The 114,246-nt window shown below is 68.9% G+C and carries 95 protein-coding genes, 2 tRNA genes and 10 pseudogenes (1 of these 107 only partly in view); 46 read left to right on the plus strand and 61 right to left on the minus strand.

The features are described from left to right. Positions 1-93: 93 nt before the first annotated feature. The 3 genes and pseudogenes from ACFYOH_RS35385 to ACFYOH_RS35395 form a co-directional block, all read right to left on the minus strand. Positions 94-895: pseudogene (locus ACFYOH_RS35385) on the minus strand (transposase); the annotation flags it as partial. Between the two features lie 261 nt (positions 896-1,156). Next, positions 1,157-1,588, minus strand: a complete 432-nt coding sequence (locus ACFYOH_RS35390; protein WP_388634452.1) for a hypothetical protein — start codon at positions 1,586-1,588, stop codon at positions 1,157-1,159. Positions 1,589-1,612: 24 nt separating this feature from the next. Next, positions 1,613-1,837 carry a hypothetical protein gene (locus tag ACFYOH_RS35395; protein WP_388634455.1) on the minus strand — a complete coding sequence of 75 codons (225 nt, stop codon included), beginning with the start codon at positions 1,835-1,837 and terminating at the stop codon, positions 1,613-1,615. Between the two features lie 338 nt (positions 1,838-2,175). Between ACFYOH_RS35395 and ACFYOH_RS35400 the strand changes: the two genes are divergently transcribed. Continuing rightward, entirely contained in the window at positions 2,176-2,829 is a 654-nt protein-coding gene (locus ACFYOH_RS35400; RefSeq protein ID WP_388634458.1) for a VWA domain-containing protein, read from the plus strand. A 262-nt stretch (positions 2,830-3,091) separates the two neighbouring features. Here the strand turns inward: ACFYOH_RS35400 and ACFYOH_RS35405 are convergent, their stop codons facing one another. After that, complete coding sequence (locus tag ACFYOH_RS35405; RefSeq protein ID WP_388634461.1) at positions 3,092-4,996, minus strand: HEAT repeat domain-containing protein; 1,905 nt, start codon at positions 4,994-4,996, stop codon at positions 3,092-3,094. Positions 4,997-5,242: 246 nt separating this feature from the next. Between ACFYOH_RS35405 and ACFYOH_RS35410 the strand changes: the two genes are divergently transcribed. Together ACFYOH_RS35410 and ACFYOH_RS35415 are read left to right on the plus strand one after the other, a co-directional pair. Next, the gene (locus tag ACFYOH_RS35410; RefSeq protein ID WP_388634464.1) at positions 5,243-5,449 is read left to right on the plus strand and encodes a hypothetical protein; all 207 of its coding nucleotides are present in this window, start codon (positions 5,243-5,245) and stop codon (positions 5,447-5,449) included. A gap of 935 nt (positions 5,450-6,384) precedes the next feature. Next, positions 6,385-7,998, plus strand: coding sequence for a recombinase family protein (locus ACFYOH_RS35415; RefSeq protein ID WP_388634467.1), 1,614 nt, complete (start codon positions 6,385-6,387; stop codon positions 7,996-7,998). Between the two features lie 64 nt (positions 7,999-8,062). Here ACFYOH_RS35415 and ACFYOH_RS35420 read toward each other — a convergent pair whose 3' ends face one another. The 5 genes from ACFYOH_RS35420 to ACFYOH_RS35440 form a co-directional block, all read right to left on the minus strand. After that, on the minus strand, positions 8,063-8,221 hold the full coding sequence (locus ACFYOH_RS35420) for a hypothetical protein (protein WP_388634470.1): 159 nt from the start codon (positions 8,219-8,221) through the stop codon (positions 8,063-8,065). Continuing rightward, complete coding sequence (locus tag ACFYOH_RS35425) at positions 8,218-9,576, minus strand: replication initiator (protein WP_388634754.1); 1,359 nt, start codon at positions 9,574-9,576, stop codon at positions 8,218-8,220. The genes ACFYOH_RS35420 and ACFYOH_RS35425 overlap by 4 nt, the downstream gene beginning before the upstream one ends. 295 nt (positions 9,577-9,871) lie before the next feature. Then, positions 9,872-10,069 carry a hypothetical protein gene (locus ACFYOH_RS35430; RefSeq protein ID WP_388634473.1) on the minus strand — a complete coding sequence of 66 codons (198 nt, stop codon included), beginning with the start codon at positions 10,067-10,069 and terminating at the stop codon, positions 9,872-9,874. Further along, the gene (locus tag ACFYOH_RS35435; RefSeq protein ID WP_388634476.1) at positions 10,066-11,367 is read right to left on the minus strand and encodes an FtsK/SpoIIIE domain-containing protein; all 1,302 of its coding nucleotides are present in this window, start codon (positions 11,365-11,367) and stop codon (positions 10,066-10,068) included. Before ACFYOH_RS35435 ends, ACFYOH_RS35430 begins: the two co-directional genes overlap by 4 nt. Next, entirely contained in the window at positions 11,367-11,711 is a 345-nt protein-coding gene (locus ACFYOH_RS35440) for a hypothetical protein (RefSeq protein ID WP_030992802.1), read from the minus strand. The genes ACFYOH_RS35435 and ACFYOH_RS35440 overlap by 1 nt, the downstream gene beginning before the upstream one ends. 163 nt (positions 11,712-11,874) lie before the next feature. On the opposite strand from ACFYOH_RS35440, the gene ACFYOH_RS35445 reads away from it, so the two are divergent. After that, complete coding sequence (locus tag ACFYOH_RS35445; RefSeq protein WP_388634479.1) at positions 11,875-12,654, plus strand: GntR family transcriptional regulator; 780 nt, start codon at positions 11,875-11,877, stop codon at positions 12,652-12,654. Between the two features lie 368 nt (positions 12,655-13,022). Here the strand turns inward: ACFYOH_RS35445 and ACFYOH_RS35450 are convergent. Together ACFYOH_RS35450 and ACFYOH_RS35455 are read right to left on the minus strand one after the other, a co-directional pair. Further along, a pseudogene (locus tag ACFYOH_RS35450) lies at positions 13,023-13,321 on the minus strand (hypothetical protein). 324 nt (positions 13,322-13,645) lie between these two features. Beyond that, a complete protein-coding gene (locus tag ACFYOH_RS35455; RefSeq protein ID WP_388634482.1) occupies positions 13,646-14,212 on the minus strand; it encodes an ATP-binding protein in 567 nt (188 codons plus the stop codon). A 207-nt stretch (positions 14,213-14,419) separates the two neighbouring features. Here ACFYOH_RS35455 and ACFYOH_RS35460 point away from each other — a divergent pair, with 207 nt between their 5' ends. Then, positions 14,420-15,796 (plus strand): sporulation protein, encoded by a 1,377-nt coding sequence (locus ACFYOH_RS35460; protein WP_388634485.1) that lies wholly within the window; start codon positions 14,420-14,422, stop codon positions 15,794-15,796. A 3-nt stretch (positions 15,797-15,799) separates the two neighbouring features. Here ACFYOH_RS35460 and ACFYOH_RS35465 read toward each other — a convergent pair whose 3' ends face one another. From ACFYOH_RS35465 to ACFYOH_RS35485, 5 genes and pseudogenes are all read right to left on the minus strand, one after another. Continuing rightward, positions 15,800-16,714, minus strand: coding sequence for an aminoglycoside phosphotransferase family protein (locus ACFYOH_RS35465; protein ID WP_388634488.1), 915 nt, complete (start codon positions 16,712-16,714; stop codon positions 15,800-15,802). A 227-nt stretch (positions 16,715-16,941) separates the two neighbouring features. Further along, positions 16,942-18,303, minus strand: coding sequence for a restriction endonuclease subunit S (locus ACFYOH_RS35470; RefSeq protein ID WP_388634491.1), 1,362 nt, complete (start codon positions 18,301-18,303; stop codon positions 16,942-16,944). Further along, positions 18,300-19,760 (minus strand): N-6 DNA methylase, encoded by a 1,461-nt coding sequence (locus ACFYOH_RS35475; RefSeq protein ID WP_388634494.1) that lies wholly within the window; start codon positions 19,758-19,760, stop codon positions 18,300-18,302. The genes ACFYOH_RS35470 and ACFYOH_RS35475 overlap by 4 nt, the downstream gene beginning before the upstream one ends. Continuing rightward, positions 19,757-22,429: a DEAD/DEAH box helicase family protein gene (locus ACFYOH_RS35480; RefSeq protein ID WP_388634497.1), complete on the minus strand. Its 2,673-nt coding sequence runs from the start codon at positions 22,427-22,429 to the stop codon at positions 19,757-19,759. Before ACFYOH_RS35480 ends, ACFYOH_RS35475 begins: the two co-directional genes overlap by 4 nt. Before the next feature lie 305 nt (positions 22,430-22,734). Continuing rightward, positions 22,735-22,851, minus strand: a pseudogene (locus ACFYOH_RS35485) (IS5/IS1182 family transposase); the annotation flags it as partial. Between the two features lie 1,005 nt (positions 22,852-23,856). On the opposite strand from ACFYOH_RS35485, the gene ACFYOH_RS35490 reads away from it, so the two are divergent. The 8 genes from ACFYOH_RS35490 (at position 23,857) to ACFYOH_RS35525 (ending at position 32,016) form a co-directional block, all read left to right on the plus strand. Beyond that, a complete protein-coding gene (locus ACFYOH_RS35490) occupies positions 23,857-24,021 on the plus strand; it encodes a hypothetical protein (RefSeq protein WP_388634499.1) in 165 nt (54 codons plus the stop codon). Between the two features lie 2 nt (positions 24,022-24,023). After that, positions 24,024-25,394, plus strand: coding sequence for a glycosyltransferase (locus ACFYOH_RS35495; RefSeq protein ID WP_388634502.1), 1,371 nt, complete (start codon positions 24,024-24,026; stop codon positions 25,392-25,394). Positions 25,395-26,212: 818 nt separating this feature from the next. Next, positions 26,213-26,767 (plus strand): hypothetical protein, encoded by a 555-nt coding sequence (locus ACFYOH_RS35500; protein WP_388634505.1) that lies wholly within the window; start codon positions 26,213-26,215, stop codon positions 26,765-26,767. A 60-nt stretch (positions 26,768-26,827) separates the two neighbouring features. Then, complete coding sequence (locus tag ACFYOH_RS35505; protein WP_388634508.1) at positions 26,828-28,543, plus strand: hypothetical protein; 1,716 nt, start codon at positions 26,828-26,830, stop codon at positions 28,541-28,543. Then, positions 28,540-29,850 (plus strand): type VII secretion-associated serine protease mycosin, encoded by a 1,311-nt coding sequence (gene mycP / locus ACFYOH_RS35510; RefSeq protein ID WP_388634511.1) that lies wholly within the window; start codon positions 28,540-28,542, stop codon positions 29,848-29,850. Before ACFYOH_RS35505 ends, mycP begins: the two co-directional genes overlap by 4 nt. 1 nt (position 29,851) lies before the next feature. Beyond that, positions 29,852-30,292, plus strand: a complete 441-nt coding sequence (locus ACFYOH_RS35515) for a hypothetical protein (RefSeq protein ID WP_388634513.1) — start codon at positions 29,852-29,854, stop codon at positions 30,290-30,292. A gap of 3 nt (positions 30,293-30,295) precedes the next feature. Further along, positions 30,296-31,528, plus strand: a complete 1,233-nt coding sequence (locus tag ACFYOH_RS35520; protein ID WP_388634516.1) for a hypothetical protein — start codon at positions 30,296-30,298, stop codon at positions 31,526-31,528. A gap of 284 nt (positions 31,529-31,812) precedes the next feature. After that, a complete protein-coding gene (locus ACFYOH_RS35525) occupies positions 31,813-32,016 on the plus strand; it encodes a hypothetical protein (protein ID WP_388634518.1) in 204 nt (67 codons plus the stop codon). Positions 32,017-32,437: 421 nt separating this feature from the next. Here ACFYOH_RS35525 and ACFYOH_RS35530 read toward each other — a convergent pair whose 3' ends face one another. From ACFYOH_RS35530 to ACFYOH_RS35580, 11 genes are all read right to left on the minus strand, one after another. After that, complete coding sequence (locus ACFYOH_RS35530) at positions 32,438-34,399, minus strand: TIGR03960 family B12-binding radical SAM protein (RefSeq protein ID WP_388634520.1); 1,962 nt, start codon at positions 34,397-34,399, stop codon at positions 32,438-32,440. Positions 34,400-34,469: 70 nt separating this feature from the next. Then, positions 34,470-35,969, minus strand: coding sequence for a CHAD domain-containing protein (locus ACFYOH_RS35535; protein WP_388634523.1), 1,500 nt, complete (start codon positions 35,967-35,969; stop codon positions 34,470-34,472). 124 nt (positions 35,970-36,093) lie between these two features. After that, positions 36,094-37,290, minus strand: a complete 1,197-nt coding sequence (gene rodA, locus ACFYOH_RS35540; protein WP_388634525.1) for a rod shape-determining protein RodA — start codon at positions 37,288-37,290, stop codon at positions 36,094-36,096. Then, a complete protein-coding gene (gene mrdA, locus ACFYOH_RS35545) occupies positions 37,287-39,545 on the minus strand; it encodes a penicillin-binding protein 2 (protein WP_388634528.1) in 2,259 nt (752 codons plus the stop codon). The genes rodA and mrdA overlap by 4 nt, the downstream gene beginning before the upstream one ends. Before the next feature lie 167 nt (positions 39,546-39,712). Then, positions 39,713-40,390 carry a rod shape-determining protein MreD gene (mreD, locus tag ACFYOH_RS35550; protein WP_388634531.1) on the minus strand — a complete coding sequence of 226 codons (678 nt, stop codon included), beginning with the start codon at positions 40,388-40,390 and terminating at the stop codon, positions 39,713-39,715. Between the two features lie 15 nt (positions 40,391-40,405). Beyond that, positions 40,406-41,341: a rod shape-determining protein MreC gene (gene mreC / locus ACFYOH_RS35555; protein WP_388634534.1), complete on the minus strand. Its 936-nt coding sequence runs from the start codon at positions 41,339-41,341 to the stop codon at positions 40,406-40,408. A 179-nt stretch (positions 41,342-41,520) separates the two neighbouring features. Beyond that, positions 41,521-42,540, minus strand: a complete 1,020-nt coding sequence (locus tag ACFYOH_RS35560; protein WP_020940056.1) for a rod shape-determining protein — start codon at positions 42,538-42,540, stop codon at positions 41,521-41,523. 314 nt (positions 42,541-42,854) lie between these two features. Beyond that, positions 42,855-43,268: a nucleoside-diphosphate kinase gene (gene ndk, locus ACFYOH_RS35565; protein ID WP_388634538.1), complete on the minus strand. Its 414-nt coding sequence runs from the start codon at positions 43,266-43,268 to the stop codon at positions 42,855-42,857. Between the two features lie 67 nt (positions 43,269-43,335). Then, the gene (locus ACFYOH_RS35570) at positions 43,336-43,698 is read right to left on the minus strand and encodes a DUF4233 domain-containing protein (RefSeq protein WP_388634540.1); all 363 of its coding nucleotides are present in this window, start codon (positions 43,696-43,698) and stop codon (positions 43,336-43,338) included. Positions 43,699-43,707: 9 nt separating this feature from the next. Beyond that, on the minus strand, positions 43,708-45,249 hold the full coding sequence (locus ACFYOH_RS35575) for a bifunctional folylpolyglutamate synthase/dihydrofolate synthase (protein ID WP_388634542.1): 1,542 nt from the start codon (positions 45,247-45,249) through the stop codon (positions 43,708-43,710). 53 nt (positions 45,250-45,302) lie between these two features. Next, positions 45,303-47,927 carry a valine--tRNA ligase gene (locus ACFYOH_RS35580; RefSeq protein WP_388634545.1) on the minus strand — a complete coding sequence of 875 codons (2,625 nt, stop codon included), beginning with the start codon at positions 47,925-47,927 and terminating at the stop codon, positions 45,303-45,305. 137 nt (positions 47,928-48,064) lie between these two features. Here ACFYOH_RS35580 and ACFYOH_RS35585 point away from each other — a divergent pair, with 137 nt between their 5' ends. Next, positions 48,065-49,060, plus strand: coding sequence for a hypothetical protein (locus ACFYOH_RS35585; protein WP_388634548.1), 996 nt, complete (start codon positions 48,065-48,067; stop codon positions 49,058-49,060). A 527-nt stretch (positions 49,061-49,587) separates the two neighbouring features. On the opposite strand, the gene clpX is transcribed toward ACFYOH_RS35585, so the two are convergent. The 5 genes from clpX to ACFYOH_RS35610 all read right to left on the minus strand — a co-directional run bounded on the left by clpX (position 49,588) and on the right by ACFYOH_RS35610 (position 54,345). Further along, on the minus strand, positions 49,588-50,874 hold the full coding sequence (gene clpX, locus ACFYOH_RS35590; RefSeq protein ID WP_069780904.1) for an ATP-dependent Clp protease ATP-binding subunit ClpX: 1,287 nt from the start codon (positions 50,872-50,874) through the stop codon (positions 49,588-49,590). A gap of 170 nt (positions 50,875-51,044) precedes the next feature. Beyond that, the gene (locus ACFYOH_RS35595; protein ID WP_388634552.1) at positions 51,045-51,710 is read right to left on the minus strand and encodes an ATP-dependent Clp protease proteolytic subunit; all 666 of its coding nucleotides are present in this window, start codon (positions 51,708-51,710) and stop codon (positions 51,045-51,047) included. 69 nt (positions 51,711-51,779) lie between these two features. Then, positions 51,780-52,385 (minus strand): ATP-dependent Clp protease proteolytic subunit, encoded by a 606-nt coding sequence (locus ACFYOH_RS35600; protein ID WP_351615198.1) that lies wholly within the window; start codon positions 52,383-52,385, stop codon positions 51,780-51,782. A gap of 319 nt (positions 52,386-52,704) precedes the next feature. After that, the gene (gene tig / locus ACFYOH_RS35605; RefSeq protein ID WP_388634555.1) at positions 52,705-54,078 is read right to left on the minus strand and encodes a trigger factor; all 1,374 of its coding nucleotides are present in this window, start codon (positions 54,076-54,078) and stop codon (positions 52,705-52,707) included. Positions 54,079-54,268: 190 nt separating this feature from the next. Continuing rightward, positions 54,269-54,345 (minus strand) — tRNA-Pro (locus ACFYOH_RS35610). 159 nt (positions 54,346-54,504) lie between these two features. Here ACFYOH_RS35610 and ACFYOH_RS35615 point away from each other — a divergent pair. Further along, positions 54,505-54,578 (plus strand) — tRNA-Gly (locus tag ACFYOH_RS35615). A 330-nt stretch (positions 54,579-54,908) separates the two neighbouring features. Here the strand turns inward: ACFYOH_RS35615 and ACFYOH_RS35620 are convergent. Next, positions 54,909-55,103, minus strand: a complete 195-nt coding sequence (locus tag ACFYOH_RS35620) for a hypothetical protein (RefSeq protein ID WP_388634557.1) — start codon at positions 55,101-55,103, stop codon at positions 54,909-54,911. Between the two features lie 507 nt (positions 55,104-55,610). Here ACFYOH_RS35620 and ACFYOH_RS35625 point away from each other — a divergent pair. Then, positions 55,611-56,759 carry an acyltransferase family protein gene (locus ACFYOH_RS35625; RefSeq protein ID WP_388634756.1) on the plus strand — a complete coding sequence of 383 codons (1,149 nt, stop codon included), beginning with the start codon at positions 55,611-55,613 and terminating at the stop codon, positions 56,757-56,759. Here ACFYOH_RS35625 and ACFYOH_RS35630 read toward each other — a convergent pair. Continuing rightward, positions 56,756-57,211 (minus strand): HD domain-containing protein, encoded by a 456-nt coding sequence (locus tag ACFYOH_RS35630; protein WP_388634560.1) that lies wholly within the window; start codon positions 57,209-57,211, stop codon positions 56,756-56,758. The two genes, ACFYOH_RS35625 and ACFYOH_RS35630, sit on opposite strands and share 4 nt — an antisense overlap. Before the next feature lie 14 nt (positions 57,212-57,225). Further along, positions 57,226-58,398, minus strand: coding sequence for a PP2C family protein-serine/threonine phosphatase (locus ACFYOH_RS35635; RefSeq protein WP_388634563.1), 1,173 nt, complete (start codon positions 58,396-58,398; stop codon positions 57,226-57,228). A 175-nt stretch (positions 58,399-58,573) separates the two neighbouring features. Here ACFYOH_RS35635 and ACFYOH_RS35640 point away from each other — a divergent pair, with 175 nt between their 5' ends. Further along, positions 58,574-59,815, plus strand: coding sequence for a GNAT family N-acetyltransferase (locus tag ACFYOH_RS35640; RefSeq protein ID WP_388634566.1), 1,242 nt, complete (start codon positions 58,574-58,576; stop codon positions 59,813-59,815). A 7-nt stretch (positions 59,816-59,822) separates the two neighbouring features. Here the strand turns inward: ACFYOH_RS35640 and ACFYOH_RS35645 are convergent, their stop codons facing one another. Both ACFYOH_RS35645 and ACFYOH_RS35650 read right to left on the minus strand, forming a co-directional pair. Next, the gene (locus tag ACFYOH_RS35645; RefSeq protein WP_388634568.1) at positions 59,823-60,632 is read right to left on the minus strand and encodes an Fpg/Nei family DNA glycosylase; all 810 of its coding nucleotides are present in this window, start codon (positions 60,630-60,632) and stop codon (positions 59,823-59,825) included. 383 nt (positions 60,633-61,015) lie between these two features. Next, positions 61,016-61,501, minus strand: coding sequence for a ribose-5-phosphate isomerase (locus ACFYOH_RS35650; RefSeq protein WP_388634571.1), 486 nt, complete (start codon positions 61,499-61,501; stop codon positions 61,016-61,018). A 236-nt stretch (positions 61,502-61,737) separates the two neighbouring features. Between ACFYOH_RS35650 and ACFYOH_RS35655 the strand changes: the two genes are divergently transcribed. The 3 genes and pseudogenes from ACFYOH_RS35655 to ACFYOH_RS35665 all read left to right on the plus strand — a co-directional run bounded on the left by ACFYOH_RS35655 (position 61,738) and on the right by ACFYOH_RS35665 (position 63,890). After that, entirely contained in the window at positions 61,738-63,162 is a 1,425-nt protein-coding gene (locus ACFYOH_RS35655; RefSeq protein WP_388634574.1) for an amino acid permease, read from the plus strand. A gap of 71 nt (positions 63,163-63,233) precedes the next feature. Then, a pseudogene (locus ACFYOH_RS35660) lies at positions 63,234-63,797 on the plus strand (FAD-binding oxidoreductase); the annotation flags it as partial. After that, positions 63,795-63,890 (plus strand): BBE domain-containing protein, encoded by a 96-nt coding sequence (locus ACFYOH_RS35665; protein ID WP_388634758.1) that lies wholly within the window; start codon positions 63,795-63,797, stop codon positions 63,888-63,890. The pseudogene ACFYOH_RS35660 and the gene ACFYOH_RS35665, both read left to right, overlap by 3 nt. A 3-nt stretch (positions 63,891-63,893) precedes the next feature. Here the strand turns inward: ACFYOH_RS35665 and ACFYOH_RS35670 are convergent, their stop codons facing one another. Continuing rightward, positions 63,894-64,475 (minus strand): biotin transporter BioY, encoded by a 582-nt coding sequence (locus ACFYOH_RS35670; protein ID WP_388634577.1) that lies wholly within the window; start codon positions 64,473-64,475, stop codon positions 63,894-63,896. Between the two features lie 247 nt (positions 64,476-64,722). On the opposite strand from ACFYOH_RS35670, the pseudogene ACFYOH_RS35675 reads away from it, so the two are divergent. The 3 genes and pseudogenes from ACFYOH_RS35675 to ACFYOH_RS35685 form a co-directional block, all read left to right on the plus strand. Then, positions 64,723-64,848: pseudogene (locus ACFYOH_RS35675) on the plus strand (TauD/TfdA family dioxygenase); the annotation flags it as partial. Between the two features lie 125 nt (positions 64,849-64,973). After that, positions 64,974-66,362, plus strand: coding sequence for an amino acid permease (locus ACFYOH_RS35680; RefSeq protein WP_388634580.1), 1,389 nt, complete (start codon positions 64,974-64,976; stop codon positions 66,360-66,362). A 132-nt stretch (positions 66,363-66,494) separates the two neighbouring features. Then, positions 66,495-66,888, plus strand: a pseudogene (locus ACFYOH_RS35685) (cupin domain-containing protein). A 49-nt stretch (positions 66,889-66,937) separates the two neighbouring features. Here ACFYOH_RS35685 and ACFYOH_RS35690 read toward each other — a convergent pair. Together ACFYOH_RS35690 and ACFYOH_RS35695 are read right to left on the minus strand one after the other, a co-directional pair. Beyond that, a pseudogene (locus tag ACFYOH_RS35690) lies at positions 66,938-67,237 on the minus strand (histidine phosphatase family protein); the annotation flags it as partial. A 248-nt stretch (positions 67,238-67,485) separates the two neighbouring features. Beyond that, positions 67,486-67,797, minus strand: a pseudogene (locus ACFYOH_RS35695) (histidine phosphatase family protein); the annotation flags it as partial. A gap of 106 nt (positions 67,798-67,903) precedes the next feature. Between ACFYOH_RS35695 and ACFYOH_RS35700 the strand changes: the two are divergent. After that, positions 67,904-68,353: a DUF3887 domain-containing protein gene (locus ACFYOH_RS35700; RefSeq protein WP_388634583.1), complete on the plus strand. Its 450-nt coding sequence runs from the start codon at positions 67,904-67,906 to the stop codon at positions 68,351-68,353. Here ACFYOH_RS35700 and ACFYOH_RS35705 read toward each other — a convergent pair whose 3' ends face one another. Then, the gene (locus ACFYOH_RS35705) at positions 68,354-68,494 is read right to left on the minus strand and encodes a hypothetical protein (protein WP_388634586.1); all 141 of its coding nucleotides are present in this window, start codon (positions 68,492-68,494) and stop codon (positions 68,354-68,356) included. A gap of 132 nt (positions 68,495-68,626) precedes the next feature. Further along, positions 68,627-69,277: a DsbA family protein gene (locus ACFYOH_RS35710; protein WP_388634589.1), complete on the minus strand. Its 651-nt coding sequence runs from the start codon at positions 69,275-69,277 to the stop codon at positions 68,627-68,629. A 139-nt stretch (positions 69,278-69,416) separates the two neighbouring features. Between ACFYOH_RS35710 and pepN (ACFYOH_RS35715) the strand changes: the two genes are divergently transcribed. The 4 genes and pseudogenes from pepN (ACFYOH_RS35715) to ACFYOH_RS35730 form a co-directional block, all read left to right on the plus strand. Beyond that, positions 69,417-72,002: an aminopeptidase N gene (gene pepN, locus ACFYOH_RS35715; RefSeq protein ID WP_388634592.1), complete on the plus strand. Its 2,586-nt coding sequence runs from the start codon at positions 69,417-69,419 to the stop codon at positions 72,000-72,002. Positions 72,003-72,209: 207 nt separating this feature from the next. Continuing rightward, complete coding sequence (locus ACFYOH_RS35720) at positions 72,210-73,259, plus strand: hypothetical protein (protein ID WP_388634594.1); 1,050 nt, start codon at positions 72,210-72,212, stop codon at positions 73,257-73,259. A 161-nt stretch (positions 73,260-73,420) separates the two neighbouring features. Then, a complete protein-coding gene (locus ACFYOH_RS35725; RefSeq protein WP_388634596.1) occupies positions 73,421-74,230 on the plus strand; it encodes an SGNH/GDSL hydrolase family protein in 810 nt (269 codons plus the stop codon). A 36-nt stretch (positions 74,231-74,266) separates the two neighbouring features. Further along, positions 74,267-74,635: pseudogene (locus tag ACFYOH_RS35730) on the plus strand (GNAT family N-acetyltransferase); the annotation flags it as partial. On the opposite strand, the gene ACFYOH_RS35735 reads toward ACFYOH_RS35730, so the two are convergent. From ACFYOH_RS35735 to ACFYOH_RS35760, 6 genes are all read right to left on the minus strand, one after another. Further along, on the minus strand, positions 74,585-75,952 hold the full coding sequence (locus tag ACFYOH_RS35735) for a glycosyltransferase (RefSeq protein WP_388634760.1): 1,368 nt from the start codon (positions 75,950-75,952) through the stop codon (positions 74,585-74,587). The pseudogene ACFYOH_RS35730 and the gene ACFYOH_RS35735 sit on opposite strands and share 51 nt — an antisense overlap. 151 nt (positions 75,953-76,103) lie before the next feature. After that, complete coding sequence (locus ACFYOH_RS35740; RefSeq protein WP_388634598.1) at positions 76,104-77,243, minus strand: serine hydrolase domain-containing protein; 1,140 nt, start codon at positions 77,241-77,243, stop codon at positions 76,104-76,106. A 94-nt stretch (positions 77,244-77,337) separates the two neighbouring features. After that, entirely contained in the window at positions 77,338-79,083 is a 1,746-nt protein-coding gene (locus ACFYOH_RS35745) for a TIGR03767 family metallophosphoesterase (RefSeq protein ID WP_388634600.1), read from the minus strand. A gap of 201 nt (positions 79,084-79,284) precedes the next feature. Continuing rightward, positions 79,285-79,773, minus strand: a complete 489-nt coding sequence (locus ACFYOH_RS35750) for an NUDIX hydrolase (RefSeq protein ID WP_388634602.1) — start codon at positions 79,771-79,773, stop codon at positions 79,285-79,287. Between the two features lie 10 nt (positions 79,774-79,783). Next, positions 79,784-80,761, minus strand: coding sequence for a pyridoxamine 5'-phosphate oxidase family protein (locus tag ACFYOH_RS35755; RefSeq protein ID WP_388634604.1), 978 nt, complete (start codon positions 80,759-80,761; stop codon positions 79,784-79,786). 2 nt (positions 80,762-80,763) lie between these two features. Next, complete coding sequence (locus tag ACFYOH_RS35760) at positions 80,764-81,210, minus strand: VOC family protein (RefSeq protein WP_388634606.1); 447 nt, start codon at positions 81,208-81,210, stop codon at positions 80,764-80,766. 109 nt (positions 81,211-81,319) lie between these two features. Between ACFYOH_RS35760 and ACFYOH_RS35765 the strand changes: the two genes are divergently transcribed. Then, positions 81,320-81,862, plus strand: coding sequence for a CGNR zinc finger domain-containing protein (locus ACFYOH_RS35765; protein WP_388634608.1), 543 nt, complete (start codon positions 81,320-81,322; stop codon positions 81,860-81,862). 154 nt (positions 81,863-82,016) lie between these two features. Then, positions 82,017-85,313, plus strand: a complete 3,297-nt coding sequence (locus ACFYOH_RS35770) for a S8 family serine peptidase (RefSeq protein WP_388634610.1) — start codon at positions 82,017-82,019, stop codon at positions 85,311-85,313. A gap of 47 nt (positions 85,314-85,360) precedes the next feature. Here ACFYOH_RS35770 and ACFYOH_RS35775 read toward each other — a convergent pair whose 3' ends face one another. Next, positions 85,361-86,227, minus strand: coding sequence for a hypothetical protein (locus ACFYOH_RS35775; protein ID WP_388634612.1), 867 nt, complete (start codon positions 86,225-86,227; stop codon positions 85,361-85,363). 1 nt (position 86,228) lies between these two features. Next, positions 86,229-86,786, minus strand: a complete 558-nt coding sequence (locus ACFYOH_RS35780; protein ID WP_388634762.1) for a sigma-70 family RNA polymerase sigma factor — start codon at positions 86,784-86,786, stop codon at positions 86,229-86,231. Positions 86,787-87,117: 331 nt separating this feature from the next. Between ACFYOH_RS35780 and ACFYOH_RS35785 the strand changes: the two genes are divergently transcribed. From ACFYOH_RS35785 to ACFYOH_RS35795, 3 genes are all read left to right on the plus strand, one after another. After that, positions 87,118-88,137, plus strand: a complete 1,020-nt coding sequence (locus ACFYOH_RS35785) for an aspartate-semialdehyde dehydrogenase (RefSeq protein WP_388634614.1) — start codon at positions 87,118-87,120, stop codon at positions 88,135-88,137. 113 nt (positions 88,138-88,250) lie between these two features. Continuing rightward, entirely contained in the window at positions 88,251-89,570 is a 1,320-nt protein-coding gene (locus ACFYOH_RS35790; RefSeq protein ID WP_388634616.1) for an RNA polymerase subunit sigma-70, read from the plus strand. 68 nt (positions 89,571-89,638) lie between these two features. Next, positions 89,639-90,397, plus strand: a complete 759-nt coding sequence (locus tag ACFYOH_RS35795) for an SDR family NAD(P)-dependent oxidoreductase (RefSeq protein WP_388634618.1) — start codon at positions 89,639-89,641, stop codon at positions 90,395-90,397. Between the two features lie 55 nt (positions 90,398-90,452). Here the strand turns inward: ACFYOH_RS35795 and ACFYOH_RS35800 are convergent, their stop codons facing one another. Further along, positions 90,453-90,941 carry a DUF1203 domain-containing protein gene (locus ACFYOH_RS35800; protein WP_388634620.1) on the minus strand — a complete coding sequence of 163 codons (489 nt, stop codon included), beginning with the start codon at positions 90,939-90,941 and terminating at the stop codon, positions 90,453-90,455. A 112-nt stretch (positions 90,942-91,053) separates the two neighbouring features. On the opposite strand from ACFYOH_RS35800, the gene pepN (ACFYOH_RS35805) reads away from it, so the two are divergent. Continuing rightward, positions 91,054-93,627, plus strand: a complete 2,574-nt coding sequence (gene pepN, locus ACFYOH_RS35805; RefSeq protein WP_388634622.1) for an aminopeptidase N — start codon at positions 91,054-91,056, stop codon at positions 93,625-93,627. Between the two features lie 61 nt (positions 93,628-93,688). On the opposite strand, the gene ACFYOH_RS35810 is transcribed toward pepN (ACFYOH_RS35805), so the two are convergent. From ACFYOH_RS35810 to ACFYOH_RS35825, 4 genes are read right to left on the minus strand one after another with little or no spacing between them, the layout of a single operon-like run. Further along, positions 93,689-94,585, minus strand: a complete 897-nt coding sequence (locus tag ACFYOH_RS35810) for a LysR family transcriptional regulator (protein WP_388634624.1) — start codon at positions 94,583-94,585, stop codon at positions 93,689-93,691. Positions 94,586-94,602: 17 nt separating this feature from the next. Next, the gene (locus ACFYOH_RS35815; protein WP_388634626.1) at positions 94,603-95,520 is read right to left on the minus strand and encodes a DMT family transporter; all 918 of its coding nucleotides are present in this window, start codon (positions 95,518-95,520) and stop codon (positions 94,603-94,605) included. Positions 95,521-95,554: 34 nt separating this feature from the next. After that, positions 95,555-96,484, minus strand: coding sequence for an EamA family transporter (locus tag ACFYOH_RS35820; protein ID WP_388634628.1), 930 nt, complete (start codon positions 96,482-96,484; stop codon positions 95,555-95,557). Continuing rightward, a complete protein-coding gene (locus ACFYOH_RS35825; protein ID WP_388634630.1) occupies positions 96,481-97,809 on the minus strand; it encodes an MFS transporter in 1,329 nt (442 codons plus the stop codon). Before ACFYOH_RS35825 ends, ACFYOH_RS35820 begins: the two co-directional genes overlap by 4 nt. A gap of 103 nt (positions 97,810-97,912) precedes the next feature. Here ACFYOH_RS35825 and ACFYOH_RS35830 point away from each other — a divergent pair, with 103 nt between their 5' ends. After that, positions 97,913-98,419 (plus strand): MarR family winged helix-turn-helix transcriptional regulator, encoded by a 507-nt coding sequence (locus ACFYOH_RS35830; RefSeq protein ID WP_388634632.1) that lies wholly within the window; start codon positions 97,913-97,915, stop codon positions 98,417-98,419. An 8-nt stretch (positions 98,420-98,427) separates the two neighbouring features. Here ACFYOH_RS35830 and ACFYOH_RS35835 read toward each other — a convergent pair whose 3' ends face one another. After that, positions 98,428-99,873: an FAD-dependent monooxygenase gene (locus tag ACFYOH_RS35835; protein ID WP_388634634.1), complete on the minus strand. Its 1,446-nt coding sequence runs from the start codon at positions 99,871-99,873 to the stop codon at positions 98,428-98,430. Positions 99,874-99,998: 125 nt separating this feature from the next. On the opposite strand from ACFYOH_RS35835, the gene ACFYOH_RS35840 reads away from it, so the two are divergent. The 3 genes from ACFYOH_RS35840 (at position 99,999) to ACFYOH_RS35850 (ending at position 102,532) form a co-directional block, all read left to right on the plus strand. Beyond that, entirely contained in the window at positions 99,999-100,577 is a 579-nt protein-coding gene (locus ACFYOH_RS35840; RefSeq protein WP_388634764.1) for a TetR family transcriptional regulator, read from the plus strand. Positions 100,578-101,934: 1,357 nt separating this feature from the next. Continuing rightward, entirely contained in the window at positions 101,935-102,288 is a 354-nt protein-coding gene (locus tag ACFYOH_RS35845) for a hypothetical protein (protein WP_388634636.1), read from the plus strand. Further along, entirely contained in the window at positions 102,281-102,532 is a 252-nt protein-coding gene (locus tag ACFYOH_RS35850; protein ID WP_388634638.1) for a hypothetical protein, read from the plus strand. Before ACFYOH_RS35845 ends, ACFYOH_RS35850 begins: the two co-directional genes overlap by 8 nt. Before the next feature lie 110 nt (positions 102,533-102,642). Here ACFYOH_RS35850 and ACFYOH_RS35855 read toward each other — a convergent pair whose 3' ends face one another. The 3 genes from ACFYOH_RS35855 to ACFYOH_RS35865 are packed head-to-tail and all read right to left on the minus strand — an operon-like array spanning position 102,643 to position 105,358. Next, positions 102,643-102,918 (minus strand): hypothetical protein, encoded by a 276-nt coding sequence (locus ACFYOH_RS35855; protein WP_388634640.1) that lies wholly within the window; start codon positions 102,916-102,918, stop codon positions 102,643-102,645. A 58-nt stretch (positions 102,919-102,976) separates the two neighbouring features. Further along, entirely contained in the window at positions 102,977-105,067 is a 2,091-nt protein-coding gene (gene malQ / locus ACFYOH_RS35860) for a 4-alpha-glucanotransferase (RefSeq protein ID WP_388634642.1), read from the minus strand. After that, positions 105,068-105,358 carry a hypothetical protein gene (locus ACFYOH_RS35865; RefSeq protein WP_388634644.1) on the minus strand — a complete coding sequence of 97 codons (291 nt, stop codon included), beginning with the start codon at positions 105,356-105,358 and terminating at the stop codon, positions 105,068-105,070. 211 nt (positions 105,359-105,569) lie between these two features. On the opposite strand from ACFYOH_RS35865, the pseudogene ACFYOH_RS35870 reads away from it, so the two are divergent. Beyond that, positions 105,570-105,909, plus strand: a pseudogene (locus ACFYOH_RS35870) (ABC transporter permease); the annotation flags it as partial. Between the two features lie 62 nt (positions 105,910-105,971). Here the strand turns inward: ACFYOH_RS35870 and ACFYOH_RS35875 are convergent. Continuing rightward, entirely contained in the window at positions 105,972-106,508 is a 537-nt protein-coding gene (locus ACFYOH_RS35875) for an HNH endonuclease (protein ID WP_039649619.1), read from the minus strand. 324 nt (positions 106,509-106,832) lie between these two features. Here ACFYOH_RS35875 and ACFYOH_RS35880 point away from each other — a divergent pair, with 324 nt between their 5' ends. Together ACFYOH_RS35880 and ACFYOH_RS35885 are read left to right on the plus strand one after the other, a co-directional pair. Further along, entirely contained in the window at positions 106,833-107,942 is a 1,110-nt protein-coding gene (locus ACFYOH_RS35880; protein WP_388634646.1) for a mechanosensitive ion channel family protein, read from the plus strand. A 142-nt stretch (positions 107,943-108,084) separates the two neighbouring features. Further along, entirely contained in the window at positions 108,085-108,702 is a 618-nt protein-coding gene (locus ACFYOH_RS35885; protein WP_388634648.1) for a Uma2 family endonuclease, read from the plus strand. Here ACFYOH_RS35885 and ACFYOH_RS35890 read toward each other — a convergent pair. Next, positions 108,692-109,159: a hypothetical protein gene (locus ACFYOH_RS35890; protein ID WP_388634650.1), complete on the minus strand. Its 468-nt coding sequence runs from the start codon at positions 109,157-109,159 to the stop codon at positions 108,692-108,694. The two genes, ACFYOH_RS35885 and ACFYOH_RS35890, sit on opposite strands and share 11 nt — an antisense overlap. A 336-nt stretch (positions 109,160-109,495) precedes the next feature. On the opposite strand from ACFYOH_RS35890, the gene ACFYOH_RS35895 reads away from it, so the two are divergent. The 5 genes in view from ACFYOH_RS35895 to ACFYOH_RS35915 are tightly spaced (at most 50 nt apart) and all read left to right on the plus strand, a layout consistent with a single transcriptional unit that may run on beyond the window. Continuing rightward, positions 109,496-110,707, plus strand: a complete 1,212-nt coding sequence (locus tag ACFYOH_RS35895; protein ID WP_388634652.1) for an ROK family protein — start codon at positions 109,496-109,498, stop codon at positions 110,705-110,707. 50 nt (positions 110,708-110,757) lie between these two features. Further along, on the plus strand, positions 110,758-112,104 hold the full coding sequence (locus ACFYOH_RS35900; RefSeq protein ID WP_388634654.1) for an ABC transporter substrate-binding protein: 1,347 nt from the start codon (positions 110,758-110,760) through the stop codon (positions 112,102-112,104). 3 nt (positions 112,105-112,107) lie between these two features. Beyond that, on the plus strand, positions 112,108-113,049 hold the full coding sequence (locus ACFYOH_RS35905; protein WP_388634656.1) for a carbohydrate ABC transporter permease: 942 nt from the start codon (positions 112,108-112,110) through the stop codon (positions 113,047-113,049). 2 nt (positions 113,050-113,051) lie between these two features. Beyond that, positions 113,052-113,945: a carbohydrate ABC transporter permease gene (locus ACFYOH_RS35910; protein WP_388634658.1), complete on the plus strand. Its 894-nt coding sequence runs from the start codon at positions 113,052-113,054 to the stop codon at positions 113,943-113,945. Between the two features lie 7 nt (positions 113,946-113,952). After that, a protein-coding gene (locus ACFYOH_RS35915; protein ID WP_388634660.1) for a 6-phospho-beta-glucosidase crosses the window boundary here: on the plus strand, positions 113,953-114,246 show its beginning. It continues 972 nt past the right edge of the window; 294 of the gene's 1,266 nt are visible here — the first part of the coding sequence; the start codon lies at positions 113,953-113,955; the stop codon falls past the right edge of the window.

The raw sequence follows: 114,246 nt of genomic DNA on the forward strand, positions 1-114,246 counted from the left end.
CCCCCGGCCACGACCCGCTACCGCACCGCCCCCGATCTCCTTGCCGCCTCGCATGAAGAAACCGACACACCGACAGGTTGATTCTTTACGGCTTCTGTGAACCCAGCACCTCTGATGCCGGGCTTCGGGGAACACCTCGGCCAGGGCTTTCCAGAATCCGAGCGCGCCGTCGCCGACCGCCAGGACCGGAGCTCGCATCCCGCGCCGGTGACAGTCGCGCAGCGGATCGCCCCAGGAGTCGGCTGACTCGCGGTAGCCGTCGCTCATGGTGATCAGCTCCTTGGTGCCGTCCGCGCGCACGCCCATCAGCACCAGCACGCACGCCTTCGCCTCCCGCAGACGGATGCGCAGGTGGATGCCGTCGGCCCACACGTAGACGTAGTCGCTGCCGGACAGGTCAGGCTTGCCGAACGCCTGGTGGTCGGCCTGCCATTGCTGGGTGAGCCGGGTGATCGTCGCCGGTGACAGGCCCGCCGTGTTCAGGAAATGTTCCAGGGCCGGCCGGCACGAAGTCGCCGGAGGACAGACCATGCAGATAGAGCAGCGGCAGCACCTCGCTGATCTTCGGGGACTTGCGGCACCACGGCGGCAGGATCGCCGAGGAGAACCGCGTGCGCTGGCCCGTCTCGTCGTCGACCCGCTTGTCATTCACCCGCGGCGCTTTGACCTCGACCGCCCGGGCCGCGGTGGTGACCTGCCGGGGCTTGTGGTAGCCGTTGCGCCCCACCAGACGGCGCCCGTTGTCGTCCCGCTCGTCGGCCAACTCGGCTATGCGAGCGTTTACTTCGGCCTCCAGCGCGGCGGTCGGCATCCGTCTCGCACCCTCGCGGACGATCTCATCGATCAGGGAGGAGCCGATGACGGTGGTGCCGTCGCCGTTCACTGCGCTGAGCACTGGCGTGCCTTCCCGACCCGCGCGGCAACGCGGGCCTACTCGATACCCATCGATCGATCACTCGGGAAGGTACGCCCTGCCGAGCCGATCCACCGACAGGATCTGAGCATTGCTCCTCGAGGCGGGCGCCTGACCAGCGTTCTTGACCGTCAGCGGCACCAACTTCGCGCCGGTCGGGCCTACTTGCACCCAAGTATCCATCTACGGCCATACCGCAACAGTCTCATAACCGATTAAACGCACTGGTCATGCACCTCTGAATCAATCCAGGCCCGGCTCCGTCGACGCACCGTCCCAGGTGAACTGGTAGCGGTTCCTCTCTCGGTCGAAGGTCAGGCCGATGTCGACGCCGTCGATGCCGCAGTTCTCCCGCAGGCACTCGATGACAGCCGCGGCGGCTACTTCCTCCTGGTAGTCCGTGAGCATGGGTACGTCCCAGTCGTCCACGCGTACGAGTAGGGCATCGGCGCCGTCCCTCAAGGTGCCCAGCTGTCCGGCCACCAGTCCGAGACCGAACGCCATCCATCTCTCGTCCGCCGAGGGAATCCCCTGCGGCGGCAGCCACCAGACGTGTGAGTCGTCAATTCTCCGCCCCTCACGCGGCGGCTCGTCGATGGGCTGGACGTCGAGCGTGACGCGGGCGACGAGCCCCCACGAGCCGATACGCCTCTTATAGATGTACGTGAATGCCACGTGCGGTCTCTCTCTTCTCCGTCCTCAGAGGAATCTCAGTCGACCGAAGACACGGGAGTGGAAGTAGTGCTCTGTTCCCATGTTGGTGGGACGGGAGATGTAGTCGTAGTCATGTGGTTCACCACGCCCATACATGATGCTGTGGCGATCGATGAACTCGTCCATCTCAGTGTCGCTCATGGTGCCCACGTGGGCCTGGTTCATGGCGGCCAGGTCCGACTCGCTGACACGGAACGGCATGATCTCCACGTCAGCCCCGCGCCGGTTTCGCAAGAGTTCCGCGTAGCGCTCCGCCTCTTCCCGTGAACCCCATGAATACACTCCGGGACCCAGGTGAGCCCGGTGCTCGTCGCTGGGCCACGGAGTTCCGTCAGCCCGGAGCCGGGCTGCGTTCTCACGGTCCTGGACCGTGTAGAACTCCCTCTCCCCGCACTCGGGCGCAAGACCCAGTGGATCCGCACTTCGGTGTCGTGGTGGACGACGACGGGACTGGGCCGCCGACGCCTGCCTCGACATCACCACAGACTGGAGCGACTCCGGGCCCCGCCATCAGTCTCGACAAGGTTCAGCGGTCGGCGCCTGGGCTCGTGAACCTCTACAAGGCAGCTCATGTGTCTCTCGCCAAACACGAGGTCTTGGGCCAACGCGCAGCGGTTTATCTAGTTCTTGACCATTCCGGCAGCATGGGCTGGTTTTACGACAACGGCACGATGCAACTCTTGGCGGAGCAGGCGCTAGGGCTTTCCGCGAACCTCGATGATGACGGCGTTGTGCCAATCGTATTCTTCTCGCATGAGGTCGATTTGGTGACCGAGATTAGCTTGGGCAACTATCAGGGGCGTATTGAAGATCTCCATCAAGCCTTGGAATGGGGCGGCACAAGCTATGCGCCAGCGATGCAAGCGGTCATCGATCACTACCAGGCTAGTCGGTCCACCGATCCAGCGTTCGTGATCTTTCAGTCGGACGGGGATCCGTTCGACCGTAAAGAGACTAGAGACCTTTTGCGGCAGTCCAGCTCTATGTCGATCTTCTGGCAGTTCGTTGGGTTCGGGCTAAGCAAGGATCTTCGCTTCCTTCGGAGCCTCGATAATCTCACCGGGAGAACTGTCGATAACGCAGGTTACTTCGGCGCTGGACAGAACCCCGCTCAGCGCTCTGAGGCTGATCTTTATGACCTCCTAATGAAGGAATTTCCTTCCTGGCTAGCGGCTGCTCGGACAGCTGGTGTGCTTCGATAGGGGATCATTGGACGTGCGGAAATCTGAGCTACGACATCCACTTTAGGAGTTCGATCGCTCTTCGGCCCTACTGGCGATTGACCCGGCCATGCTGGCCATGCCAGACCGTCCACGAGTCCTGACATTCGGCGCTGTTGATGTCACGCGGGGATGTCAGGCGCGGTGTGACGCGTCGGGGCTTCGCCGTGTTGCTGAAGTTCCACACACGGCAAGGCCAGTTCCACCGGCGCCGGTTGGGCGAAGTGGTGGAGTGCGCCGCCTGTCAGGTAGAGGCATCCGCGTGGGGCCACAGCCCCCGGCCGGACCTCAACCACTCCGAAGCCGTTTTTCGAATCCTTTCGTCGGGGTCAGTGGTGAGGCGAAGAAGTACATCGGGGACGATGGGGTCATATAGCCAATTCTCAAAAAACTCAAATAGAGCCTCGCGTCTCACTGATGGGTGCTCGTCAAACGTTAGATGCACGAGAACCTCACGGGCCTCGGTGTACCCTCGTCCCAGATCCCCCCACAGTGATGCGGCAAGACCCCGGTGAGGGTATCTGTTGGAGCGGGCAAGTCGGTGGAGCACCTCACGGACAGCAGCAGCACGCGGCCACGCAGCACGCAAGCCCGCCCTTGCGGAGTCACGAACGCCGTCGCTGCTGAAGTCGAAGGTCAGCTTTACGAGGGTCTCGGCGATGCCAGCATCATTTGGCCAGCCCGTTGCCAATGCGCAAACAGCAGTCTTCCTGACACGGGCGTGCTCATCACGGGTCAGGACAAGGAGCTCTTTGGCTACCTCAGAGTCGCCCGGCCAACTCTTTGCCAACCCGTCAACGGCACTGCATCGGACGCCATAATACCGGTCATTCTTCGCGAGGCGGATAAGGATGTCGCGCGCGACAGCATCTCCGGGGTATACCCGTGCAAGCCCGCGTGTAGCAGATTTCCTGACGCGGTCATGGTCATCACGGACTATACGAAGGGTGAGTTCGCCGACGTCAGGATGGTCCGGCCAATTCTCCGACAGTGCTTGCACGGCACGTGCCCGGATGCCGGCGTCATCGTCGTTGGTGAGGCGAAATAGGGCATCTCGGGTTTCGGGTTGATTGGGCCAGTCGCGGAGGAGGCCGTCCAGAGCCATACGTCGGTTATTGACGCTGGTCAGGTGTGTGGCGGCCACCAAAATGGCGAGTTCGTCTTCGGACTGGAGAGGATCAGTAGGCATGAGGGTCTGCTGCAAAGCGCAGGCTTCGAGCTCTTCCTGGTCGTTGAGCGATTTGGCCTTGTTCAGGGCGGCGGCTATGTCGTCGAGGACACTGGAGGCGAGGAGGTCCTGTGGGAGAACAGGTTGGGGCGACAGTGCGTGGTCGCAGGGAAGCGGGACTAAATCGAAGGCGCCTGGGTCCAGAGAGAGACGGTGCAATTCTGCACGGGCTCGCTCCCACGATTCTTCAAGTCTGCGCATGCGTGCCGCTACTCGATAGGCTTCCTCGTGGCCAGTGCGTTTGTGGGCAAGGGCCTGCTGGGTTTCACTACGCAGCCGCGCGAGCTCTGCGGGATCACCGCTGGTGTGGTAGACGCGGGCCTCAAGGGCGTGATGGCTGGAGATGATATCCCGTAAGGCGCTGATAATATTCCACAAGGTCGCCATAAGAACCTGGGAGTCCCTCAGGGCGTAGCGCAGGCGAGTTTCGGTGTGGCGCGCCCGTTCGAGATCCACTTCAAGACGCAGGGTGGCGATGGTTTCTTCGGGTGTGTTGTCCCCTGCGGTTGTGTTGTCGCTGCGGGCGGGCGTGCGCGTGATCTGCGGTTGGGGGGCGTCCTGAATGGCGTTGACCAAGACGCGGGCCTGAATGCAGCGCTTCCGGTGCTCCTCCGCGCTGAGGCCTGCTGCTCGGTTGGTGATCCGTAAGAACTGGAGGGTGAAAGGCCAGAGTGGACTGGGCAAGGCCTGCGCCTTCAATAACCGGCCGATGTGCGATTTGGAGCAGGCCATCGTGCTGATCGGGGGTTCCGGTCTGCTTCCGTTGTCGGCCTTCGCCGCCTTTGCGTCCTGCACTTCCCGTGCGCGGGCAAAGCGTTCAGAAATGTCTCGGGCGCCCAGACCAGCCTCTCGGGCCTGACGTTGCAGAAAGTTCGCGTAGTCGAGCCGCGGGCCGCTTCCGGAACTTTCCTGGTTGGTCATGGGCCGCATCCCCATCCTCGTCCTCTGCTGCGGAGCCGCCCGTCCCAGACAGCCCCACCGTGTCCCTGGGACAGCTCCGGCTGCCACGTGCCGCCGCGCTGTGGACCTACGGCTTTGCGTTCGGTGTCCCCGTTGGTCCCCGTCCGTCCCGCAGGCGCTTGGCGATCAGATCCGGACGGCCCATTGTCGCCGCACCTCGCCCGGCTTCGCAGGGAAGTCGGGGATGATGCGAAGGAGGTCGTCTCCGTGACGGCTACGCCCAATGATGTCGCTCTGCTCATTGACCTGCCGGCTCCGACCGGTCTGCGAGAAGTCGCGGTGCACCTCTTGTTGGCTGCGGTACCCGAGTTCCTCGGCGCTGTGGCAGCCGCCTTCGTCGTCACCGTAACCTCCTGGGGCCTGCAGCACGTGCGCCGTATCTTGACCCGCACGGATAAGGACTCGGGTCATTGACCGGCTCTTCCCCACCGTCTCCTTGATGCCGGGGGGGAAGTGCCCAGCGGTCGGTACCGCGTCGAGTGACCGGTCATACCTCGGCAGCCAGCCACGAGAGTGGCCGTGCCTCGTCCGCCCGACAGGCGTGAAACACACCGCTTGCCATGGACCACGTCCGCTCGGCTCTGCCTGGGTCGACGGTGTACGGGATGGGAGCCCCCCAACACCTGCCACGACGGACCCGCGGTCGGCGACGGCGCCCCCTCCATCCCGGTGCCAGGCCGATCCCCCGCCGGAGGCATCGTTCTGACCGTGGCCGCTCCCGGCGGCACTCGCGTTGTGGTCTTCAGCTCGCTGCTATGCGCGCGGCACGGACACCGGCCGGGCTGGAGCGGGACGAAGGCAGGAGCGGCAGGAGCGGCCGGGGGCCGGGCCGCGCGCGGTGAGCGGAGCAAGCCGCCTTGATGACGTACAGCAAGTCGTAACTCAGCCGCGTGAGGCAGTCCACAGCGGCAAAGCCCGTGGACTCAGGCACCACCGAACGCCAACGAGCCCCCTTCCCAATCAGGAAAGGGGGCTCGCGAAGCCACGCAGTCACACACACGCAGTACGGACCTCAGACCCACTCCACCTCGGAAACGATGTACGGGGAACTTCCAGGGTCCAGCAGCGGCGTCCGAGAGGACACCGGCGGCGCCGATGGGCGAAGGACTGAAGCGCCGACCGCACCCAGCGCAGCCGTCACCTCCTCCTCGCTCGCCCCCGCCAACGCCTCAACCACCCAATCGAGTGCCCCGCTCACCTCAATGCGCGTGACCACTCGATGCGGGTGCCTGACCTGCGTTCTTGACCGTCAGAGGCAGCAACTTCTTGCCGGTCGGGCCGATTTGTATGGCCGTGTCCATCTGCGGCCATATGGACACACAGGCAAATCCAGCTCTACGGTCGCAGACATGGGGACACGTACGCGGACACGCACAGCAGCCGACCAGAGGCAGTACTCGGTTGAGACCGAGTGGACTGACGCAGATCTCGCGCTCCTGGAGGAACTCAAGCAGGCTGAGGCCCTGCTCCCCGAGGACGCTCCTCGGGCCCTCTTATCCGTCCGCCTGTCTGTACTGACGGACGAAACCACGTCGCCGGTGCGGCAGGAACTCGACCTTCGCATCCTGGCAAGGGAGCGAGGCTGCCGAGTCGTCGGCGTCGCTTCGGACCTGAACGTGTCGGCGACGAAGGTCCCGCCGTGGAAGAGGAAGGAACTCGGGGACTGGCTGAACAACCGCTCTCCTGAGTTCGATGAGCTCTTGTTCTGGAAGCTCGACCGCTTCGTACGCCGCCTCTCTGATCTCTCGACGATGATCGAGTGGAGCCTGAAACGCGGGAAGAACCTCGTCTCGAAGAACGACAGCCTTGATCTCACAACGACCGCCGGAAAGATCATGGTCACGATCATTGGCGGTATCGCGGAGATCGAAGCTGCCAACACTTCCACCCGAGTCACCAGCCTGTGGGACTACGCAAAGACTCAGGAAGAATGGATCATCGGCAAGCCGACATACGGCTACGTGACGGGTGAGGACCACTCGGGGAAGCCCGTCCTCGTCACAGACCCCGATGCCCACAAGGCACTGCACTGGGCTCGACGCATGGCACTCCGAGGACGCTCCGCCAGCTTCATGGTGCGCTGCCTGAAGCGGTCCGGGCTCATGAGCCAGGGGCTCACCGTGGCGACGCTCCACCGCCGCCTCCGCAACCCTGCGCTTCTTGGCTACCGAGTAGAGGAGGACAAGCAGGGAGGGCAACGGCGCTCGAAAGCGATCCTCGGTAAGGACGGCAGGCCGATCAAGGTTGCTCCCCCGATCTTCACCGAGGAGGAGTTCGAGACCCTCGGCGCCGCTCTCGACAAGCGCAAGAAGAACCAGCCTCCGCGTCGTGTCGGCGGAGCGACTCAGTTCCTCGGTGTGCTGTTGTGCGCCGACTGCAAGACGAACATGACGGTAAAGATCACAAACAACAAGTTCGGGATCTACCACTACCTTCGGTGCCGCAACTGCAAGAGCGGCGGACTCGGCGCACCCGACCCCGACCAGGTCTACGAGCGTCTCGTGGAGGACGTGCTCAAGGTCCTCGGCGACTTCCCGGTGCAGGTTCGCCAGTACGCCGAGGGTGCCGAAGTGCGACGGGAGATCAAGCGCCTTCAAGAGTCCATCGCTCTCTACATGAAGGAACTCGAACCCGGAGGCCGGTACACAAAGACCCGGTTCACGAAGGAACAGGCAGAGGCAACGCTCGACAAGCTCATCGGGGAGTTGGAAGCCATCGACCCCGAGACGGCGAAGGACCGGTGGGTCAACGTCCACGGCGGAAAAACCTTCCGCGAACACTGGCAGGAAGGCGGCATGGAAGCCATGGCCGCAGACCTGCGCCGAGTCGGTATCCGGTGCGAGGTCACCCGCACGAAGGTACCGAAGGTGCGGGCCCCGAAGGTGCACCTCCGCCTACTGGTCCCGAGGGACGTACGTGAGCGGCTCGTGATACGAGAGGACGACTTCGCGGAAGCGTTCTGACAAGGCCGCACTACGCACGAAAAGAGCCGCCTTCTCGAGGTGTACGGGGAGGCGGCTCTTCGTGTCAGTCGAACCACGACGCGGGGTCGAATGGCTCTTCCGTGCCGTCATCGTCAACGATCACGATCTCGCTCTCGATCAGACTCACAGCCGTCTCGTCATCAGCCCGAGGCAGCGACACGGGCCGAGCCTTCCGACGTTCACGTTCGGTCGGAGCGGTCATCGGCACCACTCCCCCTCTTGCCTCCTTTCCAGGCCGAGCCGTCGAGACTCGGCGAGATCTTCGGCAACGCCGGCCGCGATGAGGGCAGCGCCGGGGGTGTGGCCGGAGCCGACGTAGCGCCAGTTCCGTTCGGTGATTGCGTCGGGTATGTCGGTGTGGCACTGGTGGTTGGCGCGTTGGGCGCGAAGTGCTGCGTAAGTGGTGGAGTAGGCGCGGGATTTGGTGAGGATGTGTCCCCGGTAGCCGAGCGTGTGAGTCCAGGCGCGAAGGCGGAGGGGCGTGTACTCGGGTAGGCCGCCGAGGCGCCAGCAGGTCCGCATGAGGGTTCGAGTGTGTTCGCTCACTGGTGCCGACTCGATGTCGGCCCAGGTCGAGAGTGGGTGGTCAGTGCCGGCGCCTGTGTCGCTTGCGCCTTTGGCGACGTACTTGGCGACATACGCGGCGACCGCGTCATCGTCAGGGCCGTCACCGTCGGTCCGTAAGGGCCGGGCGTCGGTCTGGGCGCCCCAGCGTAGGTTCAACTCGCCCACAGCGGGGCTGTAGGGCGTACGGACCAGGACCCGCCGAGCGGAGGCGCGTACGGCGTCGATGAGGAGTTCGACCGTGCCCCAGGTCGGAGGTTCGTCTCCGGGTCCGGTCGGGCCGTCGAGGCGGACGACAGCATGCACATGGACGGCCGCCCGCCTCTGATATTCGGCGACGCGGGCGAAGGACAGCCGGGCGTGCCGGGCGAAGCGGGACTGCACCAGGCCGACCGATGATGCGAGGCGCCGCCGGACGTCGATGACGAAGCGGTCCCAGAGCTTGGAGGCGTGTGCGTGCCACAGGACGTGCGCGGTGTAGTCGTAGCAGTCGAGGCAGAGTGGTTGGCCGACACTCGGTGCCTCAGGCGCGTGGACGAGGCCGCAACCGAGGGGACGGCCGTGTTCGCAGGTGCCGCAGTCGCGGCGAGGACGGCACAGCTCCGATGACCGGTGCACCGGGCCGAACGACGGAGCGGTGAGGGTTACGAACAGTCGCGGGCGATGGCGGACGGCATCGGGGACGTTCTTGCCGCCGAGGAGGCCGGCGCGGACGAGGTGGTAGGTATCTCCGGCGTGGAGGCGGGAGCAGGCCGGGCAGATGGTTGCGCGGCGGTTGCGGCAGCGGACGAGGAGGCGTTCGCCGGGTTCGGTGCGGGTGTCGTAGTGGTGGAGGATCTCGCCGGTGGTGCCGTCCACGGTGGTGGTGGAGCCAGAGAGGTGGACGGGGCGGGAGCAGCCGCCGGTAGCGGTGATCTGCTCCAGCAGGCGAGGGAACTTTGGGTCTTGAGCGAGGCGGATTGCGTCGCGGTCTGCTTCGGGGAGCTGACGCAGACGCGCCGCGCGGTCGAGGGCGGCGCGCCGGTCAGCCGGGGTGAAGTCCGGGGTGATGGTGGTGGCCTTCCGGGGTGGGCCGCCGAGGCGGCAGGGGCATGGACGGCTGGTGGTGCGGGGCGGGTCATGGGGATCACCTCCGTGTCGGGGGCGGGTTGGTGGTCAGCGGATGGTTCCGGTGCCCCGGCAGACGCGGCAGCGGCGGATGCGTCCGGTCCAGGTCTTGCGGGCTCCGTCGCCCTTGCAGTGGGGGCACCTCACGCGAGGCATGGGCATGGCTGTGTGTCCCTTCGGGTCAGTGGTGGGCGAAGCCGCTGATGAGCCAGGTCACGAGACCGTGGACGGTGAAGACCACAGGGGTCTGTCCGAGGTAGAGGCCGAAGAGGCCGACGCAGACCGCTTCCCAGGCGCGCACGTCGCGTGAGCGGACGAGGAGGACGGTGATGATCCCGAAGATCACCGAGAACGTGAACGCCGCACCTTCGCTGATCACTTGTCGTCTCCTTCCGGCACCTCAAGGGCGCCGTTCAGGGCGGGCAGTTCCGGCGCCGTCGCGGCGTACTTCCGCGCCGTGGAGACGGCTTCCTCGGTCGGGGTGAGGTGGGAGCGGGCGCGGCTCCAGCCGCCGTCGGGGCCGGTGCAGACGGCCACGCCGCGTTCCTCTGCCGTGATCGACTGGGCGACCGCTACCGCGTCCTTGTTCAGGTCGCCCAGGGTCATTTCGGCCGTGGCAGGGTCGTTGACGCGGTGGCAGATCCGGCCGCCGAGCTGAGCCCGCAGCGCGGTGACACCGGCGCCGAGGTCGGAGCCGACGCGTTGGCCGGCAACGACCAGGTGCAGGCCGAGCGCTGCCCCAAGCTGCCCGATGCGGAGCAGGAGGGTGGAGCACTGTTCGGCTTCCGCCTTGCTCTCACGGGTGCCGTCCGACAGGTACAGTTCGGCGATCTCGTCCACGATCACGACGACCGGCACCGGCCGGAGCTTGTCCGGCAGTTCCCAGATGGAGCGGACCCCGGCCGACCGGCAGGCGCTCATCCGGTCCTGCATGTCGACCACGAGCGCGGAGAGCACGGTGACCGCTTCGCGTCGGCAGGTGGCCAGCGCGCTGAGCCGGTCGGCGAACAGGCCCAGTTCCATGCCGCCCTTGCAGTCGATGCCGACCAGGGCGACCGGCTGCGGGGCGAGCTGGGTTATCAGCCGGGCCAGCAGCGTGGACTTGCCCGAGCGGGTGGCACCGGCGATGAGCCAGTGGGGCACGAGCCGCAGGTTCATCACCCAGGCGCCGCCGCTCTCCAGGACCCCGATGAGCGCCGACAGCAACTCGGCCGGAGCAGACGCTAAGCCGGGTCGCTGAAGCGGATCCGTGGCCGTTGCCCTCAGCAGAACGAGCCCGCGTTCGGGCGAGGTGACCCGGACCGCGTGGACCTTCCACGCGTGCACGAACGCGTCCGCCGCCTTCAGGAAGGTCGCCGGGGTCTGTCCGGCATGGAGCCGGACCAGCACGGTCAGCCCCATGCGGGTGGCGCGCGGGAAAGAGATCCGCGGGGCCACCGGCCGCAGCGGGTCACCCTTGACGACCAGGTCGCCGAGCAGCCCGCGCGGCGGACGCTTGGCCACGGCCAGGTCGTTGAGCGTCGCGACCTTGCGCCAGGTGAACACGACCCGGCAGGCGGTGGCCGGGTAGCCGACCAGGTACCAGTGCCAGACCGGACGGTGCCGGCGGACCAGGTCACCGACGACGAGCACCCACGCCAGCACGGCCAAGCCGAGGGCGAGCAGGAGCGGTCCCATCAGGCGTCACCGCCCTTGGCATGCGCCGGACCGGTCACGGGAGTGATCGCATCGGCACGGAAGCTGACGCCGTGCCGGTCCCCCATCGACCACATGAACGCGGTCAGCCCAGTGACCTTGACGATCTGCCCTTCCTCGATGCCCTTCGGCTGACCGCTCACGGCGATCTCGATGACGGAGATCCGCCGTCCGTCCTGCCGCACGGTGACCGCCACGGTCCACACCGGATTGCCGTCCCGGTCCCTCTTCACCTCCTGCGTCTCGGGATTGCTGAGCTTTGCTTCCGGAGCGATGGCGCACCGCAGTACGCCCAGCCGCGCCGTGTCCACGGGAATGGACTGCATTTCGTTGGCCTCCTTGGCCAGTCAGGACGTCAGGCAGATCCTGACGTCACTTGTCCTTACGAGTGATGACTATGGAGCTCTGTACGGCGGTAGCGCAACTACTTATGCTGACGAGTGATGTCGCGCGTGCGACGTGCCTACGACCTCACTCGGAGATGACCGAATGTCGGAGATCCAGCGCCCCGGAGCCCTCTACCAGCAGGTAGCCGCCGCGATCCGCGAAGCGATCCTGTCCGGCGAGTTCGCGCCCGACTCCCTGTTGCCGTCCGAGGCCCAGCTCATGGCCCGCTACGGAGTCTCCCGGCCGACCGTCCGCAACGCCATTGCGGCACTGCGGGCCGAAGGCCTCATCGACGTCCGGCACGGCAAGGGCAGCTTTGTCCGCTCCAGCGGTCAGCCCGTCCTCACTCTGGAAAGGGGCGTCAGCCGCACAAGCGACGGCAAGTTCGTGATGCCTAGCGGCGACATCTGGCAGGAGGCCGAGGAGCCGAGCACCTACCGGACCCGCACGACGAAAACCACGGGCCGGCTCCTCCAACTCGAAGCCGAGGAAGCCCTGTTCGGCTGTGACCGACTGCTCACTGACCCCAGCACTGGGACGCGCGCCATGCATCGCACCTTGATCCCGTTCGAGGTTGCCGACGCCGTTCCCCTGCTCGGTCAGGAGCCGTGCAAGCCATCGGCCGCCCTCTACTGGGTGCTCACCCAGTCCGGGCACGGGCTCACCTGGTCCGAGACCGTACGGGCACGCATGCCCCTGCCCGACGAGCGCACCACGCTCCAGCTCCCGGACGCCACACCGATCCTGCACGTCAGCCGCGTCGCGCACGGCACCGACGACCGCCCGCTGATCCTCGAAGAACTGCGCTTCGGCGCCGACCGGGCCGAACTCGCCTACCGGATCACCGCCGACAAGCAGCCCGCACGACGCTCCCGCGCCTGACCGCCGACAACGATCGGTCGAAACTGCCTTCACTTCCTCAAGGGCGCGCCTGCGGCGCGCCGGGGCGTCCTGCCGCCCCGGCCGGGCGTGCGGCGTGGACGCCGGTCCCGTCCGGTCGGCCGGCGCCCCCGCCCGCAGCACGCCAAAGGAGTCGAGGCGTCGACCAACCATCGGTGCCGAGTCTCGGGCGGTACCGGCCGCGACGATCAAGAACACGGAAGCGTGGTTGCTGCCGGTGGGTGGCTGAGCGAGACACACGCGTGCCAGCTCGTTCGCCGCACGGCATCGTCGTGGCTGACTGTCGGTGGCTGCGGCATCAAGCAGGGGAGTAGCCGACCTCAGACAGACTTCACCAGAGGAAGCACCCCTCACGCTGCACCGCCATCGCTGTCCGCGCGTGCCTCCAGGAGCCCAGCGAGCCGGTCCACGGCGGCCGGCCAGCCCGTCAGCCGCACCACCCCGTGCCCGTCCTCGTTCGTGGACGCGACGGCCCGAACGGCGGACAGTTCCAAGCCCGCACCCAGGAGTGCGCGGTTCAGCCGGTCAGCAGCCTCGCGCGCGCCTCACGCCAACCGGAGATGTAGTCCACCCCGGACACCCAGAGACCGGAGTCCGCCCCCGACAGATCGAGACCATCGTTCGGCCAGCCTTCACCCGAGCCAGTCACCTTGCCCACCTCTGCCCTGATCTAGGTAACGGATCATCAACTTCTCTGGACCGGGGCAGAAACGCAGCACGGCGGCCCCGGTACCATCAGGCACCGGGAACCGCCGTGTTCCCAGCCGGGCCACCCTTCGCTTTCCAGGGCTGACGGGGTGGCCCGGCCTATATGGGGATGTGAAGCGCGGACTCTCGCTCGGGAGGGGAGCCCCCGGGCCGTCCGAGAGACCGCGCCCCTTCGGCCGGAGTGGTCAGGCTCCGGCCGGTGACCGGGCCGCCGCCCCGCTCCCGATCGCGAGGGAGCAGAGCAGGGGTAGCGGCCCGGCGTCTGTCAGGCCGACGACTCGAACCAGTCGGCCCAGACGCGATCAAGGTCAAACCGGCACCACACTGACTTGCCGGCACCCTTGAGACCCGGCGACCACCACACCGCATCGGCCAGGCGCTGAACGATCATCAGCCCCCGTCCCCGATCCGGTACGAGCGCTTCGACGAAGTCGCCAGCCAGATCCGGCGAGAGAAATTCACCCGCCGGAAGGTCGGGAGGATTCGAGTCCTCGTCGAAGACACCGATCCCGAGCAGCCCCGGCCAATTGATCAGCCACACGTCGATGCGCCTCTTCGCACCGGCCATCGACAGGCGCTCATCCGGTACGGCGTGGTGGACGACGTTGCCGACCAGTTCCGATACGACGAGCTTCGCGTCATCGACCACGTACCCCAGACTCCAGGTCGTGAGGTAGGAGCCGACCATGTCCCGCGCGGCCTTGACGCAGTCCGGGTCCTCTGCGTAGACCGTCAGCGCCCTGAAGTGGCCGCTGGAGGGGTCGTGCCACGAGCGGTGCGGAGCGCCCACCGTCGGGGCGTTCGCTGTGTGTTTGCTCTGCCGCGCTTCCACCGCGTTCCCTCCCGTGCACCGGCGAGCCCCTTGGCCCGCCGAACAGTGGTGACCAGTGAACGGCGCGGCAGGCTTGGCCGGGAGCGTTCATCGAGGGGTTCACGTGAACACCAGCAAATGCGAAGGGGGTTCACCAATGAACCCCGCAACGCGACACTGCTGTGACACGATGAACACTCGCCGTAATTCTCGGGTTGGCAGGGGAGCATGAGCCGAGAACCGAACGCTCAGTTGATCGCGGTCATGGACGAGGCGAGGGTCTCCAACAAGGGGCTGGCCAAGCGGATGAAGGACGCTGCCGCCCAGCGAGGTATCAGTCTCGGAACGACACACATCGCTGTGCAGCGCTGGCGAGATGGCGTCGGCATCAAGCCGGAGACGGCAGCGATCATGGCCGACGTCCTCAGTGCCAAGCTGGGCCGCCGCATCACACCGGGCGATCTCGGTTTCTTCGACCACACTCGGCCGCCCACCCCCGAGCCGATCGGCTACCCGAGCACGGTTCCCGACGCCCTGTCCATGCTGGACGGCCTTGCGCAGGAGCCGGCCGACACCCCAGCCTCAGACCAACTGATCATTGCGGACGCCGACCTCAGCTCAGCTGTCCTGTCATGGATGATCGCGCGGCCTGACGGCATCCAGGCCGACAAGCCTGCGCACCAACGAGTCGGCATGCGTGACGTACGCGCGATCAGGGATGCAGCCTCGATGTTCATGCAGCTCGACTTCAAGTACGGCGGAGGCCACGGCCACAAGGCATTACGCCACTACTTCCGTCATGAGGTGCTTCCCCTGCTGAACGCCAGCTACAGCGAGAAGGTAGGTACAGCGCTGTTCGGGGCCGCCGCCGAGGTCTCGCAGTTGCTCGCATGGACCGCATACGACGTCGGCAACCACCGGCTTGCCCACCGCTACCTCACCTCCACACTGCGCCTGTCCCAGGTCATCAACGACCGGATGTTCGGTGCACGCATCCTGGGCAACCTCAGCCACCAGGCCAACTACTTGGGCAACCACACCCAAGCCATCCAGCTTGCCCGCGCAGCCGTCGAGGGCGCCAAAGGCCAAGCCACTCCGCGAGCCATGGCGAATTACTGGGCGATGGAGGCCCGCGCGCTCTCCAACGCCGGCGACCGAGCCGGAGCGTCGGAGGCAATGACCCAAGCGGAACGACACTTCGAGCGTGCCGAAGGTGCCGATGACCCGGCATGGCTGAGCTACTTCGATGACGCCGAACTCTTGGGCGAGTTCTGCCACTGTTTCCGGGACCTGAAGATGCGACGGGAAGCCGTCGAGCACGCACAGCGCGCCGTCGACAGTACCGATCCGCAGTACGCCCGCACGTTGGGCTTCTGCCGTATGGTGCTCGCCCAGAGCCAGCTGCTGAACGGCGAGCTGGAAGCCGCCGTCACCACCGCAAGCCTTGCAGTGGATGGCGGCGACTCTCTCCAGTCCTCCCGTTTCCAGCGCTACGTCACCGACTTCCAGGCCGAGGTCAGCGCCCACGCCGCGCACCCCGCCGTCGTCGCCTTCAACGAGCAGGTGAGCGAAGCTCTCGCCCGCTTGGACGACGAGGACGAGTAGCAGCTACCAGGGGCGCCAATCGCGCGGCGCATCGTCGTTACGCAAGCCAGCGATGCGCCGGCAGTACTCGGCCGCCGTCTCCTCGTTCTCCTCCACGTTCTGCATGAGCCACGTCGTCATGCCGAACTCTTGCAGCCGCCGGAGCGTGTCGTAACCGTGCCAGTCGTACAGGTCCCGCCCGTACGCCCGCACAAAGTCCGCGTACTGCTCATCGGTCTGCCACCCAAGGCTATGATGCTCGACCGCCGTGACCATCAGGTCCCACTCCGGGTGATCGAAGCAGAAGGCCTCGAAGTCGATCAGGATCACCTCATCCCGATCGTTCACCATGAGGTTCTGGACGTGAGCATCACCGTGCACCGGCCCCTTCGGAGTCTCGAACCTCAACTCCTCGAACTGCCCGCGCAGCTCCTGCCACCGCTTGCGGAGGAAGACCCGGTCATTGTCTGGGATCGGCGCCTTACTGATCCGCAGCTCTTGCTTGTCGAAGGGATCGAACGCAGGCAGCTCAAGATCCGCGGGCACCGTCATGGAGTGCAGGTCCCTCAGGATGCCGCCCAGTTCGCCGTACGTGGCCTTACGGTCGCCCTCCACAATGAGGCGCCAGAAGGTCACCGGGTGGCCGTCGACGAGGAACGGCTGTTCCAGGCCGTCAACGAGTTGGGACGCCGGGAACCCCTCTGTGGCTAGCCACCTAGCAACAGCAACCTCGACACGAGCCTTCGGCAACCACGGTTCGCCCCGAGCCACTCGGACGATCACAGGCGCCGTGGCCAGTCGGAACAGCGCGTTCTCTCCCAGCCGGATCAGCTCAGCGCCTCTGTCATCGAGCCCTGCAGCCCGGCACGCGGCAGCCACCACCCGCGCAGCCTTGGCCGACGTGAACCCCTCTTCCGTGCGAGCAGCGTCAACCGCCATGCCCGTAACAACTCCCCTAGTCGCGCGCGATCAGCCAGCGCACGCTCACCGGGTGACCAACCCGCCGTGCGCCAGACACGGCTCCGACAGTATCGGGGGGAGGGCTACGAAACGAGGGGGCACGTAGTCCTTACGGCGCTATGTGCTCGGATATACGGCGACTCTCAAAGCTCGATGCTATCTCGAGGAGCGACTTCACGCCTGGTTAAGCGTCGGACTCCGGAGATTTAGGCTGATTCCACCAGCCCCCCACGGAACGTCTTGAGTAGAGCGGCTTGGCCTACATGAGATAGAAGCGATGAGGCCACGCCCAGTCTCGCCGACACCTGCTCCTTGATTTCCAATAGCTTACCAACACGACGAACAATTTCTCGCTGTTCGTCGATAGGCGGAAGAGCCACTGCCACCTGCGAGAGAATGGCCAGATTAATGTTCGCCTGAGCTGTAGCGGGAGCAAAAGAAGCCAAGTCACGTCGAACAACGCGCATAAACAGTTCAACGTATTCGGGCAGTGCGATATCCTCATCCGCAATCAATCCAACTACACTGTCAGGAAAGCATGCAGGATAGGTCAACAGAGCACTATTTGCGATATTGGCGGCGATAGTGATGCACACAGTCCCAGTAGGCCAGAGAAGACTTTGAGTGAGCCCTCGTTCGTTGTAGGTTTGGGAGTGCTCCATGATCCGGCCGCCCGAGCGAGCGACGTCACCGGTCTGAATAAATGGGTACGGGCCACCAAAAAGGGCTGGGTCATTCCGCGGTCGATGCTTCGATTTACCGCGCCCCAACTCTCCCAGCTCCGGCAATGCCGCCCAGCACCACTCGTCTGGGATTGGCGGCAGGGCGTCTCGAGAAGGAAGGTTGGGCTGCTTGTACTTGCGCCCCAACCGCTGCCGATTTGCCTCACGCTTCTCTTGCAGCGCCGTCAGAGACGGTTCGGGACGGTTCTCGTTCCGCCACTCGGATGTGAGCGTTCCTGAAGTGGCGGCAACCAGAACCGCCCGATCCAGGCGTCCAGTAATCTGTTGGGCCGAGGTAAGGTGCGGCAATACGCTTTCGCGTTTCGAAAAAGCTTCCTCAGCCGAGTCAATCAGTTTGCGACGCTGATCAATTGGCGGCACGGGCAGCAGGGTACCCTTCAGCAGAGGGTACTGAATGCTCTGGACTGTCGTCCCATCCCGACGACTTGAGACGAGTAGCTTGCGAGCACTCATTCGAAGGAAGAGCGCGAGCCACTCATTCAGCAGAGGCTCCTCGGAATAAAATGCCTTAACATCCTGATTGATGGTTACGGGCACTTCAGTCACCGCCACAGGCAACGTATGGGCAAGCACGCCACTACGTACCACTACAAGGACTGATCCTGGCGGGCAGACACGGAGCTTCGTTTCGTCAATAGCCTTCTGAGTGACGGTCAACGTACTCGAAGATAGGCGTGAAGACTTGATATCTTTAGACGAAACCCAGGGCATTCCAGGACCCCAGTAGCTTTCATCGCTCTTCGAGGGCGTATGGCCACCCCAAGAATCGAAAAGATCGCCGATCTTCGCCATACACCATCCGGGCGGTGCGTCGACAACGGTCACAGCACACCTCCGGAACCATTGCCCAGCAGCTTCTGCATGTCGATTAGCCCGTCAAGAGCAAGTTGCAGCTCCTCCATCGCTTCGGTGATCAGCTCTTCAGGTTCCGGCAGCTCGTCTGGGTCATCGAGATCTTCATCGCGAAGCCATTTAAAGCTGTCAAGCTTGTAATGACGCTCCCTAACCTCGTCAATCGTAAAGCTGCGCCAACGATTCTCCGGCGAATCGCCGATAGCCCGCTCGCTCAGACCATTAGGGTCGCCGCCGTAGCATTTCTCAAATTCAGCAAAGTGTGCCGGTGTCAGCGGTCGGCTCTTCTTTGTGATCTTTGGAACGTTCGCACGCGCGTCGTATACCCAAACTTTCCGAGTAGGGCGCCCCTTAGTGAAGAAGATGACGTTCGTATTCGTGCCCGGAGTATACGGATTGAACGTGCCTCGTGGACACCGCAACACAGTATGGACGTCAGCATCCTGCATTAGGATCTCGAAGACCTCGCCAGCTTTATCGGCAAACAGAACGTTGTCCGGCACTACAATTGCGGCACGTCCGCCAGGCTTAAGAATGGTTAGGACATGCTGGACGAAATTGAGCTGCTTGTTGGCAGTCTCGATAGTGAAGTCCTCTCGGACTGGCGCCTGGTTTGCACCTCTATTCCCGAAAGGGGGATTGGTGATAACTACGTCATAGCGCCGACTGTCTGGGGCTTCGTAGAGCGAGTCACCGAGTGTGATATGCGGATCCACCTGGTGCAGGTAAAGATTCATCAACGCAAGCCGGCGGGGACGCTCGACCAGCTCCTGTCCGTAGTACGTCGAAGCCCGAACTTGCTTAGCGGTCTCGCGGTCGAGTGCCCCACCCGTTTCTTCCTTCAGCCACTCGTACGCAGCGACGAGGAAACCGCCGGTACCACACGCTGGGTCGCAGATTGTGAACTGCCGATGCGCACGGGGGTCAGGCTGGATGAGCCGCACCATCGTCCGGATGAGCGGTCTCGGCGTGAAGTACTGACCAGCGCCCTTCTTTCCTTCAGCGGCCGACTTCTCTAGCAAGCCCTCGAACGCCGCTGCCTTGACGTCAACGTCGAGGCTGGTCCACTCAGTCTCGTCGATAGCCTTAATAAGTCGACTCAACGTCGCTGGCTTAGTCAGCCTATTCTGTGCACCGGAGAAAATGTCGCCTAGCATGCCCTGCTGCTTACCGAGCGCCACCAGCAGCTTGGAGTAGTGCTCGGTCAGTTCAGTGCCAGACTGCTTGCGCAAGTGTGGCCAGTCGCACGGCACCTGGACGTCGCTGCCAGCAGGGTCTTTGTCCACGTACATGGGCAGTTCGATGGCCTGCTCATCGGCCATCTTGAGGAACAACAGGTACGTGAGTTGCTCAATGTAGTCGCCGTAATCGACACCATCGTGGCGCAACGAGTGGGCATAGCCCCAGAGTTTCCCTACGACGTCGGTCATGCGGCGACTAGCTCCTCGTTCAACTGATTGATCAGGTCAGGCAAGTGATGACCAAAGACGCGGCTGGCGCGTCGCCATCCACCGCGGGATGACAGGATCGGGATGAGCTCGAAGTCCTCGCGGTCTATCGAGAGGTTTTCGATCAGATGCTGCTCAATGTATCCGATCCACTGCTGCTGCTCGCCGGTGAGCTCACGACCGGCCGTCACATGAGCGACAGCTGCCTGGACGCGCTCTTGGGCAGTGAGGAGCGGAGCTGCGTCGAGTACAGCGCGCTTGACCATCGAGATGATGTCTACGAGAGCCTTGCCGTACTCGGCGCGAAAAGCACGTTCCAGGTTCGCCTCGGTAAAGTGCTCTGGTGCCCGACTCAAGGCATCACGCAGCTCAGTCAGGGCGCGCGGATTCCAGCCCTGCGGACGTTTAAATAGGACCATCAAAGCATCAACCTTGTCCGCTTCGCTGCGGACGAAGTCGCTGAACGCGGTCAGGTAGTCGTCGGGTCGATACTCCCGACCGGTAGCGCCGCGGATCAACCATTCGGAACTTACGTCGTCGACAGCGCTGCTCGCAACGACGAAGGTGCGTCCACCTCGGGGATAGTGCTCCAGGAGGTTTTGGAAGCTTGGATCGCGCAGGATGCCCATTGTACCCATGAATGACGTGCGCAGCAGGGTAGGCAGCTTGGATGCCCAGTCGCCCAGATCGCCATCCGGAATGAAGGCCGAGAAAAGTTGATACGCCTCACCGTTCATCGACTTGGCAATGCGTTGGAGGCGCTTCACCAGCCGACGGACGTTGTAGTCACGGTCCTTGTTCTGCCAAATCTCCTCGATGACTTGGGCGTTCGACTTGTTGTCGCTCTCGGCCGGCTCAGCGGTGATGCCCGTGGCACCCTTGAAGTACGCCAATAGGCTGCCGCCGAAACAGTCAAAGACGACAAAGCGATCTTTGTCTGGTGCCTGGTCACCGCCTCGGCGAGTGCCACGACCGAGCATCTGCTCAAACAGAATGCGAGACTTCACAGGACGGAGAAATACAAGGAACTCCAGGTCTGGGATGTCCACGCCGGTGGTGAGCAGGTCAACCGTGACTACGATTCCAGGCTTTGGACGGTTCCTGAACTTCCGAATCAGCTGGAGTGGGCGGTCGACTCGTCCGGTGACCTTGGCAACGAACTCTTCGCCTCTGTCGAAGATCTCGCGGGCCATTCTCACGAGCTGGTCAGCATGCGAGACATGCTGCAGGTCGTTGGTCGCGAAGATCAAGGTCTTGGGAAAGCGGCCATGCTCCTGTTCGTACGCTTCAGCGTAGCGTTTGAGCTCTACAAGGATCTTTCGGTTGGAGTCAGGCGCGGTGACCTTACGCTCAACCTCGCTGGCGTCGAAGGTTCGCTCGTCCTCCAATAGATCAAGCTGTCTGCTACCGGTCTCTGGGTCGATCTCGTCGATCTGTTCGCCCTCGCGGAGAAAGACACCGTTGATGCGAATGTCCGAGCGAACCTTCACCACATCGTAGTCGACGAGGTACCCCTCGCGGACGGCGCGTTCATATTCGTACCGAAAGACGAGGTTCTCAAAATATGCCATCGTGTGGGCCGCCGGCGTGGCGGTGAGGCCGATCTTGATGGCATCGAAGTGGTCAAGGGTATCCCGCCAGATTGCACGCTCACGAGCCGAATAACCGCGGTGGCATTCATCTGCAATGATGAGGTCGAACGCGTGGATCGGGATGTCAAGCTGCTCCACATCAGCGTCAATGTCGCCACCGTCGATCTTGAGGGCGCGCTCACCACCGAACAGGTTCATCGACATGCGCTGAATCGTGGTGACGTAGACGAAGGCATCGCCAAGTTGTGGGTGGGTCAGCAGCGAATTACTCATGACGTTGACATCGAACGGTGCATCATCGTCGAAGTCTTCGCGCCGGAAGGCTTGCGAGTAGACCGAGTAGATTTTGTCGAACTTGAGGCCTGGCTCAGCCTCGAACGAGGTGAACTCCCGCATGGTCTGCGCGGCTAGCGCACGGCGGTCAACCAAAAACAGGACCCGGCGAGCTACGCCTGACTTCATCAGCCGGTACGCCTCGTTAACCGTAGTCAGCGTCTTGCCCGTGCCGGTGGCCATCGTGACCAACATTTTGCGCTTGCCATCAGCGATAGCCTGCTCGATTGCCTGGTTTGCCTCAACCTGGTAGGGACGAAGACGCTGGTTGGCCGGCATTCTCCCAAGTGCGGCCAGCTCAACATCAAGATCGCGACTCAGCATCTCCGCCAACGCTGTCGGGGTATGAAACCCGGACACTAGCCGCGAGCGGTTCTGCTCGCGTCGTACGTCGTGGAAGTGGATCTGCTCACCGTTCGTCGAGTACAGGAACGGTACGCCGAACTCGCCCCGAAATCGCGGACCGTCGTTAACGCCTCGGGAGTACCGCTCAGCCTGCGTCAGCACCCCCTGCGGCCCGACCGTGACCTTTTTGGCCTCGACAACGGCACGTATGGCCCCGTCATCGGTCAGGGCATAGTCGGCCGGACCAGCCTCGGTCGGCCACTCCTCAACGGCTGCGGTCAGCGGTGGCCTGGAGGAGGGTTGATATGGCGTAACGGTCCAGCCAGCCGCAACGAGTTTCGGATCGATCCGTCGCTTGCGCGTGGCAGCCTCACGCTCCATGGCACCCTCCCCGAACCGTCATCGCATGCCCTTCGCCAGCACGCACCGAGAGCCCCCTCCACAGTGCGTGTGGTGGAGGTCAACTCTAGCGCTGGCCACCGACAATGCGGAGACGTAACGGAGGCGTACCCTGGCTGCCCAGAGCGACAGGGGCCGTCTATCCGTCGCCCCTCCATGCGGTTCCATGGAGTCTCTTCCAACCTCAGTTTGATGTCGCCAGACGAAGGCGGGCACGGCCGTCTTTGCCTGCGGTTCTTGCTGGAGTAGACAGGCTTGCCGCTCGGACAGCCGGTGCCGCCCTCCGACGCGAGCGCGGCCAGGACATCGAGGGCCTCCATCATCTGCCGGTACGCCATGGCGATGTCGATCCCGAGCCCAGCGGCATGGTGGGCGTACGTATGCCCGCAGCGCAGATGCGCCAGCAATGGCACGGTCCGCGGTCGGCCGGAATCCGATGTCACGGGGGTGCCGCGCTAGTACCTGTGCGCAGTCAGCAGGCGCCACAGTTGCCGATCGGGCAGGACACCCTGGTACAAGTTTCTCCGATGCACCCGCTACGGGGCAGAGGGCCCAACAGCGCGCGGGGTCGTAGACGGCCTCCTCATCAACGCCAATTCCTCAGACCCACTCCACCTCGGAGACGATTCGCGAGGCACTCGTTGGGCTCGGCAGCGGCGTCCGAGAGTACTCCGACGGCACTGGTGGGCGAGGACGGAAAGCGCCGGCCGCAGCCAGCGCAGCCGCCACCTCCTCCTCGCTCACCCCCGCCAGCGCCTCCATCACCCGATCGAGTGCCTCGCTCACGTCAGTGCTCGTGACCGCTCGAAACGGGCGTCTGACCAGCGTTCTTGACCGTCAGCGGCAGCAACTTCTTCCCGGTCGGTCCTACTTGTACCCAAGTATCCATCTGCGGGAAGGCAGGTCATCACAACCAAGGAGTCGCTGCCTGTAGAGCGTTGCCCACGAGCGCCCAGCATGGGTCACAAGCGGCGTGAGTAGCACGTCGGCCACCGACATGCCCCCGCACGTGTGGCTGCGTCCGCCCTTGAAACAGGCCACCGACGGTGCCGCCATTGCTCAACACACACAAGCGTGCGCCGCATGTACCACCCCCAGTGCACCTAGGCGCCCCCACCTGATGTCGCGAAATAATGAAGAGGCCTCCACTTCTCCTCCACAAGTGGTTAGCTGTTCAACGTGTTTCTCCGGGGGGAGAAACCTGTGGCTGCTCCCTCAGGGGCGGAGCGCCACCCGTGACTCGCGCGTGTCCACCGGCAAGAGGGGGCCGGTGACCCTGCCGCGTGCCGGCAAGTGGTCGAGTCACGAAGTCACATCACCAGCAGCTGCGATTCAGGCGCAGTTGTGTCTTCGGTCCGGCGGCACCGTCGTACGCCGCCGCGCCCATCTTCATCGGGGGTGACCCATCCATGCACGGATACGGACAGCTCGCTGCCACGGGCACGAGCCTGACCATCGGCAGCATCGTGCTCGACCAGACGTGGCTCATCGCCGCCGCATTGGGACTGGTAGTGCTGGGCGCCCTAGTCGTTCGGCTGGGGTTCCGCCGCGGCAAGGGACCGGGAGAGATCTGACCATGCAGCAGATACCTTCCGCCGCGTATGCGTCCCGAACACGCCTCGTCGTTGTCGCCACCCTGCCCCTGCTGGCATTTGTGGGCTGGGGCATCTACCACACCTTCGCGGTCCTGGCCGCCTTCCACGGCCACGGCAACCACCTCGCCCTGGCCTGGGCGGTCAGCTTCCTGCTTCTGTGGTGGGTTCCGCTGGCCTGGAAGGAGAAGCCGTACACCGCAACTCCGCGCCAGCAGAAGCAACTCGACAGCCTCACCGTGACCGTCCAGGTGCCGGTCTACAACGAGGACGAGGCCGCCCTGAGGCTCTGCCTGCAGAGCGTGTTCGAGCAGTCCCGTCGTCCCGACCGGATCCATGTGGTGGACGACGGCTCAATCGACAAGAGAACCGGTCGACCGATCACCTACGACTCAGTCCGCGACTGGTTCACCGACCGTGCCCGGGCACATGGCATCGAATCCACGTGGACCCGCACGGTCAACAGAGGCAAGCGCCACGCGCAGATGGAAGTCCTCGCCGATGATCCGGCCGACGTCTTCATCACTCTCGACAGCGACTCGGTCCTCGACCGTCAGGCCATTCACGAAGGGCTCAAGCCCTTCGCCCACCCCAAGGTGAAGTCCGTGGCCGGCATGGTCGTCGTGCTCAACAGCAGGGACAACCTGCTCACCTTCATGACGAGCATGCTGTACCTGCCCTTCACTCGTGGCTTCCGCTCAGCGCAGTCGGTCCTCAAACGCGTCATGGTCAACTCCGGCACCCTCGCGTTCTACCGCGGCGAGGTCATCCGCAAGTACGCCGACGCCTATCCGAACGAAACGTTCCGGGGCCGGCCGATGCAGATGAACGATGACTCGCTGATGACGCTGTACGGCCTCCTCGACGGAGACACCGTCCACCAGCCCAGCTCCATCTGCTTCACCCTGGTACCCGTCACCGTGCGGCACTACCTCAACCAGCAGTTCCGCTGGATGCGCGGCACCTTCGTCCGCACCTTCTGGTGGTTCCGCTACCTGCCCATCACCAGCGTCGCCTGGTGGATGCCCGTCATGGAAGTCGCGCAGCTCATCCTCTCCGTCGGCATCCCCGTGGCCCTGCTGACAGACCCGGCACAACGCCACAACCTGACCGCACTCTTGACCTCGACCGCCATCGTCGGACTCGGCGTGAACTGGATCATCGCCCTCAGGTTCTTCTGCATCGACCGCTCAGACGAATCCGCCTGGTTCCGCGCCGCCCTGTTCCTCACCGCGCCCTTCACCGGCATCTGGCGCCTGCTCATCCTCCGCCCGATGTACTTCTACGCGATGTTCACCTGCTGGAAGATCGGCAAATGGGGGACCCGCGACACCGTAGAAGTCGGCGTGGCTTAGGCCTCCGAGCGACGCCCTACGGGCACCCGCTCCACCGTTTGTCCGCCAACCCAGTGCAACGAGTCGCCACCCACCGCAGTGGGTGGCGACTCGTTCGTTGCCCGAGCGGGGAGAGGCCGCCACGTCGACTCACGGCCTTGTACGCCGTCGGACACCATCGAGCGCTCCCCAGAGGAGCAGGGGCCAGCCGACCGGCGTCCGCATGGGCCTAAACAAAGCTCTCAGACCCACTCCACCTCTGAATGGATGCGCGTGGTGCCTCCAGGCCCCGGCAGAGGCGTTCGTGGGGCCGCATGCTTCGCCGGTTGTTGTCGGCGAGAAGTACCCACAGCGGCCAACGCCGCAGCCACCTCGTCCTCGCTCGCATCCGCCAGCGCCTCCATCACCCGATCGAGTGCCCCACTCACGTCAGTGCTCGTGACCGCTCGAAGCGGGCGTCTGACCAGCGTTCTTGACCGTCAGCGGCAGCAACTTCTTGCCGGTCGGGCCTACTTGTACCCAAGTATCCATCTGCGGGCAGGGAGCCATGCACACTCGCGCCACGCCTCACGGCTGATACATGGGGCTGTCGCCGACCGCCGCTTCTGGAGTCCGACCTGGGCTCCGCCCCAGGGGGAGGCACCGGGGAACAGCGCCGACCGTAAGGCATGGTCATTTTCCAGCCAGCCGTGCCCCGGGGCGGCGTAAGAGTTCCGTGATCAGGCAAGGTCACGACTATCGTGCCTGGGTTGCATCTGTTACGGATATCAGATGGCAGGGGCACCACAAGTGAGTGGCTAAGGTGCTGCTGAGGGGCTGACTGCACGGGGGAGGACTCGATGGCCGACAACACGGGGGATCCGCAGGCAACTGCCGCTGCGCTGGAATCGGCCGCCGGTGCGCTGGCCGCGTCCGGAATCGGCCCAATCGCAGGCGTAGGTGCCGTCATGGCCCGGGAGTTGCGGGTCGAGGCCGAGACGCTGACGGCCTTCAAGAAGCGGGTGAACGACCTCCTGACTCGGCTGGAGAAGTCGAAGGCTGCCCCGCACAGGATCGCGGACGGCACCCTGCCGGCAGGGCGGTTGGGCAACTTCGACGAAGCCGACGCTCTCCACGGCGCATACAACCAGGTGCATTCCCAACTGGAGCGCCTTTCCAAGGTGCTGGCTCTGCAGATCGAGGGACTGATGGTCACGGTCGACGCGTCGAAGAGCAACTATCACAATCTCGACGCCGACGTTCGCGATCGCCTGCACCGCATCCGTGTGGAAGCCAACAAGCTGGCTGTCGAGAAGGTCGGGCCGGGATCAAAGGGACACACCCACGGCGGGGCGGATGCGTCCGGCCATGGCGGACACGGCTCCACGTCGGACTCTCAGACAGGTGGCCTGTGATGCCCGTGGTGATGAGACCACGCGACGGCATGGTTTGGGCAGGAAAGATGGTGGGGGGCAATGTCTGACTTTGTCAGCCGCATGTGGGAGACGGTCAGGCAGGAGCGGTTCCTGGTCCAGGACCCCGAACAGTTGTGGGCCATGGTGGAGTCGGCCGATGGGGCGACGGCCAGCGGTCTCGGCGAGCTTCTGACGGAGGCCGCCAAGACGATCAAGGAGATCGGCGGCGATCTGCGGACCCACAGCATGGCGGTCGAGTGGGAAGGCGAGGGCGGCCAGGCGTTCCGGACCTGGTGCTACCAGGCAGCGCTGGCCACACTGAGCCTGGGTGGTTACAGCGAGAACGCGGGTAAGTGGCTGGGCCACGCGGCGAACACGCTGCACGAGGTCAAGCCGCAGCTTGAGATGCTGCGGAACCAGAGTGCCAGTGTGCGCTCGGTGCTTGACGCGCATGCGGCGAAGGCGACGAACGTCGGCGATCACGGCGGCGGCCCGTCGGCCTCCGCGGTGGCGAAGGCCAAGAGCCAGTACGCCAACACCCGTGCCGAGGCCGGCGGGCTGATGATGAAGCTTGCCCAGTCGTACACGGCATCCACGGAGCAGATCCATGCGGTGGAGGCACCGAAGTTCCCGGAGCTGCCGGAGCGGTTCGTGCCGCCCAAGGTCGATGATGGAACGCACGTCTCCGCCCCGAATACACAGGAAAGCGCAGGCCCAGGGACGGTTAGGCGGGTGAAATCGAACGCGTATGAGAGCGCCGCCAGTTCACGTTCGGGCGGGACCGGCTCGGTGCCTCAGCCCTCCACGACGCATGGTCTGAAGGACCTGGTCGATGTCCCCCATCATGTGCCGCCGAGTGCTCACGTTGATGTACCGCACACGGCGATCGACAGCACAGGAACCCTTCCGCCCGCCCCGACGGTGCCTTCCGCCCACTCGGCGCCGCCAGTTGTACCAAGCGGCCCGGACGTACGGACGCCTCCGGCGACAGGGGTGCTCCCACCCGTGTTCGGTGCTGGAACAACGCGGCGGCCGCCGGGTCTTCGGGAAGGCAGTGAGCCGCCCGTGTACACAGGCCGGGGCTCATTGCCCGCACCATCGGGACCCGGCGACGCAGGAACACCGCGGATGCCGGAACGCGGGCTCTTCGGCCCCAGCGGGCCCGGGAGCCAGCCCGCCCCTGAAGGCGGGCCGCTCAGCCCTACCCCCGCCCAAGGCACCAACGGCATCACAGGCGGCCGCCCGGTCTCACCGTCCGCAGGACGGACTGCTGGCACGATCCCGCGCGGCAATGTCATTGGCGGCGCGCCGAACCAACAGCAGTCCCCAAGGGGCCGTGGTGCGGTGCCCGGAAGCCCTACTGCCCGGACGACGTCATCCCGCGGTGACAACTCCGCCGTGAACCGCGAGGGTGAACCGAGGGGACGCATGCCTGCCCCTTCCAACGGCATCGTAGGGGGACAGCCCAAACCATCTCGCGACCGTCGACGGGCGGGGACCACCTCGCGAGGCGTACGGCCCGCAAGCGGAACAGCCACAGAGGAGCCGCTGCCGCGCCGTGGCGGACGACCTCGCGGTGCCTCCGCCTCCGCTCCGAACCACGACGACCGCTCCGCTCGCGACAAGCGCTCTGGCAGCCGCGCGACCGACCCGGCCGAGGACAGGGATCTCCAGGCGGAGGAGGAAAGGGATCTCCAGGCAGAAGACCGGAATAACCGACCGGTGCCGCCTCCCCTGCCCAAAGGGCCCGATGGAGACATAGGACGAGAAGAATGATCACCCGCAACCGTAGCCAGCACGCCAGATGGCGCGCTCGGGCCGTATCCGCAACCGTCGGCTTCCTGCTGGCGCTCATTGCCGTCACACCCGCGCACGCTGATACCGTCCGCGAGCGGCAGTGGCACCTCGATGCCATGCACGCCGATGAGATGTGGAAGGCCAGCACGGGCAAGGGCATCACGGTCGCGGTGATCGACACCGGTGTCCAGGCCGACATCCCCGACCTCCGGGGTCAGGTCGTGGCCGGCAAGGACTATTCCAGGCATCCCGGCGACGAGCGCAGCGACTACGACGGCCACGGCACCGGCATGGCTGTCCTGATCGCCGGCACAGGCGCCCGTGGCCCCGCCAACGGGTCCTACGGCCTGGCCCCGGGAGCGAAGATCATGCCGATCCGCATCCCGGACTTCATCGAGCAAAGCCGCGCCGATGGCAATCCGGATGACTATCCCACGTACATGGCCAAGGCCATCCGGTTCGCGGCAGATTCGGATGCCCAGGTCATCAATATCTCGCAGGCGAGCACCGCGCACTCCCAGGAGCTGACTGATGCTGTTGCCTACGCGCTGTCCAAGGGCAAGCTGATCTTCGCCGGTGTGGGCAATGATGGTGCTGCGCTCAACCAGGTGGAGTACCCAGCGGCTACACCTGGCGTGGTGGGTGTCGGAGCGATCGGCAGAAACGCCAAGGCAACCCAGGAGTCCGAGCACGGCCCGCAGGTCGATCTGGTCGCGCCTGGCGAGGACATGGTCGCCGCTTGTATCGGCGGCACGGAACTGTGCAAGACCCACGGCACTAGCGACGCCACGGCGATCGCCTCCGCCTCCGCTGCCCTGATCTGGTCCAAGCACCCGAACTGGACCAACAACCAGGTCCTGCGGGTCATGCTCGACACCGCGAGCAAGCCGACAAGCGGCAAGGAACGCACCGACTACATCGGCTACGGCGCCGTCCGCCCCCGCATCGCTCTGACCAATCCCGGCGACCCCGGTCCGGCCGACGTCTACCCGCTGCCCGACTTCAAGCAAGCGGCATCCAACGCACCCAATGGGTCGGCCACGGCATCTGCAAAGGATGACAGCAGGCCATCGTCGGCAGCATCCGCATCGACAAGCGGTGGCTCTGCACTGCCATGGATTCTCGGGGGTGCGGGAGTTGTCGTGCTTGCGGGTGGGTGTCTCGCCGCTGGGGCTGTGAGCAGGCGCCGACGTGCAGCGGCGGTAGCCCAGGCGCACCCAGCCATGCCGACTGAGCCGGGGCGGACGCCGTGGTACGGAGACAGCAACTACGGGGGGAGGTCCTGAGATGGCGTGGGACGAGTGGGAGCAGCTGAAGGCCGACGCGCTGGCCCGCAGGCAGAAAGGCATGCGGCTGGACAGCGCTGCCGACGCAGTAGGCGGAGGTGGTATCGGAGCTGCGCCGGACCTGAAGATGAACCACGCGGGCAACCAGGCCGCGGTCAAGGCGCTGCGGGAGGAAATTCGGCCTGACACGGACAAGGCCGGCAGTCACGCCGACGACTCCTCTTCCACAGCGGCCCAGAAGTTCCGTGGTTGGGCGACCGGATCCGCTCTCAAGGCCGCGCACGCGGAGTGGGAGCTGCAGGTCAAGAACCTGAAAGGGCGTCTGGGTGAAGACCAGAACGCCCTGGAGAAGACCCACCAGGACTTCCGATACACCGACCTCGGCGTCAAGAGCCGGATAGCGCAGATAGACATGGGATCCAATCCTGGAGAGGAGGGCTAGGAGATGGGAACGAACAATCTCACCTATCAGGACGTGGTCACCATCGACCTCAGTGCGCTAATTACGGCGGTCAAGGACTGGGACGACATGGCCCACACCTTCGACGACCTGGGACGCCTGTACGGGGCAAAGGTGGAGTCCATAGCGAACGACGGCTCCTGGGCTGGCGTCAGCAGCGACGTCGCTTATACACGGTTCACCAACACACGTAAACAGTTCACCGATGCCCACACGGAAGCCCACGCAATCGCCTCCCTTCTTCGGAGCGCCCACGACCGCTTCTCCCAGCTGATCGGCCACGTGAAGAACCTGGTCGAGCAGGCGGAGAAGGACGAGATGACTGTCAACAGCGCCGGCGAGGCCGTCTATGACTTCAGAAAACTCACCCCGATGCGCCACGACCCGGATTACCCGAAGTACGTGACGCAGGTGAAAGATGCCGAGGCCGCCTGGACCAAGAAGATCAAGGATGCCGTGCGGGCAGTCGACGACGAGGACCAGGTCGTGGGTCGCGCACTTCGCGAAGCAGCCGGCGTCGGGTGCTTCCTCGAGCAGATGTTGGAAACCCTGGGTCAGGGCCAAAGCTTCAACGGGGCGGCAGTCGGCGACCTGGCTGCATATGAGAAGGAAGTCAAGAAGGAGGAAGCGGAGCAGAGGGCAGAAGCCGAGCGGAAGAAGAAGCACGACGATACCGTGAAGGCTATCTGCCATGGCATCGTCAAGGGGCTTTCCATCTTCAACGGGGAGCCCGGTCCCGATCTGGGCAGTAAGTTCGTTGGAACGCTAATTGACGGCGTCGCCAATGCCACTGGTTACAACAATACTCAAGGAATTACAATCGGCGGCTCCCTGGGGCTTGGGGTGGGGATTAATGGAAGTATTTCCCTAGTAGAGACCCGCACACCGGATGGGCGCAACCAACTAAATCTCATGTATTCGGGAGGTAGCACTACTGCAGGTTGGGACTTCGGTGCCTCCGCAAATGTCGGATTGGTAAAAAGTAACGCTGACGATATAAGCCAACTCAAGGGAGCGGGTTGGGACAAGTCTGGATCGTTCCATGCAGGCCTCGGCATGTGGGGAAGCCACCAAACTGCGATCGGAACTAACAACTCCAAGGGTGACCCGGTTGGCACAGTCTCAGCTGGTGTAGGGTTGGGCTTGGGCAACGAGGTTTCCACAGGGTTTAGTAACGCGGACGGATGGACCCTATGGGAAAGCGGGAAGGGGAAGTGAACGAATGTTCTTCGGGACAATAGGGGTAGCTTTTTTCGCGGCCGGAATTCTCTTGGCGGCAAATGTCAGAGGGGCGGCCGAACGCGCCTTCCGCATTTTCGCTCAAACCAACCCAGCGATTGGTACGGCCACACCGAAGACACTGCGTATCGTAGGCGGCTTCTGGATCCCCCTGGGCATATTCTTCATTGCAGTCGGATTCTTCAGGTGATTCCATGCGGCAAGGGGGGTTGACCATCTCACTGAAGAGTTCGTGGAGGGCAGGAGATCGGATTGGGTAGAAAGTGAATGGCTTCGACCTGGGGCCGCTACTCTTCTTCATCTTCGGCTGGTTCTTCGCACTGAACATCAGAGGGACCACAGACCGGACATATCGATACGCATCCCGTTTCATGCTGATGATCGGGGGCTCGGCCACGCTTCAGATCATGGGCTGGATCTGGATCTTCGTGGGCGGCACGCTTGTCGCCTTGGACTTCTTGAGTTGAGGGAATCTCTGGGGCGGCGCGTTCCCGTACATCGGTGCAGGTGCGTCGCTGGCTCTCTGCTCCGATAAGAAAAGTGCTCCCTACCGGGACGTGGTCACCATCAAGCTCGGCACGTTGAGGCCAGCGGATTTGGGGCCTTGCAGATTCAGGGAGCTCCGCCTCCACACAGCTACGAGCACTCCTCCCATCAGGGAGGAGCTCGTGGGCAGAACATTCAGGCAAGCGGTAGGTCCCTCAGACCCACTCCACCTCGGAAACGATGTACGGGGTACTTCCAGGGCCCGGCAACGGCGTCCGAGAGGACGCCAGCGGCGCCAACGGGCGAGGGGGCGAAGCACCGACCGCAGCCAGTGCAGCCGCCACCTCCTCCTCGCTCACCCCCGCCAGCGCCTCCATCACCCGATCGAGTGCCTCGCTCACGTCAGTGCTCGTGACCACTCGAAGCGGGCGCCTGACCAGCGTTCTTGACCGTCAAAGGCAACAACTTCTTGCCGGTCGGGCCTACTTGTACCCAAGTATCCATCTGCGGGCACACGCCGCAGTCGAAGCAGGGTGTCCAGCGGCAGTCCTCGACCTCCGTTTCGTCGAGGGCGTCCTGCCAGTCCTCCCAGAGCCAGTCCTTGTCCAGGCCGGAGTCGAGGTGGTCCCAGGGCAGGACCTCCTCATAGGTGCGCTCGCGGGTGGTGTACCAGTCGACGTCCACGCCGAAGGGCGCGAGCGCCTTGTCGGCGCAGGCCATCCAGCGGTCGTAGGAGAAGTGCTCGCGCCAGCCGTCGAAGCGGCCGCCGTCGTCGTACACCGCGCGGATGACGGCGCCGATGCGGCGGTCGCCGCGGGAGAGGAGGCCCTCGACGATGCCCGGCTTGCCGTCGTGGTAGCGGAAGCCGATCGAGCGGCCGTACTTCTTGTCGCCTCGGATCTTGTCGCGGAGCTTCGCGAGCCGGGCGTCCGTCTCCTCCGCGCTCAGCTGCGGGGCCCACTGGAAGGGGGTGTGGGGCTTCGGGACGAAGCCGCCGATCGAGACCGTGCAGCGGATGTCGTTCGAGCCCGAGACCTCGCGGCCCTTCTGGATGACGTGGGTCGCCATGTCGGCGATCTGGAGGACGTCGTCGTCGGTCTCCGTCGGCAGGCCGCACATGAAGTACAGCTTCACCTGGCGCCAGCCGTTGCCGTAGGCCGTGGCGACCGTGCGGATCAGGTCGTCCTCGGAGACCATCTTGTTGATGACCTTGCGGATGCGTTCCGAGCCGCCCTCCGGGGCGAAGGTGAGGCCCGAGCGGCGGCCGTTGCGGGTCAGTTCGTTCGCCAGGTCGATGTTGAAGGCGTCCACGCGGGTGGAGGGCAGGGAGAGGCCGATCTTGTCGTCCTCGTAGCGGTCGGCCAGGCCCTTGGCGATGTCGCCGATCTCCGAGTGGTCCGCGGAGGAGAGGGAGAGCAGGCCCACCTCCTCGAAGCCGGTCGCCTTGAGGCCCTTGTCGACCATTTCGCCGATGCCCGTGATCGAGCGTTCGCGCACCGGGCGGGTGATCATGCCGGCCTGGCAGAAGCGGCAGCCGCGGGTGCAGCCACGGAAGATCTCCACCGACATGCGTTCGTGGACCGTCTCGGCCAGGGGGACGAGGGGCTGCTTGGGGTACGGCCACTCGTCCAGGTCCATGACCGTGTGCTTGGACACGCGCCAGGGGACACCGCTCTTGTTCGGGACCACGCGGGCGATACGGCCGTCCGGCAGGTACTCGACGTCGTAGAACGCCGGGACGTACACCCCGCCCGTCCTGGCCAGGCGGAACAGGGCCTCCTCGCGGCCGCCGGGGCGGCCCTCGGCCTTCCACTCGCGGATGATCCGGGTCATGTCGAGCACGGCCTGCTCGCCGTCGCCGATGACCGCCGCGTCGATGAAGTCGGCGATCGGCTCGGGGTTGAACGCCGCGTGGCCGCCGGCCAGGACGATCGGGTCGTCGTCCGTGCGGTCCTTGGACTCCAGGGGGATTCCGGCCAGGTCCAGGGCGGCGAGCATGTTGGTGTAGCCCAGCTCCGTGGAGAAGCTGAGGCCGAACACGTCGAATGCCTTCACCGGGCGGTGGCTGTCCACCGTGAACTGCGGGACGCCGTGCTCGCGCATCAGCGCCTCCAGGTCCGGCCACACGCTGTAGGTGCGCTCGGCGAGGACGCCCTCCTGCTCGTTGAGGACCTCGTAGAGGATCTGGACGCCCTGGTTGGGCAGGCCGACCTCGTACGCGTCCGGGTACATGAGCGCCCAGCGGACGTCGCACTCGTCCCAGTCCTTGACGGTGGAGTTGAGCTCTCCGCCGACGTACTGGATCGGCTTCTGCACGTGGGGGAGCAGAGCTTCGAGCTGCGGGAAAACCGACTCGACAGGCATCTCGCGAACCTTCGTGAGCTGACGGGGGTGACCATCAAGCCTAACCCGCCCGGCGGGCTCCCCCGAACGCTCAGCCGGCCGCCCCGGACCTGATCTCCTTCCACAGCACCGGCAGCTCCGCCTCCGCCTGTGCCGCCCGTGCCTCCTCGCGGCCGTACAGCACCCCGTAGGTGAAGGTGCCCTCCCCCGCCGCGTGGGCCACCGCGGACAACTCGCGCAGGGTCAGCCGGGTCATGACGCTGTCCTGGTGGTCGCCGAGGAGGGTGGTCAGGGACTTCATGGCCTTGGTGAGGGAGCGGGCCGGTTTGCCGAGGGCCGGGCCGGCCGCCTCGGCCGCGTACCGGGTGCGCTTGGCCTTCTTGCGGGCCTCGTGCACGGCGACGTCGCGTTCCTTGCCGGGCGGGACGCCGATGGCCTGCTCGACCAGGGCGGACAGGGTCGCGAGGTCCTTGTCCATGGCCTTGGCGAGCACCTTCTCCGGCTTTTTCCCGGCGGCCTTGCGCAGCGGCGGGTCGGTGAGGAGTGCGTCCAGGGTGTCCAGCAGGGTCAGATAGCGGCGGGAGTCCAGGACGCCGGCCAGATGGGCCTGTGCGCCGCCGCCGCGGGCCTCGGCCCAGGAGGCGAGGCGTTCGGGGACCGGGCCGAGGACCAGGTCGGGCGGGAGGGCGTCCAGGGCGGCCGTCAGGCGTTCGGCCATCACTTCCTGGTCGCGGTCCACGCCCAGCTCGCCCGCGAGCCACTTCAGCTCGACCGCGATGGGGTCGGTGACGGCGCGGTCGAGGACGGAGCGGAAGCTGCGCAGGGTGCTGCGGGCGCGGCGGGTGGCGACCCGCATGCGGTGCACGGAGTCGGGCACGTCACGGCGGACGGCGGGGTCGAGTTCGACCAGTACGTCCCGCTGGGCACGCAGATAGGCGAGCACATGGTCGCCGGCCGTCACCGGCGGCGCGGGCTTGCCCGTCCTACGGCGCTTTCCCCCTGTCTGCTCCAGGGCCCGGGCGAGCTTCGACGGCGACTTGGAGGGCCGGACGCCCGCCCTGCGCAGCCGTTTCTCCACCAGGTCCAGGAAGGCGGGGTCCCCGTCGTCGGCCAGTTCCACCTCGATCTCGGTCCACTGGGCGGCCCTGCCCTTCTTCGCGAGCCGCTCGGCGGTCACGGCGTCGATGCTCGCCTCGGCCAGCAGGGTGCCGTCGGCGTCGACCAGATGACGCACATCCCGGGCGGAGCGCAGCCGGACCAGCGGGACCAGTTCGGCGTCCCGGACCCGGGAGCGGACCAGGGCGGCGATCTCCTCCGGGACGGTGTCGGAGAGCGGGGCCCGGATCTCGTCCCGTACGCCCGGTTCTACCGGGAACTTCAGATGCCAGCCGGCGTCCGAGCCTCCGGTGCGGCGGCGCAGGGTGAGGGCTGCGGCGGCCAGGCGCTCGTCGGCGGTGTCGTAGTAGGTGGCGTCGAGCTCCACCAGGCCCTTGTCCAGGACGGCCGCCACTCCGTCGACGCCGGTCAGGTCGGGCAGCCCGCTGTCGTCGGACTCGTACTTGCGCTCGATCTCGCGTTTCGCATCCGCCATGGATCGAATCTAGTTGTCCGCGGGGTCGTGCGGCAGGGGCAGTCCCGGGTGAATGGCCGGAAGACTCCCGTCACCCGCCCGGTGAACGGCGCGCCCGCGTGGCCCCCGCCCGATCGCCGGAGGCCTACGCCGACATGGGTCTTTGGACCTTGATCGACTGCAACAGCCCCACGGCCACCCAGATCGCGAACATCGACGAGCCGCCGTACGACACGAACGGCAGCGGGAGGCCGGTGACCGGCATGATGCCGAGGGTCATGCCGATGTTCTCGAAGGACTGGAAGGCGAACCAGGCGACGATCCCCGCGGCCACGATCGTCCCGTACAGCTCGGTGGAGTCGCGGGCGATGCGGCAGGCCCGCCACAGCACAACGCCGAGCAGGAAGATGATGAGGCCGGCACCGAGGAAGCCGAGTTCCTCCCCCGCGACCGTGAAGACGAAGTCCGTCTGCTGCTCGGGCACGAACTGGCCGGTGGTCTGCGAGCCGTGGAAGAGACCGGCCCCGGTCAGGCCGCCGGAGCCGATGGCGATCCGGGCCTGGTTGGTGTTGTAGCCGACGCCCGCCGGGTCCAGGTCCGGGTTGGCGAACGCGGCGAAGCGGTTGATCTGGTACTGGTCCAGGATGTGCAGCTGCCAGATGGCGACACAGCCGATCACGCCCAGGATGAGCAGGCCGAAGATCCAGCGGTTGGAGGCGCCGGAGGCGAGCAGCACGCCCAGGATGATGGCCACCATGGCGAGCACCGAGCCGAGGTCGGGCATCAGCAGCAGGATCAGGCACGGTACGGCCGCGAGGCCGAGGGACTGCGCCACGGTCCGGTGGTCCGGGTACAGCTTGTCGCCCGCGTCCACCCGGGCCGCGAGCATCATCGCCATGCCCAGGATGATCGCCACCTTGAGGAACTCGGCGGGCTGGAGCGAGAAGCCGCCGATCACGAGCCAGTTGCGCTGGCCGTTGATGGTGGCGCCGAGCGGGGTCAGGACCACCAGGGCCAGCAGGACCGACAGGCCGTAGAGGATCGGCACGGCGTTGCGCAGGGCGCGGTGGCCCAGCCAGAGCGTGCCGATCATCAGGGCGAACCCGATGCCGAGGTTCATCAGGTGCCGTTCCAGGAAGAAGTACGGGTCGCCCTGGTTGATCTCGGTGCGCTTGCGGGTCGCCGAGAACACCAGCGCGGACCCGATCAGGGACAGCGCGACGGCGGCCAGCAGTATCGGCCAGTCGAGCCTGCGGGCCAGCGAGTCACGGGCGAGGATCCTGGTCCAGCCGGCCCGCTCGGGGCCGTACCCGGAGACGGAGAAGCCGTTCGCGCCGGTCATGAGGGCATCCTCCGGCTTCCCCGCCCGGGGGTCCTGCGTGGTCGCCTGCGGGTGTTGCGGTTGCCCGCGGTGGGCGAGGGCGAGGTGGCGGGCTGCTGGTCGCTGCCGTTGCTGGGGTTGTTCTGCTGGGCGGCCTCGGCGTCCTTCGCCGGGTCGCCGTTGATCTTCGGGGCGTCGATCGTGCCGTCGGTGCGAACCTTCGGCAGGCCCTTCTGCGGCTGGGGCAGCAGCGCCTTCTTGTTGTCGATGGAGCCGTCGCCCTGGACGCCGTACAGCGCGCTGTAGATGTTGCGCACGGCCTCGCCGGAGGAACCGGAACCCGTACCGGCCTGGGAGATCGTCATGATCACCGAGTAGTCCTTGGAGTACGTGGCCAGCCAGCCGGTGGTCTGCTTGCCGTAGACCTCGGCGGTACCGGTCTTGCCGTGCAGCGGGATCTTGTCCTGCGGCCAGCCGTTGAACTTCCATGCGGCCGTACCGCGGGTGATGACGCCCGCGAAGGCGTCGTCCATGCCCTTGAGGGTGGCCTGGCTGACCGGCAGCTTGCGCTGCACCTTGGGCTTGATCTCCTGGACGCTCTTGCCGTCGGCGCTGATGACCGCCTTGCCGATGGTCGGGGCGTACTCGGTGCCGCCGTTGGCGACGGCGCCGTAGATCATCGCTTCCTGGATCGGCGTGACGAGGGTGTCGCCCTGGCCGATGGAGTAGTTGATCTCGTCACCCTCGCGCATCTTGTTGCCTTCGAGGCAGTTCTCGTAGGCGATCTTCTCGACGTAGGAGCCGTCCTTCTTGCCGCTCTTGCACCAGGCGTCTTTGTTGGCCTTCCAGTAGTCGAGCTTCCACTGGCGGTCGGGGACGCGGCCGGTGACCTCGTTGGGCAGGTCGATGCCGGTCTCCTTGCCGAGGCCGAACTGGTGGGCCGTCTTGAAGAACCAGTCCTTCGGCTGGCCCTTCTTGGGGTTGATACCGCCGTCCTTCTTCCACTCGTTGTCGCCGAGGCCGTAGAAGACGGTGTCGCAGGAGACCTCCAGGGCGCGGCCCAGGGAGATGTCGCCGAAGTTCTCACCCTCGAAGTTCTTGAAGACCTGGCCGCCGACCGAGTAAGAGCTGGTGCAGGGGTAGTTGCCGTCCCAGGCGTAGCCGGCCTGGACCGCGGCGGCCGTGGAGACCACCTTGAACGTCGAACCGGGGGCCGCCTGACCCTGGATGGCCCTGTTGAGCAGCGGGTAGTCGGAGTCCTTGCCGGTGAGGGCCTTGTAGTCCTTGGCGGAGATGCCGCCCACCCACACGTTCGGGTCGTAGGTCGGGGCCGAGGCCATCGCGACGATCCGGCCGGTCTTGGCCTCCATGACGACGACGGCGCCGGAGTCGGCCTTGAAGTTCTCGCCGGTGTTCTTGTCGAACTGCTGGCGGGCGGCCTTCATCGCCTTGTCCAGTTCGTACTCCGCGACGCGCTGGACCCGGGAGTCGATGCTGGTGACCAGGTTCGAGCCGGGCTCGGCGGCGTCCGACTTGGCCTTGCCGATGACGCGGCCGAGGTTGTCCACCTCGTAACGGGTGACGCCGGCCTTGCCGCGCAGCTCCTTGTCGTACTCCCGCTCCAGGCCGGAGCGGCCGACCATGTCGGAGCGCAGATAGGGCGAGTCGGTGTCCTTGGCCTTCTGGATCTCGGCGTCGGTGACGGGCGAGAGATAGCCGAGGACCTGTGCGGTGTTGGCGTTGCCCGGGCCCGGGTAGCGGCGCACGGCCTCGGGCTCGGCGGTGATGCCGGGGAAGTCCTCGGCGCGCTCGCGGATCTGCAGGGCCTGCTTGGGCGTCGCCTTGTCGGTGATCGGGATCGGCTGGTACGGCGAGCCGTTCCAGCACGGCTTCGGGGTCTTGGCGTCGCACAGCCGGACCTTCTGGATGACCTCCTCGGGCTTCACGCCGAGGACGCCGGCCAGCTTGGTGAGGACCGCCTTGCCGTCGTCCTTCTGCTTGAGCAGGTCGGTGCGGGAGGCGGAGACGACCAGGCGCGTCTCGTTGTCCGCGAGGGGCACCCCGCGGGCGTCCAGGATGTCGCCGCGCACGGCGGGCTCGACGACCTGCTGGACGTGGTTGCCGGACGCCTCCTTCTGGTACTGGGCGCCCTCACGGATCTGCAGGTACCACAGTCGGCCGCCGAGCGTGCCGAGCAGGGAGAGGACGAGGATCTGGATCACGACGAGCCGGATCTGGACCCGCGGGGTCCGACCGGTCTCGGGGATGTTGGTCACTGCGGCTGTCTCCCCCTCTCAGTGCGCGGGCGTCTGTGCGAGCGGCGCGGGTGTGCGCACCGGCTGCGCGCGTACGAATGATGAACGACCAGCCTGTGAACCCGCGTTCCACGAAGGCTGACCCGTTCGGGTGAACTCCGCCAAGTCCCCGGCCGCCTGACTCGCTCTCACAGCCGCTTGACCCCCTTGATCCGGCCGACCCGCGTGGAGCGGGTGCGCGCCTTGGCCTTCAGCGCGCCGAGACCGCCGCGCTGGCTGCCGATGCGCAGTCCGGTGCCGGAGGAGAGCCAGCCGGCGGAGATGTCGCCGGCCTTGGCGGCCGGGCCGCTCTCGGTCAGCGGGTCGTTGTCGGCGCGGCGGGCCAGCCACATGACCCCGGGGACCACGAACGGGGCGAGCAGCAGGTCGTACAGGGCCGCCGAGAACAGCAGCCCGGGCAGGCCGACATGGCGGGCGGCCGTGTCGCCGACGAGCGCGCCGACGCCCGCGTACAGCAGCGTGGAGCCGATGGCGGCGGCGACCACGACGGCCATCGGGCCGGTCGCCGACTTCAGCCGGCCGTTCTCCGGTCTGATGAGCCCGGCGAAGTAGCCGGTGACGCAGAGTACGAGGGCGTAGCGGCCGGCCGCGTGGTCGGCGGGCGGGGCCAGGTCGGCGAGCAGGCCGGCGCCGAAGCCGACGAGGGCGCCACCCACATGGCCGTACACCATGGCGAGGCCGAGGACGGTGAGCAGCAGCAGGTCGGGCACGGCGCCCGGCAGATGCAGGCGGGCGAGGACGCTCACCTGGACCACCAGGGCCACGACGACCAGCGCGCTGGAGAGCAGGATCCGGTTGAGGCGCATGGGAAGAGTCAGCTCCTACTGCTGCTGGCCGGTCGAGTCGTTCGCGTTGGCCGACGGGGTCACCGTCACGGTCACCGTCGGGACCGGCTTGGGCTTGGCCGGCAGGACCTCGTCGCGCGGGTCCTTCTTCGGTGCCTGGACGACCACTCCGACGATGTCGAGCTTGGTGAAGCCGACGTACGGGGTGACATAGATCGTGCGGGTGAGGCCGCCGTTGGAGGGCTCGACGCGGGAGACCACGCCGACCGGCACACCGGGCACGAACGGGCGGTCGGCCTCCGAGCCGAAGGTGACGAGGCGCTCGCCCTTCTTCACCTCCGCCTTGCCGTTGAGCAGTTCCACGCGCAGCGGGCGGTCACCCTGCCCGGAGGCGAAGCCGAGTTCGTCGCTGCCCTCCATGCGGGTGCCGACGGTGAAGTCGGGGTCGTTGGCGAGCAGCACGGTGGAGGTGTCCGGGCCGACGGTGGTGACACGGCCGACCAGGCCGTCGCCGTTGAGAACGGTCATGTCGCGCTTGATGCCGTCGTTGGCGCCGGCGTCGATGGTGATGGTCCAGGAGAAGCCCTGGGCCGCTCCTATGGCGATGACCTGGGCGCCCTTGATGCCGTACTGCCCCTCGCCGGCGATCTTCAGCATCTTGTCGAGCTGGTTCAGCCGGCTGCGGTTGCGGTCGTCGCTGCCGAGTTTCGCCTTGAGGGCCGCGTTCTCCTTCTCCAGCAGGGCGAGCCGGTCGTGCCGGCCGCCGGAGGCGCGGATCGCGGAGACGGCGTTGCCGACCGGATCGACCGCGGAGGACAGGCCGTTCTCGACAGGGCCGAACACCGCGGCCGCGGCCTGCCGGGCGCCGTCGACCGGGGAGTTCCGGCCTCCGCGGATATCCACCGTGATCAGCGCGAACGCGATGGCGATCAGCAGGACCAGGAGCAGCCGGCTCTCTTTCGTGTCCCTCACGTGCGGCGGCCGTGCCCTTCCTCAATAGGAATTCGGGAGCCTCTTGGCGGGCGGTGTCACGCGACGGGATACGCGAAACGCAAACCCGAGGGGCCCATTTTGTGGGAGCTTATGCCTCTATATCAACGATCCGCCGCACGAGAGGAGAACGTCTCGTACGGCGGAATCGAAGAGTTACGTCATCTGCGCGGCTGGGCGTCCAGGACCTGCTGCAGCGCCTCGAACTCCTCGACGCACTTGCCGGAACCGAGCGCCACGCTGTCCAGCGGGTCCTCGGCGATGTGGATCGGCATGCCGGTCTCCCGGCGCAGCCGCTCGTCGAGCCCGCGCAGCAGGGCTCCGCCGCCGGTCAGAACGATTCCTCGGTCCATGATGTCGCCGGACAGCTCCGGCGGGCACTTGTCGAGGGTCGTCTTGACCGCGTCCACGATCGCGTTGACCGGCTCCTCGATCGCCTTGCGGACCTCGGCGGCCGAGATGACCACGGTCTTGGGCAGCCCGGACACCAGGTCCCGGCCGCGGACTTCGGTGTGCTCGTCGGAGTCGAGGTCGTACGCCGAACCGATCGTGATCTTGATCTGCTCGGCCGTGCGCTCACCCAGCAGAAGGCTGTACTCCTTCTTGATGTACTGGATGATCGCGTTGTCCAGCTCGTCGCCCGCGACCCGGATGGACTGGGCGGTGACGATGCCGCCGAGCGAGATGACCGCGACCTCCGTGGTACCGCCGCCGATGTCCACCACCATGTTGCCCGTGGCCTCGTGGACCGGCAGGCCGGAGCCGATGGCCGCGGCCATGGGCTCCTCGATGATGTGCACCTGGCGCGCACCCGCCTGGGAGGACGCCTCGATCACGGCGCGGCGCTCGACGCCCGTGATGCCCGAGGGCACACAGACGACGACCCGCGGGCGGGCGAGATACCGCCGCTTGTGGATCTTCAGGATGAAGTAGCGGAGCATTCGCTCGGTGATCTCGAAGTCGGCGATCACGCCGTCCTTCAGTGGGCGGACGGCCACGATGTTGCCCGGCGTCCGGCCGATCATCTTCTTCGCTTCGGCACCGACCGCGAGGATCCCACCCGTGTTGGTGTTGATCGCGACGACGGACGGCTCGTTGAGTACGATTCCGCGACCCCTGACGTACACCAGCGTGTTGGCGGTCCCGAGGTCGACAGCCATGTCACGGCCGATGAACGACATTGAGTTCCCCATCCGGATTCATCTGGCCTTCCCGAGCTTTTGAGGGCATATCAGGTCGGCGAGGCGGGTGCGGTGACGCGAAGGCTTCCATCGTAAACGCGCCTTCGCGAACACTGCGCGAGGGTCTCCGCCATTGTCACCATGTGGCGGCCCGCCCCGCTTGTGGAGACGCTCCATCGGTGGCACGCGTTCCCCCGAACGGCAAGGCATATGCCAAGGGACGGCCGGAAATGTACGGCCGCCCCTGGTCAGGCGCCACCGGACAGAGCTGACGCCCACTCAGAAAAATTACCGAAAACTCAAACGGCCGCGACTCACGCCCGGCCCGGGAAGAAGATCTTCACCTCGCGCTCGGCGGACTCCTCGGAGTCGGAGGCGTGGATCAGGTTCTCGCGGACGATCACACCGAAGTCACCGCGGATGGAACCGGGCGCGGCGGCGATCGGGTCGGTCGGGCCGGCGAGCGCGCGCACGCCCTCGATGACCCGCTCGCCCTCGACGATCAGCACCACGACCGGGCCGGAGGACATGAACTCGACCAGCGGCTCGTAGAACGGCTTGCCGACGTGCTCGGCGTAGTGCTGCTCCAGCGTGCCACGGTCCAGGGTGCGCAGCTCCAGCGCGGTGATCTGCCAGCCGGCCTTGCGCTCGATGCGGCTGATGATCTCGCCGGTCAGGCCGCGACGAACGGCGTCGGGCTTGAGGAGGACGAGGGTGCGCTGGCTCACGGGAGGACTCCTTCTGACGGTCGTCTGCGGTGGTGGGACGAGGTTACAGGGCGTGTCGGGCCGCCCGTCACACAGCGTCAGGTGCAGAGGGACCGGACTCCGCCTGGGCGGCGAACCTGGCCTTCGCCTCGTCGACCTTTCTGCCGAAGTGCACCGACGCCCACCACAGCGCCGCGAACACCGCACCCATGAAGTACATGGTCGGGACGAAGACGCCGGAGGCGATCAGCGCGAGCTGCAGGGCCCAGCCGAGAGCCACCCCGCCGGGCCGGGTCACCATGCCGCACAGCAGCACACACAGCAGCATGGCGACGCCGCTGACCAGCCACACCGTGGAGACGGACAGACCGGGGTCCTTCATGGCGACGAGCCCGGCGAACCCGATGATGAAGAACTCGCCGATCAGGGTCGACGCACAGAGCGTACGCATCTACGGTCCTCAGCCTTTCCCCAGCAGCAGCCGGGCCTCGCCGACAGTGATCACGGAGCCGGTGACCAGGACGCCGCCGCCGGCGAACTCGCCCTCCTCCTCGGACAGCGTGATCGCGGCCTCCAGGGCGTCCGGCAGCCGCGGCTCGACCTGCACCCGCTCCTCGCCGAACACCTCGACGGCGATCGCGGCCAGCTCGTCCGCGTCCATCGCCCGATGGCTGGAGTTCTGCGTGACGACGACCTCGGCGAAGATCGGCTCGAAGGCCTCCAGCAGACCCCGCACGTTCTTGTCGCCGCTCGCACCCACCACGCCGATCAGCCGGCTGAAGTCGAACGCCTCCTGCACCGCCTCCGCGGTCACCCGGGCGCCCGCCGGGTTGTGCGCGGCGTCCAGCACGACGGTCGGGGAGCGCCGTACGACCTCCAGGCGGCCCGGCGAGGACACCGCCGCGAAGGCCTTGCGGACGGTGTCGATGTCCAGCGGCTCGGCGCGCTGCGCGCCGACGCCGAAGAACGCCTCCACGGCGGCCAGGGCGACGGCCGCGTTGTGCGCCTGGTGGGCGCCGTGCAGCGGCAGGTACACCTCGCCGTACTCACCGCCGAGGCCGCGCAGCGTCATCAGCTGCCCGCCGACGGCCACCTGCCGGGCGACGACCCCGAACTCCAGGCCCTCCCGGGCCACGGTGGCGTCCACCTCGACGGCCTTCTTCAGCAGCACCTGCGCCGCGTCCACCGGCTGCTGGGCCAGGATCACGGTCGCGTCCTGCTTGATGATCCCGCCCTTCTCACCGGCGATCTCCGCGGGCGTCTCGCCGAGGCGGTCGGTGTGGTCCAGGTCGATCGGGGTGATCACGGCGACGTCACCGTCGATGACGTTGGTGGCGTCCCAGGAGCCGCCCATGCCGACCTCGACGACGGCGACGTCCACCGGGGCGTCCGCGAAGGCGGCGTACGCCATGCCGGTGAGGACCTCGAAGAACGACAGCCGGTACTCCTGCTGCGCGTCCACCATCTCCACGTACGGCTTGATGTCGTGGTACGTCTCGATGAAGCGCTCGGCGGAGATCGGGGCGCCGTCCAGGCTGATGCGCTCGGTGATCGACTGCACATGGGGGCTGGTGTAGCGGCCGGTGCGCAGCTCGAAGGCGCCGAGCAGGGCCTCGATCATGCGGGCGGTGGAGGTCTTGCCGTTGGTGCCCGTGATGTGGATCGAGGGGTACGACCGCTGGGGCTCGCCGAGGACGTCCATCAGCGCGGAGATGCGGCTGACCGAGGGCTCCAGCTTGGTCTCGCCCCAGCGGGTGGCCAGCTCGGCCTCGACCTCGCGCAGGGCCTTGTCGACCTCCGGGTCCTCGGGCCGCGCGGGCACGTCTGTGTACGGCTGCCCGCCCTGGGTGCGCAGGGTGCGGCTGCCCGCCTCGATCACGGCGAGGTCGGGGTCGCGGGTGGTTTCGGCCTCGATGATCTCGTCGAAGCTGTCGAGGGGATCGGGCTGGTCGGTGCCGTTCGGGTCGCTCACGGTGCCCAGTCTACGGAGCGGCACTGACATAGGTGGGCGAAGGCCCCCGGAACCGTGCAGTTCCGGGGGCCTTCGTCGCCGTGCTACGCCTGCGGCAGCTTCTCCAGCTGGGCCGTGATGCGGGCGATGTCCTCCTCGGCCTTGGCGAGGCGCGTGCGGATCTTGTCCACCACGTTCTCCGGGGCCTTGGCCAGGAAGGCCTCGTTGCCGAGTTTGGCGTTCGCCTGGGCCTTCTCCTTCTCGGCCGCCGCGAGGTCCTTCGCGAGGCGCTTGCGCTCGGCGGCCACGTCGATCGTGCCGGAGAGGTCGAGCGCGACCTCGGCGCCGGAGACCGGGAGGGTCGCCGTCGCCGTGAAGGAGTCGCCCTCCGGCTGCAGGCGCAGCAGCTGGCGGATGGCGGCCTCGTGCGGGGCGAGGGCCGTACCGTCGAGCGTCAGGCGGGCCGGGACGCGCTGGCCCGGCTGCAGGCCCTGGTCGGCGCGGAAGCGGCGGACCTCGGTGATGACCGACTGGAGGGTCTCGATCTCCCGCTCGGCGGATGCGTCACGGAAGCCACTGTCCTTCGGCCAGTCCGCGATGACGACCGACTCGCCGCCGGTGAGGGTCGTCCAGAGGGTCTCCGTGACGAAGGGGACGACCGGGTGCAGCAGCTTGAGCGTGACGTCCAGGACCTCGCCCAGGACCCGCTTGGAGACCTCGGCCGGCTCGCCGCCCGCCTGGAAGACCGTCTTGGACAGCTCGACGTACCAGTCGAAGACCTCGTCCCACGCGAAGTGGAAGAGGGTGTCCGACAGCTTGGCGAACTGGAAGTCGTCGTAGTGGGCGTCGACTTCGGCCACGACCGAGTTCAGGCGGGACAGGATCCAGCGGTCGGTCGCCGACATCTTCGCCGGGTCCGGCAGCGGGCCCTCCACCGTCGCGCCGTTCATCAGGGCGAAACGGGTGGCGTTCCAGATCTTGTTGGCGAAGTTGCGGGAGCCCTGGACCCAGTCCTCGCCGATCGGGACGTCGACGCCGGGGTTGGCGCCGCGGGCCAGGGTGAAGCGGAGCGCGTCGCTGCCGTACTTGTCCATCCAGTCCAGCGGGTTGACCGCGTTGCCGAAGGACTTCGACATCTTCTTGCCGAACTGGTCACGGACCATGCCGTGCAGGGCGATGGTGTGGAACGGCGGGGTGCCGTCCATCGCGTACAGACCGAACATCATCATCCGGGCGACCCAGAAGAAGAGGATGTCGTAGCCGGTGACCAGGACGGAGTTCGGGTAGAACTTCGCGAGCGACTCGGTCTGTTCGGGCCAGCCGAGGGTGGAGAAGGGCCACAGGCCGGAGGAGAACCAGGTGTCGAGGACGTCGGTGTCCTGGTGCCAGCCCTCGCCGGTAGGCGGCTCCTCGTCCGGGCCGACGCAGACGACTTCACCCTGCGGGCCGTACCAGACGGGAATCCGGTGGCCCCACCACAACTGGCGCGAGATGCACCAGTCGTGGAGGTTGTCGACCCAGTCGAAGTACCGCTTCTCCATCTCCTGCGGGTGGATCTTGACGCGGCCGTCGCGGACGGCGTCGCCGGCGGCCTTCGCCAGCGGGCCGACCTTGACCCACCACTGCATCGACAGGCGCGGCTCGATGGTGGTCTTGCAGCGCGAGCAGTGGCCGACGGAGTGGACGTACGGCCGCTTCTCGGCGACGATCCGGCCCTCGGCGCGCAGCGCGGCGACGATCGCCGAGCGGGCCTCCAGCCGGTCCAGGCCCTGGAAGGGGCCGTGGGCCGTGATGACGGCGTGCTCGTCCATGATCGTGATGGACGGCAGGTCGTGTCGCTGGCCGATCTCGAAGTCGTTCGGGTCGTGGGCCGGGGTGACCTTGACGGCGCCGGTGCCGAACTCGGGGTCGACGTGGGTGTCGGCGACGACCGGGATGGAACGGTCGGTCAGCGGGAGCCTGATGAGCTTGCCGACGAGGTGCTGGTAGCGCTCGTCGTCGGGGTGGACGGCGACGGCGGTGTCACCGAGCATCGTCTCGGCACGGGTGGTGGCGACGACGATGGTGTCGTCCCCCTCGCCGTACTTCATGGAGACCAGCTCGCCGTCGTCGTCCTGGTACTCGACCTCGATGTCCGAGATGGCCGTCAGACAGCGCGGGCACCAGTTGATGATGCGCTCGGCGCGGTAGATCAGCTCGTCGTCGTAGAGGCGCTTGAAGATGGTCTGGACGGCCTGGGACAGGCCCTCGTCCATGGTGAACCGCTCACGCGACCAGGCGACGCCGTCGCCGAGGCGGCGCATCTGCCCGCTGATCTGGCCGCCGGACTCGGCCTTCCACTGCCAGACGCGCTCGACGAACGCCTCACGGCCGAGGTCGTGCCGGGACTTGCCCTCCTTGCCGAGCTCGCGCTCGACGACGTTCTGCGTGGCGATACCGGCGTGGTCCATGCCGGGCTGCCACAGCGTCTCGTAGCCCTGCATGCGCTTACGCCGGGTCAGCGCGTCGATGAGGGTGTGCTCGAAGGCGTGGCCCAGGTGGAGGCTGCCCGTGACGTTCGGCGGCGGGATGACGATGGTGTACGGCGGCTTGTCACTCTTGGCGTCCGCCTCGAAGTAACCGCGCTCTACCCAGCGCTCGTACAGCGGGCCCTCTACATCGGCCGGCGCGTACTGGGTCGGCAGTTCGGAGTCGGGCGCGGGTGGCTGCTGCTGAGCGTTCTCGGTCACGGGGGTCAGTTTAGAGGTGTCACGGGCCGGTCCCGAAACGCGTTTGTTGTGTAACGGTGCGCCCCCCGCTGCCGTGTGATTCCTGGGCCTGGTCCAGGATGTCAGGAACACATAAGCATCTGGAGGGGAACCCAGAGATGAGCAACAACCAGCCGGGCCCGTACGGCGGGCCGCCCCAGCAGCCGGGTCCGTACGGCCAGCCGGGGCAGCCTGGTCCGTACGGCCAGCCGGGGCCCTACGGTCAGCCCGGCCCCTACGGCCAGCAGCCGCAGGCCCCGCAGCCCGGCTACGGCTACCCCCAGCAGGCACCTCCGGCTCCGCCGCAGCCGGGTTACGGCTACCCGCAGCAGGGCGGCGTGCCGCCGCAGCCGAACCCGTACGGCCAGCAGCCGAACCCCTACGGCCAGCAGCCCTACGGCGCCCCCCAGCCCCCGGCCCCGGCCGGCGGCAAGAAGAAGACGGGCCTGATCATCGGCGCGGTGGCCGTGGTGGCGGCCGTGGCGGTGGGCGTGTACCTCGTGGTCAACGGTGGCGGCGGCAGCGGGAGCGTCGCGGACGACGGTCCGCACAAGCTGATCACGCCCGCCACGGTGATCAACGGGACGTACAAGAAGGCGCAGAGTTCGGGCGACGACGGGGTCTCCTCGTCCGACCTGGCGGACTTCAAGAAGGCCGGCGTCAAGAACCCTCAGGGCGTCGGCGCCACCTACCAGACCGGTAAGGCGTTCACCGCGACGGGTCTCAACTTCAGCGGTGTCTACGGCACGATCGACGATCCGGAAGCGGTCCTGGACGCCGTGTTCGCCAAGGCCAAGGCGGAGTCCGAGAAGGACCAGAGCGGCTCGGACATGAAGGGCAAGCTGCTCGGCAGCCCCGAGAAGGTGAATGCGGCGGGCCTTTCCAACGGCATCATGAAGTGCCAGGTGATCCAGCTCGACAACACCAGCTCGTCGACGTCGTCCAGCGCAGCGAAGACGGTCAAGGTGCCGGTCTGCATCTGGGCCGACCACAGCACGATCGCCCGGGTCACGCGGTTCAGTGTGGCCATGCTGGCCTCCGGCGACGGCGGCACGATCAACGACACGGCGGACCTGGCGGTCAAGCTGCGCAACGAGGTACGGGTCAAGGCCTGACCGATCGGCGATACCTTCGGGGGCGTCCCGCACTCCAGCGAGACGCCCCCGATCACTGTCTCACTGGCTGAGGTTCTTCCTCAGACCATGCCGCAGGCGATCCATGCGTGATCGAACTTGACATGTAGAGCGAGCAACGGGTCCACGCACAAGGGATTGGGGCCACCTATGAGGTGCCCATGGCTGCAAGCCTCTCGCACCTTCAGGCCAACCGTGTAGCCACGGTGCGCCAAGAATGTCGTGCAGCTGATCTGGTCCGCGCTTGCCGGAGTAGCAGTTATCAGCGGCGCAATCCCCGCGGCCGCCACCGGGGCTGCTGCTACCAAAGCCCGCTTCGCCTTATTCACTTGATCCCACCGTTTCATCGAAGCCGAGCGATTAAACGCATGCTCGGCAAGGTCAAGTTGATGAGATCACAAGCGCTGACCCCGTCACAGGAGTTGTCGCGAACCTGACCAAATCCGGTCAGTAGGTCAAACGGATGGTGCCCGGCACAGCACCAGGCACCATAAGTGTTCGCCAAACGGCTACGCCGACTTCTGCTCCCCCGAGCCCCGCCCCCGCGCATCCCGCGGGATCAGGGTCGGGTTGACGTTGGAGAGGACCACATCCGCCGTGATGACCACGCGGGCCACGTCCTTGCGGGACGGGACCTCGTACATCACGCCCTGGAGGACTTCCTCCATGATGGCGCGCAGGCCCCGGGCGCCGGTCTGGCGGAGGATGGCCTGGTCGGCGATGGCCTCCAGGGCCTCGCGCTCGAAGTCCAGCTCCACGCCGTCGAGTTCGAAGAGGCGCTGGTACTGCTTGACCAGGGCGTTGCGGGGTTCTACCAGGATCTTGAGGAGCGCCTCGCGGTCGAGGTTGTGGACGCTCGTGATGACCGGGAGGCGGCCGATGAACTCGGGGATCATGCCGAACTTGACCAGGTCCTCCGGCATGACGTCCTCGAAGACGTCCTTCGCCTCCAGCTCGCGCTTGGAGAGGATCGTGGCGCCGAAGCCGATGCCCTTGGCACCCGCGCGGGCCTCGATGATCTTCTCCAGGCCGGCGAAGGCACCGCCCACGATGAACAGGACGTTCGTCGTGTCGATCTGGATGAACTCCTGGTGCGGGTGCTTGCGGCCGCCCTGGGGCGGAACCGAGGCCGTGGTGCCCTCCAGGATCTTGAGCAACGCCTGCTGGACGCCTTCGCCCGAGACGTCCCGGGTGATCGAGGGGTTCTCGCTCTTCCTCGCCACCTTGTCGATCTCGTCGATGTAGATGATCCCGGTCTCGGCCTTCTTGACGTCGTAGTCCGCCGCCTGGATCAGCTTCAGGAGGATGTTCTCCACGTCCTCGCCGACGTAGCCGGCCTCCGTGAGCGCGGTGGCGTCGGCGATCGCGAACGGCACGTTCAGCATGCGCGCCAGGGTCTGCGCGAGGAGGGTCTTGCCGGAGCCCGTGGGGCCCAGCAGCAGGATGTTGGACTTCGCCAGCTCGATGGCGTCGTCCCGGCCGCTCGCGCCGCCGTTCTCGCCCGCCTGGACCCGCTTGTAGTGGTTGTACACCGCGACGGAGAGGGCCTTCTTCGCGGCCTCCTGGCCGACGACGTACCCCTCCAGGAACTCGTAGATCTCGCGGGGCTTGGGCAGCTCCTCCCACCGCACCTCGCTGGTCTCCGCGAGCTCCTCCTCGATGATCTCGTTGCAGAGATCGATGCACTCGTCGCAGATGTACACACCGGGCCCTGCGATGAGCTTCTTGACCTGCTTCTGGCTCTTGCCGCAGAACGAGCACTTGAGCAGATCGCCGCCGTCACCGATGCGTGCCACGGTGTGCTTCCCCTTCGCCTGGGAGACGCCCGGACACTTTCGAGTCCAGCGGCTCCTGGTGCTGCCTTATGTCGACGGTACCTTGCCGGGCCCCGTGTTCGGGCCCCCCTTGGCAGGGTTCACTTTGACGTGCACCGTGCCAAGAGGGGCAAAGAGTATGCCGCGCCGCGTCAGCGGACGGTGGCGTTGTTCAGCTTGCGGGTGGAGATGATCTGGTCGACGAGGCCGTACTCCAGCGCCTCCTCGGCCGTGAGGATCTTGTCGCGCTCGATGTCCTCGCGGATCTTCTCGATCGGCTGGTTCGAGTGCTTGGCCAGCATGTCCTCCAGCTGCTCGCGCATCCGGGTGAACTCGTTGGCGATGATCTCCAGGTCGGAGAGCTGACCGCGGCCGGTGGAGCCCGCCGGCTGGTGGATCAGCACACGCGAGTTCGGCAGGGCCATGCGCTTGCCGGGCGTACCGGCGGCGAGCAGGATGGCCGCGGCGGAGGCCGCCTGGCCCATGCAGACCGTCTGGATGTCGGGCTTCACGAACTGCATCGTGTCGTAGATCGCCGTGAGGGCGGTCATGTCGCCCCCGGGGCTGTTGATGTAGATCGAGATGTCCCGGTCCGGGTCCATCGACTCCAGGCACAGCAGCTGCGCCATGACGTCGTTGGCGGAGGCGTCGTCGATCTGGACGCCCAGGAAGATCACGCGCTCCTCGAAGAGCTTCGCGTACGGGTCGTACTCGCGGATGCCCTGGGAGGTGCGCTCGACGAAGCGCGGGATGACGTAGCGGCTGTCGGGGCGGGGCCCTTCGTACATGCCGCTGGCGGCGCCGGGGAAGTTGCTCATGGGGTGTTCACCGTCCTGGTGGCGTTCTGGGGGCTGGGGTCGTGGCGGTGCTTGGCGTGGCCGGGCCGGTCAGGCACCGGTGCCGCCGCCTCCCGGAACACCCGAGGCGTGCGTGATGATCTCGTCAATGAGACCGTACTCCTTGGCCTCTTCCGGGGTGAACCAGCGGTCGCGGTCGCCGTCGCGGATGATCGTCTCGACGGACTGGCCGGAGTGCAGCGCGGTCAGCTCGGACATGGTCTTCTTCGTGCGCAGCAGGTACTGGGCCTGGATCTTGATGTCCGAGACCGTACCGCCCAGGCCCGCGGAGCCCTGGTGCATCATGATGTCGGTGTGCGGCAGGGCGAAGCGCTTGCCGGCCGTGCCGCCGGTGAGCAGGAACTGGCCCATCGAGGCCGCCATGCCCATGCCGATCGTGACCACGTCGTTCGGGATGTACTGCATGGTGTCGTAGATCGCCATGCCGGCCGTCACCGAGCCGCCGGGGCTGTTGATGTACAGGTAGATGTCCTTGTCCGGATCGGCGGCAAGGAGCAGCAGCTGTGCGGTGATCTTGTTGGCGATGTCGTCGTCAACCTGCTGGCCGAGGAAGATGATCCGCTCGCCGAGCAGCCGGTTGTAGACCTGGTCGCCGAGGCCACCACCGATGGAAGGCTCGCCGGCGGCTGAGGGCATCAGATTCGTCACGTATCCACCTGCTCGTCTTACGACGGCGCCGGGCCGTCTCATTGTTCTGCCTTTCATGGACCCTAACGCGATGGTCCCTTCGGGGAATCCCGGGAATGCGGGTGTTCGCCGGGGGCGTAGCGCTCCGCTGGGGGCGGTGCGGTTCGTGGGGGGGTGGCGCGGGGGATCGTCGGGCCGCGGGTGCGTGGGGGTTGTCCGCGCAGTTCCCCGCGCCCCTTCAGGCGGCTGCTCCCCCGCATACGACACAGGCCCCCGGGAGACACTCCCGGGGGCCTGTGTACGCGCTTCAGAGGCGCCGTAGGGCCGGTCAGCCCTCGGTGGTCTCCTCGGAGGTCTCCGACGCCTCAGCGGCCTCGGTCTCCTCCTCGTCCTCGTCGTCCAGGTCGACGATCTCGCCGTTGGTGTCCTTCACCGTGGCGGCCTCGACCACGACGGCCAGGGCCTTGCCGCGGGCGACCTCGCCGACCAGGAGCGGCACCTGGCCGCCCTCGACGACGGCCTGGGCGAACTGGTCGGGGGACATGCCGGAGGACGCCGCACGCCGCATGAGGTGCTCGGTGAGCTCCTCCTGGTTGACGTTGAGCTGCTCCTTCTTGACCAGCTCGTCCAGGACGAACTGGGTCTTGATGCCCTTGACCGCGGCCTCGCGGGTCTCGGTGTCGAACTCTTCGGCGGTCTTGCCCTGGATCTCCAGGTACTTGTCGAGGGTCAGGCCCATCTGGCCGAGCTGGTGGTGCTCCAGGTTGTGCTTGCGGGTGTTGATCTCGTCCTCGAGCAGCTTCTCGGGGACGGGGACCTCGACCAGCTCGAGGAGCTTCTCCAGGACGCGCTCCTGGGCCTGGGTGGCCTGGTCGAACTGCTTCATGTTCGCGAGGCGCTTGCGGCTGTCGGCCCTGAGCTCGTCGAGGGTGTCGAACTCGGAGGCGAGCTGCGCGAAGTCGTCGTCCAGCTCGGGCAGTTCACGGGCGGCGACCTGGGTGACCTTGACGGTGACCTCGGCCTCCTTGCCCGCGGCGGAGCCGCCCTTCAGCTCGGAGGTGAAGGTGGCCTCGCCACCGGCCTCCAGGCCCTTCACGGCGTCGTCGATGCCGTCCAGCAGCTCACCGGAGCCGATGGTGTAGGAGACGCCGTTGGCGATGCCGTCCTCCAGCACCTCGCCGTCGACCTTGGCCTCCAGGTCGATGGTGACGACGTCGCCGTCCTCGGCGGCGCGCTCGACCGGGGAGGTGGAGGCGAAGCGCTCGCGCAGCTGCTCGACCGACTTCTCCACGTCCTCGTCGGTGACCTCGACGGCGTCGACCTCGACCTCGATGCCGGAGTAGTCCGGGATCTCCAGGGCCGGGCGGACGTCGACCTCGGCGGTGAAGTTCAGCGTCTCGCCGTCCTTCAGCTCGGTGATGTCGACCTCGGGCTGGCCGAGCGGGCTGAGCTCGGCCTCGTTGACCGCCTCGGTGTAGAACTTCGGAAGCGCGTCGTTGACGGCCTCCTCCAGCACGGCGCCACGACCGAACCGCTGGTCGATGACCCGGGCGGGGATCTTGCCCTTGCGGAAGCCCTTCACCGTGACCTGCTGGTTGATCTTCTTGTACGCCGCGTCGAGGCTGTCCTTGAGCTCCTCGAAGGGCACCTCGACAGTGAGCCGAACCCGGGTCGGGTTCAGGGTCTCCACGGCGCTCTTCACGGTTCGGTCTCCTTGTGGCTGACTTCTTGGATTCTGCCGGAGCCAGACAGGTCCGGCGGATTCGCCGCCCGGAGGAGTTCGTAGGCCGAGTGGGCCGGGACACACGGGCGCGCAGCTTGCATAGTAACCGCAGCCGGTCAGCGCCCCAAAAGGCGATCATCACGACGTTGTGTGCAGGTGCGTGAGCAGGTGGTCGGGGTGGCGGGATTTGAACCCACGGCCTTCCGCTCCCAAAGCGGACGCGCTACCAAGCTGCGCCACACCCCGTCTGGTGCGACACGTAGGGTACATGCCCCGGCCGGTTACGTCGGCCGTATTCTCCGAGGCGGCGCGCGCGAGGCTCCGGGGATCAACTCGTTGGCCTCGACGGCGGGCGACCCGCTACGATGCCTCCAGTGCCGCGGTCACCGACCTGCGGCTCGCTTTGCGGGCGTAGCTCAATGGTAGAGCCCTAGTCTTCCAAACTAGCTACGCGGGTTCGATTCCCGTCGCCCGCTCCACATGGCTCAGGGCCAGGTCAGAGGTTCTTTCCTCCGCCTGGCCCTGATCGTTTCCGGAGATCATTGACGCGCACAGCGCTGTGGCGCGCGGCCGACAGCCGCGGCGATGGCCCGAGCAGGCCTGATCGGGGTCGGGGCAGCCGTGGTCCTGCTGACGCGCCGGCCCCGGACGCGCCTGATCGAGGGACGACCGCCCGTCCGGCTGGAGCAGAGAGGGCCACGGAAGGCCGTGCCCCTCAGCCGGTCCATGTCACGTCAGCCGCTCCGTGTCGCGCAGCGCCATCCCCGTGCGTCCCCCTGGGGGAAGTGGGTCCGCCGGCCCCGATCCGGTCAGAACTTGATCGAGCTGATGGAGTCCGCTATCGAGTTCAGGAAGCGGTCGATGGACGGGGCCATGCCGGTCGAGGCCAGGAAGAAGCCGAAGAGGACCGCGACGATCGCGGGTCCGACCTTGAGGCTCCCCCCTCTCAGGAGCACCACAAGGATGATCGCCAACAGCAGCACCACAGACAGTGAAATGGCCACAACTGATCACACCCTCGGTCGGTCCGCTCTCCCGGCCCGGAGGTACGGCCCGCGCACCCCCGCCAGAACCATCGTGCCACCAACCGGGCCCACCCATGCGGCCCGTGACGCAACGTCGGGCACCCGACGGACCACCAGCCGACGCGGGCGACCCGCCGCAGAGTAATTCGACCGGGCCGCACGCACATGACTCCCCCGGGAATTACGCGACTTCATTTCTGCCTCCACACATCCTGTGCGCAGGTAATTCGAATTGATGACTCAGAGGCGTCGTATGCCCTATTTAGTAGGGATGAATCGGGACATCGGGGGTGAACGAACGGCCCCCCGTGTGGGCACCATCACGTAGACAGGGATGGCAAGTTCGGAAAATCGGCGGGTATCCGAAGGTATTAACCAGGAATCGCTGCGGGGGTTTTACGAAATCCCGCAGACGACGCTAGGGTGCCTGAGATGTCTGACGCCGCCTCCTCCCCCGGCCAGAACCGCAGGCCGCTCCCCCCGGCAATGTCGCCGGCGGACGGAGTGCCCGGTCCCCATACCCCGCTGAGTACGCAGGCGCGGCAGACGAAGGCGGACATACCCGGCAAGGAGCACGGCGGCAAGCAGCGCGACGCGTTCTTCGACAACGCCAAGTACCTGGCGATCGTGCTCGTCGCGATGGGTCACTCGTGGGAGCCGCTGAAGGGCGACAGCCGGATCCTGGAGGCCCTGTACACGGTCGTGTACTGCTTCCACATGCCGGCGTTCATCATCATCTCCGGCTTCTTCTCGCGCGGTTTCGACATGCGCCCGGACCGGCTGAAGCGGCTGATCACCGGTGTCGTGGTGCCGTACGTCGTCTTCGAGACGGCGTACCCGACGTTCAGGAACCTGGTCACGGGCTCGCACGAGGAGATCAGCCTCCTCGATCCCTGGTATCTGACGTGGTTCCTGGTCGCGCTGTTCATCTGGCGGCTGACGACGCCGATCTGGAAGCTGGTGCGCGCGCCGTTCGCGGTCGCCCTCGGCATCGCCATGCTGGCGTCCGTCACCCCGAACATCGGTGACGACCTCGATCTGCAGCGGGTCCTGCAGTTCCTGCCGTACTTCGTGCTCGGTCTGTGCATGAAGCCCGAGCACTTCCAGCTGGTGCGCCGCCGTGGGCTGCGGATCGCCGCGGTGCCGGTGTTCGCCGCCGCGCTGGCCGTCGGCTGGTGGGCGGTGCCGCGCATGAACACCGCGTGGTTCTACCACCGGGACTCCGCGCAGGAGCTCGGCGCGCCCTGGTGGTGCGGCCCGGTGATGACGCTCGCGCTGATGGGCTGCTCGCTGCTGCTGACGGCCTGCTTCTTCGCCTGGGTGCCGGGCCGGAAGACGTGGTTCACGGCGCTCGGCGCGGGCACCCTGTACGGCTATCTGCTGCACGGCTTCCTGGTGAAGTTCGCCGACTACCGCGGCTGGTTCGACCACCCCTGGCTGCACCGCCCGCTCGGCGAGATCCTGGTGACCCTCGCCTTCGGCGCCGCCGTCACGCTGCTGTGCACCAGGCCCGTACAGCGCGTCTTCCGGTTCGCGATGGAGCCGAAGATGGAGTGGGCGTTCAAGCAGGACGCGGCGGAACTCGCCCGCGAGCGGCAGCGCAAGGAACGTGAGCGCGAGAAGGCCGGCGCCTAGGACCCCGACCCCCGCAGACCGAGCAGCGCGCGCATCCGGGTGTACTTCTCGGTCAGTCGTCTCCGGGTCGGCTCGTCCAGGACCGCCAGCCGCTCCGGGTCGGCGTTGTGCGCCAGATCGGCCTCCTTGACCAGCCGTGCGCCGTCCGTGGCGAGGATCCGCGCCGCATACGCCTCCGGCCCCTCACCCGGCCGCTTGGTGAGGGCGTCCACGATGGCCTTGGTACGTGCGCTCAGGGCCGCCTGTTCGAGCCACTGAGGGGTGAGCGCGTCGTCCTCGACGGAGTCGTGCAGCCAGGCCGCCGCGATCTGTTCGGCGTCCCCGCCCCGGGCGCGCACACCGGCGGCGACGGCGGCGAGGTGTTCGGCGTACGGCCGTCCCGCCTTGTCGGTCTGGCCCTCGTGGGCGCTGCGGGCGACGGCCTCGACCTCGGCGAGCGTGAGCTGTGTCATCGGCCCAGTGTCGCTCAGCGGAGCGTCGCCGACGCCTGGCGGCAGATCAGGAGCAGGGCCCGGTCGTCGTTGACGTCCTTGGCGACCGCCTCGATGAGGTGCCAGGCCGCGCCGTGGAAGCCGCCGGTGACATAGCGGTCGGCCTCGCCGGTGAGCCGGTCGATGCCCTCGACGATGTCGCGGTCGGAGGTCTCCACCAGGCCGTCCGTGAACAGCATCAACACGTCCCCGGGCCGCAGCGAGCCCTTCACTGGGTCGAACTGGGCGCCGTCGTACACACCGAGGAGCGGCCCCTCGGCGGCCTTCTCCTCCCAGCGTCCGCTGCCCGCGCTCAGCTGCAGCCCCGGCGGATGGCCGGCGGAGTACAGCTCGTAGTCGCCGGAGTCGAGGTCCAGGACGAGATGGATGGAGGTGGCGAAGCCCTCGTCCCAGTCCTGGCGGAGGAGGTAGCCGTTCGCGGCCGGCAGGAAGGCGTGCGGGGGGAGGGAGCCCAGGAGGCCCCCGAAGGCCCCCGACAGCAGCAGGGCGCGCGATCCCGCGTCCATGCCCTTGCCGGACACGTCGGTGAGCACGACCTCCAGCGTGCGGCCGCCGTTGGTCCGGGCCGCCACCACGAAGTCCCCGGAGAAGGACTGGCCGCCGGCCGGGCGCAGCGCCATCTCGTGGTGCCAGCCGTGCGGCAGCTTCGGCAGCTTGCTCTGCACCCGGATCCGCTCGCGCAGGTCGAACAGCATGGTGCCGCCGCGCCGCCACGGCACCCCGACCCGGCTGCGGAACTGGGCGGTGAGCAGCCCGAAGAAACCGCACGCGGCCACCACCAGCACCACACCCGGGGTGACCCGGCTCGGCCCCTCGGTGTACGGGCCGAGCCGTACGGACTCCACGATCAGCGCGGTGGCGCCCGCCGCGTACAGGCCGAGCAGGCTCGCCGGACGCAGCAGCAGGCCGCCGGCGACGATCGGCAGCACCAGGGCGGCCGGTGAGCACCACACCGAGTCGACCAGGGTCACGGACATCAGGACGGGGATGGTGAGCAGCAGTCCGGCGAACGCGATCCAGTCGGAGCCGTCGCCGCGGAAGTAGTCCACGGCGCTTCTGCGCAGGCCGGTGCGGGCCCGGTGCCACTGCATCTTCCACCGGGCCGTGAACTTCTCGGCCTTCGCGCGCCGCTCTCGTCCTGCTGCCATTAGTTCGGGACCCTATCCATCGGACCGGCTGCTTGGCACGGGAGGTCCCACTTGTCCCCCGTGCGGGGCTCGACTTCGCGGTTCGTCCTCACAGTGAACGGCACGCGCGGCCATCGCGCCGCCGTCCGGGAGAAATTCGCTGGCTCGTCCCGCGGCGCCCTGGTACGCATGACTCATGGGGACCGACCGGGGAGCCGAGTTGCGGGTGCTGCGCGAGTCCGACTGGGACCGGTGGTACGACGTCCTCTACCGCGCCTTCGGCGCCTCGGCGGCACCGCCCGAGGAGCGCGAACTGAACAGGTCCCTCACCGAGTTCGACCGTTCCCTGGCCGCCTGGGACGGGGACGAGGTCGTCGGCACGACAGGGGCGTTCAGCTTCCGGATGACGGTGCCGGGCGGGTCCGCGGTCCCGGCGGCCGGCGTGACCATGGTGAGCGTGGCGGCCACTCACCGGCGGCGCGGGGTGCTGACCTCGATGATGCGCCGGCAGCTGGACGACGTACGGGCGCTGGGCGAGCCGCTCGCGGTGCTGACCGCGTCCGAGCCCGCGATCTACGGCCGCTTCGGGTACGGCGCGGCCACCTTCCGGACGACCGCCGAGATCGACACGAGCCGGGTGACGCTCTCCCTGCCGCCCGGCGTGGCGGACGTACGGCTGCGCTATGCCGCGCCCGCCGACGTCCTCGACGCCTGCGAGGCGGTCTACGCGGCGCTGGTTCCCCAGCGGCCCGGGATGCTGGCCCGGCAGCCCGGCTGGGAGCGGGCCGTTCTCCTCGATCCCGAGAGCGAGCGGGACGGGGCGTCGGCGCTGCAGTGCGTGGTCGCCGAACGGGACCGCGAGGTGACGGGATACGCCCGCTTCACCACCAGGACGGGCTGGGGCGAGAGCGGGCACGACGGCACGGTGCAGCTGAAGGACCTCGCCGCGATCGACCCGGTCACCGAGGCGGCGCTGTGGCGGTTCCTGTGCGGCATCGACCTGATGACGACCCTGTCGGTGAGGTCTCGGCCGGTCGACGACGCCTGGCGATACCTGGTCTCGGACACCCGCCGCTGCCGACCGCGCCTGAGGGACGACGCGTACGTCCGTCTCGTCGACGTGGGTACGGCACTGGCGGCGCGCACGTATCAGGCGCCGGTGGACGTCGTGCTGGAGGTGGAGGACGCCTTCTGCCCGTGGAACGCCGGGCGGTGGCGGCTGACGGGCGACGCCAAGGGCGCGTCCTGCGCGCGTACGTACGACACCGCGGAACTCTCCCTCTCGGTACGGGAGTTGGGTGCCTCCTACCTCGGCGGCGTGACCCTGCTGTCGCTCGCGGCGGCCGGGCGGGTGCGCGAGCTGCGGCCAGGCGCGCTGACGGAGGCATCGGTGGCCTTCGGCTCACCGGTCGCCCCGTGGCTGCCGCACGGCTTCTAGTGCCCGGTCACCTCTGCTGACAGGTGGGGCACCAGAAGAGGTTGCGGGCGGCGAGGCCGGCGGTGCGGATCTCGGCGCCGCAGATGTGGCAGGGCAGGGTGGCGCGGCGGTAGACGTACACCTCGCCGCCGTGGTCGTCCACGCGGGGTGGCCGGCCCATGGCCTCCGGGGTGTGCTCGGCCCGGACGGTGTCGATCCGGTTCTTCCGGACTCCCTCGTGCATCAGCTCGACGAGGTCGGTCCACAGGGCGTCCCACTCGGCGCGGCCGATGTCCTTGCCCGCGCGGTACGGGTCGATGCCGTGCCGGAACAGAACCTCTGCGCGGTAGACGTTGCCGACGCCGGCGACGACCTTCTGGTCCATGAGCAGCGCGGCGATCGTGGTACGGCTGCGGGAGATCCTGCGGTACGCCGCGTCCGGCTCCGCGTCCGCGCGGAGCGGGTCGGGGCCGAGGCGGTCGTGTACGGCCCGCTTCTCGGTGTCGGTGATCAGGGCGCAGGTGGTGGGGCCGCGGAGGTCCACGTACGCCGTGTCGGTCGCGAGCCGGAGCCGGACTGTGTCGGTCGCCGGGGGCGCGGGGGCGTCACCGAAGCCGACCTTGCCGAAGAGGCCGAGGTGGATGTGGACCCAGTCGGTGTCCCGGAAGCGGAGGAAGAGGTGCTTGCCGTGGGCTTCGGTGGCCGTGAGTTCCGCGCGGTCCAGAAGGGCGGCGGCGTCGGAGAACTTGCCCTGGGGGCTGGTGACGCGCGGGGCGGTCCCGAGGAACCGCTCGGCGTAGTCCTGGGCCAGCCGGTGAATGGTGTGCCCTTCCGGCACGGAGGGGTGTCCTTTCCTGCTTTTCGCCTACGGGTTGGGGGGCGGGTGCTGAGTGCTTTTCCACCCTCCCACCCGTCTCGCTGGGTCGAGAGGTGAACGAACAGACCGGACCGGAGCCCCAAGACAACGCCCTCACACCCACCGAGTCGGCCGGGAGCGCGCCCTCCCAGCCCACCGAATCAGTCGAGGCCCACCGAATCAGTCGAGCGGGTGCAAGACCACGCTCCGGGGCGCAGCCCTGAAGAACGCCCTCCCGGTTCAACCGGATCAGTCGAGCGGGCGGCAAGACCGCAGTCCGGGGGGCAGCCCTGAAGAGCGGCCTTCCAGCCGACCGAGTCGGGTGGGTGGGCAAGACGGGGGCTCGGGGCGGGGCCCCGGGGCCGTTAGGCCTGCGGGTGGTGGGCCGGGATCGGGGGCAGGTCGCCCGTCGTCTCGTACGCCGACAGCATGTCGATCCGCCGGATGTGACGCTCGTCACCGGAGAACGGCGTGTTGAGGAAGACCTCGACGAACTTCGTCGCCTCCTCCGTGCTGTGCATCCGCGCACCCACGGCCACCACGTTGGCGTTGTTGTGCTGCCGCCCCAGCGCCGCGGTCTCCTCGCTCCAGGCCAGCGCCGCCCGCACGCCCTTCACCTTGTTCGCGGCGATCTGCTCACCGTTCCCGGAGCCGCCGATCACGATGCCGAGCGCGTCGGGGTCCGCGGCCGCACGCTCGGCGGCGCGCAGACAGAAGGGCGGGTAGTCGTCCTGGGCGTCGTAGATGTGCGGCCCGCAGTCGATGGGCTCGTGACCCGCCGCCTTGAGCCACTCGACGAGGTGGTTCTTGAGTTCGTAGCCAGCATGGTCGGAGCCGAGATACACGCGCATGCCACGAGTGTGACACGCCCCATTCCGCGCAGCAGCCTCGGGTGGCGGCACCCGCCGACCGCCGGGGAACACCCCGCCAGACCTCGAAAAATGTGAACAGCGCCATAGAACCTCAAGGGAACCTCAAGTAACGATACGGATTCAGAGGTTCCCGAATCCGTTCGCCTCGGATTCACTGGACCGACTCGTACACCGCTCATACGAGCTGCTCCTCCTGGCGCAAAGGAAATCCGTCCATGACCCCTGGCTCGGGCCTTCAAGCAGGACTCAAGAACCGCCACCTGACGATGATCGCTATCGGTGGCGTCATCGGCGCCGGCCTCTTCGTCGGCTCCAGCTCCGGTATCGCCACCGCGGGACCGGGCATCCTCCTGTCGTACGCGATCGTCGGCACCCTCGTCGTCCTCGTGATGCGGATGCTCGGCGAGATGTCCGCCGCGAACCCCACCTCCGGCTCCTTCTCCGCGCACGCCGACCGTGCCCTCGGAAGCTGGGCCGGGTTCTCCATCGGCTGGCTCTACTGGTTCTTCTGGGTCGTCGTGCTGGCCGTCGAGGCCACCGCCGGCGCCAAGATCCTCTCGGGCTGGGTGCCGGGCATACCGCAGTGGGGCTGGGCGCTCATCGTGATGACCGTGCTGACCGCGACCAACCTGGTCTCCGTCGGCTCCTACGGCGAGTTCGAGTTCTGGTTCGCCGGCATCAAGGTCGTGGCGATCGGCGCGTTCATCGTCATCGGCCTGCTGGCCATCTTCGGCGTACTGCCGGGTGTCCACGCCGACAAGGCGTCCTTCGGCAACCTGACGAACCACGGCGGCTTCCTGCCGCACGGGCCCGGCACCATCCTCACCGGTGTGCTGCTGGTCGTCTTCTCCTTCATGGGCAGCGAGATCGCGACCCTCGCGGCCGGTGAGTCGGAGGACCCGCAGCGTGCGGTCACCAAGTCCACCAACAGCATCATCTGGCGTATCGGCGTCTTCTACCTGGGCTCGATCCTCGTCGTGGTCTCGCTGCTGCCGTGGAACGACGCGTCCATCGCCAAGCAGGGCTCCTACGTCGCCGCGCTGAACTCGCTCGGCATCCCCAACGCCGGTCAGATCATGAAGGTCATCATCCTGACCTCGGTGCTGTCCTGCCTCAACTCCGGCCTCTACACGGCCTCCCGCATGGCCTTCTCGCTCGGCGAGCGCGGTGACGCCCCGAAGGCGTTCGCCCGCACCACCTCCCGCGGTGTGCCGATGACGGCGATCCTGGCCTCGGTCGTCTTCGGTTTCGTGGCGGTCTTCTTCAACTACGCCTACCCGGACACCGTCTTCCTCTTCCTGGTCAACTCGTCCGGTGCGGTGGCCCTGTTCGTGTGGCTCGTCATCTGCTTCTCGCAGCTGCGGATGCGGAGGATCATCCAGCGCGAGGCGCCGGAGAAGCTCGTCGTGAGGATGTGGCTGTACCCGTACCTGACCTGGGCGACGGCCGCCTTCATCGTCTTCGTCCTCGGCTACATGCTGACCGACACCAAGGGCGAGAGCAGCGGCCGTACGACCGTGCTGCTGTCGGTGGCGGTGGCGGCGGTCGTGGTGATCATCGCCGTGGTGAAGCAGAAGCTCACGGCGGGCCGCCCGGCCCCCGCGGTCGAGGCCCCGGCCGACAAGGTCTCCGTCGGCTGATCCGCCCCCCGGCTGGACATGGCCGCACAACCTGACGCCACCTGTCAGGTTGTGCGGCCATGCTGCGTGCCATGACCTCTGTGGACGACCGCCTGGACCTGACCCTCCTCCGCCCCGGCGACCCCGGCTACGACGGCGAACTCTCCGGCTTCCAGCTCGGTTTCGCCCAGCGGCCCGCCGTGATCGTGCCCGCCCGCTCGCCGGCCGACGTGGTGGCCGCCGTGCGGTACGCGGCCGCCGAGGGCCTGCCCGTCGGGGTGCAGGCGACCGGGCACGGGCTGCCGGGCGGGTACGAGGGCGGGCTGCTCGTCACCACCCGGTGGATGGACGGGATCACCGTCGACCCCGGGGCCCGTACCGTGCCGGTGCAGGCCGGGGTGCGCTGGGGGCAGGTGGTCGCGGCGGCCGAGCCGTACGGGCTGGCGCCGTTGAACGGGTCGGCGCCGGGCGTGGGCGCGGCGTCGTACACCCTGGGCGGCGGACTCGGCATCCTGGCCCGGGAGTTCGGCTACGCGACCGACCATGTGCGCCGGCTGGAGGTCGTCACCGCCGACGGGGAGCTGCGGCACGTCACCCCGGACTCCGACCCCGAGCTGTACTGGGCCCTGCTCGGCGCCGACCGGAGCGCCGGGCTGTACGACCCCGAAACGCGAAAGAGGCTCGCCCGGGTCAAGGGGACCTACGACCCGGCGAACCTCTTCCGCAGGAACTACGGCGTCAGCGCGTGAGTCCTAGCGCTTGTTCGCGAACTTCCAGGCGGTGGGCAACGCGCCCATCGCCAGGGCGGCCTTGAGGGCGTCGCCGATCAGGAACGGGGTGAGGCCGAGCGCCACGGCCTGGGAGAGGGAGAGGTGGGCCGCGACGGCCAGGTAGGGCACGCCGATGGCGTAGATGATCGCCTCGCCGAGGAGCATCGTGCCCGCCGTACGCAGCGGCGAGCGGTCCGCGCCGCGCCGGGCCAGGGCGCCGACGGCGGCCGAGGCGAGCAGCATGCCGAGGATGTAGCCGAAGGAGACCGAGGCGGCGCCGGAGGTGCCGCCCGCGAACCACGGCACGCCCGCGACACCGGCGAGCGCGTAGAGGGCGAGGGAGAGGAAGCCGCGGCGGGCGCCGAGCGCGGTGCCGACGAGCAGCGCGGCGAAGGTCTGGCCGGTCACCGGCACCGGGGAGCCGGGCACCGGGACCGCCACCTGGGCCGCGAGGCCGGTGAGCACGGCGCCGCCGACGACGAGGGCCGCGTCGCGGACGCGGGACGCGGGGAGCAGATCGGCGAGGACTGCGCCGGGGCGAGCGATGGCGGTGGCGGTGCTCATGGGGACTCCGCGGGGTGGTGTGGGCACGTCGGGACATCGTGACGCTATCCCAGCGGGCACGCGCCGATCACCGTCGGCGCTCGACAAAGGGTCGAACGGCGTCTTCGTGACCTTCGAACAAAGGGTGCTGCTTACACGCGGTCAGGCGTGATGCCGGTCACGGAGGTAGGGACGCTCAGCTCACTCCAGTGCACCGCACCGCGACTGTGGAGTCCCGCCAAAGCCCTGCGGACTCCTCTCGCCCGTCGGGCGGCCGCGCCGGCTGCACCGGGTGACCGTCGCCGGTGACGTCCCGGTCGGCATCGAGGGCAAGGAGAGCTACTCGATCGAGGGCGACGCCTCGTACTGCACGCCGGTGCTCACGACGGCGTAGCCGGGCTCTCACTCTCCGTACAGAGGGTGTCCGGATACTGGGCGGCTCCTTCGCCTGAGCGGACGGGCCGCCCAGACTGTCGGGGTTTTTGCCCGCCCATTGCCTTGCCCGGGAGAGCCGCGCCCATGCCCACCAGCACGACCACCGAGACACCGCCACAGCACGAGGACGGCGGTGCCTCCCTCTCCCACGGCCTCAAGCAGCGCCATCTGTCGATGATCGCCCTGGGCGGCGTCATCGGCGCGGGTCTGTTCGTCGGCTCCGGCGCGGGCATCGCCGCCGCCGGCCCGTCCATCGTCGTCGCGTACGCGCTCTCCGGCCTGCTGGTGATGCTGGTGATGCGGATGCTGGGCGAGATGTCGGCCGCCTACCCGTCCTCGGGCTCCTTCTCCGCGCACGCCGAGCGGGCGATCGGCCCCTGGGCGGGCTTCGCCGCCGGCTGGTCCTTCTGGGTGCTGCTGTGCACGGCCGTCGGCCTGGAGGGCATCGGCGCCGCGCACATCGTCCAGGGCTGGCTGCCGGGCACCCCGCAGTGGATGTGGGTGGCCCTGTTCATGGTGGTGTTCTGCGGGGCGAACCTGGCCGCCGTGAAGAACTTCGGCGAGTTCGAGTTCTGGTTCGCCGCGCTGAAGGTCGGCGCGATCAGCCTGTTCCTGATCCTCGGCGTGCTGGCCATCGCCGGTGTGCTCCCCGGCACGCACTCGCCGGGCACCTCCAACCTGAGCGACTTCATGCCGCACGGCAACCAGGGCCTGCTGGTCGGCCTGCTCGCCTCGGTGTTCGCCTACGGCGGCCTGGAGACGGTCACCATCGCGGCCGCCGAGTCCGAGAACCCGGTCAGGGGCGTGGCGTCCGCCGTCCGTACCGCCATGTGGCGGATCGCCCTGTTCTACATCGGCTCGATGGCGGTCGTGGTCACCCTGGTCCCGTGGGACTCCAAGGAGGTCGTGGCGAAGGGTCCGTACGTCGCCACGCTCGACCACCTCGGCATTCCCGGCGCGGGCCAGCTGATGAAGGTGGTCGTCCTGGTCGCCCTGCTGTCCGCGATGAACGCCAACATCTACGGCTCCTCGCGCATCGCCTACTCGCTGGTCGAGCGCGGCCAGGGTCCGAAGGCGCTGGTCAGGCTGTCCGGCGGGGTCCCGCGGATCGCGGTCCTCACGTCCTGCTTCTTCGGTTTCGTCTGCGTGCTGCTGAGCTACTGGCGCCCTGACGACGTCTTCCCGTGGCTGCTCAACATGATCGGCGCGGTCATCCTGGTGATCTGGATCTTCATCGCCGTCTCCCAGCTGCTGCTGCGCCGCCGTATCGAGCGCGAGGCCCCCGAGAAGCTGGTCGTGCGCATGTGGGCGTTCCCCTGGCTGACCTGGGTCGCGCTGGCCGGCATGGTCACGATCTTCGTCCTGATGGCCCGCGAGCCGGACACCCGCGTCCAGCTCTGCTCCACCGGCGCCATGACCCTGTTCCTGGCAGCCGTGGGCTACCTCCGGCAGCGCGTCCGCGCCAAGCGCTGACGCCCCCACGGACAGAAGGTCCCCGCGTACGACACACGCGGGGGCCTTGCCGTTGCCGCAGGTTCCGGATTGTGGAGGCCGCGGGCAGGAAGGACGGTTGTCTCGGGACCCTCGGGGCACACCGGCCCACTCCTGGAGGCCCGATCGCTCACCGTGCTGCAGTCGGCGAAGCCGCCGTCCGTTCCGGAAGGGGCGGAGGCGATGACGGTTCTCGTCGAGTTCCCGCCCGGCGATCCCCGGCACCCCTCCGCACCGGCACTCCGGACCTGCTTTCGGCTACATGCTGGAGGGCGAGATGCTCTTCGAGCTGGAAGGCGAGCCGCAGCGGGTGATCAGGGCCGGCGAGACGTTCTGGGAGCCGGGCGGCGATGTCATCCACTACCAGGAGGGGAACAACCGGACGGATTCCTGGAGCCGTTCCCTCGTCACCATGCTGTGTGAGCCGGGTCAGCCCATGCTCACCCTGGTCGACGACGAGGAACCGGCCCGGCGGCGACACCTGCGAGCGCCCCGTCCCGGCGCATGATCCACCGGTGAAGGGCGCCGCCCCGGTCCTCGTCGTCGACGCGTTCCCCTTACCCGCAGGGCACGTTCAGCGACAGCAGCGCGGTGTGCTCGCCGTCGACGCGGATCTCGCTCACCGCCGCGTTGCGCAACTTCGGGAAGACCCGGCGGTATTCGGCGAGCGGAATACCGAGCATCGAGCACAGCACCAGCCGCAGCAGGGTGTTGTGCGCGACGACCAGGACCCGCCCGCCGGGGTGGGCGGCGGCGATGCGGCGCAGGGCGGCGCTTCCGCGCCCGGCCGCCGCGCGGGGGTCCTCGGCGCCGGGGAAGGGATGCGCCACCGGGTCGGCGCGGACTGCGTCCGCCGCCCAGGTCCTGTCGTCAAACTCCCGCCGTCCGCCCGGAGGGCGGGCCTCGCGGCGTCAGGTGCGTGCTCTGGGGGTCCCCCCGGCCGAAGGCTTGGGGAGTGCCGGGCCCTGGCCCTCGTACTGGGCGTACTTGGGCCCGGGCCCGGTGCGGCGAGTGGGGGTGCCCCCTTTGGGGGAGCGTGCATGGCGTCGCGGGGCTGGGGGCACCGCCCGGCCGAAGGCTGGGGGAGGGAGTTTGACGACAGGGCCTCGGGGTTCCGCGCCGCGAACTCGGCGAGCGTACGGCCCTCCACCACCCCGAAGTCGCATTCGCGCAGGCCGGGTTCGCGGTGCGGGGTGAGACCGAGGGCCCGGCAGGCGGGGTCGGCCGTGGCGATCGCCCGGGACAGCGGCGAGGTCCAGGCGGCGTCCACCGGATGCGCGGCGGCCCACCTTCCCAGCGCCTCGGCCTGGGCGTATCCGGTGTCGGTGAGCGCGACATCGCTGACTCCGGCATACCGGTTCTCGGCATGCCAGACGGTCTGTCCGTGGCGGGCGAGGAGCAGGCTGGCGGAGGACATGGGCAGCAGTGTCCCCGCGGGCTCACCGCGGCCTCCCCGCGGTCCGGAGGCCCTGGTCGCGACCGTCCGGCATGCGAGGTGCGGGCGGGGGGCGCACGATGAACGCATGTCCGACAAAGACTTCGCACGCGGCGGCAGGCGGCGACTGGTCCGGGCAGCGGCCATCCTCGCGCTCGCCGCATCAGCGCCGTGGCCGGCCGCCGGTTCCGCACAGGCCGCGCCCGACCACGACACCATTGCCCTGCAGACGCTCGACGACATCGTCAAGGGCGACTACAAGGCCGCCACCGCCCACTTCGGCGCTGACCTGCGCAAGCACCTGCCGCCGGAGGGGCTCGAGGATTCGTGGAAGCACTACCAGGGCGAGTTCGGGCACTACAAGTCGCACCAGAAGCCCAAGGACGTCAAGTCCGGCCGGTTCACCGTGGTGAGCGTGCCTCTGCGCATGGCGAAGAGCGTCGGCGAGTTCCGCGTGACCTTCGACAGGTCCGGTGCCATCGCCGGCCTGTTCTTCCTCAGGCCGGGCGTGCCGATCCCGAAGTCGATGCCCGCTTGATCACCGCTTCAGCCGCGCCTGCGCATGCGCCGCCACCGCCCCCGGCAGCCACCCGCGCCGCTCCAGCTCCCCCACCAGCCGTGCGTACGGCTCGGCGAACCGCGCCGTACGGCCGGGCCGCGGCTCGACCGTCGTGGCCACGCGGGCCAGCCCAGCAGGTGCAGGGACCAGCGGCGCGACAGGCGGTCGTGCACGACCCGGACGAGGAGCACCTGGAGAGGTGCGCGGAAGGGGGGAGCGGGCCCGGAGCCGACCGGGCCCGCTCACCGCGCCTCACAGGTTGCTGAAGTCCGGCCCCTGCGTCCTGGTGCGCTTGATCTCGTAGAAGCCCGGTACCGAGGCCACGGCGAGCGTGCCGTCCCACAGGCGGGCCGCCTCCTCGCCCTTCGGGGCGGGGGTGACGACCGGGCCGAAGAAGGCGATCTGCTCGCCGTCGGGGCCGGGCACCGCGATGACGGGGGTGCCGACGTCCTGGCCGACCTTCTCGATGCCCTCCTTGTGGGAGGCGCGCAGTTCGGCGTCGTACGCGAAGTCCTGCTGCTCGGCGTAGTCGATGAGGTCGGCGGGCAGGCCGACGTCCGCGAGGGCGCCGGCGATGGCCTCCAGGGTGGGGCCCTCGCCGTTGTTGTGGATGCGGGTGCCGAGCGCGGTGTACAGCGGGCCGAGGATGTCGTCGCCGTGCTTCTGCCAGGCGGCGGTGACCACGCGGACCGGCTGCCAGGCCTTGGTCGCGAGCATCTCCCGGTACTCCTCGGGCAGCTCGTCCAGCCTGTTCTCGTTGAGGACGGCGAGGCTCATGATGTGCCAGCGGACCTCGATGTCCCGGACCTTCTCCACCTCCAGCACCCAGCGGGAGGTCATCCAGGCCCAGGGGCACAGCGGGTCGAACCAGAAGTCGACGGGGGTCTTGCCGGACTCGGACATGGCTCTCCTCAGCGAAAGACTCTTTTCAACCCTCAACGACCTCCTCGCGACCCGCATTCCCTGCTGACCGCTGTCAGGGGCACATGGCAGGATCGGTCCTGTTCAGCCTCATCCACGCGATCACAAGGGAGTGCCGTCCGTGCCCGGTGAGAATCTGTCCCGTGACGAGGCCCGGGAGCGGGCCGCCCTGCTGTCCGTCGACGGGTACGACGTGTCCCTGGACCTCAGGTCCGCCGTCGGCGACGGGGGCGGGGACGGCGAGCCGCGCACGTTCCGCTCGGTGACCACGATCCGCTTCCGCTGCAACGAGCCGGGCGCGGCGAGCTTCGCCGATCTGATCGCGCCGAGCGTGACCTCGGTGTCGCTCAACGGACGGGACCTGGACCCGGGCGAGGTGTTCGACGGCGCGCGGATCGCGCTGGAGGACCTGGCCGCGGAGAACGAGCTGGTGGTGGACGCGCAGTGCGCCTACTCCCGCACCGGTGAGGGCCTGCACCGCTTCGTGGACCCCGAGGATGGCGAGGTCTACCTCTACACCCAGTACGAGCCGGCCGACGCCCGCCGGGTCTTCGCCGACTTCGAGCAGCCGGACCTGAAGGCGCCGTACCGCTTCGAGGTGCGGGCGCCCGAGGACTGGACGGTCTGGAGCAACGGCGCGGGTGAACTGGCCGACGGGGTCTGGCGGTTCGCGGAGACCAAGCCGATCTCGACGTACATCACCTGTGTGGTGGCGGGGCCGTACCACTATGTGACGGATTCCTACGAGCGGGTGTTCGAGGACGGCACCAAGCTGGAGATCCCGCTCGGCGCGATGTGCCGCAAGGGGCTCGCCCCGCACTTCGACGCCGACGACGTCCTCCTGGTCACCAAGCAGGGCCTGGACTTCTTCCACGACCACTTCGACTACCCGTACCCCTTCGGGAAGTACGACCAGGCGTTCGTGCCCGAGTACAACCTGGGCGCGATGGAGAACCCGGGTCTGGTGACCTTCCGCGAGGAGTACATCTTCCGCGGCAAGGTGACACAGGCGTCGTACGAGGCGCGGGCGAACGTCGTCCTGCACGAGATGGCGCACATGTGGTTCGGCGACCTGGTCACCATGGAGTGGTGGGACGACCTGTGGCTGAAGGAGTCCTTCGCGGACTTCATGGGCACGTTCGCGAACGTGGGCGCGACCCGCTTCAAGAACGCCTGGATCACCTTCGCCAACCGCCGCAAGGCCTGGGCGTACCGCGCGGACCAGCTGCCGTCCACGCATCCGGTCACGGCGGACATCCGTGACCTGGAGGACGCCAAGCTGAACTTCGACGGCATCACCTACGCCAAGGGCGCCTCGGTGCTCAAGCAGCTGGTGGCGTACGTCGGCCAGGACGCGTTCCTGGAGGGCGCGCGGCGCTACTTCAAGCGGCACGCGTACGGCAACACCCGGCTCGGCGACCTGCTGTCGGCGCTGGGCGAGACCAGCGGCCGGGACATGTCGGCGTGGGCGCGTTCGTGGCTGCAGACGGCCGGGGTGAACTCGCTGACGCCGCAGGTGCTGCTGGACACGGAGGGCCGGGTGGCCGAGCTGGCGGTGGTGCAGGAGGCGCCGGAGTCGCATCCCGAGGAGCGCCCGCACCGGATCGCGGTGGGGCTGTTCCGGCGTACGCCCGAGGGCGCGCTGGAGCGGTACGCGCGCGTGGAGACGGATGTGCACGAGCCGCGCACGGTCGTCGCGGACCTGGCGGGCGCCGAGGCCCCGGAGCTGGTCCTGGTCAACGACGACGACCTGACGTACTGCAAGATCCGCTTCGACGCCACCTCGCTGGCGACGCTCAAGGAGCACCTGGGCGCGCTGACCGACCCGCTGGCCCGGGCGCTGTGCTGGTCTGCACTGTGGAACATGACCCGGGACGCGCTGCTGCCGGCGCGGGACTTCATCGGTCTCGTGCTGCGGTTCGCGGGCCGCGAGTCCGACATCGGGGTGCTGCAGATGCTGCACGCGTGGGCGAACTCGGCGCTGGTGCACTATGCGGCGCCGGAGTGGCGGCAGACCGGTGGTGAGCTGCTGGCGCAGGGCGCGCTGCGGGAGCTGGAGGCGGCCGAGCCGGGCAGTGAGCACCAGCTGGCGTGGGCGCGTTGCTTCGCCACGGTGGCGTCCGGCGAGACGGACCTCGCCCTGCTGAAGCGCCTGCTGGACGGCGCGGAGAGCATCGACGGCCTGGAGGTGGACCAGGACTTGCGCTGGGCGTTCCTGGAACCGCTGGCGGCGCACGGCGTGGCCGACGAGACGGTCCTCGCGGCCGAACTGGCCCGCGACGACACGGCGTCCGGCAAGCGCCACCAGGTCCGCTGCCTGGCGGCACGCCCGTCGGCTGCGGTCAAGGCGCAGGCCTGGGCGCAGGTGGTGGAGTCCGACGCGCTGTCGAACGCGCTGGTGGAGGCGACCATCGCGGGCTTCGGCCGGCCCTCGCAGCGGGAGCTGACGGCGCCGTACACGGAGAAGTACTTCGCGGCGATCGAGCGGGTGTGGCGGGAGCGGTCGATCCAGATCGGCATGGACGTCGTACGGGGCCTGTTCCCGGCGCTGCAGGACCGCCCGGAGACGCTTGAGGCGACGGACGCGTGGCTTCAGGCGCACCGGGACGCGGCGCCGGCGCTGCGCCGGCTGGTGCTGGAGGCGCGGGACGACCTGGCGCGGGCGCTGCGCGCACAGGAGTGCGACGCGACGGCCCTCGGCGACTGACCTTTGGCCTGAGCTTGGGTCGCCGGTGACCGTTACGGAATTCGGTCAATGTGACCCGTAACCCCTGGTCCGCACCTGATCGGACCAGGGGTTTCCCGTCCCTACTCGGCACCCGAACACCTGACCTTTAGTCCGTGCTTGTCCGCATTTTTCGACGACCGTGTAACAGCGGTTAAAGATGGGATGGGGCGCGGGAATCCCGACGCCATGACGCACAACACCCCGCTCTCCCCCCGCCCCCTCAGCCACCTCTCCCAGGTCCACCGCCGGGTCCTGACGGAGGCTCAGCTCCGCTCCCGCGGAGTGACGGCGGCCGAGCTGACCGAGCAGTGCCGCCCCGGCGGACCCTGGCGGCAACTGCTGCCGAACGTGGTCCTCCTCCACCCCGGCCCTCCGACGAGCGAGGAGCGTCTGCACGGGGCGCTGCTGTACGCGGCCCGCGAGTCCGCGCCCGCCGTCCCGGCCCAGCCGACGGCCGAGGAACCGCACCGCCCGGTCTACGCCGACGCGGTGATCACGGGCCTCGCGGCCCTCACCCTCCACGGCTTCTCCGCCACCCCGCCGCTGCTCTCCCTGGACCACGTCGACGTCCTGGTCCCCCGCCTGCGTCGAGTGCGCTCCACGGGCTATGTCCGCATCCTGCGCACCCCCGACCTGCCCGCGCCCAACGGCGTGACGGGCCTGCCGGTGGCACCGGTGCCGCGGGCGCTGGCGGACGCGGTGGCGGAGCTGACGGACGCGGAGGCGGTACGGCGGCTGCTGACCGAGGCGGTGCGCGGCCGCCACTGCGAACCTGCCGCCGTCGTACGGGAGTTGACTCAGGCGAAGCTCCTGAAGCGCCCGCACGTGGTGGACGCGGTGGACTCGATCGTGGCGGAGGGCCGCTCGATCGCCGAGCACCGCCTGTACCGGATGGTCGGCGAGTACGGCCTGCCCGACCCGGTCTGGAACGTCGACCTGCGGCTGCCCGGCGGCCCGCACCTGGGCGGCCTGGACGCGTACTGGCCCGACCAGGCGGTGGCGGTGGAGCTGGACACCCGGGCGCCCCGCCAAGGCCATCGGCAGGACGACGACGCCCTCTGGTCCGAATACGCCCGCAAGCGCGAGCACCTGGAACGCCTCGGGATCACGGTCGTGTACATCACGCCGAGGAAGCTCAGGGACGCGATGGAGCAGCAGGCGGCGGTGGTCCGCACGGCCCTGATGGCCTCGGCCGACCGCGACCCGGCCGCGTATGTCGTGGTGCTTCCCCGGTAGTGACGGACCGGGAGGCATCGCGAGGGCCGGGGGGAGCCCTCAGGAGGGGAGAGGAGGGGCCACCGGGCGATTCCGGTGGCCCCTCCTCGTGCGTCCCGCCGCTTCACCCGAACGGACGAGCCGCGCGGGCGGCACGGGTCTGGCCACGAATGATGAGAGGTATGCGACACACCCGGACAGCCGCGTCGGCGGCGTCCCTCCTGCTCGCCACGGCCTGCCTCGTCGCCGCCCCCGAGACGGCACAGGCGGCGCCCCGTACGGCGGCCGTGGGCTTTGTGGCCCTCGGTGACTCCTACTCCGCCGGGCTCGGTGCCGGCGCCTATCTCCCCACCGGCACCAACTGCAAGCGCAGCGGCCGGGCGTACCCGGTGCTGTGGGCCTCGGCGCACAAGGTGGCGGCCTTCGCCTTCGCCGCGTGCAACCACGCCCGGACGAGCGACGTCCTGTCCGGCCAGCTCGGCAGGCTCGGCCCGGGCACCAGGCTGGTCACCCTCACCGTCGGCGGCACCGACGCGGGCTTCGTCGGCGTCATGACGACCTGCGCACTGGGTGGCACCTCCCGCTGTCTGTCGGCCGTCGCCGCCGCCCGCGCCACGGTGGACAGGTCCCTCGGGGACAGCCTCGACCGGCTCTACTCGGCCATCCGGGACCGGGCTCCCGCCGCCCGTGTCGTGGTGCTCGGCTATCCGCACATGTACCACCTCAGAGGCACCTGTGAGATCGGCCTCCAGGACACCGCGCGCGCCGCCATCAACGCCGGTGTGGACCACCTCGACGCGGTGATCGCCCGCCGCGCCGCCGCGCACGGGTTCGCCTTCGCCGACGTCAGGGCGGCCTTCGCCGGCCATGAGATCTGCTCCAGGACACCCTGGCTGCACAGCGTCGACCTGCTGGCCCCCACCGAGTCGTACCACCCCACGGCACCGGGCCAGCTGCTCGGCTACCTCCCGGCCCTCGACCGCGTCTCCTGACGGGGCCCTGACAGCCCTGGCCCTACGCTCTGGTTCATGTCTGCCGAATCCGTGACCCTGCGCCCGGTGAACGAGGACGATCTGCCCCTGCTGGAACGCTTCCTCAGCGAGCCCGAGACGGCGGGGCCCTTCCAGTGGTACGGGTACGCCGACCCACGGCGGTTCCGGCAGCGCTGGGCCGAGAACCGGCTGCTCGGTGAGGACGGCGGCCAGTTGATCGTCGCGGCCGGAACCGGGCCGCTGGGGTTCGTCGCCTGGCGCAAGGTCGTCGTCTCGGCCTCCACCTACTGCTGGAACATGGGCGCCCAGCTGCTGCCCGAGGCCCGTGGCCGGGGCATCGGCACCCGGGCCCAGCTACAGCTCGTCCGCTACCTCTTCGCCCACACCCCCGTGATGCGCATCGAGGCCGACACCGAGGCCGAGAACATCGCCGAGCAGCGGGCCCTGGAGAAGGCCGGGTTCACCCGCGAGGGCGTACTGCGGGGCATCGTCTTCCGGGACGGCCGGTGGCGCGACGGCGTCGCCTACAGCGTGCTGCGCCACGACCCGCTGCCCACCGACGTGTGAGGCGTACACCTCGTCGAGCAGGGTGGCGTAGGCCGCGATCATGCGGGTGCGGCTGAACCGCTCCCGGGCGGCCTCCAGGGCCGGGGCCAGTTCCGTACGGCCGGCGGCCGCCGCGGACCAGGCCAGCGCGATCGCGCCCGGGTCCGGCGGGGTGACGAAGCCGAGGCCCTCGACGATCGACGCACTGTCGCCGACGTCGGTCGTCACCGGGACCGCGCCGCACATCATGCCCTCGATCAGGCACAGCGGCGCCGCCTCGCCGGAGACGGAGGTCAGGGCGACGACGTCGGCGGTGGCGTAGACGGCCGGCATGTCGTGCCGTACGCCGAGCAGGTGCACCCGGTCGGCGAGGGAGGGCGCGTCCGCGAAGGCCTCGGCGAGGTCCGCGCGCAGCCCGGAGTTGCCGGGGGTCATCCCGGCACCGCACATCAGCACGTGCCCGCCGCCCTCCCGGGCCAGCCAGGCGCGGGCCGCCCGGAGCAGCAGGGGGACGTTCTTCATCGCGGCGTAGCGGGCCGCGAAGACGACCACCGGCGCCCGGTCCGCGATCCCGAGGGAGGCGCGCAGGGCGAGCCGTGCGGCCGGGTCCGGGCGGAAGCGGAGCAGGTCGACGCCGTTGGGGATGACGTGCAGCAGCCGGCCCGGGATGCCGGCGGCCTCGTAGGCGGCCCGGGTGGACTCGGCGCAGCACACGCACGCGGCCACCGTGCCGTCGGCGATGGCGGCCTTCAGCTCGTCGAGCGCGGGTCCCTGGTTCTCCGGGTCGGAGCGGTGCAGACAGACCACGACCGGGCGGCGGGGCAGGCCGGCCTGGTTGAGCAGGGCCAGCGGCTGCTCCTTCAGGGAGAGGATCACATCCGCTCCGGCCATCGACCGGGCCGTTTCGGCCAGCTCGGGCCCGCTGAAAACGTTCGCCGCGAGCGAGCCGTCCACGAGGCCTGCGCTGCGGCCGAGCGAGGTGACGCCGACCCCGCCGCCGGTGAGCCCCCGGTAGCAGTGGTCGTCCTCCATGCGCTGCCGGGTGGCCTCGCGATGGACCTCACCATGGATGCTGAGCACCTGGTGGGACTGGCCGCCCTCGGCCAGTCCCAGTACCACGTCGCTGTGCACGATCCGGGCTCCTCCGGAGAAGAAGCCCTCGTAGACCGAGAGCACACGCAGTCCGTGCCTCGCGCGCACGCGACCACCCGCCTTGCATAAATGATCGAGAAGATCGAGCCATCCCCGTCCAAAGCGGGTTAGCCGATATGAGGCGGTACGGACATTGCGTCCGCGTTAACACGGAATGACGTCGATGAAACGGTGACTAACAGAATTCCCCTTCGGCGACCGCGCGCCCGTCGCCGGCCCAGTCCCCGTTGGAATTGAGGGCGAGGGAATGCCGGCCGTCCTCGGTCGTGATCGCCATCGATACCGAGCCGTGGATGCCGCCGTCATGGCCCCACACCTGAACACCGCAGCTCAACGGGGTTTCCATGAGGCCGAGGCCATAGCGTCCCGGGTAAGAGGAGTCCTTGATCTCGACCGTGGTCTTCATTTCCTTCAGCTGGTGCGACGGAAGGATCTTCCCGCCGAGCAGGGCGCCGTAGAAGCGGTCGAGATCGGCGGAATTCGAGATCATTTCACCGGCCGCGGAGGCCAGGGACGGATTGAGGGCCGTCACGTCGTACACCGGACCCTTCGGGTCGGTGAATTTCGAGTAAGAGCGGCTGCTCGGGTGCGGGACGGTGACCGTCGTACCCGGCAGCGAGGTGGCCCTCAGGTGCAGCGGGCCGATGATGCGCCGGGTGATCTCGGTGGCGTACGCGTGTCCCGTCACCTTCTCGATCACCATGCCGGCCACGACGTAGTTGGTGTTGGAGTAGTGCCAGAAGGTGCCCGGCGCGAAGTCCGGCCTGTGGCGCATGGCGACGGCCACCAGCTCGCGCGGGGCGAGGGTGTCGTAGCGGTGCCGGCGGAAGCCGTCCTCGGTGAAGTAGGCGCGGTCGAAGCCCGCGTCCTCGGTGTAGTTGTAGATGCCGCTGGTGTGGTTGAGCAGCTGCCGTACGGTGATGTGCCGGCCGTCGTGACCGTGCCCGTGGACGACGCCCGGCAGCCACTTCTCCACCGTGTCGTCCAGCGACAGCCGGCCCTCCGCCTCCAGCTGGAGCAGGACGGTGGCGACGAAGGTCTTGGTGATGCTGCCGACGCGGTAGCGGTCGGCGGTGGAGCGCGGCCTGCCGGTGCCGAGGTCGCCCACGCCGGCGGTGGTGGACCAGGTGCCGTGGCTGTCCTCCGCGGTGGCGGTCACCCCGGGCACACCGGCCGCGACCAGCGCCTCGACGGCCTTGCGCGTGGCGGTGTGCCCGCCCTCGGGCCGGCCGCCGGTGGCCGCGACGGCAGGCGCCGCCAGGGCTCCGGCGAGCAGCAGGGCGGTGGCGCCCACCAGGGTCGTGCGTACACGCATGTCTTCCCCCAACCTGTGATGTCGGTGCGGTCGGGGGAAGAAACCGGTGCCGGATGCCCGAAGGTTGCCTGTCGCTCGGCCAGTTGACTGTCTTTCAGCCCTTTTTCAGCATCAGCTCGGTGTTCCGGTCGTCCGCGCTGCCCGCGAGGGCCTTGTTGGCGCCGGGGGCGTTGAAGGCCAGCTCGCGGTAGAGGGCGGCGAGGCCGGTCTGGGAGAGGTCGGCGAAGTCGGTGCGGTGCGGGGCGGCGGACTCGATCAGGGTGGTGAACACGGAGATCGTGCCGTCCTTGTTGTCCACCAGCTCGATGATGCGGGCCAGGTGGGGGTAGTCGACGTGGGAGGCGGTGGAGATCTCCCAGAAGGAGCGGCCGCCGGAGGCCTGGTGCGGGGTGATGACGTTCTTGTGGATGTGGCCGTTCACCCAGGCCAGCACGTTGGCGTGGGCGGACAGGACCGAGATCACCTCGGCGCCGCTGTGCCGCCTCTCGCCGGGGCGGGCCGGGTCGGGGCGGGTGTTGTCCATGGTCTTGCTGGTGTGGTGGCTGAAGAGGACGGCGTAGGACTTGTTGTCCTTCAGCGTCCTGTCCAGCCAGTTCAGCTGGGCGGTGCCGATGGAGCCCTCGTAGTGGCCGCCGGCGTCGGTGGTGTCGAGGCTGATGCCGATGACGTCGTCGGAGATGCGGAAGGCGTAGTACTGCGTGCCCGCGTCGAGGTTCGCCGAGGAGTAGCCGTGCCCGACCGGGCCGAGGCCCTGGTGGGCGGGGTCGAGGTGGGCCTTGAGGTAGTCGGCCTGGGTGTAGGGGGCGCGCTTCTCGTCCGGCGTGACCGAACGCATCGAGCGGGCGTGCGCCTTGAGGAAGTCCCGGTAGCCGGAGCCCTTGGGGTCCTTGGCGTTCTTGATGGCGTCCTGGAGCTTGTGGGCGTCGGCGGCGGAGACGCTGAACAGTTTCTTGCCGACGATGGCCGCCTCGGCGAGGTAGGGGTCGCCGTGGGAGCCGTAGCAGCCGAGCGGGAGGGCGTCGTGGTTGCCGACGGTGGAGTACCAGGGCAGCTTCAGGCCGGGGCTGCGCACCTCGCGGATCGCGGCGGCCAGGAAGCCCTTGAGCTGCGGGAAGCCGAGCGCCTTGTCGCCGTCGCGGAGGGCCGAGTCGGGCTGCCAGTACAGCTTCAGACCGCTGCTCTGCACACCCTCGTAGTGCTTGGGGTCACCGGAGTTGGGGGTGATCCGGCCTCCGCTCATCACCTTCATGAACCACTCCAGTTCGGAGTGGGCGTTGTTGTCGGTGTTGTCGCCGGTGGTCATGACGAAGTGGAGCGGGGCGCCGGTGACGGGGGCGCCCCTGAGGGCGTTGACCCGCTCGACGAGCGAGACGGCGCCGGGCACGGTGAGCGCCTCGTGCGGACGCCAGGAGTGCACGTCGCGGGAGCGCATGTACTCGAGGCGCAGCGGGTGCTGGACGTCCTGCAGATGCAGGTCCGTGAACTGCACGAACGCGGCGAGAGCGGTACGGCGGCCCGCCCTGCCCGACTTGGGCGCGGCCAGCTCGCCGCGCACCACCCGGCCCCAGCCCGGGCCGTCGCCGAGCCGCCGGTAGCCGGAGCTGTTCCGGGGTGCGGCCACGGAGGCGAGGGTCGTGCCCTTGGTGTAGGGGGCGAGCGCGGCCGCCGCGGCGGCCTGCCGGGACTGCGCGACCGGTGCCTCGGTGGTGGCGGCCTGGCTGTCGGTGGGGCGGAGGACGTAGCCGACGCCCGCGGAGAGCGAGACCGCTCCGGCGGCGGCGAGGACGGTACGGCGGTTGACCTCCAGGGCGGAGGCGGCGACAGAGCGTATGCGCGACATTGGCGCGATCTCCCCGAGTGCGAACGCGTCGGCAGTGGTCGCGGGTCGTCGCTCGCGCGAACAGCCCGCTCGCTCTGGATCGTTGGCACCGGGGGTGACCTGCGCGTGTACGCGGCGGCAACGCGCAGCGCCGATCACCGGACGTGGATCACGGGGTACCGGTCGCGACCATGGGGTGGATTGCGGGCCGCCGGGGTGCGGTCACTCCTCGTTCATCTCCTGGGGTACGGGAGGGGTCTCGGCGGTGAGACGACCGTTCGCGGGGCGTTCCCGCCAGAGCCGCAGCGCGCGGTCGACCAGGGGCACCCGGTTCAGGTCCGGTACGACCGAGAGGTCCCGCCACGCGGCGAAATCGGTGGAGCCGCCGATCTCGTAGCGGAGTTCACCGCCGACGACCTCTCCTTCGTACACGAGACGCAGGGCGTGGTGGTCGGTACGACGACGGTGGCGGCGCCGGGCCAGGGCCGGCCGGAACGAGTCCACGCCGAGGAGACCGGTCACCTGGATGCGGTAACCGGTCTCCTCCATGACCTCGCGGCGGACGGTGTCGTACGGGTCCTCGCCGTGCTCCATGCCGCCACCTGGCAGCACCCACTCGGGGACTCCGCCGGGCCCGGGTGAGCGGGCCAGGAGGATCTGTCCGTCACGGACGCACACGGCGTAGGCCGCCACCCTCAAGTTCCGTCGCATTCCTTGGACGTTAGCCCGGAACGTCCGGGTTCGCCGGTGAATATTCGGGGGCGGACCAGCGCAGCGGCAGGGCGGCCGGGGTCCACAGGGCCTCGGTGAGGGTGAAGCGGACCTTGCGCTCGCCGGCCGCCGTGAACTCGGTGTGCGCCTCGCCGGTGAGCTGGAGGGTGGTGCCGGTGGTCCAGTCGAGGAAGAGCAGTCCGGCGCGGGGGTTGCCGCGCAGATTGCCGAGGGTGAGGAACATGGCGTTGCCGGGGTAGTCCGGCCAGGTCAGCCGGTGCGGCGAGGTGACCTGGACGAAACCGGGGTTGCCGCCGCGGTGGCTGACGTCGGCTCCGCCGGGGTGTGCGGTGGCCATGAAGAAGGTGTCGGCCGAGCCGATGAACTCCGTTGCTCGCGGGTCGAGTTCGGTCAGCCTGTGAGGGCTGCCCGGGGTGCGGTCGGCGAGTGTCTCGTACGAGTTCCTGCGCTGGATGTACTTGGGGCAGTTGGAGAACACCTGGTCGGCCTGGACGGCGAACCCGCGGGCGGTCGGTCGCAGCCGGCCGTTGAGGCGCATGCGGCGGCGGGTGCGGGGGTCCAGGGCGATGGTTCCGATATGGGTGCCCTGGCTTTTCAGCGCCACGGTGAGTGGGTCGCTGATGTCGGTGTGCGGGTGCGGGTCGTCGTTGGTTGCTCGCGCAGTTCCCCGCGCCCCTTCAGGCCGGCTGCCCGTCCCCCCGTCAGATCCTTGCCCGGTTCCAGTCACAACCGACATCTGCCTCGGGCCCGTCGCCCGGACGAAACCCGGTGTCCCCGTGAGGGCCGACGCCCACACCCTCCCCGTCCCCGGGTCCGCCGCTCCCACCACCAGCAGGGGCTGGAGTTCCAGGAAGGCCGCCGCGATCGGCTTGATGTCCTGGCCGAGGGAGCGGCCCACGTGGTCGGCGCGGTCGCGGACGCCCAGCAGTTCCTGCACGGCGAGCGAGCCCGCGTGATAGGTGCCCATGGCTAGAAGAAACCGCAGGTCGGGGCGTCCGAGTGGGGTGCCGGGGCGCCGTCGGGGCCGAGGGGGGCGGCGATCTCCAGGCGGATGCCGTCCGGGTCGTGGAAGAAGATCCCGCCGGAGGTGCCGCCCTCGCGGTGGGCGACCACGCCGTCGTAGGCGAAGTCCGCTCCGGCGGCACGCAGCGCGGTCTCGTACTCCCGGACGCGGTCGATGGAGTCGGCCGTGAAGGCGAGGTGGTGCAGCCCGGGGCGGGCGCCGTCGTACGCCCCCTGCGCCTGCTGCCAGAGGGTGACGAGCGGGGCGCCGCCGGCCTCCCCCAGCATCGCCCAGCGCTGGTCGTCCTCCTTGCCCTCGGCGAGCACGGCGAAGCCGAGGAGGTCGCGGTAGAAGGCCAGCGAGCGGTCGAGGTCGGTGACGTTCAGACCGGTGTGCGCGATGCGCGGGGCCATGGCTCTTCCCTTCGAGATGTCTAACCGTTGTTATTGAGGTTAGACGGTTAGAGATGGATCGGTCAACCGCTCACGTACCCTTGAATGGTTAGACGAGAAGGAGTGCCCGATGCCCATCGCCCGCGACCCCCGCCCGCTCACCGGCGAGCCCCTCGCGCTCGACCTGCTCAACACCCGGTGGAACCGGGAAGGCGTGACCCAGGACCTGCTCGACGGCACCGACGGCCTGGCGGTGTGGCTGGCGAGCAACGGGCTGGCCGGGGACCACGCGGCCGACCCGGAGGTGCTGGAGCATCTGCACGAGGCGCGCGAGGCGCTCAAGGCCGCGGTCGACGGGACACCGGCGCAGGCCGCGCCGCTCGTGGACGCCGTACTGGCGCACGGGCGGATCCGGGCCCGGCTGACCGCCGACGGCCCCGCCGAGGAAGCGGAGTTCGCCGATCCGTCGTGGGGGCCGGCCTGGCTCGCCGCCCGCAGCTATCTGGACCTGATCACCCGGGCCCCGGAGCGCATCCGGACCTGCGCCGGCGGCAGTTGCATCCTGCACTTCTTCGACACGTCCCGGAACGGCACCCGCCGCTGGTGCTCGATGGCCGCGTGCGGCAACCGCGCGAAGGCGTCCCGGCATTACGCGCGCTTGAAGGAAAACTGACGGCATCACCGGCCATACGGGGCGAACAGCCACATAGACATCGCGGGTTTTCCCCATACGTCGATATCGATTCGGTCAACGATCCCCAAAGGACTGTCCCTTGGGTAAAGCTGAGCGCTCTCGTCCGCTCAATTCCTTTACCTGAGGGATGCCGATGACCCACACGCCCGAGCGTGATCCCATACCCGGTCCGAGACGCCTGGCCCGCATGGCCGTGGCCGTGGGCGTGGTGGCCGCCCTGTCCGCGGCCGGGCCCATACCCCTGGCCCTCGCCGCGGACGCTCCGCCCATCCCGGCCGTCGACTCCGGCGTCAAGTCCGCCCACGACAAGCTCGGTTCGGACGACGCCGAGCTGCTCGCCGACGCCAAGGCCGCCGGTGACAAGAACGTCACGATGATGATCGCGACCGCCCCGGGACAGACCGAGCAGGTCGCCGAGGAGCTGGACGCGGTCAAGGGCGGCTCGGTGGGCCGTACCTACGACAAGCTCGGTTACGTCCGCGCCACCGTGCCGACGGACCGGGCCGACGCCGCGATCAGGGCCGCCGCCAAGCTCTCCTCGGTGCACGCCATCGACCTCAAGCAGGAGATCCCGCTCGACGACCCGGCGCCGAACGGCACCAACACCGCTTCGGTCACCGGCACTTATCCCGGTCCCGGCAAGAACACCCCGGCGAAGAACCCGTACAACCCCTCCTTCGAGACCGGCGCCGTCGACTTCGTCCAGGACCACCCGAAGTGGGACGGCCGGGGCATCACCATCGGCATCCTCGACTCCGGCGTCGACCTGGGCCACCCGGCACTGCAGAAGACCACCACCGGCGAGCGGAAGATCGTCGACTGGGTGACCTCGACCGACCCGATCGTGGACGGCGACGCCACCTGGCGGCCGATGGTCACCGCCGTCTCCGGGCCGGGCTTCTCCTACGGCGGTGCGAGCTGGACGGCGCCCTCGGGCTCCTACGAGATCAGCACCTTCAAGGAGTCCGCCACCACCGGCGGCGACGAGAAGGGCGACCTGAACCGGGACGGCGACACCACCGACAGCTGGGGCGTGCTGTACGACCCGGCGGCCGGCACGGTCACCATCGACCTCGACAGCGACCACGACTTCACCGACGACACCCCGATGAAGCCGTACAAGGACGGCTACCAGATCGGGTACTTCGGCACCGACGACCCGAAGACCGACGTCGCCGAGCGGGTGCCGTTCGTCGTGCAGATCCGCAAGGACGTGCCGATGGACCCGTACGGCGGGTCCTGGGTCGGCAAGAAGGCGGACTTCGTCAACATCGGGGTCATCGAGTCCGAGCACGGCACGCACGTCGCCGGCATCACCGCCGCGAACGGCCTGTTCGGCGGCGCGATGAACGGCGCGGCCCCCGGCGCGAAGATCGTCTCCTCCCGCGCCTGCACCTGGACCGGCGGCTGCACCAACGTGGCCCTCACCGAGGGCATGATCGACCTCGTCGCGAACCGCGGTGTCGACATCGTCAACATGTCGATCGGTGGCCTGCCTGCGCTGAACGACGGCAACAACGCGCGCGCCGAGCTCTACACCCGGCTCATCGACACCTACGGCGTCCAGCTCGTGATCTCCGCGGGCAACTCCGGGCCCGGCGCCAACACGATCGGTGACCCGGGTCTGGCCGACAAGGTGATCTCGGTCGGCGCGGCCATCTCCAAGGAGACCTGGGCCGCGAACTACGGCTCGGCCGTGGAGAAGAAGTACCAGATGATGCCGTTCTCCTCGCGCGGCCCGCGCGAGGACGGCGGCTTCACCCCGACGCTGGTCGCACCCGGCGCCGCGATCAACTCGACCCAGACCTGGCTGCCCGGCTCGCCGGTCGCCGAGGCGGGCTACTCGCTGCCGGCCGGCTACTCCATGCTCCAGGGCACCTCGATGGCCTCCCCGCAGGCGACGGGAGCTTCGGCGCTGCTGCTGTCGGCCGCCAGGCAGAAGGGCATCGGCCTGACGCCGGCCGGGCTGCGTACGGCGCTCACGTCAACGGCCCATCACATCAAGGGCGTTCAGGCCTATGACGAAGGCGCGGGTCTGATCGACATCGTGGACGCCTGGGAGTCGGTCAAGGACGGCGCCTCCGCGCACGACTACACCGTCAAGGCGCCCGTCGACACCGCGCTCGACCAGGCGTTGGAGAACCCGGGCTACGGCACCGGCCTGTACGACCGCGAGGGCGGTCTGAAGGCCGGCGACAAGAAGACGTACGACGTCACCATCACCCGTACCTCCGGCCCGGACCGGGCCGTGTGGCACGAGCTGAGCTTCGAGAACAACGCCGGCGGTACGTTCCGGCTCCTCGGCGGCGACCTCGTGCGGCTGCCGCTGAACCAGCCGGTGACCGTGAAGGTGCAGGCGGCCCCGGGGTCGGCGGGCATCAAGAGCGCGATCCTGGAGGTCGACGACCCGTTCACGGAGGGGATCGACAAGCAGATCCTCACCACCGTCGTGGTCTCCACCCCGGTGCACCACACCTACACCGCGACGGACTCGGTGCAGCGCAACAGCACCCGGTCGTACTTCCTGACCGTGCCCGAGGGCGCGAAGTCGCTGGAGGTGGCGATCGACGGACTGAAGGACAAGAGCCAGACCCGTTTCATCGCCATCCACCCGTACGGCGTCCCGGTCGACAACACCGGCACCCCGTACTGCTACCCGAACTACCTGGACGGCAACGGCTGCAAGCCCGACGTGCGCTCCTACGCCGACCCGCAGCCGGGCGTCTGGGAGGTGGAGGTGGAGTCCCGCCGTACGTCCCCGTTGCTGGACAACCCGTACACGCTGAACGTCTCCGTCCTCGGCGCGGCGTTCGACCCGGAGACCGTGACCGTGCCCGAGGCGAAGGCGGGCAGCCCGGCCGCCGTCACCTGGAAGGTGACCAACCGGTACGCGGCCCTGGACGGCAGGCTGGTCGGCGGCCCGCTCGGTTCGGCCAAGACGGCCCGCCCGGCCATCAAGCAGGGCGAGACCCAGACCACCACGGTCGACGTCCCGGCCGGCGCCACCTCGCTCGACGTCGCCATCGGGGGCGTCTCGGACCAGGCGGCCGACCTCGACCTGACGGTGTACGACGCGAGCGGCAAGCAGGTCGCCCAGTCCGCCGACGGCGACTCGGAGGAGGCGGTGTCCATCCCGTCCCCGGCCGCCGGCACGTACACCATCAAGGTCGTCGGCTACTCCGTCCCGTCGGGGGCGACCGACTACGACTACCGGGACGTGTTCTTCTCCCCCACGCTCGGCAGCGTCGGCGTCGACGGCTCGACTCCGGTCAAGCTCGGCACGGGCGACTCGGCCACGGTCGGCGGACAGGTCACGGCCGCCGCCGAGGCCCCGGCCGGCCGTGAGTTCTTCGGCCGGGTCCAGCTGGTGAACGCGCGCGGCACGGTCGCGGGCACCGGCAGCGTGAAGATCGAGAAGGTCACGCCGTAACGGAGCGGCTGGATTGAGGGGCGGGTGTCCGGTCGGGCACCCGCCCCTCACGGCCTGTCGGTGGGTGCCTCCTCGGCGGGGCAGGTCAGGTGCCGGGACTTGGGCAGCGCCTCGGTGATCCAGGCGCGGTTGACGGAGACACGGGTGTCGCCGACGGCCCACAGGCTCGCGTTCTGCTGTCCCGTGCCGACCTGGACGAGGACGTGCTGGCCCGTGCGCGGGGCCGGCTTCGCGCCGCCGTCGAGCAGAAAGCCGACCCGGGCCGCTCCGTGCGGGGGCTGGTACGCGGGCTTGTAGGAGCGGATCACGGTCAGTGTGATCCGGCTCCACGGGGACAGCTTCTGCGGTTCCACCGCGGTCACGGTGCCCTCCACGACCAGCCTGGAGCAGGCCAGGTCGAGTTCGGGGTCGGAGGGCCGCCCGCCGTCCCCGGAGTGCTTCGCCGCGGAATCGCCCGCGGTCTTGGCCGTGGAGGTGGCGCTGTTGTCGTCCGAGGCACCCGAGTGCGTCACCAACCAGCCCAAGCCGGCGACCACCGCGAAGGCGGTCGCCCCGGCGAGCGAGCCGAACGCGATCCGCAGGGCCCGGCGCGGTCCGGAGGGCCGGCCGGGGCGCGCGGGCCGCGGGGGGCGGCGCCCGGCACGCACCGGTCGCGCGACTCCGCGAGGCCGCGGCTCCGGCCGGGGACTCCCTTCGGGCGCTGCCTCGATCTCCGTCGCCCGCTCCCCGGTCAGCGCCTCCGCCAGCCAGGTCAGCTGCTCCTTCAGCACCGCCACATCAGCCTCGGCCGCCCGGTGTTCGGCGAGGAAGCCGGGGTCCCGGAGGGCCTCCTCGGTCAGCGGTTCCCCGGTGACGGCGGCCATCAACGCGTCCATGCCGCCGTACTCCCCCGCGCTTTCGTGTCCGGCGGTCACGTCACACCACCTCGTCCTCGTGCAGACGGGCGCGCAGGGCGCGGACCGCCGTGTGCAGCCTGCTCTTGACCGTGCCCTCGGGGATGCCCAGCTCCTCGGCGATGGCCCGGACGGGGAGGTCGGCGAAGAAGCGCAGCACGACCACCTGCCGCTGGGCGGCGGGCAGTTCGTCCAGGCCCTGGGCGACGGCGAGGGAGAGCAGGCTGGTCTCCTCGCCGGAGGGGTGCGCGGGCTCGCGGAGCGCGGCCAGCCGCTCCCCCAGCCGGTCCCGGCGCCGCTTGGCCCGGTGCCAGTCCATGGCGAGGTTGGAGGCGACCACCGCCGCCCACGCCGACACGTCCCGCGGCGCCTCCCGCCCGCTCGCGGTCCGCTCCAGCAGCCGCAGCCGGACCTGCTGCACCCCGTCCGGCAGGTCCGACTGCGGCACCCCGCCGAGCGCGAGCACCGCCCGCACCCGGCGTTCCTGGGCCGCGTCCAGCGGATCGTCACCGGCACGGCCCGTACGGTCCGTACCGGCGGCGTACGCCCCCGGATCGCGGCGCGCCCCTCCGCGCAGCACAGGCCACCCCCTCACGCGTTTGCCCCTACGACGCGGCAGCGGGCCGAAACGTTCGGACCGGTTTCCGGCGGTCCGCAGAGGCGTACGTCACATCGCCGTATGGCCGGAAACCGTACGGGCAGGCACGGGACAGCACGGCTTGCGGCCCGGGCGCCCGGCGGAGGGAATTTCTCCAGCTCAGCGAGGTGTTCGATGGAGGTACGGAACCGTCCGCCGGGTGATCGTGTCCCACTCCTCGGGCACGCCGCGCAAAGAATTGGACAGGTGGACCGGGGTCGGCCGCATGATGGAAAAGCCCCGGTCATGCACGAGACACAAAGAGGGAGTCACTGTGAGGGTCGGAATCGTCGGAGCCACCGGTCAGGTCGGCACGGTCATGCGCAGGATCCTCACGGAACGCGACTTCCCGGTGACCCAGCTGCGCCTGTTCGCCTCGGCGCGCTCGGCCGGCACCGTGCTGGACGGGGTGACGGTGGAGGACGCGGCGACCGCCGACTACACCGGCCTTGACATCGTGCTGTTCTCCGCGGGCGGCGCGACCTCCAAGGCGCTGGCCGAGAAGGTTGCCTCCCAGGGCGCCGTGGTGATCGACAACTCCTCCGCCTGGCGCCGGGACCCGGACGTACCCCTGGTCGTCTCCGAGGTGAACCCGCACGCGGTCGCCGACCGCCCCAAGGGCATCATCGCCAACCCGAACTGCACCACGATGGCCGCGATGCCCGCGCTGAAGGTGCTGCACGAGGAGGCGGGCCTTCAGGCGCTGGTCGTCGCCACCTACCAGGCGGTGTCCGGCTCGGGTCTCGCGGGCGTCGCCGAGCTGCACGGCCAGGCGCAGAAGGTGGTCGCGGACGCCGACAAGCTGACCCACGACGGCGCGGCGGTCGACTTCCCCGAGCCGCAGGTCTACAAGCGGCCGATCGCCTTCAACGTGGTGCCGCTGGCGGGCAACATCGTCGACGACGGTCTGAACGAGACGGACGAGGAGCAGAAGCTGCGCCACGAGTCCCGCAAGATCCTGGAGATCCCTGACCTGCTGGTCTCCGGCACCTGCGTCCGCGTGCCCGTCTTCTCCGGCCACTCCCTCCAGGTCAACGCCCGCTTCGCCCGCCCGGTCTCCCCGGAGCGCGCGACCGAGCTGCTCGCCGGGGCCCCGGGCGTCGCCCTCTCCGACATCCCGACCCCGCTGCAGGCGGCCGGCCAGGACCCGTCGTACGTCGGCCGCATCCGCCGTGACGAGACGGTGGACAACGGCCTCGCCCTGTTCATCTCCAACGACAACCTCCGCAAGGGCGCCGCGCTGAACGCGGTCCAGATCGCCGAGCTGGTGGCGGCGGAGCTGTCCGCGAAGTAGGTCAGCCGTACCGGGGCGGTCACCGTGGTGTGGCCGCCCCTTTCCGTTGTCGCGGTGCTGGTGGAGACGGCGCCGGTGCGCGAGGATCGCTGACCCGGAGTCCTGGGCGGGAGGTGGGCGTGGACACGTGCGCGGCCTGTGGCGGCCCCCTTCCGGCGCGGGCGGGGCGCCGGGGCCGTAGCTCGGTGTACTGCTCGGCGGCGTGCCGGCAGAAGGCGTACCGGGAGCGGCGTGGCGGGGACGGCGGTCTGGAGGAACTGCTCGACACCGTCGGGCGGCAGGCGCGGGACCTGGTGCCGAGGCCCGCCTCGGTGCTCTACACCGGGGTCACCGAACTCTCCGCGTCCGTCGCCCGGCTGCGGCGCATCGCGCGGATCGCGCACGAGGCCGCAACGGTTTCCGTCACCCCGGTCGCCGTTACGGAAACCGAAGGGGATCGCGTCACGCCGGTCGCCGTTACGGAGGCCGCGGGTCTCCTGGACGAGACCGCCTTCGCCGCGCTCACCGAATCGCACCGCCGGGAGATCCGCGCCCACTGCTACCGCATGACCGGCTCCTACGACGACGCCGAGGACCTGGTCCAGGAGACGTTCCTGCGGGCCTGGCGGGCCCGGACCGGCTATCAGGGCCGGGCGAGCGCCCGTACCTGGCTGTACCGCATCGCGACCAACGCCTGCCTGGACTTCCAGCGCCGTACCGCCCGCCGCCCGCAGGCTTACGAGCCGCTGCCCGGCATGGACCACGGCCCCGGCGAGCCACCGGCCCGTATCACCTGGCTCCAGCCGTACCCGGACGACGAGCTGCCGGAGAGCGCCGCGGAGTCGCGCGAGACCGTCGAGCTGGTCCTGCTGGCCGCGCTGCAGCACCTGCCGGCCCGGCAGCGGGCCGCGCTCGTCCTGCGTGACCTGCTCGGGCTCACCGCCGCCGAGACCGCGCAGGCCCTCGACACCTCCGTGGCCTCGGTCAACAGCGCGCTGCAACGCGCCCGTCCGGCCCTGCGCGAATGTCTGCCCGCGAGCCGTACGGACTGGACGGCCGACCCGCCGACGGACGACCAGCGAGCCGCGCTCCAGCGGTACATGGCGGCCGCCGAGCGGCTCGACTTCGACGCGATGGCCGAGCTGCTGGCGGCGGACGTCACGCTGACGATGCCGCCCAACCCGTTCTGGTTCACCGGCCGCGAGGCGCTGCTCGCCTTCCTCCGCCCGAGCCTCGACCCGGCGTCGCCGATGTTCCTCGGCCACTGGCGCCACCTGCCCACCCACGCCAACGGGCAACTCGCGGCCGGGGGTTACGTCCGCCGCCCCGGTACGAACGTCTACCGCGCCCAGGTCCTGGACGTGCTCCACTTCGACGCCGCGGGCCGCGTCGCGGAGATCACCTCCTTCGAACCGCATCTGTTCGAGGCGTTCGGACTGCCGCTGCGGCTGTGAGCGATGAGCGCCGGGGGTGCCGTACGTCTGCATCGGTGAAACGGACACCACTTCCCAAGGAGTTCACCATGCTGCTCACCGACAGGACCGCGATCGTCTACGGCGCCGGCGGCTCGATCGGTTCCGCGGTGGCCCGCGCCTTCGCCCGCGAGGGCGCCCGGGTGCACCTCGTGGGCCGCACCCGGGAGACGCTGGAGGCGGCGGCCGCCGACCTCAAGGACGCCGAGGTCGCCGTCGTGGACGCCCTCGACGAGGCGGCGGTGGAGGAGCACGCGGCCCGGGTCGGCAGGATCGACATCTCCTTCAACCTCGTCAGCCGCGGCGATGTGCAGGGCGCCCCGCTCACCGAGATGCCCGTGGACGACTTCCTGCGGCCGGTGATCAACGGCACCCGCGCCAACTTCCTCACCGCCCGCGCCGCCGCCCGCCGCATGGCCGAGCAGGGCTCCGGTGTGATCCTCACCCTCGACAGCGGTTCCGCGCACGGCAGTCCGATGATGGGCGGCACGGGACCGGCCGATGCCGCGATCGACACGCTCGTCCGGAATCTGGCGATCGAGCTGGGTCCGCGCGGGGTACGGGCCGTGGGGCTGTGGGCGGCCGGGGTGCCCGAGACGTTCACCGTCGAGAAGCTGTCCGCCGTCAACCCGGCGATCGACGAGGCCGCCGTCCAGGGCATCGTCGACAACCTCGCGACGATGCGCATGACCCGCCGCAACCCCACCCTCGCCGAGGTCGCCGCCACCGCCGTCTTCCTCGCCTCCGACCAGGCGGCCGGCATCACCGGCACCTTCGTCAACGTCACCGGGGGGATGGTCGCTCGCTGAGCACGGCCGGGGACACCCTCGGTCGATGTCGAACCGGGCGGTAGCAGCCGGAGCCTCAGCCCCGTCGCACCTCGTACAGAAAGCACCCGTACTCCACCGCCCGCACGTGCACCACCGCCACCTCCGGGTCGGCGAAGGCCTCGGTGAGGGCGGACGGGAAGTCGGCGTCTGTCAGGCGGCCGCCCAGGATCCGGCCGTCGGCCGAGTAGCGGCGCAGCACCCGGTGGGCGTTCGTGAAGGGCAGGGCCGCCGGGTCGGCCGGACCCGGGCAGTCGGCGGCGTGGATGAAGACCGGGCCCTGCTCGTCGTACGCCCCGGGATCGGCGCCCGTCTCGGCCGCCCAGCGGCGCAGCGGCGCGTACGACACCAGGGCGATCCGCTCGCCGGGCTCGCTGCGGCGCAGGCAGCAGCGCAGCGGGGCGCTGCCCTCCTCGTCGGTGACGGGGGCCGGGGGGCGGCCCGCGTCGTCGGCGGTCCGCAGCTCCTTGAGAACCCGGGGCTGAATGGGACGTGCGATGTGTGTCGTCGTGTCCGTCGTCGTCATGCCTCCAGCGTCCCGCCGCGACGCCCCGCCCACCGGCGGGAACCGGACATCGCTTTCCCGGTGGGCGGCATGGAAGGATGGCGCAACCCACACATAACGAGGAGATGACCGCGTGCCTGGCACAAACCTGACTCGCGAAGAGGCGCAGCAGCGGGCCGAGCTGCTCACCGTTGACTCGTACGAGATCGATCTCGACCTCTCCGGCGCGCAGGAGGGCGGTACCTACAGGTCCGTGACCACGGTGCGCTTCGACGTCGCTCGCGGCGGCGTCGAGTCCTTCATCGACCTGGTGGCACCGACCGTCCACGAGGTCATGCTGAACGGCGACGCGCTCGACCCCGCCGAGGTCTTCAAGGACTCGCGGATCGCCCTGCCGGGGCTGCTGGAGGGGCGCAACGTCCTGCGTGTCGTCGCGGACTGCGCCTACACCAACACCGGCGAGGGCCTCCACCGCTTCGTCGACCCGGTCGACGAGCAGGCCTACCTCTACACCCAGTTCGAGGTGCCGGACGCCCGCCGGGTGTTCGCCTCCTTCGAGCAGCCCGATCTGAAGGCCACCTTCCAGTTCACCGTGCGCGCGCCCGAGGGCTGGACCGTCATTTCGAACTCGCCGACGCCCGAGCCGCAGGACAACGTCTGGGTCTTCGAGCCGACCCCGCGCATCTCCACGTACATCACCGCGCTCATCGTCGGCCCGTACCACAGCGTCCACAGCGTGTACGAGAAGGACGGGCAGAGTGTGCCGCTCGGCATCTACTGCCGGCCCTCGCTCGCCGAGTTCCTCGACTCGGACGCGATCTTCGAGGTCACGCGACAGGGCTTCGACTGGTTCCAGGAGAAGTTCGACTACGCGTACCCCTTCGAGAAGTACGACCAGCTGTTCGTGCCCGAGTTCAACGCGGGCGCGATGGAGAACGCGGGCGCCGTCACCATCCGTGACCAGTACGTCTTCCGGTCCAAGGTGACCGACGCGGCGTACGAGGTCCGCGCGGAGACGATCCTGCACGAGCTGGCCCACATGTGGTTCGGCGACCTCGTCACCATGGAGTGGTGGAACGACCTGTGGCTGAACGAGTCGTTCGCCACCTACACCTCCATCGCCTGCCAGTCCGCCGCCCCCGGCTCGCGCTGGCCGCACTCGTGGACCACGTTCGCCAACTCGATGAAGACCTGGGCGTACCGGCAGGACCAGCTGCCGTCCACGCACCCGATCATGGCGGACATCCGCGACCTGGACGACGTGCTCGTCAACTTCGACGGCATCACGTACGCCAAGGGAGCCTCGGTCCTCAAGCAGCTCGTCGCGTACGTCGGCCAGGACGAGTTCTTCAAGGGCGTGCAGGCCTACTTCAAGCGGCACGCGTTCGGCAACACCCGCCTGTCCGACCTGCTCGGCGCCCTGGAGGAGACCTCCGGCCGCGACCTGAAGACCTGGTCGCGGAAATGGCTGGAGACGGCCGGCATCAACATCCTCCGCCCGGAGATCGCCACCGACGCCGACGGGGTCATCACCTCCTTCGCCGTCCGCCAGGAGGCCCCGGCGCTGCCCGCCGGCGCCAAGGGCGAGCCGGTGCTGCGCCCGCACCGCATCGCGATCGGCCTGTACGACCTCGACTCCGACTCCGGCAAGCTGGTGCGCACCGAGCGCGTCGAGCTGGACGTCGACGGCGAGCTGACGGCCGTACCGCAGCTGACCGGCAGGCGCCGCCCGGCGGTCGTGCTGCTCAACGACGACGACCTGTCGTACGCCAAGGTCCGCCTCGACGAGGAATCGCTGAGGACGGTCACCGAGCACCTCGGCGACTTCCAGGAGTCCCTGCCGCGCGCCCTGTGCTGGGCCTCGGCCTGGGACATGACGCGGGACGCGGAGCTGGCCACCCGGGACTACCTCTCCCTGGTCCTGTCCGGCATCGCCAAGGAGTCGGACATCGGTGTCGTGCAGTCGCTGCACCGCCAGGTCAAGCTCGCGATCGACCTGTACGCCGACCCGGCCGCCCGCGAGGCCCTGCTGGCCCGCTGGACCGACGCCACGCTGGCCCACCTGCGGGCGGCGGAGCCGGGCGGCGACCACCAGCTGGCCTGGGCCCGTGCCTTCGCGGCGACGGCCCGCACGCCCGAGCAGCTGGACCTGCTGGAGGCCCTGCTGGAGGGCACCCAGACCGTCGAGGGCCTGGCCGTGGACACCGAGCTGCGCTGGGCGTTCGTGGAGCGTCTTGCGGCGGTCGGCCGCTTCGACGAGGCGGAGATCGCGGCCGAGTACGAGCGGGACAGGACGGCCGCCGGTGAGCGGCACGCGGCGACGGCTCGCGCCGCCCGCCCGACGGTGGAGGCCAAGGCCGAGGCCTGGGCCTCGGTGGTCGACTCCGACAAGCTGCCGAACGCCGTGCAGGAGGCCGTGATCAGCGGCTTCGTGCAGACCGACCAGCGCGAGCTGCTGGCGCCGTACGCGGACCGGTACTTCGAGGTCGTCAAGGACGTCTGGGACGCGCGTTCGCACGAGATCGCCCAGCAGATCGCCGTCGGCCTGTACCCGGCGGTCCAGGTGTCCGAGGCGACCCTCGCCAAGACCGACGCCTGGCTGGCGGCGGCCGAGCCGAACGCGGCCCTGCGCCGCCTCGTCTCGGAGTCCCGCTCGGGCGTCGAGCGGGCGCTGAAGGCCCAGGCGGCGGACGCGGCGGCCGAGTAGCCACCCTTTGACGAGGGCGCCCGGCATCCGTGCCGGGCGCCCTTTCCCCGCCGGCCGGCCTTCAGCCGGCGGTCACCGCCCGCAGCGCCTCCAGTACCCGGGCCACCGCCCGCCCCGTCTCCCCGCCCCTGCGCACCGCCGCCGTGACGTGCCGGACCGGCCCGGCCGGCCCCAGGTCGCGCATGACCACCCCGTCGCGGCGGGCCGCGGCCATGCGTGGGACGAGGGCCACTCCCATGCCCGCCTCCACCATGGCGAGGATCGCGGTCCAGCCGGAGGCGGAGTGGCCCTGGTGGGGGCTGAAGCCGGCCGCCTCGCAGGCGCGGCGGGTGATGTCGGACCAGGGGCCGCTGCCGCCGAAGATCCAGGGGTCGGCGGCGAGGTCGGTCAGGTTCAGGGAGTCCGCGCGGGCGAGCGGGTGGTCGGGGGGCAGTGCCACGTCCAAGGGGTCGGCCAGCAGGGGGACCTGGGTGAAGCGGGGGTCCGCCGCGCTGGGGGCCGAGGCCGCGAGGGACAGGGCGAGGTCGACCTCGCCGGCGGTCAGGAGGTCGTAGGCCTCGGCGGCCTCCGCCTCCGTCACCCGGACGGTCACTTCGGGGTACGTGTCCCGCAGGGCCCGTACGGCCGGTACGACCAGGGCGGGTACGGACGTCGGGAACGCGCCGACCCGGACCTCCCCCGCCTCCCCCTGGGTGTACGCCGCCAACGCGGCCTCTGTGCGCTCCAGTTGCTCGAAGACCGGCTCCGTGTGGGCCAGCACCAGGCGGGCCGCGTCGGTGAGCCGTACCCGGCGGCCCCGCGCCTCCAGCAGGGGCACGCCGAGCTGCCGGGCGAGGTTGGTGAGCTGCTGGGACACCGCGGACGGGGTCATGTGCAGGGCCTCGGCCGTCGCGGTCACGGTGCCGCGCTCGCGCAGGGTGCGCAGGATCTGCAGCTTTCGGATGTCCCACTCGGCCATGCCGGGAAAGCTACATGTCAGCGGCGTGAACCCGCGCCCAGGACCACTCCGCCGAGGATCAGGGCCATCGACAGCAGTTGCGGCAGGCCCGTCGTCTCGCCGAGCACGGCCCAGGACAGCAGGGCCACGCAGACCGGCTGGACGTAGTAGACGATGCCCGCGCGGGTCGCGCCGATCAGGGCGACGGCCCTGTTCCAGGCGAAGAAGGCCACGGCGGAGGAGGCGACGCCGACGTAGAGGAGGGGCAGGACGGTGGCGGGGGTGGGGTGGAAGGAGCCCTGTACGGTCACGCTCACCGCCTGCGCGGGCAGGAGGAGGACCGTGCCGGTCAGGAACGTGGTGAACAGGAAGCCGGTGCCCTTCAGTTCGGCCGGCCTGCGGCGCAGCAGCACGCTGTAGCGGGCGAAGCAGCAGGCCGCCGCGATCATCCACAGAGTGCCGGACGAGAAGTGCGTGCCGCCGCCCACGAGCAGTGTCACGCCCGCGCAGGCGACGAGCAGCCCGGTGGTGCGGCGCGCGCCGAGCCGTACACCGCCCAGCCGTTCGAACACCGCCATGAGCACCGGGGAGGCGGCCATGATCATGCCCATGGTGGCGGCGGGCGTGGTCAGTCCAGCCTGGTTGACGAGGGTGTTGTAGGTGGCCACGCCGAGGAGGGAGGCGAGGAGGACGTAGCGGGCGTGATGGCGGATCAGCGTCCGCTGCCGCCAGGCCTGCCGGGCGCCGAAAGGGGCTACGGCGAGGAGCGCGACGGCCCAGCGCCAGAAGGCGTGCTGGACGGGCGGGACGCTGTCGTGCAGACCGCGGGAGGCGACGAAGCTGCCGGACCAGACGAGGGTGGCGAGGGCGGCGAGGGCGAGTCCGGCCGCGGGGGCGGCGGCCTTGCGGGCGGGTGCGGTGGAGGTGGTGGTGGTCCTGGGCAGGACGGCTGCCACGGGGCTCCTTTCGGTGGGTGGTGGGTCCGTGTCCCTACCGTCGCAGCCGCAGATCCATAAGGTCCATCGAATCTTTTCGAGCATTCTTTTCAGTTGAACTGAACGGTTGGTTCCTGCCGCCCCCGAGCTGTCCCGCGAGCGTCGCGCCGAACGCCAGCGCCATCCCCGCCACCTGCACCGGTGTGAGCGCCTGGCCGAGGGCCGCCCAGCCGACCACGGCCGCGGTGAGCGGGGAGAGCGGGCCGAGGAAGGCGACCTGGGTGGCGGTGAGCCGGCCGATGCCACGGAACCAGAGCCAGTACGCCACCGCCGTGTTGGCCAGGGCGAGATAGAGGTAGCCGCCTGCGGCACGGGCGTCCAGGGCGGGCGGGGCGCCCTCGGCCAGGAGGGCGAGCGGCGCGATGAGCAGGCCGCCCGCGGTGAGCTGCCAGCCGGTGAGGGCCAGCGGGCCCACGCCGTCCGGGCGGCCCCACCGCTTGGTCAGCACCGTACCGGCGGCCATCGAGGCGGTGGCGGCCACGGCCGCGAGCACTCCGACGACGTCGAGCGTGCCGGTGCCCTGGAGGACGACGAGGCTGACGCCGAGCGCGGCCGCGACACCGGTGCCGAGCGTGCGCCGGGCAGGCCGCTGCCCGAGCAACAGCGCCGAGAGGCCGACGACGAACAGCGGCTGGACCGAGCCGACGACGGCGGCCATACCGCCGGGCAGCCGGTACGCCGACACGAACAGCAGGGGGAAGAAGGCGCCGATGTTCAGCGCGCCGAGCACCGCGGACCGCCACCACCAGCCGCCCCGCGGCAGCACCCGGGTGAGCGCCAGCAGGAGCAGTCCGGCGGGCAGGGCGCGCAGGAGAGCCGTGAACAGGGGGCGGTCCGGTGGGAGGAACACGGTGGTGACGGCGTAGGTGGTGCCCCAGGAGACGGGGGCGAGCGCGGTGATCGGGACGGTCGTGGATCGCTTCACGGCCGGGCCCTCCGGGTTCCCTCGGCGTCGACGAGGACAGGGGCGGAAGCAGGGGCCGGGGCCAGGGCAGGTGCGCCGCCCCTGGTCACCGTCGCCGGCAGCGGTCGTACCGCCTCCGCCGGCAGCCGGGGTTCCGTCCGGATCAGGAGAGCCGCGGCCACCGCCGAGGTCAGGACGAGGACGGCCCACGGCGCGCGGCCGTCCAGGGCCAGCAGGGCCGTGAACAGGGAGGGCGCCACGGCCTTCGCGAGCGACCAGGACATCTGGTAGGCCGCCAGGTACCGGCCGCGCACCGCTTCCGGCGCCGCCGCCACCGCGAGCACCTGGGCGGCGGGGCTGTGGATCAGCTCGCCGAGGGTGTAGACGAGGACCACGGCGATCAGGGCCGCGCCCAGGACCGTGTCCGATCCCGGCCGTACGGTGCCGAGCACGATCTGCGCGGCGAAGGCGGTCGCGAACAGGCCCCCGCCGAGCACCGCCGCCCGGGTGCGGCGGGCCCCGGTCCGGCGGACCCGCGCGCCGACGCCGACCCCGGCGACCGCGCACAGGACGGTGTTGAGGGTGAAGGCGACGCCGGTGAGCGCCGAGGGCCCGTGCAGCCACTCCACCATGAAGAGCGGGAAGAGGACCGACAGGGCCGAATAGCTCAGCGCGTTGAGGAAGTTGGCGCCGGTGACGACCAGGAAGGGCCGGTCGGCGAGGACGAGCCGGTAGCCCGCGCCCGCCCGGCGCGCGACCGGGGCCGCACGTGGCGTACGCACCTGCCGCAGGGGCCGCAGCAGCAGTGCCGCGAGCGCGAAGGAGAGGGCGTTGCCCCAGGCGGCGTACGTGTAACCGGCGCTGCCCGCGAGGGAGATGACCAGCGTGGCCAGCAGCGCACCCGCCCCGTTGCCGGCGTTCTGCAGGGCGCGCGTCGACGCCTGCAGCCGGTCCCGCCCCTGCCCGCTCGCCACCTCGCCGATCAGGGACTGCTGGGCCGCCGGGAAGGCCCGGTCGGCGGCGGCCGTGACCAGGGCGACGGCCGCGAAGGCGGGGAGGGAGTGGGCGAAGGGGTAGAGGGCGAAGCCGGCGACCCGGACGCCGTACAGCGCGTACTGCACCCGCTTGGCGCCGTACCGGTCCACCGCCGCGCCGGCGAGCGGGAGTACGGCGATGCCCGCGAGGCCGGTGGCGGTGAGCACGGCGCCCACGACCGTGAAGGACAGCCCGGTGACGGCGTGGAAGAAGACCAGCGTGAACGGGACGTACATGCCGGTGCCGATGCCGTTGACGGCGGCGGTGACCGGCAGGGTCCATTCGCCGGGTACGCGCTCGCTCTTTCTCATCACATACCCCCTGAGTAGCTTGATGGAAAGTAGCTTAGCACTAAGCAACTTGCAGACAAGCCACTTTCTTGCTGGCGACCGCCCTGGAGGCGATACTCGGCGCATGAGTGCAGGCAAGGATCCCGTCGACGCGATCATCGACCAGTGGGCGGCCGTGCGGCCCGACCTCGACTCCAGAGCGATGGAGGTCTTCGGGCGGATCTACCGCCTCTCCCGCACCATGGGCGACCGCATGGAGAAGGCCTACCAGCCCTACGGCATCTCACGCGGCGAGTTCGACGTGCTCGCGACCCTGCGCCGGACCGGCGAGCCGTACACGCTCTCGCCGCGGCAGCTGTCGGCCACGCTCATGCTCACCACCGGCGGGATGACCGGGCGCCTCGACAAGCTGGAGAAGGCGGGCCTGCTGCGCCGCTCCCCCGATCCGCACGACCGGCGGGGCCTTCAGGTGACGCTGACCGAGAAGGGACTGGACGTCATCGACCGGGCGGTCGGCGCGGGCCTCGCGGTACAGACGGAGGCCCTGTCGCTCCTCGACGACGAGCAGGTCGGCCAACTGGCCGACCTGCTGAGGGAGTTGCTCGCGGGGACGCTGGAGGCTCCGCACTAGGACGGGGCTCAGCCGCCGACGTGCGCGGCGACCGCCGCCTCGATGTCCGCCGGGCCGGCCGAGTCGGCGGCCCAGGCCGCGTATCCGTCGGGACGGACCAGCACGGTCGTACGGCGGTCGCTCGCCCAGTGCGCCACGGTCAGCCGGTCCGCGCGACCGGGCCCCGCCTCGTACGACTCCGGGGTGATCAGTACGAACCGGCCGCCGCGCAGGGCCTCGTAGAGACGCCCGCCGCCGGCCAGGGCGACGTCCGGGACCCGGGTGCCGGCGAGTCGGTGGGCGCCGCGCGGGGCGGGGTAGCGGTAGCCGACGCCGGTGACCTGGCCGGCGACCTTGCGCCGGGCGGGGCCGACGGCGTTCAGGAACGTGGTGAGCGCGGCGCGGGCCGCGAGGGTCCAGGGGCGCTTGGCCATGGCGAGGCGGACGATCCCGCCGCTGCTGCGCAGTACCGACCTGCCCACGGGGTGCCGCTCGGCCTGGTAGGTGTCGAGCAGCGCGGGGTCGGCGTGGCCGCGGGCGACCGCCGCGAGTTTCCAGCTCAGGTTGGCCGCGTCCTGCAGGCCGGTGTTCATGCCCTGGCCGCCGGCCGGGGTGTGCACGTGCGCGGCGTCACCGGCGAGGAAGACCCGGCCGACCCGGTAGGCGGGCGCCTGCCGTTCGTCGCTGTGGAAGCGGGACATCCAGCGGGCGTCGTGCATCCCGAAGTCCCGGCCGAGGGCGAGCCGGGTGATCTCCTGGATCTCCGCCAGGTCCAGCGGCTCGGTGTCGGGGACGTTGCGGCCGCGATGCCAGCCGATCACCCGGTGGTAGCCGTCGCCGAACGGCGCGAGGAAGGCGAAGGCGTCACCGACGGCGTTGACGGTGAGCAGGGTCGGCGGTTCCTCGGCGAGCCGGACGTCGGCGAGGACCACGGACCGGATCACCGACCTGCCCGGGAAGGGCAGCCCGATCGCGTCCCGTACGGCGCTGCGCATGCCGTCGGCGCCGACGACGTACGCCGCCCGCAGCGTCTCGGTACGCCCCTCGGGCCCGCGCACCTCGACGGTCACCCCGTCGGCGCCCTGGGTGAGCCCGGTCAGCTCCGCCTCGTACCGGAAGTCGGCTCCCGCCTCGACGGCCCGGCGCTCCAGGACCTTCTCCACCTCGTACTGGGGCAGGACGAGGAGGTGGTTGAACCGGGAGGGGAGGGCATCGAGATCGACGGTCAGCCGGCCGAAGAGGTTGAGGCGGTCGAGGGGTTGGCCGGCCTTTTCGAGGTCGTCGGCGAGAGCTCGGGCGTCGAGCTGTTCGAGGGTGCGGGCGTGCAGGACGAAGGCGCGGGAGAGGTTGCTGATCCTGTGGGGGCGCTTTTCGAGGACGGTGACCGGGACGCCGGCGGTGGCGAGGTCGCCGGCGAGGAGCAGGCCGGTGGGGCCGGAGCCGACGATGACGATGTTTCCCTTGGTGCCGTTCACGGGGGCCTCCTGAGGGTGTCAACGCTTGTTGGTCAACGCTTGTTGGCAACGGTAGGACGGGCCGACGGCGGAGTCAACACTTGTTGGCCTACGTATGTTGGCCTACGCTCGTTGACATGACTGGCATGACCGGCAGCAGGAAGACCAACCAGGCGCGCCGCTCCGACGCCACCCGTACCGCCATCCTCGACGCCGCCCGCGAGCGGTTCGCCGCCGACGGCTATGAGCGGGCCACCATCCGCGCGATCGCCCGGGACGCGGGCATCGACCCGTCCATGGTCATGCGCTACTACGGCAGCAAGGAGGGCCTCTTCGCCGCGGCCGTCGCGCTGGATCTGCGGCTGCCCGATCTGACCGGCGTGCCACGGGAGGAGGTGGGCCGGGCGCTGGTGAGCCACTTCCTCGGTGTGTGGGAGGAGAACGAGGAGCTGACGGCCGTGCTGCGGGTCGGCGCCACGAACCAGGCCGGGGCCGAGCGGATGCAGGGCATCTTCCGGGACCAGCTGCTGCCGCTGGCCCAGCAGGTGTGCCCCGACCCCGAACAGGTCCCGGCACGGGCCGCGCTGTGTGCCGCACAACTCCTCGGGCTGGCCCTCACCCGCTATGTGCTGCGCCTGCCGGCGGCACGGGAACTGACCCGCGAGGAACTGCTGGCGTGGCTCGGGCCGACGGTACAGCGGTACCTGACGGCACCGAACCCCTGAGCCGCGCCGCCAGGGGCCCCTTGCCCCCCGAACCGGACGAGGAAAACGCCGGGGCGCCGCCCCGGAGGCCGGGCCGTCGGTGAGGTAGTGCTCTTCGGGCTGCTCAGCTCCCGGAGTCCTAGAGGCGACTGCCGATGAATCTCCGCCCCGTGACCGCTGGTTCCGATGCCGCGATACACACCGTGTGGCGGCTTCCTGCCGCTGACGCCCTGTGGGGGCACCGAGCCCTTTGGTGGAGCGTCGGGCCCGCCGGAGAGCTTGCGGTCCTGCTGGTCCACCGGCGACACCTTGATCACATCCGCTACATCAAGGGGTGGATCGGGTGGAGGCCGGAACTGCCGTTCACGGGTGAACTGGTCACCGTCACGGGACAGGAGGAACGGCGCATCCTGGTGAAGGACATCCGGATTCGGCCCAGTCACTTGGCCCTGCTTCCGGGTTCCCGGTTCCTGCTGGCGGCCGTACGTTCCGCAACGAGACCGAGGGCACCTGGGCACCTGGGCACCTGGGCACCTGGGCACCTGGGCACCTGGGCGCCCAACGCTGTGGTGTTCTCCTCATCAGGTACGCCCGAGGCCGAGTTCTGCGTCGGTGATGACATTCCCGCTCTGGTCACCGACGTCCACGGAGGCATCTGGACGGCCTACGGCGACGAGGGCATCTACGGCGGCACCCCGAGTCAGGAGCGGGCCTCGCCGGCTGGAACGCCCGGGGGCAGACGTCCTGGGCTCCCAAGGGCCGGCTGCCAGACCTCCCACTGGAAGGCTGCACCGCCGCGACCGAGAACGAACATGTATGGCTGGTCTGGTACTACGGCAACGGCAAACGCGGCACCTTCCTGACCCGGATCACTCCGTCCACCGGCGACGTTGCCAGCTATCCCAGCCCCGTCCACGACCCGGACGGATTCGCGGTCCGCGGCAACAGGGCGGTACTCACCCGCCGAAATCACAACAAGCGGTCCGTTGAGCTCATACATGCCGAGCTCAACGGCACCACCTGGGCAGTAACCAGCCGCCGACGGCTGCGGGTGCCCGGTCGAGCCGTCCTGCGCTGCGGCCAAGGCCGCGACGGTACTCCGGCTCGAGGTCAGCGACCCCCGCGGCGAACAGTTGCCCTGCCCTCGGGACGCGACCGGTGACGATCAGTTCGGGCGCGGCCTGTTGCTGGTCGCGGCGCTGGCGGACGGCTGGGGTGTGGGACCACGAGTCGGCGTGGGCAAGATCGTCTTGGCGCAGTGGAACCTCGGCCTCGCCCTCTGCGGTGGCGATGGGCTCGCGCGTACGCGGGGGTGACGGAAATGGCGCTAGCGTGGGCCCGTGCCGGAAAGGCGTTGGACGAACGGAAGGGGCGGCCGATGACCATGCCGTACGCGGACGGAAACGGTCCGCTCATCCCCAAGCCCGAGCTGACCCTGTCGGCGCTCCGGCAAGCCGTCGCCACGGTCGCGCCTTCCCGCCTTCCCGAGTTCTTCGAGGACCTGCAGAAAGCGTTCGTACGAGCCGGGGACGAGGACAGCGTCGTACCGATCCGGATGTTCTACCGGCAGTGGGGTGTCGTGGTAGAGATCGAGCGGCACCCGGAGACGGCCCGGCGGCTGCACACCGCCGAGCAGGCCCTCAGCAGCCCCGACCCGGATGTGCGCGAGCGGGCCGTCCGCGAGGCCGCGGAGATCGTGCGCGCGGCACACCATGAGGTCGCCGGTGGCTGACTGGCGCTGGGAGATGTTCCAGGACGATCTGCTGGACGGTCTCCCGGAGACCGCCCGCACAGAGACCGAGCGACTGGCCAACGAGATCGCCGTGCGCGAGTCCATGGTCTTTCTTGAGGGCGCCGCCTACACGGGACCTGGTCCTGGTGTGCGCACCGAGTGCCAAGGGCTGCTCATGCTCACCTTTCTGACGGACGTACGTGGTGAGCGGATCGTCGTCGTGCAGGTGAGCTGGTTCGGCTGACGTGCCCGAGCCGGGCGGAAAACGCCTTGGGCGCCGACCTCACCCGGGTACGGCAGCACGCGCGTACCGGCGGGAGGACAGGCGCCCCCGGCGAGAGAACCGGTGTCCGGTCAGGCCTTGGCGTCGGCCTTGGGCTTCACGTTGGACGAGGGCTTGATCGTCCGGATCTTGGACTTGTCCAGCGCCATCACCAGACCGGCGATGACCACGAACAGCGCGAGCGGGATCAGCACGTAGAGGCCCAGCGTCTGGATGACGCTCAGGCCGGGGCCGGGGTCGTCGCCGTCGTCGCGGGTCAGCGCGAGCGCGGGGGACGACATGAGCAGCATCATCAGCGTCGTACCGGCGGCCAGGGCGCCGGCGCGCAGGGCGTTCTTCTTGTCCACGATCTCAAGTTAGCGAACCACCCGGAAGGCCGCGCGGCCGGGGTCCCGTACCGGGGGTTCACACACCCCTGGCCTGCCCGAACACATGGAGTAGTGCCCGCAGCCGCGGGGAGGCCGTCAGTTCCTCCAGGGGCACGGGCCGGCCCGCGGGGTCCGCGATCGGCAGTCGCCAGTTGGGGTACTGGTCCCAGGTCCCCGGCAGATTCTGCGGGCGGCGGTCGCCGACGCCGTCCGGGAGCCAGACGCCGATCAGCCGGGCCGGGGTGCGCAGCAGGAAGCGGTGGACGGCGCGGATCTCCTCCTCCTCGTCCGAGCCGGGCGGCCCGGCGGCCGTCAGGTCCAGCAGACCGAGGCTGCCCAGCAGGGCGAGCCACTCGGCGGCGTCGGCGACGGCCTCGGCGCGTTCCTCGGTCGCCGGGCGGGTGAGCAGGCCCAGGCGGTCGCGCAGGTCGACGTGGTCGCCGGTGAGCCGGGCGGCGGTGGGCGGCAGGTCGTGGGTGGTGGCGGTGGCCAGGCAGTCGGCGCGCCAGCGCTCGGGCGGCAGCGGGCGTCCGTCGCCCTCCCAGTCGCGTTCGAACCACAGCACCGAGGTGCCGAGCACCCCGCGCCGCTGCAGCGTCTCGCGCACGCCGGGCTCGACGGTGCCGAGGTCCTCGCCGATGACGACGGCTCCGGCGCGGCCGGCCTCCAGGGCGAGGATCGCGAGCATGGCGTCCGCGTCGTAGCGGACGTAGGTGCCCCCGGTGGGCGCGCTGCCCTGGGGGACCCACCACAGCCGGAACAGGCCCATCACGTGGTCGATGCGCAGGGCGCCGGCACAGCGGAAGAGGGCGCGCAGCAGCTCGCGGTAGGGCGCGTATCCGGTGGCGGCGAGCCGGTCGGGGCGCCAGGGCGGCAGGCCCCAGTCCTGGCCGCGGGCGTTGAAGGCGTCGGGCGGGGCGCCGATGGACATGCCGGCGGCGAACACGTCCTGCTGGGCCCAGGCGTCGGCGCCGGCGGGGTGCACTCCGACGGCGAGGTCGTGCACGATCCCGACGGACATGCCGGCCTCGCGGGCGGCGCGCTGGGCGGCGCGGAGCTGGCCGTCGGTGAGCCAGGCGAGGCGGGCGTGGAACTCGACCCGGTCGGCCAGGTCGGCACGGGCGCGGGCGGTCTCGGCCGAACGGGGGTCCCGCAGGGCGGATGGCCACCGGTGCCAGTCGGAGCCGTGGATCTCGGCGAGGGCGTACCAGGTGGCATGGTCGTCGAGGGCCTGGCCGTGGGCGGCGCGGAAGTCGTCGTAGGCGGCCCGGCGGCCGGGGCCGAGGGGGACGGTCAGGACCAGGTCCAGTGCCTCGCGCTTGAGTTCCCACACGGCGTCGCGGTCGATGAGGGCGCCCTTGTCGAGGACGGCGGCACGCAGCCGTTCGGCGCGCTCCAGCAGGGCACTCAGCCGCTCGCGGTCGGCGGCGTAGGCGTACTCGGGGATGTCCTCGATCCGCAGGTGGACGGGGTCGGGGAAGCGGCGCGAGGAGGGGCGGTAGGGCGAGGGGTCGGTGGGGGCGCCGGGTACGGCCGCGTGCAGCGGGTTGACCTGGACGAATCCGGCGCCGGCGGTGCGTCCGGCCCAGCCGGCCAGCTCGGCGAGGTCACCGAGGTCGCCCATGCCCCAGGAGCGGCGGGAGAGCAGGGAGTACAGCTGGACGAGGAGGCCGTGGGCGCGGCCGGGCGGGGCGGGCAGCCGGTCGGGGGAGACGACGAGGTGGGCGTGGCCGGTGCGGCCGTCGGGGGCGGCGGCGGTCACCCGGTGCACGCCGAGCGGCAGGTCCGCGGCGGTGTCCCGGTCCTGGCCCGCCTCGGTCTCGACACGCAGGCGGGTGCCGGGCGGCAGCGCGGCGAGGGCGGCGGGGCCCTGCGGGTCGCCGGCCCAGTGCACGAGCGTCGGCGGCAGCAGGCGCTCGCGCAGTTCGCGTTCCCGCGCGTCGAGGGCGGCGCGTACGGCGGCGGGTCCGGCCGCGTCGACGCCGAGGGCGGCCAGGGCGGCGACCACTGCGGAGGCGGGGACCGGGACCTCGCGACCGGGGGCGGGGCTGTAGGAGGTGGCGACCCCGTGCAGACCGGCGAGCCGGGCCAGGTCCGCGTCCGCGAAGTCCTCGAACTCCGCGCTCATCTACGGCCTCGCGCCGAAGGCGCCGGACTCTTCCGACCCCCCGCCGTAGGTGTCGGATTCGTGCGACCCCGCGCCGAAGGCGTCCGACTCGCTGGTCAGCGGGGTGGCCTCGGCGAGCGGCGGCTCGCTGGTCAGGGGCTCGGCGTCGGGCAGGGGCGGCTCGCTGGTCAGCGGGGCCTGGGCGCAGGCGCTCTCCGCGCTGAACACGCACAGCGCGCCGTCGGTCGGGGCGGACGGGTCCGCCTCGGGTTTCCACTGGGCCGGGATCGGGAGTCGAGCCGGTGCGGCCACGAGGGGCCTCCTTCGGGGGGCGGTCGGATGTTGCGGTTTTGAACGGATTACGGCAGGCCTACCCCGTGACGGCGCGGGCACTCCCGAGAGCTGCTCGAACACACGACGACGGGCGGCGCGCGGCCCGCGCCGCAGATCACTGTTCACTCAGTGCATGTAGCCGGGTACGGCCGAGCAGCGGGGCGCGGGCCGGGGCTGCTGTTCGCCGCCGCTCTCCGGCCTCGCCGTCGGCACCGCCGAGTCGGTGGCGAACCGCCGCCGCGGCCTGGCCGCACAGGTCGCCTCCGGGGTGCCCCGGGCGGTGCTCGGCCGGGCGCTGCTGCTGGAGACGGCGCTGCCGCTGGCCCTGGAGGTCGTGCTGGCGGGTGCCGGCGGCATGGCGATCGGCGTCTGGTACGCCTCGCTGACCCAGGGCCGGCTCACCCAGGCGGTGCCGTGCACCGCACTGCTGGTGCCGGTGGGCGTGTACGCCTGCTGCCTGCTGGCGGCGGCCGTCTCGCTGCCCCCTGCTGCGCCGTTCGGCACACCCCGGGGCGCTGCGGTACTCGTGAGCCCGAAGACTCCGGGGCACAGGGGACCCCCGGAGCCGGCGGGTACGCGAAGGCCCGGATTGTCAGGCGGAAATGCCGTCGATCCGGGCCAGGGCATCGTCCGCGCCGTACGGCTGCAAGTAGGGCAACCAGCGCGGATCCCTGTGCCCGGTGCCGATGATGCGCCAGGCCAGCCCGGTCGGCGGGGCGGGTTTGTGCCGCAGTCGCCACCCCAGCTCGACGAGGTGACGGTCGGCCTTCACGTGGTTGCAGCGGCGGCAGGAGGCCACCACGTTGTCCCAGACGTGCTTGCCCCCGCGACTGCGCGGGATGACGTGGTCGACGCTGGTTGCGACGCCACCGCAGTACATGCACCGGCCCCCGTCGCGCGCGAAGAGTGCGCGCCGGGTGAGTGGAACGGGCCCCCGATAGGGAACCCGGACGAATCGCTTGAGCCGGACCACGCTGGGTGCGGGGACTGTGACGGTTGCGCTGTGCATATAGGCGCCGGATTCCTCGAGGGAGACGGCCTTGTTCTCCAGGACGAGGACGAGCGCGCGGCGGAGCGGTACGACGCCGAGCGGCTCGTACGACGCGTTGAGGACCAGGACGTGCGGCACGGGTGCCTCCTTGGGCGTCGGCGGCGCGTGGCTCGCGCCGGGACGATCTGCAGCCAGTCTCCCCTCATGCCTGGTGGAAGCGCCACCATGTCCCGGTAACGGGCTGGGAGTGTTTTCGACCACACCTGATTCATCCCCCGGATCATGGCCGGTTCAAGCCAGGGTGAGTCCCGTCTCTCCTGCGCCCCTCCTTGGCGGATCCGCGCGATGCGCACACAATGCCCCGTTAGTGTGGTGGCCCTGTCCGTCCGGTGACCTTCTCGTGACCTTCAAGACCTTGACCGCCCGCCGGCACGGACCGTGCAGCACCTGGAGGTACCTGCCGTGTCGTCCTTGCCCGCCGCCCTCTTGGCCGCCGGTGCGTCGCCGACCCCGTCCCCTTCCCCGTCCGAGACGGCACCGGTCGTGCCGTCGCTCCAGGACGCCCAGCAGAGCGCGACGAACGCGGCGAGCTGGGTCGAGCAGAACTGGTCGACCTGGCTCGCGATGGGGCTGCAGATCCTGCTGATCGTGGTCGTGGCGGTGGCGCTGCGCGCGGCGGTGCGGAAGGCGATCACCAAGCTGATCGACCGGATGGGCCGCACCGTCGAGGCCGTGGACGGCACGGCGCTGAGCGGGCTGCTGGTCAACGCCGAGCGGCGCCGGCAGCGGTCGGCGGCGATCGGCTCGGTGCTGCGGTCGGTGGCGAGCTTCCTGATCCTCGGTACGGCCGCGCTGATGGTCCTGTCCACCTTCAAGATCGACCTGGCGCCGCTGCTGGCGTCGGCCGGTGTGGCCGGTGTGGCGATCGGTTTCGGCGCCCGGAACCTGGTCACCGACTTCCTCTCCGGCGTGTTCATGATCCTGGAGGACCAGTACGGCGTCGGTGACGTGATCGACGCGGGCGTGGCCACCGGTGAGGTCATCGAGGTCGGGCTGCGCGTGACCAAGCTGCGCGGTGGCGAGGGTGAGATCTGGTACGTCCGCAACGGCGAGGTCAAGCGGATCGGCAACCTCTCCCAGGGCTGGGCGACGGCCGGGGTGGACGTGACGGTGCGGGCGAGCGAGGACCTGGACCGGGTCAAGGCGACCCTGGACGAGGTCGCCGAGCACATGAGCAAGGAAGAGCCCTGGAACGAGCTGCTGTGGGGCCCGATCGAGGTGCTCGGCCTGGACTCGGTCCTGATCGACTCCATGGTGGTGCGGGTCTCGGCCAAGACCATGCCGGGCAAGGCGCTGACGGTCGAACGCGAACTGCGCTGGCGCATCAAGCGCGCCTTCGACGCGGCGAGGATCCGCATCGTGGGCGGCGCGACGTCGGTCGAGGACGCGGAGGAGGCCGCCGACCCGGCGGCGGCGGTGGCGGCGCCTTCGGTGTACGCCAACGCGGACTCGCCGCAGGCGGCGGCGACGGCACCGATCGCCATGCAGCGGCCGACGCCTCCGGGCAAGTAGCGAGCGGAACGGTTTCAGCACACTCGTTCGAGTGAACAGGTGGGGCATTCCGGCGCCGAGGGCGCGCGTGGTGCCCCATCGTTCTGCCCGGGGCGCCCGGCGTGGGCTTAGCCTGGCATCAGTGCGACAAGGAGAACGAGCGATGAGCGCCGAACCTCTCATGGAGCCGGTGATGACGCAGGACCCCATCGATCTGCTGATCGCGATCGAGGAGGCGTCGGTGGCGCCGATTCGACCCGAGTACGTCGAGGGGACGGTCATCGTGCCGCCGCAGCCGGACTACAACCACAGCAAGGGCGCCGTCAAGCTCACGGTCCAGCTCCACATGGCCGGACTCGACCTGGCGGGTATGGGCATGGGCTTCCGGGCTGCCCACCAGGACGGCAGCACCATGGCGCTGGTGATTCCCGACTTCTACGTCCTGCGCCGGGAGCCGACCGAGCTGGACAGCTCATATCTCAAGGTGCACAAAGGGTGGTACCCGATCGACATGGTCACTCTGGTCGGCGAGGTCACGTCGACCAACCACGCGGTTGACACCGGCGCCAAGCTCGCCACCTATGCCGCCGTCGACATCCCCGTCTACGTCCTGATCAACCGCAACACGAAGACCGCCCACTGCTACACCGACCCCGTCCTCCCCGGCGACGACCCCACCGAGGCCTACTACAGGACCGACACCAAGGTCACCCTCGGCGACCCCCTCCCCCTCCCGGCGCCGTACCCCACCCTCGACACCGCCCCCTTCGTCACCGACTGACGAGCAGCACGACCTGGCACAGCGCGACGAACGCGCTCGCCCTGCGCAGGCCCGAGCCGCCCGTCAGGTTGCGGTCGGCGTGGATCTTCATGCGGGCCTCTCCCGACGCGTCGTCGAAAGTCACCGTGCCCGTGACGGAGCGCCGCCCGCGGAACGGGCGCCAGCGGAAGTGGAGTTCCTCGCCGCTCAGCACGTCCCACGCCCGCTCGGACGCGGGCAGGTCCGCCTTCAGCCGCGCGGCCGGGCCGGCACCGAGAACATACTCCTGGCAGGCCGCCAGCGCCTCCACCGAGACCGGTATGCCGGTGCCGCGGGCCCGGCGGAGCAGGGTGCCGTACAGGTAGAGGGCGAAGAGGAAGCCGACGAACGCCCAGAGGGCGGGCGGCAGAGTGAGGTCGGCGGCCGTCGACCAGGACAGTCCGTCGTCCACCGCGCCGAGCACGGTCAGCAAGATCATCAGTGGCAGGACGCCGGACATCGTGGCACGCCACAGCCTCCCCAGGAGTCTTCGGTCGGGCATCCTTCACCATCCGCTCGTCGTCCACCGGCCCCCACTGCCGGGATCGAAGATCGGCAAGCTGTGCATCAGGTATACAGCCGCTCCCGGCGAGATAACGACTCTGTTGCCTCGGAAGCGTTGTCTATTGACGCCCCCTTCGTCCTGGGCTTACTTTCCTCCCACCCCAATAGGAAAGTTTCCTAACAGTGATCTCCTGGGCGGTCGGTGATCAAGACTGGACCTCCGGGCAGGTCACTGAGAAGCTGGGCGGCTGGAAGGGCAGGTGTCGACCCCATGGCAGGAACCGCCGGTACGCCGGGCACCCCGCGCGTGCTGCGCGCCATGAACGACCGCGCCGCCCTGGACCTCCTGCTGGAGCACGGGCCGCTTTCGCGCACCCGGATCGGGAAGCTCACCGGCCTGTCCAAGCCCACCGCCTCGCAACTACTGGCCCGCCTGGAGGCGGCCGGACTGGTCCGGGTCACCGGCACCAGCGAGGGCCGGCCGGGCCCCAACGCCCAGCTGTACGCCGTCAACCCCACCGCCGCGCACGCCGCGGGCCTCGATGTGACCCCGGAGCGGATCCGCGCCGCCGTCGCCGACATCACGGGCCGGACGGTGGGCGAGTACGAGCTGCCCACTCCGGGGCGGCGGCCCGCCCAACCCGTCGTCCGGCAGGTCACCGACGCGCTCGACGGCGCCGTCAAGGCCGCCGGGCTCGCCCGGTCCGATGTGCACCGGCTGGTCATCGGCACTCCGGGCGCCTTCGACCCCAACACCGGTCGGCTGCGCTACGCCTCCCACCTCCCCGGCTGGCACTCCCCCACCCTGCTCGACGAGCTCGCCGCCGCCCTGCCGATGCCGGTGGAGTACGAGAACGACGTCAACCTCGTCGCCCTCGCCGAACAGCGGCTCGGGGCGGCCAAGGGCCACGGGGACTTCGTCCTCCTGTGGAACCAGGAGGGGCTCGGCGCCGCCCTGGTCCTCGGCGGCCGGCTGCACCGCGGCTGGACCGGCGGCGCCGGCGAGGTCGGCTTCCTGCCGGTGCCGGGCACTCCCCTGGTGCGGCAGGTGACCAAGGCCAACAGCGGTGGCTACCAGGAGCTGGCCGGCTCCCAGGCGGTACCGAAGCTGGCCCGCGAACTCGGCATCCCGGATGTGCCGTCGGGGCCGTACACCGAGGTCGCCGCCGAACTCGTGGCCCGGGGCGCCGATCACGCCTCCGGCCCCTACCGGGAACTGCTCCTGACCTACGCGACCCGGCTCGCCACCGGACTCGCCTCGCTCGTCTCCGTCCTCGACCCCGAACTCGTCGTCCTCAGCGGCTCCGCGCTGACGGCAGGCGGCGAGGTGCTGCGCGCCCTCGTCCAGGCCGAGCTGGAGGAGCTGGCCGCGGCCCGCCCCCGGCTGGTCGTCGGCGACGTCCACGAACACCCCGTTCTGCGCGGCGCGTTGGAGTCCGCGCTCGTGACCACCCGCGACGAGGTCTTCGACACCTCGCGCTGACCCCCGGCAGCACTCCTCTTCCCGTTCACCCGTCCCTGGGAGACCTCGCCATGCCCACAGCCATACCCGAAGTCGCCCGAAAAGCGGCTTTCACCCTGACTGCCTCCGCCCTGCTGCTCGCCGCCACCGCCTGCACCGGGCAGTCCGGCTCCGGCGCGACGGACGACGCCTCGAAGGACACCACGATCAACTTCTGGCACGCCTGGAGCGCGCCGAACGAGGTGGCGGCCGTCAAGTCCCTGGTCGCCGGCTTCGAGAAGGCGCACCCCAACATCCACGTGAACATCGTCGGCAACATGACCGACGACAAGATCAACCAGGCGCTGCGGTCGGGCGGTGGCAAAGCGCCGGACGTGATCTCCTCGTTCACCACCAACAATGTGGGCAAGTTCTGTTCCTCGGGTGCCCTGGTCGACCTCAACCCCTTCTTCAGGAAGTCCGGGATCGACCCCGAGAAGACGTTCCCGAAGACCATGAACGAATACACCCAGTTCGACGGAAACCGCTGCACGGTGCCGCTGCTCGGTGACGCGTACGGGCTCTACTACAACAAGACGGCGTTCCAGAAGGCCGGCCTCGCGAATCCGCCGAAGACCTGGTCCGAGTTCGAGGCCGACGCCAAGAAGCTGACCATCACCGACGGCGACTCCTACAAGCAGCTGGGCTTCATGCCGGACTACCACGGCTGGGAGACCACCACCGAGCACTACTTCGCCCAGTTCTCGCCGACGTACTTCGGCAAGGACGGAAAGTCGAACCTCGCCAAGGACCCGGCGTTCGAAAAGGGCTTCGCGCTCCAGAAGCGGCTCGTGGACGAACTCGGCGGATTCCAGAAGCTGGAGAAGTTCCGGGTGACGCTGGGTGACGAATGGGGTCCCAAGCACCCCTTCCACACCGGTCAGGTCGCCATGCAGCTCGACGGCGAGTGGCGGCTCGGCATGGCCGAGCAGGCCAGGCCCAAGTTCGAGATCGGGGTCGCCCCGCTGCCCGTGCCCGACGACCAGGCGGCACAGTACGGCAAGGGCTACATCACCGGCACCATCGCGGGCATCGCCGCCGGCAGCCACAAGCAGAACGCGGCCTGGGAATTCGTCAAGTACATCACCACGAACACCGACGCGGTGGTCGGATTCGCCAACGACATCCACAACGTGCCCTCCACGCTGGCCGCGCTGAAGTCCCCGAAGCTGAAGTACGACCCGCGCTTCAAGACCTTCCTCGACATCGCCGCCAATCCGGAATCCGCCACGACTCCCGCCTCCATCAACGGCGGCCAGTACCTGGTCACGATCCAGCAGCTCGGGTACGACTACGAAAGCGGCAAGGTCACCGATCTGAAGGCGGGTCTGAAGAACTCGGCCGCGCAGATCGACACGGACATCGCGCAGGCGAAGTAGCCGATGAGTACGGTCACTCTGGCGTCGAAGCGCCGCCGGTCGGCGCTTCGAACCCTCGCCTTCATGTCGCCCTGGCTGATCGGCTTCGCGGTGTTCTTCGCGTACCCGCTGATCTCGACGGTCTATTTCTCCTTCATGCACTACGACGGTTTCCGGCCGCCGACGTGGAGCGGTGGGAAGAACTGGCGTTACGTCTTCGAGCACTACCCGCTCTTCTGGCCGGCCCTGCGCAACACGCTGTGGCTGGTGCTGGTGATGGTGTCGTTGCGGGTCGTCTTCGGGCTCGGCATCGGACTGCTCATCACAAAGATCAGGACGGGCACGGGGGTCTTCCGCACCCTCTTCTATCTGCCGTACCTGGCCCCGCCGGTCGCCGCGACCATGGCCTTCGCCTTCCTGCTCAACCCCGGTACGGGCCCGGTCAACTCAGTCCTGGAGAAGGTGGGCATCCCCGCGCCGGGCTGGTTCAACGACCCCACCTGGTCCAAGCCGGCCCTGACCCTGCTGGCGCTGTGGGGCATCGGCGACCTGATGGTCATCTTCATGGCCGCGCTGCTGGACGTGCCGGCCGAGCAGTACGAGGCGGCCGAGCTGGACGGCGCCTCGGCCTGGCAGCGGTTCAGGTACGTCACCCTGCCGAACATCTCCCCGATCGTGATGTTCGCGGTCGTCACCGGCGTGATCCAGACCATGCAGTACTACACCCAGCCGCTGATCGCCGGGAAGGTCGCCTCCGGGGTGATCCAGGGCGCGGGCACCCAGTTCGAACCCGGCTACCCCGACAAGTCCACGCTCACCCTCCCCCAGCTCGTCTACAACCTCGGCTTCCAGCGCTTCGACTACGGCTCGGCCTGTGTGGTGGCCCTGGTGCTGTTCGCCCTGTCGATGGTGTTCACCGGGTTCCTGATGCGGCGCCGGGGCGGTCTCATCCAGGCAGGTGACTGACCATGACCCAAGTACTGGACAAGCCGGTGGAGTTGAGGACGCCCTCCGCGGCCGCCGAGCGCACCGCCCGGCGCAGGGCACTGCTCGAATGGATCGCGGTCCACTCCCTCGGCGTCGCCGCCGCGCTGTTCTTCACCCTGCCGTTCGTCTTCGTGTTCCTGACCTCGCTGATGAGCGACACCCAGGCGCTCAGCCGCGACCTGATCCCGCACACCTGGGAGTGGGGCAACTACAAGAAGGTCTTCGACACGCCCGGCTTCCTGACCTGGTGGAAGAACACGCTGATCTACGCCGGCCTCGGCACCGTGCTGACCGTGGTGTCGTCCGTCCCGGTGGCGTACGCGCTCGCCAAGTTCCGCTTCCGGGGCCGCGATCTGTCCCTGATGCTGGTGATCTCGATGATGATGCTGCCCCCGCAGGTGGTCATCATCCCGATGTACCTGTTCTGGGCGAAGCAGCTGGACCTGTCCGGCACGCTGTGGCCGCTGATCATCCCGATGGCGTTCGGCGACGCGTTCTCCATCTTCCTGCTGCGGCAGTTCCTGATGACGATCCCGAACGAGTACCTGGACGCGGCGCGGGTGGACGGCTGCGGCGACCTCGGGACCCTGCTGAAGGTCGTCCTGCCCATGGCCAGGCCGGGCATCGCCGCCGTCGCCCTCTTCCAGTTCTTCTACGCCTGGAACGACTACTTCGGCCCGCAGATCTACGCGTCCGAGAACCCCGGCGCCTGGACCCTCTCCTACGGCCTGGAGTCCTTCAAGGGCGCCCACCACACCGACTGGAACCTCACGATGGCCGCGACCGTGCTCGTCATGGCCCCCGTGATCCTCGTGTTCTTCTTCGCCCAGAAGGCGTTCGTCGAAGGCGTCACCCTCACCGGAGTAAAGGGTTGATCCATCCATGAAACTCACCGTGGTCGGCGGAGGCTCGACCTACACCCCCGAACTCATCGACGGCTTCGCACGCCTGAGGGACACCCTGCCCATCGAGGAACTCGTCCTCGTGGACCCGGCCGCCGAACGCCTGGAGCTGGTCGGCGGGCTGGCCCGCCGTATCTTCGCCCGGCAGGGCCACCCCGGCCGGATCGTCACCACCGCCGACCTGGACGCGGGCGTCGACGGTGCCGACGCCGTGCTGCTGCAACTGCGCGTCGGCGGCCAGGCGGCCCGCGAGCAGGACGAGACCTGGCCGCTG

It is taken from the genome of Streptomyces sp. NPDC007856 (genome assembly GCF_042868225.1).
Taxonomy (GTDB): domain Bacteria; phylum Actinomycetota; class Actinomycetes; order Streptomycetales; family Streptomycetaceae; genus Streptomyces.

Coding starts and splice junctions, on each gene's coding strand:
- ACFYOH_RS35405 (WP_388634461.1), bottom strand. CDS start 4,996: ATGACCAACCAGGAAAGTTCCGGAAGCGGCCCGCGGCTCGACTACGCG.
- ACFYOH_RS35415 (WP_388634467.1), top strand. CDS start 6,385: ATGGGGACACGTACGCGGACACGCACAGCAGCCGACCAGAGGCAGTAC.
- ACFYOH_RS35420 (WP_388634470.1), bottom strand. CDS start 8,221: ATGACCGCTCCGACCGAACGTGAACGTCGGAAGGCTCGGCCCGTGTCG.
- ACFYOH_RS35435 (WP_388634476.1), bottom strand. CDS start 11,367: ATGGGACCGCTCCTGCTCGCCCTCGGCTTGGCCGTGCTGGCGTGGGTG.
- ACFYOH_RS35440 (WP_030992802.1), bottom strand. CDS start 11,711: ATGCAGTCCATTCCCGTGGACACGGCGCGGCTGGGCGTACTGCGGTGC.
- ACFYOH_RS35445 (WP_388634479.1), top strand. CDS start 11,875: ATGTCGGAGATCCAGCGCCCCGGAGCCCTCTACCAGCAGGTAGCCGCC.
- ACFYOH_RS35460 (WP_388634485.1), top strand. CDS start 14,420: ATGAGCCGAGAACCGAACGCTCAGTTGATCGCGGTCATGGACGAGGCG.
- ACFYOH_RS35465 (WP_388634488.1), bottom strand. CDS start 16,714: ATGGCGGTTGACGCTGCTCGCACGGAAGAGGGGTTCACGTCGGCCAAG.
- ACFYOH_RS35475 (WP_388634494.1), bottom strand. CDS start 19,760: ATGACCGACGTCGTAGGGAAACTCTGGGGCTATGCCCACTCGTTGCGC.
- ACFYOH_RS35480 (WP_388634497.1), bottom strand. CDS start 22,429: ATGGAGCGTGAGGCTGCCACGCGCAAGCGACGGATCGATCCGAAACTC.
- ACFYOH_RS35490 (WP_388634499.1), top strand. CDS start 23,857: ATGCACGGATACGGACAGCTCGCTGCCACGGGCACGAGCCTGACCATC.
- ACFYOH_RS35495 (WP_388634502.1), top strand. CDS start 24,024: ATGCAGCAGATACCTTCCGCCGCGTATGCGTCCCGAACACGCCTCGTC.
- ACFYOH_RS35500 (WP_388634505.1), top strand. CDS start 26,213: ATGGCCGACAACACGGGGGATCCGCAGGCAACTGCCGCTGCGCTGGAA.
- ACFYOH_RS35505 (WP_388634508.1), top strand. CDS start 26,828: ATGTCTGACTTTGTCAGCCGCATGTGGGAGACGGTCAGGCAGGAGCGG.
- mycP (WP_388634511.1), top strand. CDS start 28,540: ATGATCACCCGCAACCGTAGCCAGCACGCCAGATGGCGCGCTCGGGCC.
- ACFYOH_RS35515 (WP_388634513.1), top strand. CDS start 29,852: ATGGCGTGGGACGAGTGGGAGCAGCTGAAGGCCGACGCGCTGGCCCGC.
- ACFYOH_RS35520 (WP_388634516.1), top strand. CDS start 30,296: ATGGGAACGAACAATCTCACCTATCAGGACGTGGTCACCATCGACCTC.
- ACFYOH_RS35530 (WP_388634520.1), bottom strand. CDS start 34,399: ATGCCTGTCGAGTCGGTTTTCCCGCAGCTCGAAGCTCTGCTCCCCCAC.
- ACFYOH_RS35535 (WP_388634523.1), bottom strand. CDS start 35,969: ATGGCGGATGCGAAACGCGAGATCGAGCGCAAGTACGAGTCCGACGAC.
- rodA (WP_388634525.1), bottom strand. CDS start 37,290: ATGACCGGCGCGAACGGCTTCTCCGTCTCCGGGTACGGCCCCGAGCGG.
- mreD (WP_388634531.1), bottom strand. CDS start 40,390: ATGCGCCTCAACCGGATCCTGCTCTCCAGCGCGCTGGTCGTCGTGGCC.
- ACFYOH_RS35560 (WP_020940056.1), bottom strand. CDS start 42,540: ATGTCGTTCATCGGCCGTGACATGGCTGTCGACCTCGGGACCGCCAAC.
- ACFYOH_RS35570 (WP_388634540.1), bottom strand. CDS start 43,698: ATGCGTACGCTCTGTGCGTCGACCCTGATCGGCGAGTTCTTCATCATC.
- ACFYOH_RS35575 (WP_388634542.1), bottom strand. CDS start 45,249: ATGTCAGTGCCGCTCCGTAGACTGGGCACCGTGAGCGACCCGAACGGC.
- ACFYOH_RS35585 (WP_388634548.1), top strand. CDS start 48,065: ATGAGCAACAACCAGCCGGGCCCGTACGGCGGGCCGCCCCAGCAGCCG.
- ACFYOH_RS35595 (WP_388634552.1), bottom strand. CDS start 51,710: ATGAGCAACTTCCCCGGCGCCGCCAGCGGCATGTACGAAGGGCCCCGC.
- ACFYOH_RS35600 (WP_351615198.1), bottom strand. CDS start 52,385: ATGCCCTCAGCCGCCGGCGAGCCTTCCATCGGTGGTGGCCTCGGCGAC.
- ACFYOH_RS35625 (WP_388634756.1), top strand. CDS start 55,611: ATGTCGCCGGCGGACGGAGTGCCCGGTCCCCATACCCCGCTGAGTACG.
- ACFYOH_RS35630 (WP_388634560.1), bottom strand. CDS start 57,211: ATGACACAGCTCACGCTCGCCGAGGTCGAGGCCGTCGCCCGCAGCGCC.
- ACFYOH_RS35635 (WP_388634563.1), bottom strand. CDS start 58,398: ATGGCAGCAGGACGAGAGCGGCGCGCGAAGGCCGAGAAGTTCACGGCC.
- ACFYOH_RS35640 (WP_388634566.1), top strand. CDS start 58,574: ATGGGGACCGACCGGGGAGCCGAGTTGCGGGTGCTGCGCGAGTCCGAC.
- ACFYOH_RS35650 (WP_388634571.1), bottom strand. CDS start 61,501: ATGCGCGTGTATCTCGGCTCCGACCATGCTGGCTACGAACTCAAGAAC.
- ACFYOH_RS35655 (WP_388634574.1), top strand. CDS start 61,738: ATGACCCCTGGCTCGGGCCTTCAAGCAGGACTCAAGAACCGCCACCTG.
- ACFYOH_RS35670 (WP_388634577.1), bottom strand. CDS start 64,475: ATGAGCACCGCCACCGCCATCGCTCGCCCCGGCGCAGTCCTCGCCGAT.
- ACFYOH_RS35680 (WP_388634580.1), top strand. CDS start 64,974: ATGCCCACCAGCACGACCACCGAGACACCGCCACAGCACGAGGACGGC.
- ACFYOH_RS35700 (WP_388634583.1), top strand. CDS start 67,904: ATGTCCGACAAAGACTTCGCACGCGGCGGCAGGCGGCGACTGGTCCGG.
- ACFYOH_RS35710 (WP_388634589.1), bottom strand. CDS start 69,277: ATGTCCGAGTCCGGCAAGACCCCCGTCGACTTCTGGTTCGACCCGCTG.
- ACFYOH_RS35720 (WP_388634594.1), top strand. CDS start 72,210: ATGACGCACAACACCCCGCTCTCCCCCCGCCCCCTCAGCCACCTCTCC.
- ACFYOH_RS35725 (WP_388634596.1), top strand. CDS start 73,421: ATGCGACACACCCGGACAGCCGCGTCGGCGGCGTCCCTCCTGCTCGCC.
- ACFYOH_RS35740 (WP_388634598.1), bottom strand. CDS start 77,243: ATGCGTGTACGCACGACCCTGGTGGGCGCCACCGCCCTGCTGCTCGCC.
- ACFYOH_RS35745 (WP_388634600.1), bottom strand. CDS start 79,083: ATGTCGCGCATACGCTCTGTCGCCGCCTCCGCCCTGGAGGTCAACCGC.
- ACFYOH_RS35750 (WP_388634602.1), bottom strand. CDS start 79,773: ATGCGACGGAACTTGAGGGTGGCGGCCTACGCCGTGTGCGTCCGTGAC.
- ACFYOH_RS35755 (WP_388634604.1), bottom strand. CDS start 80,761: ATGGGCACCTATCACGCGGGCTCGCTCGCCGTGCAGGAACTGCTGGGC.
- ACFYOH_RS35760 (WP_388634606.1), bottom strand. CDS start 81,210: ATGGCCCCGCGCATCGCGCACACCGGTCTGAACGTCACCGACCTCGAC.
- ACFYOH_RS35765 (WP_388634608.1), top strand. CDS start 81,320: ATGCCCATCGCCCGCGACCCCCGCCCGCTCACCGGCGAGCCCCTCGCG.
- ACFYOH_RS35770 (WP_388634610.1), top strand. CDS start 82,017: ATGACCCACACGCCCGAGCGTGATCCCATACCCGGTCCGAGACGCCTG.
- ACFYOH_RS35795 (WP_388634618.1), top strand. CDS start 89,639: ATGCTGCTCACCGACAGGACCGCGATCGTCTACGGCGCCGGCGGCTCG.
- ACFYOH_RS35800 (WP_388634620.1), bottom strand. CDS start 90,941: ATGACGACGACGGACACGACGACACACATCGCACGTCCCATTCAGCCC.
- ACFYOH_RS35810 (WP_388634624.1), bottom strand. CDS start 94,585: ATGGCCGAGTGGGACATCCGAAAGCTGCAGATCCTGCGCACCCTGCGC.
- ACFYOH_RS35825 (WP_388634630.1), bottom strand. CDS start 97,809: ATGAGAAAGAGCGAGCGCGTACCCGGCGAATGGACCCTGCCGGTCACC.
- ACFYOH_RS35830 (WP_388634632.1), top strand. CDS start 97,913: ATGAGTGCAGGCAAGGATCCCGTCGACGCGATCATCGACCAGTGGGCG.
- ACFYOH_RS35840 (WP_388634764.1), top strand. CDS start 99,999: ATGACCGGCAGCAGGAAGACCAACCAGGCGCGCCGCTCCGACGCCACC.
- ACFYOH_RS35845 (WP_388634636.1), top strand. CDS start 101,935: ATGACCATGCCGTACGCGGACGGAAACGGTCCGCTCATCCCCAAGCCC.
- malQ (WP_388634642.1), bottom strand. CDS start 105,067: ATGAGCGCGGAGTTCGAGGACTTCGCGGACGCGGACCTGGCCCGGCTC.
- ACFYOH_RS35885 (WP_388634648.1), top strand. CDS start 108,085: ATGAGCGCCGAACCTCTCATGGAGCCGGTGATGACGCAGGACCCCATC.
- ACFYOH_RS35890 (WP_388634650.1), bottom strand. CDS start 109,159: ATGATCTTGCTGACCGTGCTCGGCGCGGTGGACGACGGACTGTCCTGG.
- ACFYOH_RS35895 (WP_388634652.1), top strand. CDS start 109,496: ATGGCAGGAACCGCCGGTACGCCGGGCACCCCGCGCGTGCTGCGCGCC.
- ACFYOH_RS35900 (WP_388634654.1), top strand. CDS start 110,758: ATGCCCACAGCCATACCCGAAGTCGCCCGAAAAGCGGCTTTCACCCTG.
- ACFYOH_RS35905 (WP_388634656.1), top strand. CDS start 112,108: ATGAGTACGGTCACTCTGGCGTCGAAGCGCCGCCGGTCGGCGCTTCGA.
- ACFYOH_RS35910 (WP_388634658.1), top strand. CDS start 113,052: ATGACCCAAGTACTGGACAAGCCGGTGGAGTTGAGGACGCCCTCCGCG.